Source organism: Pseudomonas sivasensis (assembly GCF_021391435.1).
GTDB classification, from domain to species: Bacteria; Pseudomonadota; Gammaproteobacteria; order Pseudomonadales; family Pseudomonadaceae; genus Aquipseudomonas; species Aquipseudomonas sivasensis.
In genome coordinates this window covers 5225001-5338842 of the sequence record NZ_CP090029.1, presented here as the reverse complement: position 1 = coordinate 5338842, position 113842 = coordinate 5225001, and the positions used below count along the sequence as shown (strand labels likewise).

Here is a 113842-nt window from a genome sequence, read left to right as displayed (position 1 = left end):
GAATACCAAGGCGCTTGAGAGAACTCGGGTGAAGGAACTAGGCAAAATGGCACCGTAACTTCGGGAGAAGGTGCGCCGGTGAGGGTGAAGGACTTGCTCCGTAAGCTCATGCCGGTCGAAGATACCAGGCCGCTGCGACTGTTTATTAAAAACACAGCACTCTGCAAACACGAAAGTGGACGTATAGGGTGTGACGCCTGCCCGGTGCCGGAAGGTTAATTGATGGGGTTAGCTAACGCGAAGCTCTTGATCGAAGCCCCGGTAAACGGCGGCCGTAACTATAACGGTCCTAAGGTAGCGAAATTCCTTGTCGGGTAAGTTCCGACCTGCACGAATGGCGTAACGATGGCGGCGCTGTCTCCACCCGAGACTCAGTGAAATTGAAATCGCTGTGAAGATGCAGTGTATCCGCGGCTAGACGGAAAGACCCCGTGAACCTTTACTATAGCTTTGCACTGGACTTTGAATTTGCTTGTGTAGGATAGGTGGGAGGCTTTGAAGCGTGGACGCCAGTCTGCGTGGAGCCAACCTTGAAATACCACCCTGGCAACTTTGAGGTTCTAACTCAGGTCCGTTATCCGGATCGAGGACAGTGTATGGTGGGTAGTTTGACTGGGGCGGTCTCCTCCTAAAGAGTAACGGAGGAGTACGAAGGTGCGCTCAGACCGGTCGGAAATCGGTCGTAGAGTATAAAGGCAAAAGCGCGCTTGACTGCGAGACAGACACGTCGAGCAGGTACGAAAGTAGGTCTTAGTGATCCGGTGGTTCTGTATGGAAGGGCCATCGCTCAACGGATAAAAGGTACTCCGGGGATAACAGGCTGATACCGCCCAAGAGTTCATATCGACGGCGGTGTTTGGCACCTCGATGTCGGCTCATCACATCCTGGGGCTGAAGCCGGTCCCAAGGGTATGGCTGTTCGCCATTTAAAGTGGTACGCGAGCTGGGTTTAGAACGTCGTGAGACAGTTCGGTCCCTATCTGCCGTGGACGTTTGAGATTTGAGAGGGGCTGCTCCTAGTACGAGAGGACCGGAGTGGACGAACCTCTGGTGTTCCGGTTGTCACGCCAGTGGCATTGCCGGGTAGCTATGTTCGGAATAGATAACCGCTGAAAGCATCTAAGCGGGAAACTAGCCTCAAGATGAGATCTCACTGGAACCTTGAGTTCCCTGAAGGGCCGTCGAAGACTACGACGTTGATAGGTTGGGTGTGTAAGCGCTGTGAGGCGTTGAGCTAACCAATACTAATTGCCCGTGAGGCTTGACCATATAACACCCAAGCAATTTGCTTGCTTCGAGCTGAAAAGCGAAAGAGCACCAGATTGCGGTGTGTGAAGACGAAATGAACCGAAAGTTCGACTCTTGCAAACACCGAAAGCTATCACATACCCAATTTGCTGAAGCGAGGCCTGCTGGTCGCGACTCAGTACCCGAATTTCTTGACGACCATAGAGCATTGGAACCACCTGATCCCATCCCGAACTCAGTAGTGAAACGATGCATCGCCGATGGTAGTGTGGGGTTTCCCCATGTGAGAGTAGGTCATCGTCAAGATTAAATTCCGAAACCCCATTTGCGAAAGCAGATGGGGTTTTGTTTTGGGCGATCGGAAAGTGCGAAGACGCTCATCCGAGCAATCTTCAGTGCTAAAGTCCATGCCTCGATTTTGCTTTTCCCAAGGAAGCCGTTATGCCGGATGCGACGTCCCCCAGCGCTGGATTTATGGTGGTTCATGGCAATCGCCTGGACGAACTACGCAGCCTGGTGGTGAGCTGGATGCGCCGTTACCCACTGGCTCCCCTGGAAAACGAAATTGCCCTGGTACAGAGCAACGGCATTGCCCAGTGGCTCAAACTGGCCCTGGCGGAAGACCCAGAAGACGGCGACATGGGCGGCTGCGGAATCGCTGCCGCGATCGATGTTCAGCTCCCCGGCAGCTTCATGTGGCAGCTCTATCGCATGGTCTTGGGGCGTGACGAAATCCCCCCCACCTCCCTGCTCGATAAAGCCCCACTCACTTGGCGCCTGATGCGCTTGCTTCCTGAGCTCATTGATCAGCCGCACTTCGAGCCATTGCAGCGCTTTCTGACGAACGACGCAGACTTGCGTAAACGCTACCAGCTCGCGGAACGCCTGGCTGACTTGTTCGACCAATACCAGGTCTATCGTGCCGACTGGCTGGAAGACTGGGCCGCCGGCCGCCACCAATTGCGCAACGGTCGAGGGGAATCCAAGCCCCTTAACCCCGCCAATTGCTGGCAAGCCGAGTTATGGCGCGCACTGCTGTTGGACGTCGGTGAGGAGGGGATGGCCGAAAGCCGCGCCGGCGTCCACCAACGCTTCATCGAACGTATCAATGCTCTTGAGGAGGCGCCGAAGGGCTTGCCTTCCAGGGTGATTGTTTTCGGGATTTCTTCCTTGCCTGCCCAAGCGCTCGAGGCGTTGGCTGGCCTTGCCCGTTTCAGCCAAGTCTTGCTGTGCGTGCACAATCCTTGTCGCCACCACTGGTCCGACATCGTCGCCGACAAAGATCTACTGCGTAACGAATACAAGCGTCAATCACGCAAAGCCGGTATGCCGGTCACCATCGACCCACAAACCTTGCACCAGCACGCCCATCCGCTGCTGGCCGCCTGGGGTAAACAAGGCCGCGACTACATCAGTCTGCTGGACAGTTACGACGACCCGAACAGCTACCGCGCTGCCTTTCGTGATGGCCGCATCGACCTGTTCAGTGACAGCGAACCCACGACACTGCTTAACCAGCTCCAGGACGATATCCTCGAGCTGCGCCCACTCAACGAAACCCGCGACCTATGGCCCGCAGTCGATCTGGAGCGTGACACCTCAGTTCGCTTCCACATTGCCCACAGCGCCCAGCGCGAAGTGGAAATCCTTCACGATCAACTGCTCCAACGCTTCAGCGCCGACCCCACGCTTCGTCCAAGGGACATCATTGTCATGGTCCCCGACGTCGACAGCTACGCACCGCATATTCGTGCGGTCTTCGGCCAGTTGGAAAGAAGTGATTCACGCTTCATCCCCTTTACCCTGACCGACCAAGGTCAACGTGGCCGCGACCCTCTGCTGATCGCCGTCGAACACCTGCTCAAACTCCCCGACAGTCGCTTTCCCGTCAGCGAGATTCTTGATCTGCTGGACGTCCCGGCCTTGCGTGAACGCTTTGCCATCAAGGAGCGCGACCTGCCCACATTGCACCGCTGGATCGAAGGTGCCGGTATCCGTTGGGGGCTCAACGCGGAACAACGGGCCGGCCTCGGTCTGCCAAGTGAGCTGGAACAAAACAGCTGGAGTTTCGGCCTTCGCCGTATGCTGCTGGGTTACGCCGTCGGCACCGGTGCTGCCTGTAACGGCATTGAACCTTACGACGAAATTGGCGGACTCGATGCGGCATTAATCGGCCCGCTGGTGGCTTTACTCGACGCACTCGGCGATGCCCATCAGGCGCTGTCCCAACCCGCAGCTCCCCACGAGTGGGGCGAACGTTTGCAACGCCTGATGCAACTGTTTTTCCTGCCCAGTAGTGAGCACGACGATTACCTGCTGGGTCAGCTTGAGCAACTAAGGGAAACCTGGCTGGTAACCTGCGAGTCAGTAGGCCTACAGGATGAGTTACCGCTTACCGTAGTCCGTGAAGCATGGCTCGCCGGCCTGGACCAAGGTCGTCTTTCCCAGCGATTCCTTGCCGGTGCTGTCAATTTTTGCACCTTGATGCCTATGCGCGCGATTCCGTTCAAGCTGGTTTGCCTGCTTGGTATGAACGACGGCGACTACCCGCGAGCCCAACCACCCTTGGATTTCGACCTGATGGGCAGCGACTATCGCCCAGGCGACCGTTCGCGCCGCGAAGACGACCGTTACCTACTACTTGAAGCACTGCTATCGGCCCGAGACCAGCTTTACATCAGTTGGGTCGGCCGAAGCATCCGCGATAACAGCGAGCGTCCTGCGTCTGTTTTGATCGGCCAACTGCGCGACCATATCGCCAGCGGCTGGCATAACGCAGAACCAGAAAAGCCACTGCTGGACGCGATGACTCAGGAACACCCACTCCAACCCTTCAGCGCCCGCTACTTCCACGAAGGCGATCCGCTGTTCAGCTACGCCCGCGAATGGCAGTTGCTGCACGAAGCGCAGGTGGCCGCACCTGAGCAAGATGATCTGGCACAACACCATCAGGAAGAACCCCTGAGCCTCGGCCAGTTGCAAGATTTCCTACGCAACCCGGTCAAACACTTCTTCAGTCAGCGTCTGAAAGTGTTCTTCGAGGCCGCCGAAGTGCCGCTGGCCGATGAGGAACCCTTCGTTCTCGATGCGCTGCAACGTTACAGCCTGAGCGATAGCCTGTTGAATGCGGCGCTGTCCCAACCCGATCACCTGGACCAAGCCCTCAACGCCCAGGCCCTGCGTTTGCAAGGAAGTGGCTTACTGCCCATGGTCGGTTTTGGCGAGTGCCTGCGCAACGAATTGATCGAGCCCCTGCCGGGTTTGCTGCAACGCTACCAACAATTACTGGCCCTCTGGCCCACTCCACACATCGGTGCCGAACCGATCAGTTTTGAGCATCAAGGCATTGCATTGGAAGGCTGGATCAGCGGCCTGCACCGACGCAGTGATGGCGGATTGCTTAGCGTCACCACCATCCCCAATAGCATTGGATCGATCAAGGCACGCAAGTGGCATCGACTGATCCGCCCTTGGGTCAACCATGTGGTGGCGTGCGCCTGTGGCCTACCGTTGAGCACGGGTCTGGTGGCCAGTGACGATACGTTGCTACTGGCCCCGCTGGATAAGTCCGCCGCCCAGGAACTCCTCTGCAACCTACTGCTGGCCTGGCACAGTGGAATGAGAAAACCGCTGCCGGTAGCCGTAAAAACGGCCTTCGCCTGGCTTAGCCAAACCGACCCGGCCAAAGCGCAGGCGGCAGCGAGCAAAGCCTATGAAGGTGACGGCCTGACCACCGACGGCGAACGCCGCGAAACTCCGGCGCTTACCCGGCAGTTCCCCGATTACGCAGCCTTGATTGCCAGCGAAGAATTCGAAGGCTGGTGCGAAACCTTGTATCGACCGCTGATCAACGCCCCATGGCGATCACTCACAGGCGAAGAGGCCGGCGCATGAGCAGCAAACCCTTGGCCCTGGCCTTCCCGCTGAGTGGCAGCCAACTGATCGAAGCCAGCGCCGGTACCGGCAAGACCTTCACTATTTCTGCCTTGTATCTGCGTCTGGTGCTGGGTCATGGTGGTGATGAAGCCGGGTTCGGTCGCGAGTTGCTGCCACCGCAAATCCTCGTCGTCACCTTTACCGATGCCGCCACCAAAGAACTGCGCGAGCGTATCCGCATTCGTCTGGCCGAAGCCGCTCGTTTCTTCCGCGATGAGATCGAACAACCCGACGCGCTGATCGCTGACCTGCGCGCGCAATACCTCCCGGAGCAATGGCCCGCCTGCGCCAACCGCCTGGACATCGCCGCGCAATGGATGGATGAAGCAGCGGTTTCCACGATTCACAGCTGGTGCCAGCGCATGCTGCGCGAGCACGCGTTTGACAGCGGTAGCTTGTTCACCCAAACCCTTGAAACCGACCACAGCGACCTGCTCGGCGAAGTGCTGCGCGACTACTGGCGGCTGTTTTGCTACCCAATGCGTGACGATGCGCTCAACTGGGTGCGCAACAACTGGGGCGGTCCTGCCGCCTTGATGCCTCGGGTGCGCGCACTGTTCGGCAGCGAAAGGCCCACCGATGAAACCCGCGAACCCGCGGAGCTGATCAATGCCTGCTTGCGGGAGCGCCGAGAAGCCCTGATAGAACTCAAGGCGCCCTGGCAGCAATGGGCCGCAGAGCTGCGTGAAATCTGCCTGCAAGCCGTGGCCGCGAAAGCCGTTGACGGGCGCAAGATGCAAGCGCGTTACTTCGAGCCCTGGTTCGAAAAAATCAGCGCCTGGGCCGCTGATGAAACCTTGGAACAACTGGACATCGGCACCGGCTTCACCCGCCTCACCCCCGACGGCATGGCCGAAGCATGGAAGGGCGACCCGCCGCAGCACCCCGGCATTGAAGCCATGGCCGGCCTCAAAGCAGCTCTCGACGCCTTACCAACCCCTGACGCCGCCGTGTTGCAACACGCTGCCGGTTGGGTGGGTAAACGCTTCGAAGAAGAAAAACGCCGTCGCGCAGAAATGGGCTTCGACGACATGCTGATCCGCCTGAATGCCGCTCTGCAGGCAGAGGGTGGCGAACGCTTGGCCAGCGTGATCCGCGAGCAATTCCCGGTGGCGCTGATCGACGAGTTCCAAGACACCGACCCGGTGCAGTACAGCATCTTCGACAGCATTTACCGCATCGAAGAGAACCACCTCGACAGTGGCCTGTTCCTGATCGGCGACCCCAAGCAAGCGATCTATGCGTTCCGTGGCGCCGACATCTACACCTACCTGCGCGCCCGCCAATCCACCACCGGCCGCCACCACACCTTGGGTACCAACTTCCGTTCCAGCCATGCGATGGTCGAGGCGGTGAACCATGTGTTCCAGCGCGCAGAAACGGGCCGGGGCGCGTTCCTGTTCCGCGAGCCGAATGGCGATAACCCGGTGCCGTTCCAGCCGGTGTTATCCCAAGGCCGCAAGGAAAAACTGCAGGTCGACGGCCAAACGCTACCGGCCATGCACCTTTGGCACCTGCCCACCGACCAGCCGGTGTCCAACGCGGTGTACCGCCAACAACTGGCCGCCGCCTGTGCTACCCAGATTGTCGAGTTGCTCAACGGCGGCCAGCAAGGCACGGCCGGTTTTCTAAGGCCGGATGACAGCTTCAAAGGCGTACTGCCGTCAGACATCGCCATCCTCGTGCGCGACGGCAAGGAAGCCCAAGCGGTGCGCGCCGAGTTGGCCGCCCGTGGTGTGCGCAGCGTATACCTGTCCGACAAGGATTCGGTGTTCGCCGCCCAGGAAGCTCACGACTTGCTGGCCTGGCTCAAGGCCTGTGCCGAGCCGGACGTCGAGCGGCCGCTACGGGCTGCCCTGGCTTGCGTCACCTTGAACCTATCACTGCCCGAACTGGAGCGTCTGAACCAGGACGAACTGGCGTGGGAACGCCGCGTGATGCAGTTCCGTGGCTACCGCGTGATCTGGCGAACCCAAGGCGTGCTGCCGATGCTGCGTCGTCTGCTGCACGACTTCAAACTGCCGCAAACCCTGATTGCCCGCAGCGACGGCGAACGTGTGCTGACCAACCTGTTGCACCTCAGCGAGTTGTTGCAACAAGCCGCGTCGGAACTTGACGGTGAACAGGCGTTGATCCGCCACCTGGCCGAACACCTCGCGTTGTCCGGTCAAGCTGGGGAAGAGCAAATTCTGCGCCTGGAAAGTGATGAGCAACTGGTCAAGGTCGTGACCATTCACAAATCCAAGGGCCTGGAATACGACCTGGTCTTCCTGCCCTTCATCTGTTCGGCCAAGCCGGTCGACGGCAGTCGCCTGCCGCTGCATTACCACGATGAACACGGCAAGTCCCAAGTCAGCCTGCGTCCTACGCCTGAGTTAATCGCCCAGGCCGATGACGAGCGCTTGGCCGAAGACTTACGTTTGCTCTATGTGGCCCTGACCCGCGCCAAACATGCCTGCTGGCTTGGCGTTGCCGACCTCAAGCGCGGCAACAGCAACAGCTCGGTATTGCACCTGTCGGCGCTGGGCTACTTGCTCGGCGCTGGAGCTTCGTTGGGCGAGTCTGCGGGACTGGCGCGCTGGCTGCTGGATCTGCAGGAAGGCTGCCCGGCCATCCATTATGCCCACGTGCCCGATGCCCAAGAGATCATGTTTCACCCGCCGCGCAACCAAGCGACTTTGCTCGCACCGTTGCTGCCTAAGCGCAAAGCTGCCGAAAACTGGTGGATCGCGTCCTACAGCGCCTTGCGAATGGGTGAAAGCATGAGCGTCGCCAACCTCGAAGCGCCAGAAAGCCCACAAGCGCAAAAGCTGTTTGATGACGAACGCCTCGACCCCGACGCACCGCGTGAAGTAGCGGCTTCCGGCGGCGATATTCACCGTTTCCCACGCGGTCCTAACCCAGGCACCTTCCTTCACGGCCTGCTGGAGTGGGCCGGCGAAGAAGGTTTCAACGCGACGTCGCAAGCCATCGAGAACGCTGTAGGTGCGCGCTGCAATCGCCGCAACTGGGAAGGCTGGATCATCACCCTCAGCGATTGGCTGGGTCACTTGCTGCACACGCCATTGCCTGTGGATAACGACCACGTCAGCTTGAGCAGCCTGCAGCAGTATCAGATCGAAATGGAATTCTGGTTCGCCAGCCACAAAGTCGACGTGCTTGCCCTCGACAAGCTGGTCTGCCAGTACACCCATAACGGTGTCTCCCGTGTCGCTGCCGAGCCGGTGCTGCTCAACGGCATGTTCAAAGGTTTTATCGACCTGACCTTCGAACACGATGGCCGCTACTACGTGGCTGACTACAAATCCAACTGGCTCGGCCCTGACGATTTGGCCTACACCCAAGCGGCCATGGAGCAGTCGATCCTTGAGCATCGATATGACCTGCAATACGTCCTTTACCTGCTGGCGCTGCATCGACAGCTCAAGGCGCGTCTGCCGGACTACGACTATGACCGCCACGTCGGTGGCGCGCTGTATGTGTTCTTGCGGGGCACCCAAGCCGTCAGCCGAGGAGCGTTTTTCACCCGGCCGCCGCGTGAGCTGATCGAAGGCCTGGACCTGCTGTTCCAGGGCAAGCCCATCCCGCCCAAGGTTGAGCCTGCCTGGGAACAAGGAGTGTTGTTATGAGCCTGTTGCCATCACCGCTTGAGGCGCTGGAACCCCTGAGCCGCGCCGCCGACCTGGTGCAGTTGCTGGAGCGTTGGGTTGACCGCGGTTGGCTGCGCGCATTGGACAAAGCCTTCGTCGGTTTCCTGCACGAACTCGACCCACACGCCGACCCTTTGGTGTTACTGGCCGCGGCGCTGACCAGCCATCAACTGGGCCACGGCCATGTGTGCCTGGATCTGTTCGAAACCCTCAAAGCGCCAGACTTTGCATTGTCCTTGCCGCCCGAAGGCGACCTGCAAACCGGCGCCATGCTGCTGCCGTCGCAGTTGCTCGACGGCCTCGACGGCGCCCACTGGTGCCACGCATTGGCCGCCAGCCCGTTGGTCGCCCTGGCGGTGGACGGCAGCGAATCGGCACACAGTCGTCCCTTGGTACTGTCGGGCACACGCCTGTACCTGCGCCGCTACTGGACCTACGAAAGGCGCATCGACACCGCATTGCGCTTGCGTCTCGCCACCCAGGAAAGCGTCGCCGCGGATTTGCCCCAGCGCTTGAATGGCTTGTTTGACCAGCCGGCACCCGATGGCGTGATCGACTGGCAAAAACTCGCCTGCGCATTGGCCACCCGCGGTGCCTTCAGCATCGTCACCGGCGGCCCCGGCACCGGCAAGACCACCACCGTGGTGCGCCTGCTCGCACTCTTGCAAGCGCCAGCGGTAGAAACCGGCAGCCCGTTGCGTATCCGCTTGGCCGCGCCCACCGGTAAAGCCGCCGCGCGCTTGACCGAATCCATCAGCCAGCAAGTGCTGTCGCTGACAGTTCCGCAAAGCGTGAAGGAAAAGATTCCGACCCAGGTCACCACGGTTCACCGTTTGCTGGGTAGCCGTCCCGGCACTCGGCACTTTCGCCATCACCTTGGTAACCCGTTGCCCCTGGATGTGCTGGTGGTGGACGAAGCCTCGATGATCGACCTGGAAATGATGGCCAATCTGCTGGACGCGTTACCGCCCCATGCCCGCTTGGTGTTGCTAGGCGACAAGGACCAACTCGCCTCGGTAGAGGCCGGCGCCGTACTGGGTGATTTGTGCCGCGACGCCGAAGCCGGCTGGTACAGCCCTCAGACTCGTCAATGGCTGCAAGCCGTCAGCGGTGAAGACCTCGACGCCAGCGGCCTGCTGGAGGACCTCGACGGCAGCCATCCTCTGGCCCAGCAAGTGGTGATGCTGCGTTACTCGCGGCGTTTCGGCGAAGGCAGCGGCATCGGCCAATTGGCGCGCTGGGTCAACCAGCAAAACGCCGAAGAGGCCCGCAAGTTACTGGCCGCGCGTAGCCATAACGACCTGTTCTGCGTCGGCCTTAAAGGTGAGCATGACCACGCCCTGGAGCGGCTGGTGCTGGATGGGCAGGGCGATGGCGCCCAGGGTTATCGCTATTACCTCAACTTGCTGCACAGCACGCGTCCGGCCCTCGAAACCCCGCGCGACGATCTCGCCTGGACCCAGTGGGCGCAACAACTGCTGCAAGCCTTCGATGCGTTCCAACTGCTCTGCGCCGTGCGCAAGGGCCCTTGGGGTGTGGAAGGGCTGAACGTGCGCATCACTGCAGCCTTGCGCAAAGTGCGGCTGATCGAGGGTGACGAGCAATGGTACGAAGGTCGCCCGGTGCTGATGACACGCAACGATTACGGCCTGGGCTTGATGAACGGCGACATCGGTATCGCCCTGAAGCTGCCCGAAAGTGACGGCGGCCCTCAGGTGCTGCGCGTCGCTTTCCCACGTAACGACGGCCAAGGCGGCGTGCGATTTGTATTGCCCAGCCGTCTGAATGATGTGGAAACCGTATACGCCATGACCGTGCACAAATCCCAAGGCTCGGAATTCACCCACACCGCGCTGATCCTGCCGGACGCCTTGAACCCGGTGCTGACCAAGGAACTGATCTACACCGGCATCACCCGCGCCAAACGCTGGTTCAGCCTGATCGAGCCCCGCGGCGGTGTGTTTGAGGAGGCCGTGCGGCGCAAGGTCAAACGCTTGAGTGGGCTGATGCTGGAGTTGGGTCCGGAGTCAGAAATATCTGACGCTGTGCTATCGTTGCGGCATCACCCCGATAACACCTGAGAGTATCGCTGCATGAACGTGGCCGTCTCGCCCACTGAGCGTAGTTTGAGCTGGAGACGCCTACTGCTGATGGCGGTTCTATGCTTGCTGGCACCTCGCGTATTTGCCGAAGCCCCGGGCCCGGCTGATCAGCGCGCCCAGGCGGTCACCCAAGTGGTACTTGGTATTCTCAGTTATGCCCGCTGGCCCGTGGAGCCTGAGCAACTGCGCCTGTGCATCCTCGGCCCGACTCAATACACCGACGATCTGATCAAGGGCACCACCCAGGCCACCGGTCGTCCGGTTGTGGTGCGACGCCTGCTGGTCGACCACCCCGATGTCGTCAACGCCTGCGATGCCGTGTACATCGGCAAACTCAGCACTGACGAACGCAGCCGCCTGTTTGACTCGTTGATCGGCCATCCGGTGCTCAGCATCAGCGAAGGCGGTGACCAGTGCACCGTGGGCAGCCTGTTCTGCCTGCGCGTGGGCGATGAGCAGGTGTCGTTTGAGGTCAACCTCGACTCGGTGGCGCGCAGCGGAGTGCGTATTCACCCCAGCGTGCTGCAACTGTCCCGTCGTCGGGCGCCGGCCTCATGACAGCCGTGACTGTGCGACCCACTCTGCGCTCCGTTATCGGCCGCGGGCATATGATCCTGGCGCTGGTAGCGGTGACCCTGGCCAGCGTGTCCCTGACCCTGCTCGGCGTCTTGGCGCTGCGGGTCTACGCCGAACACAACCTGCACCTGATCGCGCGTTCCATCAATTACACCGTCGAAGCGGCGGTGGTGTTCAACGACCGCGCTGCGGCCACCGAAGCCCTTAGCCTGATTGCTTCAACTGAAGAAGTGGCCCAGGCCGATGTGTTCGACGCCAGCGGCAGGCTGTTGGCGCATTGGGAACGCCCGGAAACCGGCATGCTCTCGCGGGTTGAACTGGCACTGGCGCATACCCTGCTTGAACAGCCCATCAATCAGCCGATCCTGCACCAGGGGCGGACCATCGGCAGCATCCACCTGACCGGCCACGGTGGCAGCCTGCTGCGCTTTCTACTCAGTGGTCTGGCGGGGATCCTAATCTGTACCGCTCTCAGCGCTTGGGTTGCCCTGCACCTCGCGCGCCGTTTGCTGAAGGGCATCACCGGGCCGCTGCAAAGCCTCGCCGCCGTGGCCCACGCCGCGCGCTGCGAACGCGACTTCGACCGTCGCGTGCCGCCGGCGCGCATCGCCGAACTCGATAGCCTGGGCAGCGACTTCAATGCTTTGCTTGGCGAGATGGAAGCCTGGCAAAGCCACCTGCAAAGCGAAAACGAAACCCTCGCACACAAGGCCAACCATGACAGCCTTACCGGCTTGCCCAACCGTGCGTTCTTCGAAGGCCGGTTGATCCGTGCCCTGCGCAGCGCTGCCAAGGCCAAGGAACAATTGGCGGTGCTTTACCTCGACAGCGACCGCTTCAAAGAGATCAATGACAGCTTTGGACATGCGGCAGGGGATGCCGTGCTCGTGGCCGTCGCCGAGCGCGTACGTGCGCAACTGCGAGAAGACGACCTGGTAGCACGCCTGGGCGGCGATGAGTTCGCCATCCTGCTGGCGCCGCTGCACAAGGTCGAAGACGCCCAGCGCATCGCCGACAAGATCATCGCCAGCATGGACACGCCGATTGCCGTGCCTGGCGACACCCAGGTGTTTACCTCCCTCAGTATTGGTATCGCCATCTACCCCGAACACGGTGTCACCCCCGGCACCTTGCTCAATGCCGCCGATGCGGCGATGTACCAGGCCAAACGGTTTTCCCAGGGCGGCCAGCAAACGGCAGAGTCGGAGCACTCTACCGCCAATGTTCAACACAGGAGTTGATCCCTTGTTTTCTAGCGCGCGCTTTTTACTTATCTCGTTGCTGGTGGCCTTCCTCGCCCTCGGCGGGTGCCAGACAGCCCCACCCAAAGGCCTGAGCCCGGCGCAGGTCGCAGTCCTTAAACAACAGGGTTTCGAACTCACCGACGAAGGCTGGGCATTCGGCCTGTCGGGCAAAGTCCTGTTTGGCAGCGACGTAGAAACCCTCAACCAACCCAGCACCGATATCGTGCAGCGCATCGGTAAGGCCTTGCTGGGCGTGGGCATCGAACGCGTGCGCGTTGACGGCCACACGGACACCTCGGGCAAGGAAACCTACAACCAGCAACTGTCCCTGCGCCGCGCGAAAAGCGTGGCGACGGTGCTTCAAGGCGTGGGCATGAAAGAAGAAAACATCCAACTGCGCGGGCTGGGCAGCGCTGAGCCCGTCGCGTCTAACGCGACAGCGGCGGGGCGCACCGAGAATCGACGGGTGTCGATTGTAGTCATCGCCGACTGACTGGACTCAGCGCGACAGCACTTTGCGATGCAATCAAATGTGTGAGAGGGCTTACCCCCGATGAGGGAGTATCAGTTGATGCATTTTTGACTGATCCACTGCTATAGGGGCATAGGCCTCTACCTAACTCCCAAAGGCTGGCACCTAACTCTGTGGTGAGCGGGCTTGTCCCGCGCTGGGCTGTGAAGCGGCCCCAAAACCAGCCGCTGAGTTCTAACAGGAAACTCCCTGGGTGATAGATGAGTAGATACCCATGTCTTGATGGCCGCCTGATAGCCGACCCAGGATGCTGGCCGAGTACATACCCGTTGCTGCGGTAACGGCGACTCAGGGTTCCGCCCTTACGGCGGCTCACTTTTGAAAAGCGCAAAAGTAAGCAAACCGCTTCTTAAAAAATCGTCGGCGCTGGCCCTTTAATCCGCGAACGTGATCTCCCGCGTCTCCCCCATCAACAACCCCTGGTTCTGCTCCGTCACTTCCCTGATGTAATCCCACAACAACGTAATCCGCTTCAGCTTCCTCAAATCTTCCCGGCAATACATCCAGAACTGCCGCGTAATCGCAATCTGCTCCCCCAGCACGGGCAACAACCGTGGATCTTGCGCTGCCAGAAAGCACGGCAAGATCGCCATCGACCGGCCCTGCTGCGCGGCCACGTACTGCGCAATCACGCTGGTGCTGCGCAGGCTGGCGCTGGCGCCGGGCACTACGTTGGCCAGGTAAAGCAGCTCGGAGCTGAACGCCAGGTCGTCCACGTAGCTGATAAACGGATGCTCGGCCAAATCCGCGGGTTTGCGGATGGGCGGATGTTGGTCGAGGTATTCCTGGGTCGCATACAGCTGCAGCTTGTAGTCGCACAGTTTGCAGCACACGTAGGGTCCGTGTTCCGGGCGTTCCAGGGCGATGACGATGTCGGCTTCGCGTTTGGACAGGCTGATGAAGTGGGGCAGGGGCAGGATGTCTACCGAGATCGCGGGATACGTGTCGACAAAGTGGCTCAGCTGCGGGGTCACGAAAAAGCTGCCAAAGCCTTCGGTGCAGCCCATGCGCACATGGCCGGACAGTGCAACGCCGGAGCCCGAGACTTGCTCGCAGGCCATGTGCAGGGTGCTTTCGATGGACTCGGCGTAACCCAGCAGACGCTGACCTTCGGGTGTCAGGACGAAGCCGTTGGTCCGGGATTTTTCGAACAGCAACGTGCCGAGGGACACTTCCAGTGAACTGATGCGCCGCGACACGGTGGTGTAGTCCACCGCCAGGCGTTTGGCGGCGACGCTGGCCTTGCGCGTGCGGGCCACTTCGAGGAAAAACTTCAGGTCGTCCCAGTTCAGGGAGCCCAGTGATGTGATGTTTTTTTGCATATTGGACCGGCTTTTATGTGCGTTCTTATTAGAGATTTGCACATCTATACTCCAAAAACAGTCCGAACGCCTCATTCTTCAAGGCGATTCAACGCCTTGGTTCTCTAGCATAAATATAAGATTTGGAGACCACATGAACGCATCTGCCGATATTTCCGTGCAACAGGTCAAGTTGCTGATCAACGGCGAGTGGGTCAAGTCCAAGACCACCGAGTGGCAAGACATCGTCAACCCGGCTACCCAGCAAGTGCTGGCCAAAGTCCCGTTCGCCACGGCCGATGAAGTCAACGCCGCCATCGACGCAGCCCATCGCGCCTTCCAGACCTGGAAGCTGACGCCGATCGGCGCGCGCATGCGCATCATGCTCAAGCTACAAGCCTTGATCCGCGAGCATTCCAAACGCATCGCCGTAGTCCTCAGCGCCGAGCAGGGTAAGACCATTGCCGATGCCGAGGGCGACATTTTCCGTGGCCTGGAAGTGGTGGAGCACGCCTGTTCCATCGGCACCCTGCAAATGGGCGAGTTCGCCGAGAACGTCGCCGGGGGTGTCGACACCTACACCCTGCGTCAGCCCATCGGCGTGTGTGCCGGCATTACCCCGTTCAACTTCCCGGCAATGATTCCGCTGTGGATGTTCCCGATGGCCATCGCCTGCGGTAATACCTTCGTCCTCAAACCGTCCGAACAAGACCCGCTGTCGACCCTACTGCTGGTGGAGCTGGCGCTGGAAGCCGGTGTGCCGCCTGGCGTGCTGAACGTGGTGCACGGCGGAAAGGCTGTGGTGGATGCGCTGTGCACCCATAAAGACATCAAGGCCGTGTCCTTCGTCGGTTCGACGGCCGTCGGTACCCACGTCTACGACCTGGCGGGCAAGCACGGCAAGCGCGTGCAATCGATGATGGGCGCCAAGAACCACGCCGTGGTGCTGCCGGATGCCAACCGCGAACACACCCTCAATGCTCTGGTCGGTGCCGGTTTCGGCGCGGCGGGCCAGCGGTGCATGGCCACCTCGGTGGTGGTGCTGGTGGGGGCGTCCAAGCAGTGGTTGCCGGATCTCAAGGCGCTGGCGCAAAAACTCAAGGTCAACGCCGGTAGTGAAGCGGGCACGGATGTCGGCCCGGTGATTTCCAAGCGCGCCAAGGCCCGTATCCTGGAGTTGATTGAAAGCGGCGTGAAAGAAGGCGCCAAGCTGGAGCTGGATGGCCGCGACATTCAGGTGCCGGGCTTCGAGCAAGGCAACTTCGTCGGTCCGACCCTGTTCTCGGGCGTGACTACCGACATGCAGATCTACACCCAGGAAATTTTCGGCCCGGTGCTGGTGGTGTTGGAAGTCGACACCCTCGATGAAGCCATCGCGTTGGTCAACGCCAACCCGTTTGGCAACGGCACCGGGCTGTTCACCCAAAGCGGTGCGGCAGCGCGTAAGTTCCAGAGTGAAATCGATGTAGGCCAGGTCGGCATCAACATCCCGATTCCGGTGCCGGTGCCGTTCTTCAGCTTCACCGGTTCCCGTGGCTCCAAGCTCGGCGACCTCGGCCCGTACGGCAAGCAAGTGGTGCAGTTCTACACCCAGACCAAAACCGTCACCAGCCGCTGGTTCGATGACGACACGGTCAACGATGGCGTCAACACCACCATCAACCTGCGCTGATTCGGGAGACGACCATGAAGATTGCATTTATCGGCTTGGGCAATATGGGCGCGCCAATGGCCCGTAACCTGATCAAGGCTGGCCACGCGCTGAACCTGTTCGACCTGAACCAGACGGTACTCAAGGAACTCGCCGAACTGGGTGGCAGCATCAGCGACTCGCCGCGTGACGCTGCCCAAGGCGCCGAGCTGGTGATTACCATGCTGCCGGCCGCCGCCCATGTGCGCAGTGTCTGGCTGAATGAAGACGGTGTATTGGCCGGGATCGGCAACGGCGTGCCCGCAGTGGATTGCAGCACCATCGACCCGCAAACCGCGCGCGATGTCGCCGCTGCTGCCGCCAAGCAAGGCGTGGTGATGGCCGATGCACCGGTCTCCGGCGGCACGGGCGGCGCCCAAGCGGGCACGCTGACCTTTATGGTCGGCGCCACCCCGGAACTGTTCGCCACCCTGCAACCGGTGCTGGCGCAGATGGGCCGCAACATCGTGCATTGCGGTGACGTGGGCACGGGGCAAATCGCCAAGATCTGCAACAACCTGCTGCTGGGCATCAGCATGGTTGGCGTCAGCGAGGCTATGGCATTGGGTGATGCACTGGGCATCGACACCCAAGTGCTGGCCGGGATCATCAACAGCTCCACCGGGCGCTGCTGGAGTTCGGACACCTACAACCCATGGCCGGGCGTGATCGAAACGGCGCCGTCATCCCGAGGTTACACAGGCGGGTTTGGTGCCGACCTGATGCTCAAGGATTTGGGCCTGGCTACCGAAGCGGCTCGCCAGGCGAAACAACCCGTGATTTTGGGTGCAGTGGCTCAGCAGTTGTATCAATCGATGAGTCAGCGTGGGGAAGGGGGGCAGGACTTCTCGGCGATTATCAACAGCTATCGCAAGCCCAAATAACCCACCAGTGGGACGGCAATTGTAGTGAGCGGGCTTGCCCCGCGCCGGGCTGCGAAGCGGGCCCAATGAAAACGCCGCATTCTTTCAGAAAGAATGCGGCGTTTGTTGTCAGGGCCGCTTCGCAGCCCAGCGCGGGGCAAGCCCGCTCACCACAATAAGTGGCTCAGCTCAGTAAACCGGTGCACCACAAAAACCTCAGGCGAATACAAAATACTTGCGCACCGTCTCGACCACTTCCCATGTCCCCTTCATCCCCGGCTCTACCACAAAGATATCCCCAGCCCGCAGGTGAATCGGCTCCATCCCTTCAGGGGTGATGATGCAGTAGCCTTCCTGGAAGTGGCAGTACTCCCACTTCACATAATCCACGTACCACTTGCCCGGGGTGCAGATCCAGGTGCCCATGATCTTGCTGCCGTCTTCGCTGGTGTAGGCGTTGAGGTTGACGGTGTGCGGATCGCCTTCGAGTTTTTCCCATTTGCAGGCATCCAGGACCGGCAGGGGATGGGTGTCGCGCAGTACGGTAATGGGCGTGGACATGATGGCTCCGAGGCAGGTAATGGGAAGATGCACCCTAAGGCCTTGTGCGTTGCGCCAGTGGTCTGAACTCGACATCGGGATGCCCAGAAGCGCAGGTGAATGCGACTCCTCAGGTCATGCGAAGTCAATGTGGGAGGGGGCTTGCCCCCGATGGCGCCGGGTCAGCCTGCACCTGTGTCAACTGACCCACCGCCATCGAGGGCAAGCCCCCTCCCACATTAATCCTTGGTGGCAGCTCCACCGTGGCCAGGCGACACTTCTGAGCGTAAATAAGTAATTTCCTCGCAGTAAGTGCGAAAGATTTCCCGCTTGGCGCAGGAATTCGCAAGAAAATTCAGCCCTGGCCCTCGTATCATTCACCCCAGTAACCGCCGAGAGCCTTTAAATGAACCCAATAAAAACGTGGTGGGATATCAGCCCGCCCTTGAGTACGGCGACCCCGACCTGGCCGGGTGATACGCCGTTCCAGGAAGAGCGCGTGTGGCAGTTCGGCCCGGAGTGCCCGGTGAATGTAGGGCGCATTACCTTGTCGCCGCACACCGGCGCCCACGTGGATGCGCCGCTGCACTACAGCGCGGACGGTGCACCCATCGGTGAAGTGTCGTTGGATGTGTACATGGGCCCGTGTCGGGTGCTGCATTGCCTTGGCAGCGGCGCGCTGGTGCAACCGCATCAATTAGAAGGCCGTGTGGATAACTTGCCGGAGCGTGTGCTGCTGCGTACTTATCCACACGCGCCGATGACCGAATGGGATTCGAATTTCACCGCCATCGCGCCGCAAACCATTGAGCTGCTCGCCAGCCTGGGCGTGCGCCTGATCGGTATCGACACGCCCTCGCTGGATCCGCAACAGTCCAAGACCATGGATTCCCACAACGCCGTGGCCCGGCATGGGATGGCGATTCTCGAAGGCATCGTGCTCGACGAGGTAGCGGAAGGCGACTACGAACTGATCGCGCTGCCGCTGCGCTTTGCCAACCTGGACGCCAGCCCGGTCCGCGCCATTCTCCGTCCGCTCAAGGAGCCCACGCGATGAGCCAATGTCCCTTCTCTGCTGATTACCAACCGCCGGAAGAATGGCATAACGCCGAGCTGAATTTTTCCGAGTCCATGAGCTACGGCGACTACCTGGACCTGGGCAAAGTCCTCAGCGCCCAGCACCCGCTGTCGCCGGACCACAACGAAATGCTCTTCATCATCCAGCACCAGACCTCTGAGCTGTGGATGAAACTGATGCTCCACGAACTCAAGGCCGCCCGTGAGCATGTGCGACTGGGCGAGTTGCCGCCAGCGTTCAAGATGCTGGCGCGGGTGTCGCGGATCTTTGACCAACTGGTGCACGCCTGGGCCGTGCTGGCGACCATGACGCCTTCTGAATACAAAGCGATTCGTCCGTTCCTGGGGCAATCGTCCGGGTTCCAGTCGTTCCAGTACCGCGAGATCGAATTTATCCTCGGCAATAAAAGCGCGGCGCTGTTGCGGCCTCACGCCCATCGGCCGGAGTTGTTGAACGAGTTGAAAGTGGCGATTGCCACGCCGTCGCTGTATGACGAAGCGATCAACTTGATGACCAAGGCGGGCCTTGCGATTGATCCACAACGCGCCGAGTGCGACCCGACGGCGGCGACCGTTCACGATGAGTCGGTGGAGGCCGCGTGGCGCGAGGTGTATCGCGATCCGAGCCGTTATTGGGATTTGTATCAGTTGGCTGAAAAGTTTATCGATCTGGAGGATTCGTTCCGCCAGTGGCGCTTTCGGCATGTGACCACCGTTGAGCGCATCATCGGTTTCCAACCCGGTACTGGCGGCACCGAAGGCGTGGGGTATCTGCGCAAGATGCTCGACACCGTGCTGTTCCCCGAGTTGTGGCGAGTGCGCTCCACGCTGTAAACAAAAAGCCCCGGATTACCGGGGCTTTTCATTTGCAATGCAATCAAATGTGGGAGGGGGCTTGCCCCCGATGGCGGTGGGTCAGTGGACACATAAGTGACTGACACGCTGCTATCGGGGGCAAGCCCCCTCCCACATGGGTATTACTGCACAGCGGCGACCGCTTTCGCCTTACTCACTCGCAACCGGTAAGCCACATAGATAATCCCCACCCAAATCGGCATCGCATACACCGACTCGCGAATACCCGGGATCGCCAGCATCACGCTGATGATCATCAGCATGAACGCCAGGCACAGGTAGTTGCTGAACGGGAACCAGAAGGTCTTGAACGATGGCGTCACGCCTTGCTCGCCCATGGCTTTGCGGAACTTGATGTGGGTGATGCTGATCAGCGCCCAGTTGATCATCAGCGACGCAACCACCAGCGCAAACAGCAATTCCAGCGCACTCTGCGGCGCCACGTAGTTGACCACCACGCACAGCATCGTCACCAACGCCGAGATCGCCAGGGCCCGCAGTGGTACGCCTTGCTTGTTGAGCTTCATCAGCGCTTTTGGCGCATCGCCTTGCTCGGCCAGGCCGAACAGCATGCGGCTGTTGCAGTACACGCCGCTGTTGTACACCGACAGCGCCGCGGTCAGCACCACGAAGTTGAGGATGTGCGCGGCGGTGTCGTTACCGATCAGCGAGAAGATCTGCACAAACGGGCTGCCGCTGTAGGGGTCGCCCGACGCGCCGAGGGTTTGCAGCAGTTGGTCCCATGGGTACAGCGACAGCAGCACGGTCAGGGCACCGACGTAGAAGATCAGGATCCGGTAGACCACCTGGTTGATCGCTTTGGGAATCACTTTGCGCGGTTCGGTGGCTTCGGCGGCGGTAATACCCACCAGCTCCAGGCCACCGAACGAGAACATGATGAACGCCATCGACATCAACAGCCCCATGCCGCCATTCGGGAAGAACCCGCCGTGGCTCCACAGGTTACTGATGGACGCTTGCGGGCCGCCGGTGCCGCTGAACAGCAGGTAGCAGCCGAGCACGATCATGCCGACAATCGCCACCACCTTGATGATTGCGAACCAGAACTCGGTTTCACCGAAGAACTTCACGTTCAGGGTGTTGATCAGGTTCACCGCAACAAAGAACACCAGCGCGCTGACCCAGGTCGGGATCTCCGGCCACCAGAACTGGATGTACTTGCCCACGGCCGTCAGTTCGGCCATGCCCACCAGTACGTACAGCACCCAGTAGTTCCAACCGGCCAGGAAGCCCGCGTAGCCGCCCCAGTATTTGTGGGCGAAGTGGCTGAACGAGCCGGCCACCGGCTCTTCGACGATCATCTCACCGAGCTGGCGCATGATCAGGAACGCAATGAAGCCCGCAATCGCGTAGCCCAGGATCATCGACGGGCCCGCCGACTTGAGCACCCCGGCCGAGCCGAGGAACAACCCCGTGCCAATCGCCCCTCCCAAGGCGATCAGCTGAATATGCCGGTTCTTCAGGCCACGCTTGAGGCCCACCGGGTTAACCATGTCATCCGCCATTAACGTTCCCTTCTACTTGTTTTTCTTGGGGTTGATTGCACGCCGCACCAGCCCCTCAGAAGTGCTGAGGAGTCAGATATTACTCTGCGTAAACTTTTCGTAATACAGCTGAACGCCATCAAGTGCCTGATCCGCCAGCCATTGTTGGATGGATTCGACCATTGGAGGGGGCCCGCAGACATACATATCCGCCGATCCGTCCCGCAATTCGGCCAAGTCGAAATGTTGGGTGAGGTAGCCGCGCTTTCCGGGCCAGTCATCTGCGGGGTCGCTGAGGACTTCGGTGTAGCGAAAACCCGGCAGTTTCGCCGCGTAGGCCGCGATGCGTGTTGCTTCGCATAAGTCCTCGGCACCGCGCACGCCATAGTAGAGATGCACCGGCTGGTCGCAGCCAGTGGCGGCCAGTTGATCGAGCATGCCCAGCAGCGCCGACAACCCGGTGCCGCCGGCGACCAGCACCAGCGGTTGGGTGACGTGCCGAAGGTAGAACGCACCCAGGGGTGCCTCCATCAGCAGTTCATCGCCGACTTGGCAGCGCTCACGCAGGTAGTTGCTCATCACTCCATCGGGCAGCAAGCGGATCAGAAACTGCACCTGATTGCCCGCCAGGTTGGCGAAAGAGTAGGAACGCCAACTGTCCGTGCCTGGCACCGAGAGGCGTGCATATTGGCCGGGTAGAAAATCCAGTGGCGCGTCCAACTGCACGTTGAGGATCGCCGTACTGGCCGACACCAATTGCACCTCGCTGACCGTTCCGCGCACCTGCACCGGGTTCGGTGCATTGCACAAGCTCGAATCAAAGTCGAAGTAGAAGGTGGCGTCGGACTTCACCCGCGTCTGGCAACTGAGCATCTTGCGTTGTTGCAGGTCGAGGCTTGAGAGGGCTTCGTCGTCCACGTAGTCCTGGGTGTAGTCGCCCGATTCGCAACGACCCTGGCAGGTGCCGCATACACCTTCGCGGCAATCCAGGGGGATCTTGATGCCATTGCGCAGGGCCGCATCCAATAGGATTTCATGGGCGCCCACTGGGAAAAACAGGGTCTTGCCGTCGGCAAAACTGAAGGCCACTTTGTGATTCATGTGTTGTTCTCTACATATTTATGACGTACGTACGGCCTGTTGTGGTGAGCGGGCTTGCCCCGCACTGGGCTGAGAAGCAGCCCCATGAAAGTCGCCGCATTTTTCCCGCCAAACCGCAGTGCTTGCACCAGGGGCCGTTGCGCGCCCCAGTGCGGGGCAAGCCCGCTCACCACAAAAAGCCCGCTCACCACCACAACAAGGGTGCTTTAGAGGTGATAGAAATCCAGCACCGAGTTGATGGTGTCGTTGAGCAGCAGCGCATGCTTGCGAGTGATCAGCCAACTGTCTCCCTCAGGTTTGAGGCGGTAAGTGGCCTGTCCGTAAAACTGCTCCGAAGTCGCCAGCCGATAGAACAGCGTGTGCCAGTTCAGCTTCACTTCCAGCGACCCATCCGCCTGTTCTGCGATGCGCACGTTATTGATCAGGTGCAAGGTGCGCGGCATTGGCGCGGCCGAGGCTGCCTTGCCGGTGCGCAGGCGAAAGATTCGGTCTTCCAAGCCTGAGCGGTTGGCGTAGTAGATCAACGACATCTCGCGTTTGGGATCGCGGGTGTACACATGCTCCGAGTCCCATTGCGGCAGATGGAACTCGCTCTGCGGGTCGAACAGCTGCACATAGGCGTCCCAGTCTTGGGCGTCGCAGAGTTCGGATTTTCGGTAGAAAAACTGCTCGATCCTGTATTGCAGTTGGGCATTCATCATTGCACCTCCCGCAGTGTCAGCGCTTGTCGATCAAGGCCGTTGAGCAGGAACTGCTGCCAGTTGCGGTGCTGGTTGACGTACAGCCCTTCGTGGGTGAATTCAGTGCCGGTCATGGCCGGTTGGATGCCGATGGCTTCACTGTTCGGTGTCGGGCCGGTCTCCCAGCGATGGCTGCCACGGGAGATATCGCTCCAGCGCTCCAGGCGGCCTTGGAAACCACGCTGGGCTTCACGAAATTCCACCAGGTCGTCCGGCGTGCCCATGCCCGATACGTTGAAGAAATCCTCGAATTGGCGAATGCGGTTTTCGCGGTCAGCGTCGGACTCGTTTTTCACCCCCAGGCATTGGCTGATGATCTCGGTCTTGTTCCACGCCACCGGGCGGATGATGCGCAGTTGCGAGCTGATCTGATCGAGGAAGAACAGGCTCGGATAGATGTTCAGATTGCGCAGGCGGTGCATCATCCATTCGGCTTTTTGCTGGCCGTGTTCTTCCACCAGGCGCGGCATGATGGTGGCGTAGCCGGAACGCACGGTCGGGTTGGGCATGTCGCTGAACAACAGGCTGTGGCCGTTGTTGAAGGCGAACCAACCGTCATCGGTATTCGCGTCGCCTGCACCGAGTTTGCTGTAGTCCAGTGTGGTGCCGGAACCGGTGCCGTTCTCGGTATTCACCTGTTGGCGATGCTGCACCGTGGCCACGTAGTTGTAGTGCACGGTGCTCACGTGATAACCGTCCAGACCGTTTTCGTTCTGCAGCTTCCAGTTGCCGTCGTAGGTGTAGGCGGATTTACCCGGCAGCACTTCCAGCTCACCGGTGGCGGATTGCGCGACCATCATGTCGAAGAACACTTTGGCATCGCCGAGGAAGTCTTCCAGGCTGTCCGTGCCGTTCACGTCCAGACTGATAAACACAAAACCTTTGTAGCTTTCGATTCGCGCTTTTTTAAGGCCTCGGGTGGCTTTGTCGAAACCTTCCGGGTATTCCCCCGGCGCCTTGACCTTCACCAACCGGCCATCGCTCTTGTAACACCAGGCGTGAAACGGGCAGGTAAAGGTGGACTGGTTGCCCTTGCCGACGCGGGTGAGGGTGGTGCCGCGATGCTGGCAGGCGTTGATCAGCGCATTGAGCTGGCCTTCGCCATCGCGGGTGATAATCATCGGCTGGCGCCCGGCGCGCATGGTCACGAAGTCATGGTTATGGGCCAGTTCGCTTTCGTGGCAGGCGTAGATCCAGTTCTTTTCGAAGATCAGTTCCATCTCCAGGTCGAACAGTTGCGGCTCGGTGAACATGTCCCGGGCGATGCGGAACACTTCGTCTGCCGGACGAAAATCCAGGCAGCTTTCGATAAAACTTTTCCACTGCTCGACGCTTCTTGCACCACTCATGGGAGGCACCTTTTTGATAGGGGCTAATCGGTGGTTTATTAGAGGCAGCGGGGCAGGGCGTGGGCTATCCGCTTAATGGGGGAAGATGGGCCGCAAAGTTGGGCGCGGAGTACCCAATACGGTGCGGCGAGGTAACGTCATGCGCTACTGTCATAGGGCGCGAGGGGCATGAAAACCGGTGACTTATCCACATAGTCGGCCCTTGCTATCCACCCAGTGGCGCTACCACCGGCGTGGCGCAGAACTTGCTGTCCAACAACGATAACGACGCGCAGTCAGAGCGCGCAAACGCCTAACCGCCGTGGGTGCACCCTGATGAGCAGCCAGACACGCGATATCCATATCCAACGCTTCGACCTCGAAGGCGCCCGCAGCTGGATGTCCGGCATCTGCGGGCCGCACCGCCTGGCGACGACGACCCCGGAGCGCCTGCGTTTTCACCACAGCGCCAATGTGTTCAAGTCCCGCGCGACCACCTTGGGCGTGATCGAATACGGCACCGACGTGACCATCGATATCGAGGATGCCGAGCACTTCAGCAGCTACAGCCTCAGCCTGCCGTTGGTGGGTGAGCAGGAGTTGAGCAAGAACGGTGAGCGCCTGAGTTCCAACCGCGACCAAGGCGTGATCATCTCGCCCAACGAGCACCAGGTGCTGGCGATTTCCGGGGACTGTCGCAAGCTGCAAGTGGTGATTACGCGGGCAGCGATGAGTGAGTCACTGGAAGGTTTGTTGCAACGGCCCATCGACGCACCGCTGCGCTTTGAGTCGGTGATGGATGCGGTGGATGGCGCCCCGGCCTCGTGGTGGCGCATGGCGCGTTACTTTATTGCCGAACTGGAGCGCAGCAGCGAGTTGTATGAACAGGCCGCGTTTACCCGGGATCTGGAAAGCTCGCTGATCAAGGGGTTGATCCTGGCCCAGCCCAATAATTACTCCGAAGAACTGCGCGACGTACTGGGCGTGAAACTGCCGCATTACTTGATCCGCGCGCGCCAATACATTCACGACAACGCCCGCGAAGCGCTGCACCTGGAAGACCTGGAAGCCGCAGCAGGCGTGTCGCGCTTCAAGCTGTTCGACGCTTTCCGAAAGTACTTTGCCCTGTCGCCGATGGCCTACCTGAAGAAGTACCGACTGGGCGCGGTGCGCCAGGAAATCCTTGAGCACGGTTCAATTCGTACCATCTCCGAGATTGCCTTGGGCTGGGGCTTTACTCACTTGGGACGGTTTTCGGCGGAGTATCGCAAGCTGTTTGATGAGTCGCCCAGCCAGACGCTGCAGCGCAATCGCCTGCGCAGTACTTGAGCCTGATGAAGAGCAAAATGTGGGAGGGGGCTTGCCCCCGATAACGGTGGATCAGTCAGCCCATTCATCAACTGGCCCAGCGCAATCGGGGGCAAGCCCCCTCCCACAGGGAGATCGCAGTGTTTGGAGCGTTTCAGATCAGTTCTTCAACCAACTGCAGGCAATGACTAAGCCCCGGCGACTGATCATTCACCCTTCGGCTGAGAATAATCGGCGAGGTCGCGGTGGTTTCCACAATCGGCGTGTAACCGATATCCGCCCGATGCAGCACCTGCACCGACGCAGGCACCAGCGTCACGCCCATGCCAGCGCCAACCAGGCCAATCGCGGTCTGCAGCTCGTTAGTCCACTGCGCCACCTTGAGGCTTAAACCGTGGGTATCGAACAGCGCGATCACATGGTCGGCATAACTGGGGCGTGGGTTGCCGGGGTACAGCACAAACGGCTCGGCGGCCAATTGGGCGAGGGTGGCCGGCGCCGCCAGCAGCGGGTGGCCGGCAGGCAGTACCGCCACCAGTCGATCCTCCACCAGTACACGCTGGTCAATGGCTGGGTCGTCGATGCGGATACGCCCGAAGCCGACATCAATGCGCCCGGCCTTGAGCGCTTCGACCTGCTGCAAAGTGGTCATCTCGGACAAACCCAATTCCAGCTCCAGCGCGTCATGGCTGCGCAGCCGCCGGATCAGCTCGGGCAGTACGCCATACAAAGTCGACGGCGCAAAGCCGATGCCCAGCCAGGTCTTTTCGCCCTGGCCGATGCGCCGGGTGCTGTCGCAGACCTTGTTCAACTGTTCGAGCAGCACATTGGCGTGTTCATAGAAAAACCGCCCGGCTTCGGTCAGTCGCAGTGGGCGGCCGCGTTCCAGCAGAATCACCCCCAGCTCATCCTCCAGTTGCTGGATCTGCCGGCTCAACGGTGGTTGGGCGATGTGCAGGCGTTCGGCGGCCCGGGTGAAGTTGAGGGTTTCGCCCAGCACTTGGAAGTAGCGCAGATGACGCAGTTCCATGACGGCTCCTTTCATACCTTGAGAGTATTGTTCGAGACTAATTCTATATTGGCTCCACGCAAAGAGCGGGAACAGAATCAGCGCAGACCTATAAAGAACCCAGCGGGTATTGCCATGCCGATTTGCGCCATTGAGTCGATCGAGACCATTATCGTCGACCTCCCCACCATTCGCCCGCACAAGCTGGCAATGCACACGATGCAGAACCAGACCCTGGTGATCATCCGCGTGCGTTGCGCCGACGGCATTGAAGGCATCGGTGAGTCCACCACCATCGGCGGTCTGAGCTACGGCAACGAGAGTCCCGACAGCATCAAAATCAATATCGACCGCCACTTCGCGCCGCTGCTGATCGGCCAGGACGCCAGCAACATCAACGCCGCCATGTTGCGCCTGGAGCGCAGTATTCGCGGCAATACCTTTGCCAAGTCCGGCATTGAAAGCGCGTTGCTCGATGCATTGGGCAAACGCTTGAACCTGCCGGTGAGCGAGCTGCTCGGCGGCCGTGTCCGTGACGCGTTGCCGGTGGCCTGGACCTTGGCCAGCGGCAACACCGAACAAGACATCGCCGAAGCCGAAAAGATGCTCGACCTGCGCCGCCACCGCATCTTCAAACTCAAGATCGGCGCCGGTGAAGTCGGTCGCGACCTCGCTCATGTGATCGCGATCAAAAAGGCCTTGGGCGAGCGCGCCAGTGTGCGTGTCGACGTCAATCAGGCCTGGGATGAAGCCGTCGCCCTGCGCGCGTGCAAGGTGCTTGGCGACAACGGCATCGACCTGATCGAACAACCGATCTCGCGCAATAACCGTGGCGGGATGGCCCGGCTGAACCTGTCGAGCCCGGCGCCGATCATGGCGGATGAATCCATCGAATGTGTCGAGGATGCCTTCAACCTCGCCCGTGAAGGTGCGGCGTCAGTGTTCGCCCTGAAGATCGCCAAGAACGGCGGCCCGCGTGCGGTGTTGCGCACGGCCGCGATTGCTGAAGCGGCGGGTATCGGCCTGTACGGTGGCACCATGCTCGAAGGCGGCATCGGCACCCTGGCCTCGGCCCATGCGTTCCTGACCTTGAACAAGCTGGCGTGGGACACCGAACTGTTCGGTCCGCTGCTGCTCACCGAAGACATCCTCACCGAACCGCCGGTGTACCGCGATTTTCAGTTGCATGTCTCCACTGCGCCGGGCCTGGGCCTGGCCATCGATGAAGAGCGTCTGGCGTTCTTCCGTCGTGACAAACACTAAGAGGCGCTTGCCATGTTGTTCCACGTAAAAATGACCGTGAATCTGCCCGTCGACATGAACCCTGAGCGCGCCGCCCGCCTCAAGGCCGACGAAAAAGCCCTGGCTCGACGTTTACAAGAGCAAGGCAAATGGCGCCACCTGTGGCGCATCGCCGGGCTTTACGCCAACTACAGCGTGTTCGATGTCGACAGCGTGCAAGAGCTGCACGACCTGCTGATGCAACTGCCGCTTTATCCCTACATGGCCATCGAAGTGAACGCCCTGTGCCGGCACCCTTCGTCGATCCATGAGGACGACCGTTAAGCCTGTTCTACACCTAACAATTACAAGATGAGGATCGCACCATGTCCATCCGACTGTCCCAGACTGCCCACGCCCAACAGTTTCTCGAAGAAGCCAGCGGCAACCTTAATGACGGCGGTAACCCGCGCATCAAAGCGCTGATCTACCGGATTTTGCGCGACACCGTGAACATCATCGAAGACCTGGACGTGACGCCGGAAGAGTTCTGGAAGGCGGTCAACTACCTCAACGAACTGGGCAAGAACCAGGAAGCCGGACTGCTTGCCGCCGGGTTGGGCCTGGAGCACTACCTGGACATGTTGATGGACGCCGCCGATGAAGAAGCCGGCAAATCCGGCGGCACGCCACGTACCATCGAAGGCCCGCTGTACGTGGCCGGTGCGCCGCTGTCCCAGTACGAAGCGCGGTTGGATGATGGGACGGATGCCGCAGTGCCGCTGTTCATGCGCGGACAAGTGCGCGACACCAACGGTAAACCGTTGGCTGGGGCGATTGTGGATGTGTGGCAGGCCAACACGGGCGGCACTTATTCCTGGTTCGATAACACCCAGTCGGAATTTAACCTGCGCCGACGCATCGAGACCGACGCCCAGGGTAACTACCGTTTTCGCAGCATCGTGCCGTCGGGCTACGGCTGCCCGCCGACTGGACCGACCCAGCAACTGCTCGATCAATTGGGGCGCCACGGGCAGCGGCCGGCACATATCCACTTCTTCATCTCGGCGCCGGGGCATCGGCACCTGACGACACAGATCAACTTGTCGGATGACCCGTACCTGCACGATGACTTTGCCTACGCGACGCGGGATGAATTAATTGCCGAGATTCGCTTCAGCGACGATCAGCAACTGGCGCGGGAGTTTGGGGTAGAAGGGCGGTTTGCACAGATTGATTTTGATTTTGAGTTGCAGACGGCTGATGCGCCGGTAGAACAGAAACGCATGCAGCGAGTCCGCGCCCTCGAAGACTAAATGCGGTCAAAAATATGGGAGGGGGCTTGCTCCCGATAGCGGCGGATCAGTCAACATTTAAGTGACTGACACACCGCCATCGGGGGCAATCCCCCTCCCACATTTGAACTTAGGCGTGGCTGACTATTTGCGTACGACGAGATCAAGCACCTCATCCTTATCCTTGATCTTCTGCAGCACGATTTCCGAGCGTATATCCATCACCCCCGCCGTGCGGTTCAGGTGGTTCACGATAAAGTCCGAAAAGTGCTTGAGGTTGCGCGCCTGCACCCGCAGCACATAGTTGCTGGCGCCGGTGATCACATAGGCGCTGGCCACTTCCGGCCAGCCTTGCACCTTCTTGATAAATGTCTCATGCCAATCCTCCACATCCTGGCGCAACGACAGGTGGACGATGGCTTCCAGCTCGATCCCCAATTGTTCGGCATTCAGCACTGCGCGGTAGCCGCTGATGATTCCTTCGCTCTCCAGCAGACGCAAACGGCGCAGGCAGGCGGAGGGCGACAGTGCGACTTTTTCCGCCAGTTCCTGGTTGCTGATACGGCCATCCTGTTGCAGGAAATGCAGGAGGCGCAGGTCGGTGGCGTCAAGAATCATGGTTTGAATAAATCCGCGTGTTTAGGGGTTAAATTCGAATTTCCTACTGCTTAATTAGCCTGTTACCCACCACTTTGCACGAAAATTCTCTAAAGCTTCGTTCATTATTTGGTTCATTCCCACCTATAAAAACCAGGACTCTCCATGACCTCCCGAAGCCATTGCCAAGCCCTCGACGCCCAGGACCCGCTGGCGCCGTTGCGCAATCAATTTTCCTTGCCGGAGGGTGTGATCTACCTCGACGGTAACTCCCTTGGCGCACGTCCGGTGGCATCGCTGGCGCGGGCGCAACAGGTGATTGCCGAGGAGTGGGGCAATGGCTTGATCCGCAGTTGGAACAGCGCCGGTTGGGCAGACTTGTCCCAGCGCCTGGGCAATCGCCTTGCGCCGCTGATCGGTGCGCGGGACGGCGAAGTGGTGATCACCGATACCACCTCCATTAACCTGTTCAAAGTGCTCAGCGCTGCACTGACGGTGCAGCGCCAACGCGCAGCAGAGCGCAAGGTAATCGTCAGCGAAGCAAGCAACTTTCCCACCGACCTGTACATCGCCGAAGGCTTGGCTGAATTGCTGCAACAGGGTTACTCCCTGCGCCTGGTGAACAGCCCGGACGAACTGCCCCAGGCCATCGACGCCGACGTGGCGGTGGTGCTGCTCACCCACGTCAACTACAAGACCGGCTACATGTACGACATGCAGGCGCTTACGGCCTTGAGCCATGAATGTGGCGCGCTGAGTATCTGGGATTTGGCGCACTCGGCGGGCGCGGTGCCCATCGATCTGCATAACGCCGGGGCCGATTACGCGATTGGCTGCACTTATAAATACCTCAACGGCGGCCCTGGCTCCCAGGCGTTTGTGTGGGTCAATCCGGCGTTGGTCGACCTCGTACGCCAGCCGCTTTCGGGCTGGTTCGGGCATACCCGGCAGTTCGCCATGGAAGCCAACTATGCGCCGAGCGCCGGTATTGCCCGCTACTTGTGCGGCACCCAACCGATCACCTCGCTGGCGATGGTGGAGTGTGGGCTGGCGATTTTTGAGCAGACTGATATGGCCAGCCTGCGCACTAAATCCCTGGCGTTGACGGATCTGTTTATCGAGTTGGTTGAAGCCCGTTGCGCGGCTCATGGCCTGGTGTTGATCACCCCGCGTGAGCATGCCCGGCGCGGTAGCCATGTGAGTTTTGAGCACCCCGAAGGTTATGCAGTGATTCAGGCTCTGATTGCCCGTGGCGTGATCGGCGATTACCGCGAGCCGCGGATTATGCGGTTTGGGTTTACGCCGCTGTACACGAGCTTTACTGAGGTCTGGGACGCTGTGGAAATCCTCGGTGAGATTCTCGACGAGAACACCTGGGACCAGCCGCAATTCAAAGTCCGCCACAGCGTCACCTGATTAAACGCAGACAACATTATGGGAGAGGGCTTGCATCAGATACACAATGGATAAACACCAAAGACCTCATGTGGGAGGGGGCTTGCTCCCGATGGCAGTGTGTCAGTCGCCGGATTGGCAAGCTGATACACCTCCATAGGGAGCAAGCCCCCTCCCACAGGGGATTTGCGGCAACAGACAAATAGTGCAACCACAATAATAAAGGGGCACCCCACGTGACTACGCCAGACACCGGCTTTGCCGAGATCACCCAACGCGAACTGGGCCTTCGGCGCCAGCTTACTTCCGGCCAGATGAGCATGATCGCCATCGGTGGCGCCATCGGCACCGGGTTGTTCATGGGCAGCGCCTATGCCATCGGTTATGCCGGGCCGAGCGTGCTGGTGAGCTACGCCATTGGTGCACTGATCACCTTGCTGTTGATGGGCTGCCTGGCGGAGATGACCGTTGCGCACTCCACCTCGGGTTCCTTCGGCGCCTATGCCGAGTTCTACATCAGCCCGCTGGCTGGGTTTCTGGTGCGTTATGCCTATTGGGCGGCGATTGTGCTGGCGGTGGGCGCCGAGGTCACGGCGGTGGCGATGTACATGAAGTACTGGTTCGCCAACGTGCCGGAGTGGGTGTGGATTGTGTCGTTTTCCAGTGTGCTGATCCTGCTTAATGCGATCAGCGTGAAGACGTTTGGCAACTTTGAATACTGGTTCTCCACCATCAAGATCAGCGCCATCGTCGGCTTCATCATCCTGGCCGTGTATGTGGTGTTCGGCTCCGGCAACCCGGAGTATGGCGTGCAGAATTACACCGCACACGGCGGTTTTTTCCCCCATGGCTTGAGCGGCATGTGGATTGCCGTGATTGTGTCGATCTTCAGTTACCTGAGCGTCGAGATGATCGCTGTGGCTGCCGGTGAAGCCGCCGACCCGGAGCAGGCGGTGAAGAAGGCCTTTCGCGCGACCATCGTGCGCCTGGTGGTGTTTTACCTGCTGACCCTGGCGCTGATGCTGGCCATCGTGCCGTGGAATCAGGCCGGGCAGACTCAAAGCCCGTTCGTCACAGTGATGCAGACCATCGGCATTCCCGGTGCCACCGGGGTGATGAATTTCGTGATCCTGATCGCCGCATTGTCAGCGATGAACAGCCAGCTCTACATCACTACACGCATGATGTTCAGCCTGTCCCGCGCGGGCTTCGCACCCAAGTCCATGGGCGCGTTGAGCAAAAGCGGCATTCCGCTGAATGCACTGCTGCTGTCCAGTTCGGGCATTGCCCTGGCGACCTTGTTGAATGTGGTGTACCCGGAAAGCTCGTTCACCCTGATGATGGCGATCTCGATGTTTGGCGCGATCTTCACCTGGTTCATGATCTTCCTCACGCACCTGTTTTTCCGTCGCTATCGCAAGCGTCACGGCGGGGCGAAGTTGTCATTCCAACTGCGACTGTTTCCCTACAGCACATTGCTGGGTCTGGTGCTGATGGGCGCGGTGATGATCACCACGTATTTCACCGAGGCGTTCAAGATGACGTTGGTGTTTGGCGTGCCGTTCCTGTTGATTCTGTCGGCGGTGTATTACGGGTTCTTCCGCAAGGGCAGGGCCAAGGCGTTGAACAAGGCTTTGGCGTAACCCGGCAGTTGCTCGAACGAACGTGCGCAAAGCAACAGCTGTCGGCGGGCCCAGTCTTCTCCCAGAGGCTGGGCCTTGAAGTGGCGCGCCAAGGGCCAGCGATCCAACGCGGCCTGGGGCACGATGCCCAGGCCAGCACCTCTTGCGACCATCCGAATCACCCCATCAAAGCCCTCGGCGCGGATGCGCGTCTGTAAGCGGAACCCTGCGTGCAGCGCTTGTTCTTCCAGGTACACCGACAGTGCGCTGTGGGCCGCGAGGCCGACGTAATCGTGTTGCAGGCTGTCGATAAAACTCACCGGGCTCGCTGCCAGGGGATGATCCAGGGGCATGATCAGCACCAGCGGGTCATCGCGAAAGGGCAGGGTCTGCAAACCGTGGGTGTCTACTGCATCGGAGATGATCCCCAGGTCGGCCGTGCCCTGACGCAGGGCCTGGATGATGCGCAGGCTGGGCAACTCCTGCAGGTCGATATCGAGGTTGGGGTGTTCGCGTAGAAAGTCCGCGAGCAGTTCCGGCAGGTATTCGCTGAGCGCAGTGGTGTTGCACAGCAGGCGCACTTGGCCTTTGATGCCGTTGGCGTATTCGGCGAGGTCCTGTTGCAGATGGTCAGCCTGTTGCAGCAGCAGGCGAGCGTGGCGCGCGAGGGCTTTACCTGCAGGTGTCGGCGTGACACCCCGGCGGCCCCGCTCAAGCAATTCGATGCCCAGCGATGCTTCCATAGCGCGGATGCGTGCGCTCGCGGCTGCCAGGGATAAATGGCTGCGGCTGGCGCCGGCGGTGATGTTGCCGGTGTCCAGGGTATGCAGGTAGAGGCGCAGATCGATCAGGTCAACGTGCATGGGTGGGGTTCTCGGATGGCTCTACTGGCCGCATCGGGGGCAAGCTCCCTCCCACATTTGGATGGGTGAACACAGTCTAAGTGGGAGGGGACTTGCCCCCGATGCGGCCCCAAGGCTCTTGCTAAACAAGAGGCTGCCTCAGTATATGGCGAATTTCAGAGCGCATCGAAAAGTCGCACACTCTGCCCATGATTACCTTCCTTGCGTTCTACCAAAACCTCGGTCCCGCCGTTACTTTGCTGGTGATTGGCACGTTCCTGCTGGCGGGCACCGTCAAAGGAGTAATCGGCCTCGGCTTACCGACAGTCGCCATGGGCATGCTCGGCTTGGCTATGTTGCCGGCGCAGGCTGCGACGTTGCTGATCATTCCTTCAACGGTCACCAACCTTTGGCAACTGGCATTCGGCGGGCACCTGAGTGGCTTGCTCAAACGCCTTTGGCCGATGCTCGTGCTGATTTTCCTCGGCACCGGGCTGGGTACGGTGTGGCTTGGCATGGAAGGTGGGCACTGGGTGGTGCGCGCGCTGGGCGCGGCGTTGCTGGTGTATGCGTTGAGCGGGTTGTTTTTGCCCACCTTCAAGGTCAAGCCGCAGACCGAACGCTGGTTGGGCCCGTTGTGTGGGCTGATCACCGGCTTGATCACCTCGGCCACTGGCGTGTTCGTGATTCCTGCGGTGCCGTATTTGCAAGCCTTGGGCCTGAGTCGCGATCAGTTGGTACAGGCCCTCGGCCTGTCGTTCACCGTGTCGACGCTGGCGCTGGCGGCGGGATTGGCTTGGCGTGGCACCTTGGGCGGCGGTGAAGTGAGTGCCTCGCTGCTCGCGCTGGTGCCGGCGCTGCTGGGCATGTGGCTGGGCCAAGCGCTGCGCCAGCGCATCAGTGCGGTGTTATTCAAGCGGGTATTTTTCATCGGCATGGCCCTGTTGGGCTGTCATCTGCTGATCAGTGGTTAACAATCTCATGGGTATTCGTGCTTTTTGATCAAAGGTATTTTGCCGGGTGACGGCTTATTCCGAAGGGTCAGGGCCGATAGTCTGCGTCCAGACATTTTCAACCTTCTGGATCCCCTCCCATGAAAAAAGTACTCCTGCTCAACGGCGGCAAAAAGTTCGCCCACTCCGATGGCCGCTACAACACCACCCTGCATGAAACCGCCCTGGCTGTGCTGGATCGAGGCGGTATCGACGTTAAAGTCACCCATATCGACGAAGGCTACGACGTGGCCGAAGAGGTGGCCAAGTTCCTCTGGGCCGACGTGATCATCTACCAGATGCCTGGTTGGTGGATGGGGGCGCCGTGGATCGTCAAGAAGTACATCGACGAAGTCTTCACCGAAGGCCATGGCAGCCTGTACGCCAGCGACGGTCGCACCCGTTCCGATGCCTCGCAGAAATACGGCAGTGGCGGCCTGATCCAGGGCAAGCAGTACATGCTGTCCCTGACCTGGAACGCACCGCAGCAAGCCTTCGACGACCCGAGCGATTTCTTCGAAGCCAAGGGCGTGGACGCGGTGTACTTCCCATTCCACAAGGCCCACGAGTTCCTCGGCATGACCGGCTTGCCGACCTTTTTGTGCGTGGACGTGATGAAACGCCCAGCCATCGAGGCAGACGTGGCGCGCTATGAGCAGCATCTGGCGCAGGTGTTCAAGCTCTCGGTGTAATAAGCTGCACTGAACCGATAACGAGGACCGTCCGTGAAAGCCCGATCCGATGAGCTACAGATCTTCGTCAGCGTCATCGAGTGCGGCTCGATTTCCGCAGCGGCGGAGCAGGTCGGGCAGACGCCGTCGGCGGTCAGCCGTACCTTGTCGCGCCTGGAAGCCAAGCTCGACACCACGCTGATCAACCGCACCACGCGACGCATGGACCTGACCGAAGAGGGCAAGTATTTCTTCGAACAGGCCAAGCTGATCCTGGCGCAGATGGATGAGCTGGAAGAGCGCCTGTCGTCACGTCAGAAGAACCCTGCCGGGCGGCTGCGTATCAACGCGGCCGTGCCGTTCATGCTGCATGGGATCGTGCCGTACATTGCCGAGTTTCGCAGCTTGTACCCGCAGATCCAGTTGGAGTTGAACAGCGATGACTTGATCATCGACCTGCTGGAACAGAGCACCGACATCGCCATTCGCATCGGCGCCCTGGCCGACTCGACCTTGCATGCGCGTTCCCTCGGTTGTACGCCGCTGCATATCCTGGTCAGCCCTGAATACCTTAAGCAATACGGCGCGCCCACCACGGTGGCCGAGTTGGCTGACCACACGTTGCTCGGCTTCAGTCAGACCGAAACCCTCAACCACTGGCCGCTGCGCCATGTGGAGGGTGACCGCTGGCTGATTCAGCCGAGCATCGCTGCCTCCAGCGGCGAAACCCTGCGCCAGTTGGCGCTGGAGGGGCAGGGTATTTGTTGCCTGTCGAACTTCATGACCAGCGCCGACATCGACGCCGGCCGCCTGGTGCCGGTGCTGGAAGCCTTCAACAGCGGTTATCGCCAGCCGATCCACGCGGTCTTCTACCGTAACTCGCAGTTAGCGTTGCGCATCCAGTGCTTCCTGGACTTTATCCAGGCCAAACTGGCGCGGTATGCCTGCTGATTCGTGACTGCCACGCAAGATTGAATTGGGCGTCAGGGGCTTATTCGGTAAGGGTGGAGCCGGGATACTGGGCCTATCACTTACCCAGTCAGGAGAAATCTCCATGAACGTATTCGTTACCGGCGCCGCAGGTTTTATCGGCGGTTCGATTGCCACCGGCCTGGTCAAGGCCGGCCATCACGTCACCGGCCTGGTACGCAGCGCCGAGCAAGCGGCTGAGCTGACGGCCCTGGGCATCGCTCCGGTGATCGGCAGCCTCGATGACGCTGCCGTGCTTACCGAGCAAGCGCACAAGGCCGATGCGGTGATCAACGCCGCCAGCAGCGACCATCGTGCTGCGGTAGAAACGCTGTTGACCGCCTTGCAGGGATCAAACAAGCCGTTCCTGCACACCAGCGGTTCGAGCATCGTGGGCGATGCGTCGGGCGGTAAGGCCAGCGACGTGATCTATTTCGAAGACAACCTGCCGGAGCCGACCGTCGACAAGGCCGCGCGTGTGGCCATCGACAACCTGATCCTGGCTGCCGCCCAGGACGGCGTGAATTCGGCGGTGATCTGCAACACCCTGATCTACGGCCACAGCCTGGGCGTACAGCGTGACAGCGTGCAATTGCCGCGCTTGCTCAAGCAGGCGCGCAAGAGTGGGGTGGTGCGCCATGTGGGCACAGGGCAGAACATCTGGTCCAACGTGCACATCGAAGACGTGGTTGCGTTGTACCTGCTGGCGCTGACGAAGAACGTACCGGGCACGTTCTACTTTGTGGAAAGCAGCGAAGCGGCGTTTGTCGACATGACCACGGCCATCGCTGACGCGCTGAAGCTGGGCAAGCCGCAGGACTGGCCATTGGCCGAGGCTGAAGCCGAGTGGGGTTATGAAATGGCCAATTACGGTCTGGGTTCGAACAGTCGGGTGCGCGGCAAGCATGCCCGCGAACTGCTGGGCTGGGCACCAAAGCGCACGTCGGTGGTTGAGTGGATTCGTCACGAAATGGTGTGATGTTCGCTTGAGACCGAGTCGGCCATCGGGAGCAAGCCACCTCCCGCATTAGAATGCGTTCCAAAACTGGAACACGGCCAAGTGTGGGAGGGGGCTTGCCCCCGATGGCGACCACTCGGTCTTCCAGACTAGCCCCACCCCGCTCATTTCCGTACCATTCCCCGCCTTATCCCCCGCAACTCCCTGGTACCTCATGAACCTCACCCGACTGCGCGCCGATGCCCTGGCCGGCCTCACCACGTCTTTCGCGCTGCTGCCCGAATGCATCGCCTTTGCTCTGGTGGCTCACCTTAATCCGCTGATGGGCCTATACGGCGCCTTTATCATCTGCACCCTGACGGCCTTGTTCGGCGGTCGGCCCGGTATGGTCTCCGGCGCGGCGGGCTCGATGGCGGTGGTGATCGTCGCGTTGGTGGTGCAGCACGGCGTGGAATATTTGCTGGCAACGGTGCTGCTGGGCGGGTTGATCATGGTCGCCTTCGGCCTGCTGCGCCTGGGCAAGCTGGTGCGCATGGTGCCGCATTCGGTGATGCTCGGGTTCGTCAACGGCCTGGCGATCATCATTGCCCTGGCGCAGTTGGAGCATTTCAAGAGTGGTGAAACCTGGCTCAGCGGCACGCCGTTGTATGTGATGACCGGGCTGGTGGCGGCGACCATGGCCATTGTCTACCTGCTGCCGCGCCTCACCCGCGCGGTACCGCCGGCCTTGGTGGCGATCCTCGGCGTGGGCCTGGCGGTGTACCTGCTCGGTCTGCCAACCCGCACCCTCGGCGACATGGCCCACATCGCCGGTGGCCTGCCGACCTTCGCGTTGCCACAGATCCGCTGGACCCTGGAAACCCTCGGCATCATCGCGCCCTACGCTTTCTTGATGGCCATGGTCGGCCTGCTGGAAACCCTGCTGACCCTGAACCTTACCGACGAAATCACCGAAACCCGCGGCTATCCTGATCGCGAAAGCGTGGCGTTGGGTGCGGCGAATATGGTCTCGGGCCTCTTCGGCGGCATGGGCGGTTGCGCGATGATCGGGCAAACCGTGATCAACCTCAGCTCCGGCGGACGTGGGCGCTTCTCCGGGGTGTTTGCCGGGGTGATGATTCTGTTGTTCATTCTGTTTCTGTCACCGCTGATTGAGCGGATCCCGCTGGCGGCGCTGGTGGGGGTGATGTTCGTGGTGTCCCAGCAGACCTTCGCCTGGGCGTCGCTGCGGGTGATCAACAAAGTGCCGCTCAATGATGTGCTGGTGATTATTGCGGTGACGGTGATCACCGTATTTACCGACCTGGCCACTGCCGTGCTGTGCGGTATCGTGATCGCCGCGCTCAACTTCGCTTGGCAACAGGCCCGTGAGTTGTACGCGGATGAGCACCTGGAAGCCGACGGTAGCAAGCTCTATCGCCTGCACGGCACGTTGTTCTTTGCCTCGACCACGCCGTTTTTGAACCAGTTTGACCCGGCCAATGACCCGGATCAGGTGACGCTGGATTGTCGTCACCTGAGCTTTGTCGACTACTCAGCGATTGCCGCGCTGATGACCTTGCGCGAGCGTTATACCAAGGCCGGCAAGCATCTGCGGGTGTTGCATTTGTCTGAGCGCTGCAAGAAGTTGCTCAAGCGTGCGCGGGTGCATCACGACTAATTGAGCCTCTTAGGCGAGGGCGCTTACTACCAAGATTTGCGACCGCTGCGCAGCCCAACGGGAGCAAGCTCTCTCGCCACAACATTACGGCCCGACCAGGTCTTCCAATTCCTGGGCGCGGGTCTGGGTCATGTCCAGCACGCAGCCGGAACCGTTGACTTGGTCGATGGTGCCGCCGGTGGCGGAGCCGGCGAAGGCGCAATTGGCGTCACGGTATTTGATCCACAGGCGCTGCAGGTCCTGCAGTTGCTGCTGGCGCGTGCCTTCCAGGGCGGCGATGGCGGTCTTGTAGGCTTTGTTCAGGCGCGTGTCTTGCACCTTGGTTTCCTTGACGTTGCAGCTGACCATATCGGCAGTGGTGTTGGCGCCGTCCATGCATTTTTTCAGCGCCGGGTTGTCGGCAGCGGCGGCAGTGCCGCATACGGCGAGAAGCAGGACGCCAGCGGCGAATGTGGTGCGAATCATGCTCGATTTTCCTGGCAACAGTGGGTGTGCATTCTATGACTCAGCCCGCAGGGCTGAGTTTCCGGTCTTCTCTGATCTTCATGTAAGAACAGCCCCCCAATTTTCATACGCAGGTGTAGGGCATGTCCCAACGCGACAGCGCTTGTCTGTGGGCGAAACTTACTTTCATAAAATTTGAAAATGCTCCTCGGTAATGATTTATGAGTTTCACAACCAATTCGACGTGACCCTTTCCGAGGAGTACCGCATGGCCGCATCACCGGGCTTCGGGCTGTTGGCATACGCTGCCATCGCCATCATTGCTTTGATCGTGCTGATTGCACGTTACCGACTCAACCCGTTTATCGTCATCACCCTGGTATCCATCGGCCTGGCGCTGATGGCCGGGATGCCGGCGGACACCATCATGGGCTCCTACGAGGCGGGTGTTGGCAAGACCCTTGGGCACATCGCGCTCGTTGTGGCGCTGGGCACCATGCTCGGCAAGATGATGGCCGAGTCCGGTGGCGCCGAGCAGGTGGCGCGCACGCTGATCAATCGTTTTGGCGAGCGCAATGCCCATTGGGCGATGGTGTGCATTGCCTTTCTGGTGGGGTTGCCGCTGTTTTTCGAGGTGGGTTTTGTGTTGCTGGTGCCCATCGCCTTTACCGTCGCCCGACGCGTAGGCGTGTCGATTTTGATGGTCGGCTTGCCGATGGTCGCCGGTTTGTCGGTGGTACACGCGCTGGTGCCGCCGCATCCGGCGGCGATGATGGCCGTGCTGGCGTATAACGCGTCGGTGGGGCAGACGGTGCTGTATGCGATTCTGATCGGTATCCCCACGGCGATCATTGCAGGGCCTGTCTACGCCAAGTTCATCGTGCCGCACATCCACCTGCCGGCAGAAAACCCGCTGGAACGCCAATTTATCGAGCGTGAACCGCGCACCCGTTTGCCGAGTTTTGCCCTGACCATGGGCACCATCCTGTTGCCGGTGGTGCTGATGATGATCGGCGGATGGGCCAACGTAATCTCTACGCCGGGGACCGGTTTCAACCAGTTCCTCTTGTTTATCGGCAACTCGGTCATCGCGTTGCTGGTGGCGACCTTGGTGAGCTTCTGGACCTTGGGGCTGGCCCAAGGCTTCAACCGCGAATCGATCCTCAAGTTCACCAACGAATGCCTGGCGCCGACGGCCAGCATCACCTTGCTGGTGGGGGCGGGCGGCGGTTTGAATCGCATCCTGGTGGACGCTGGGGTGACCAATGAAATTCTCGGCCTTGCCAATGCGTTCCAACTGTCGCCCCTGGTGATGGGCTGGCTGTTCGCGGCGTTGATGCGCATTGCGACCGGCTCGGCCACGGTGGCCATGACGACGGCGTCCGGCGTGGTCGCGCCCGTCGCCATGGGCTTGGGTTATCCACACCCTGAATTACTGGTGCTGGCCACCGGTGCGGGCTCGGTGATCTTTTCTCACGTGAATGACGGCGGCTTCTGGCTGATCAAGGAATACTTCAATATGACGGTAATCCAGACCTTCAAGACCTGGACCGTATTGGAGACTCTGATCTCTGTGGTTGCCTTCGGTCTGACTTACGGTCTGTCCTGTATTTTGTAACCCGGAGCCCCCCATGGACATCCTCTACCAGATCCGCGCCCGCCAGGCTTCTTTCAGCGCCGGCGAAGGGCGTATCGCCAAGCTGATGCTCGATGATGTGGGTTTTGCGGCGTCGGCCAGCCTGGATGAGTTGTCCCAACGGGCTGAAGTCAGTACGGCGACCTTGTCGCGGTTTGCACGCAGCGTCGGTTGCCGCGATCTACGCGATTTGCGCCTGCAACTGGCCCAAGCCAGCGGCGTCGGCAGCCGTTTCCTGGACCCGGCGGGGTTGCCCGAACAGTCGGCGTTTCACCGGCAGATTCTCGGTGATATCGAGGCGACGTTGCGTCAGCACTTGTCGGGGTTCAACCAGGCGAGTTTCGCCGATGCGGTCAGCCTGCTGAGCAAGGCCCGGATGATCCACGCGTTCGGCATGGGCGGCCCGTCGAGTCTGTGCAGCGACGAGTTACAGGTGCGCCTTGTCCGCCTGGGCTACCCGATTGCCGCTTGCCATGACCCGGTGATGATGCGCGTCACGGCCGCCACCTTGGGGCCGGAACATGCGCTGATCGTCTGTTCGCTGACCGGTATTACGCCGGAACTGCTGGACGTGGTGGACCTGGCGCGCAACTACGACGCCCGCATCATCGCTATCACCTTGGCCGATTCCCCCCTGGCGCGATTGGCGGATGTCCTGTTACCGCTGCAACCAGCCGAAACCAGCTTTATCTACAAACCCACCGCAGCGCGCTACGGCCTGCTGCTGGCCATCGACCTGCTCGCTACCGAGTTGGCGCTGGCCCTGCCGGACGACAACCAGGAACGCCTGCGCCGGATCAAACTGGCCCTGGACGATTATCGCGGCGGCCCCGATAGCTTGCCGCTTGGAGACTGATATGAAGTACGACACGCTGATTCGCCACGCGCTGATCATCGATGGCAGCAACACACCCGGTTATGTCGCGGATGTGGGGCTGCGCGATGGGCGTATCGAGACAATCGGTGATCTGTCTGCTGCGACGGCCGAGCATGAAATCGACGCCACCGGCCGCGTGTTGGCGCCGGGGTTTATCGATGTCCATACCCACGACGACACCGTTGTGATCCGTCATCCGCAGATGCTGCCCAAGCTCAGTCAGGGCGTGACCACGGTGATTGTCGGCAACTGTGGCATCAGCGCTTCGCCGGTGAGTTTACGCAACGACCCGCCGGACCCGATGAACCTGCTGGGCAGCGCTGCGGCGTTTGTATATCCCCGTTTCAGCGACTATCGCAGCGCCGTTGAAAGCGCCCATCCAGCGCTCAACGTCGCGGCATTGATCGGCCACACGGCGCTGCGCAGCAACCACATGGACGATCTGCATCGCACCGCCACACCGGATGAAATCACCGCCATGCGCGTGCAGTTACAAGAGAGTCTTGAAGCCGGCGCCCTCGGCTTATCCACAGGCCTGGCCTACGCCAGCGCGTTCAATGCCGAGACCGATGAAGTGCTGCAACTGAGTGAAGAACTCACAGCCTACGGTGCGGTGTACACCACCCATCTGCGCAGCGAATTCGAGCCGGTGCTGGAGGCGATGGACGAAGCTTTTCTGATCGGCCGGCACGCCAAGGTGCCGGTGATTATTTCCCACCTCAAATGCGCCGGGGCGGGTAACTGGGGGCGCAGTCCGCAGCTGCTGGCCGCTCTGGAGCAGGCGGCGAAAACCCATCCGGTGGGATGTGACTGTTATCCCTACGCAGCCAGTTCTTCGACCCTGGATTTGAAGCAAGTGACCGATGCGTTTCGCATCACCATTACGTGGTCCACGCCCCATCCGGACATGGGCGGGCGAGATTTGCAGGACATTGCCGGCGAATGGGACGTCTCCTTGATGGACGCCGCCCGCCGTCTGCAGCCTGCGGGTGCGGTGTACTACGGGATGGATGAAGCGGATGTACGACGCATCCTCGCGCATCCATTGTCGATGGTGGGGTCGGATGGCTTGCCTGAAGACCCGTTTCCCCATCCACGCTTGTGGGGTGCGTTCCCACGGGTGTTGGGGCATTTCAGCCGGGATATCGGGTTGTTCCCGTTGCATACCGCCGTGCACAAGATGACCGGCTTGTCGGCGGCGCGTTTCGGCCTGGTCGAGCGGGGTGAAATTCGCGAAGGGCACTGGGCGGACCTGGTGTTGTTCGACCCGTTGCGGGTGCGGGATGTGGCGGATTTCAAAAATCCAGAGCAGGCGGCAGAGGGCATTGATGGTGTGTGGGTCAATGGCGTGTTGAGCTACAGCGATGGACAGGCCAATGGTCAGCGCCCAGGACGATTCCTGGCTCGCCAGGGAGATTTGCGTCGGGGGTTCAGCGCTCTATAGTGGGCGATCTCAAAAACGGAGCGGTTGCCATGCACTTAGGAAAAGTCACCCCTATCCTGCGGATTTTCGACGAGACCAAGGCGTTGGAATTCTATGTGGAGTTCCTTGGGTTCAAGGTTGATTGGCAGCATCGTTTCGAGGCGAATTACCCGTTGTACCTGCAAGTATCCTTGGGCGAGTGCGTGCTGCATCTGTCCGAGCATCATGGCGACGCTTCGCCGGGCGCGGCGGTGCGGATTCAGGCGCAAGGGGTAGATGCCTACCAGCAGCAATTGCAGGCTAAGGATTACCGTTATGCCAAGCCCAGCGTTGAAGAAACGCCTTGGGGATCGCGGGAGATGAGCATCAAGGATCCATTTGGGAATCGTGTGGTGTTTGTTGAGGAAGGCGAGGGCTGAGAGGCCAATCGCAGACAATAAAAAAACCGCCTTAGTAGGGCGGTTTTTTATTGCAGCCCCAGCTTTTGGCTGGGGCTGCATCTGTGGCGGGTCAGGTATCGCAGCGATTCTTAAACCCGGAAATGGCTGACCATCTGCTGCAACTGGCTGCCCAAACGTGCCAGTTCCACACTCGATTTGGCCGTCTCGTCACTGGCGGTGGCGGTCTGTTCCGACACGTCACGTACATTGACGATGCTGCGGCTGATCTCTTCGGCCACGGCGCTTTGTTGCTCGGCGGCGGCGGCGATCTGCTGGTTCATCGACTGGATGTTCGACACCGTACGGGTGATGTTTTCCAGGGAAACACCGGCTTTGCGCGTCAGCTCCACGCTGCTGTCGGTGAGGCTGCGGCTGTTGTTCATCACATTGGCCACTTGCTGGGTGCCGTTCTGCAAACCGGCGACCAGACCTTCGATTTCTTCGGTGGATTTTTGCGTGCGTTGGGCCAGGCCGCGCACTTCGTCGGCGACCACGGCAAACCCGCGACCGGCTTCACCGGCGCGTGCTGCTTCGATGGCGGCGTTGAGGGCCAGCAGGTTGGTTTGTTCGGCTACGGCTTTGATCACGTCCATCACGCTGCCGATCTTGTTGCTCTCTTGTTGCAGATGGCTCATGGCGTCGGTGGAACGCGCCACTTCGGCGGCCAGGCGTTCGATCTGGGCAATGGCTTCGGCCACCACTTTGTCGCCTGCACGGGCTTGGCCGTCGGCATCGGCAGCGGCCAGGGAAGCCTGTTCGGCATTGCGCGCGACTTCCTGCACGGTAGCGGTCATTTCATGCATCGCGGTGGCGACTTGATCGGTCTCGATCTTCTGGCTGTTCACGCCGGCACTGGTCTGCTCGGTCACGGCCGATAGTTCTTCGGCGGCGCTGGCGATCTGGGTCACGCCGTCACGAATACCGCTGATCAATTCACGCAAGGTGGTGCCCATGCGCTGGATGCCTTGTTGCAGCACGCCCAGCTCATCGCGGCGGGTGACCTGGATGTTGTGGCTCAAATCGCCGGAGGCAATGCGTTCAACCACGGCCAGGGTTTCCTGGATCGGGCGAGTGATCTGGCGGGTGATGACCAGCGCGGCAATGATGCCAACCAGCAGGGCCAGCAAGGTGCTGATCAATTGCAGGCTACGGGCCTGGGCGCTTTCGGCGTCGCGGCGATCCAACTGGATCTCGTAGAGCTTGTCGCTGATGTTGACGATATCAGTGCCTTGGGTGGTCATTTCTGCGCGAGCAGCAACGATATTGGCGTTGGCCACTTTGTAGTTCTGGACAGCCGTGCGGTAGGCGCCAAGAGCGGTTTCCAGCGCGGTCAGCGCGCTTTGCTGGCTGGCGCCAAAGGCGGCACTGAGGTCTTTCAAGCTGGCAATGGCTTTGTCGATCTGTGCGGCAGCGCGGGCTTCGGTATCCGGGCTGACGTTGCCGGTGTAGCCGCGCACTTCGTAGCGGGCCAGTTGGAATTGCATCTTGGCGTCGGCCACGGCCTGGAACTGAGCAAAGTGCTCCGCGCTGTCAGGCATCTGCTTCACGCTGGCTTCCAGCGCGTCGATCTGGGCGTTGGCGCTGTCGGCCTTGTCGCCCATCACTTGGCGAGAGGCATTGCCGTTACGGTAAGCCTCGCGCATTTTGTTCAGGGATTGCTGGTAGGCAGTAATGACCGATTTCTGCTCATTGAGCAGCTTGAGGTTTTCCGGGCTCTTGAAGCTGTCCAGCAGTTTCTGTTGCTGGGCAACGAAGGCATCGAGGCTGGTCTGCACGTTCTGCGCCACGGCTTCGTCACCGTTGGCCAGCATGTATTGAAGGCGCACGATGCGCAGTTTGGTCAGCGACGCGTTGAGCTGGGTGATGTCGCTCATCCAGTTGCTGCGGTCGATCAGGCCGCCCAGGCTGGTCCAGCCAGTGAGTGCCAGGATCGAGGTGAGGACAAGCACCAGGCCGAAGCCCAGGCCCAGTTTGAGGTTGACGCTGATGTTACCGAACCAGCTGTTCATCGAATGCTCCGCAAGAGTGATGTCTGTTTGCTGGACGGTGTTGTTATTTGAGCCAGCCAAGGTGTAGCGCTGTATCGGCGGCGGGATGTGAATCTGAAGGGCGTTTTATTTCAAGTGGCGACGAAGGGTCGTCAGCGGTGTGCAGAACCACTGAGGGCTCATCAAGGGGCGGTCTTGTGTGCTAGTCTGCGGGCCCTTTTAGTTTTGGGCAGCGCGGGAAATCGCGTTGTCCTGCAGCGGAGCCTCTTCATGTCCGAAGTTAATCTGTCCACCGACGAAACCCGCGTCAGCTACGGTATCGGCCGTCAGTTGGGCGACCAACTGCGCGACAACCCGCCACCGGGCGTGAGCCTGGACGCAATCCTGGCTGGCCTGACCGACGCGTTCGCAGGTTCGCCAAGCCGCGTTGACCAAGAGCAAATGGCTGCCAGCTTCAAGGTGATCCGTGAAGTCATGCAAGCCGAAGCCGCCGCCAAGGCTGAAGCCGCTGCTGGCGCTGGTCTGGCCTTCCTGGCTGAAAACGCCAAGCGTGATGGCATCACCACCCTGGCTTCCGGCCTGCAATTTGAAGTGCTGACTGCCGGTGAAGGCGCCAAGCCGACCCGCGAAGACCAAGTCCGTACCCACTACCACGGCACCTTGATCGACGGCACTGTGTTCGACAGCTCCTACGAGCGTGGCCAGCCAGCAGAATTCCCGGTTGGTGGCGTGATTGCCGGTTGGACCGAAGCCCTGCAACTGATGAATGCTGGCAGCAAATGGCGCCTGTACGTGCCGAGCGAACTGGCTTACGGCGCTCAAGGCGTTGGCAGCATTCCGCCGCACAGCGTTCTGGTATTCGACGTCGAGCTGCTCGACGTTCTGTAAGACCTGCTGATTACCTGTGGGAGCGAGCCTGCTCGCTCCCACAGTGTTTTAGGGGGTTGCTCATGGATGAAACTTGCCATTGAGCTCCGTCGCCGGGCGCAACGCTCGGGCATAGCAAAACAGAAACAAATTACGCACCACCTCTTTCAGCACACCGGGTTCACTTGAACTCAGGCCATTGACGTCCAGGTCGCCCTGGTCCTGCAATTCATTCAACGCTTCTTCTTCCAGTACCGCACAGACTTCGCCGGTTTCCCGATGCAGTATCCGCAGGTAAGGGTGTGGGCGGTCCAGCCAGGCATCTATCAAATAAGTCATGGTGCATCTCCTTGATCGGTTTCAATGAGAATAATTCTTATTCGTAGAATAGCAAGCGTCTATTGGCGGTTTCTTGGTTTTTCTGTGTGGATATTGAGGCAGGTCAGGGGGAGGGCAAAACGCCATCCCGCGGCTGGCGCGGGATGGATACAGCAGATTCAGACTTTGCGCACGAACTCGGATTTAAGCTTCATCGGGCCGATGCCGTCGATCTTGCAATCGATATCGTGGTCGCCATCGCACAGGCGGATGTTCTTGACCTTGGTGCCGACCTTGACGACCAGAGACGTGCCTTTGACCTTGAGGTCCTTGATCACTGTGATGGTGTCGCCGTCCTGCAGGAAGTTGCCCACAGAGTCTTTCTTCACGGTTTCATCGCCGGCCACTTCGGCCTCGCCATTGGCGGACCACTCATGGGCGCATTCCGGGCAGATCAGCTGGGCGCCGTCTTCGTAGGTGTATTCGGAATTGCATTTCGGGCAGGGTGGCAACGTGCTCACTAAAGCTCCTTAAAGGTCAGGATGGCCAAAAGTCGCACATTATATAGGGTTTTGTGGTGTTGCAGGCTCTATGAAATCCAAATGTGAGAGGGGGCTTGCTCCCGATAGCGGTGGATCAGCCAGTCATATATCGACTGAACACCGTCATCGGGGGCAAGCCCCCTCCCACATTGGTCTGTGTCTGCAGGTATGGCTTAGTGCGTACGAGCGACTGCAAACTCACTCAGCTCAACCAGGGCGTCCCGGTATTCGCTGGCAGGCAGGGCTTCCAGGCACTTGATCGCACGGGCCACGTAGTCACGCGCCAGTTGTGCGGTGTAGTCCAGGGAGCCCGAAGCTTCCACGGCTGCGCGGATGCTTTCGAGGTCTTCTATGCCGCCTTTCTGAATCGCCTTGCGCACTAAAGCTGCCTGTTCTGGCGTGCCTTCGCGCATGGTGTAGATCAGCGGCAAGGTCGGCTTGCCCTCGGCCAGATCGTCGCCGACGTTCTTGCCCAGTGTCTCGGCATCGCCACGGTAGTCGAGCAGGTCGTCTACCAGTTGGAACGCTACGCCCAGATGGTCGCCAAAGGTGCGCAGGGCTTCGGCCTGTTCGGCGGTCGCGCCACACAATGCCGCGGCGCTGTGGGTGGAGGCTTCAAAGAGCATCGCGGTCTTGCCGCGAATCACTTCCATGTAGGTTTCTTCGGTGGTGCTGGCGTCGCGGACCTTCGACAGCTGCAACACTTCGCCTTCAGCGATGATGCGCGTGGCCTGGGACAGGATCTTCATCACCGGCATCGAGCCCAGTTCGACCATCATTTCGAACGAGCGTGAATACAGGAAGTCGCCGACAAGCACACTTGGTGCGTTACCCCACATCGCATTGGCGGTCTCGCGGCCACGGCGCATGCCGGACATGTCGACCACGTCGTCATGCAATAGGGTGGCGGTGTGCAGGAACTCGATGGTGGCGGCCAGCAGGCGCAGGTCATCGCCTTCGCGGCCCAGGGCCTTGCCGCACAGCAACACTAATAAAGGACGCAGGCGCTTACCGCCCGCCGACGTAATATAGTCGCCAATTTTGGAGACCAGCGGCACTTTAGACGTCAGCTGCTGCTTGATGATGCCGTCGACGGCGCTAAAATCGTCCGCGACCGCGCGGTAGAAAGCTTGGGGTTGCATCAGCGACAGTCGCTCCAGAAGGGTTGCGCGGCATGCTAGGACCCTGACCCCGTAGTGTCAAGGCGCGATGGACGGCCACTTGCAACACCCATTTACCTTGCGTACAATCGCGCACCCTGAACTTCCTGGGCAGCACCTGCCTTACGCAATTGCATTCGGGACGTCCATCCCATGCAGCCATGCCAGCCAATACCTCTTCTTATAAAGCGCTGGGTGAGCAGGATTATCGGAGAAATACCATGTCGTACGCAGTAATTGTTACTGGTGGCAAGCAATACAAGGTCGCCCCAGGTGAATACCTGAAGATCGAAAAACTGGAAATCGCTACCGGCGAATCCGTTACTTTTGATCGCGTTCTGTTGGTCGCCAATGGCGATGACGTGAACATCGGCGCTCCAGTTGTTGCTGGCGCTACCGTTGTGGCTGAAGTGATCTCCCAAGGTCGTCACGATAAAGTCCGCATCATCAAGTTCCGTCGTCGTAAGCACCACATGAAGCGTATGGGCCACCGCCAGTGGTACACCGAGATCAAAATCACCGGTATTCAGGCTTAATTTCAGCCTAATTCCTCACTAGGAGAATTGACTCATGGCACACAAAAAAGCTGGTGGTAGTACCCGTAACGGTCGCGACTCAGAAGCCAAACGCCTTGGCGTTAAGATGTATGGCGGCCAGAAAATCATTCCGGGCAACATCATCGTGCGTCAGCGCGGCACCCAATTCCACGCCGGTTACGGTGTAGGCATGGGCAAAGATCACACCCTCTTCGCGAAAATCGAAGGCGTGATCAAGTTTGAAGTAAAAGGCGCGTTCAACCGCCGTTACGTGAGCGTTGTCGCAGCTTAATTGCGAAATCGCTGGAAAAGCCCTGTCTCGCGACGGGGCTTTTTCGTTTGTGGGGTGAGTCTCTTGCAAAGCTGTTTGTGATGGGCTCCGGCGCTGGATTTGCGGTCGCTGATTGAGGTCGCTGCGCTCATTTTTGCAAGAGTCTTATGTCTTGGTTTCTTAAGCTCGTCCACGCGGCGAGAGGCGTTTTGTTATGAAGTTCGTTGATGAAGTATCCATCCGAGTAAAAGCAGGCGACGGCGGTAACGGTTGCATGAGTTTCCGTCGCGAAAAATTCATCGAAAACGGTGGCCCCAACGGCGGTGACGGCGGTGACGGCGGTTCCATCTACATGATGGCCGACGAAAACCTCAACACCCTGGTCGACTACCGTTACACCCGGCACTTTGATGCCGAGCGTGGCTCCAACGGAGGCAGTACGGACTGCACCGGTAAAAAAGGCGAAGACCTGGTACTGCGCGTACCGGTTGGCACCACGATCATCGATTCCGCGACCCAGGAAGTGATCGGCGACCTGACCAAGGCCGGCCAGAAACTGATGGTTGTGCAGGGTGGCTGGCACGGTCTGGGCAACACCCGATTCAAGTCCAGTACCAACCGTGCACCGCGCCAGACCACGCCGGGCAAGCCTGGTGAGCAGCGAGACCTCAAGCTGGAAATGAAAGTACTGGCAGACGTGGGTCTGCTGGGCTTGCCGAACGCAGGCAAAAGTACCTTCATCCGCTCGGTATCGGCCGCCAAGCCGAAAGTCGCTGACTACCCGTTCACTACCCTGGTGCCAAACCTGGGCGTGGTCAGCGTTGACCGCTGGAAAAGCTTCGTGATCGCCGATATTCCTGGCCTGATCGAAGGGGCTTCCGACGGCGCAGGCCTGGGGATTCGCTTCCTCAAGCATTTGTCCCGCACCCGTTTGCTGCTGCACCTCGTCGACATGGCGCCATTGGATGACACCAGTGCACCAGACGCCGCCGAAGTGATCGTCAGCGAGCTGACCAAGTTCAGCCCGGCCCTGGCCGAGCGTGATCGTTGGTTGGTGCTGAACAAGTGCGACCAGATCCTCGAGGAAGAGCACGAGGAGCGCGTCAAGGAAATCGTTGATCGCCTGGAATGGACGGGTCCGGTCTACGTGATCTCGGCCATCGCCAAAGAAGGCACCGAGCGCCTGACCCGCGACATCATGCGCTACCTCGAAGACCGTGCTGACCGCCTGGCGGCCGACCCGGTGTTCAAGGCCGAACTCGCCGAACTCGACCAGCAGATCGAAGACGAAGCCCGTGCCCAGCTGCAAGCTCTGGACGACCAGCGTGCCCTGCGCCGCAGCGGCGTGAAGTCGGTCCACGACATCGGCGACGACGATTGGGACGAAGAAGACGTGGATGATGAAGACGGTCCAGAAATCATTTACGTGCGCGACTGATTCGTTGCAGTAAACTTAAGCGCCGCTCACATGAGCGGCGTTTTGGTATCTGGGTATTACGTAGCCACGAATAACGTTATGGGCAGCGCTGGGTCGCGCGGCCCTCTATCTAAGGTTGAAGATGATGCGGAGCAAAGTGACAGGTGCGCAGCGTTGGGTCGTAAAGATCGGAAGTGCGCTACTGACGGCGGATGGCAAAGGCCTGGATCGCGCAGCAATGAGCGTCTGGGTGGAGCAGATGGTGGCCTTGCATGAGGCTGGTGTCGAGTTGGTGCTGGTGTCGTCCGGGGCGGTTGCCGCCGGGATGAGCCGTCTCGGCTGGACCGCGCGACCCAGCGCGATGCACGAACTGCAAGCCGCTGCCGCCATCGGCCAGATGGGCCTGGTGCAAGCCTGGGAGTCCAGCTTCGCCGAGCACGGCCGCCACACGGCGCAGATCCTGCTGACTCACGACGACCTGTCCGACCGCAAGCGCTACCTCAACGCCCGCAGTACGTTGCGCGCCCTGGTGGAGCTCAAGGTGATCCCGGTGATCAACGAGAACGACACCGTGGTCACCGACGAAATCCGTTTCGGCGACAACGACACCCTGGCCGCGCTGGTAGCCAACCTGGTGGAAGCCGACTTGCTGGTGATCCTCACTGATCGCGACGGCATGTTCGACGCCGATCCGCGCAACAACCCCGATGCGCAGCTTATTTATGAAGCCCGCGCCGATGACCCGGCGCTGGACGCCGTGGCCGGCAGTGTCGGCGGTGCCCTGGGCCGTGGCGGCATGCAGACCAAGCTGCGGGCTGCGCGTCTGGCTGCACGCTCCGGTGCCCACACCATTATCGTCGGTGGGCGCCTGGAGCGCGTGTTGGACCGCCTCAAGGCTGGCGAACGCATCGGCACGTTGCTGTCGCCGGAACGCGGCATGCTGGCGGCGCGCAAGCAGTGGCTGGCTGGGCATCTGCAAACCCGTGGCACTCTGGTGCTGGACGACGGCGCGGTATCGGCACTGTCCCAGGGCAACAAGAGCCTGCTGCCGGTGGGCGTCAAGCTGGTACAGGGCAGCTTCCGCCGCGGCGAAATGGTGGTGTGCGTAGCGCCCGACGGTCGTGAGATCGCCCGTGGCCTGGCCAATTACAGTGCCCTGGAAGCACAGAAAATTATTGGACAATCGTCTGACGCGATTGTCGGACTATTAGGTTACATGGCCGAACCTGAACTGGTTCACCGCGACAACCTGATCCTGGTCTAACCAAAGGAATATACGATGCGTTTAGTGAAGTTTGCGTTGGGCCTGCTGTTGCTGACGCCGTTGCTGGCCAGCGCCGAAGAGGTTGGCCAGGTGTCGACGGTGTTTAAATTCGTCGGCCCCAACGACCGAATTGTCGTCGAAGCGTTTGACGACCCCAAGGTCGACGGCGTGACCTGCTACTTGTCCCGCGCCAAGACCGGTGGCGTTAAAGGCGGCCTGGGCCTGGCCGAAGATCGCGCTGAAGCATCGATTGCCTGCCGTCAGGTCGGCCCGATCCGCTTCAAGGGCGAACTGAAGGACGGCGACGAAGTGTTCAAGGAACGCACCTCGCTGGTGTTCAAAACCATGCAAGTGGTGCGTTTCCTCGACAAGAAGCGCAACACCCTGGTGTACCTGGTCTACAGCGACCGCCTGATCGAGGGCAGCCCGCAGAACGCCGTGACCGCAATTCCGATTTTGCCGTGGCCGACCGCTCAGTAATCCGCAGGCGGGTTTTGTAATCGGCGTCTATGATTGCAGGCTTGCGGGTTGTAACCTCAAGGCGCCGCTTTGCTAAGAACATGGGATATCTGGAGTTCGTCATGAGTGCTTTCCACGACCTGAAACTCAAAGCTTTGGACGGACAAGAGTTGCCACTGGCGCCCTTCAAGGGGCAAGTAGTGCTGGTGGTCAATGTAGCCTCCAAATGTGGCCTGACCCCGCAATATGCGGCGTTGGAGAACCTCTATCAGCAGTACAAGGACCAAGGGTTTACTGTGCTGGGCCTGCCGTGCAACCAGTTTGCCGGCCAGGAACCGGGCACTGAGGACGAAATCCGCGAGTTCTGCAGCCTGAACTACGGCGTGACCTTTCCCTTAGGCAGCAAGCTCGATGTCAATGGCCCTGAGCGTCACCAGCTCTACCGGTTGCTGGCGGGTGAGGGGGCCGAATTTCCCGGCGATATCACCTGGAATTTTGAGAAGTTCCTGCTGGGTAAAGATGGGAGGGTCCTCGCTCGATTCTCACCGCGTACCCCGCCGGAAGACCCTTCGATCGTCCAGGCCATCGAAAAAGCCTTGAGCTAAATCACTTCTCTTGTGGTGAGCGGACCTTTCCCGCCATGGGCTGCGTAGCAGCCCAAATACCCCACCGCTTTTACCCCTTAATCACCAAAATCAATAGTGCTACCGGGCGCGTTCCACTCCTCATATTATCCGCATCATAAACCCAGTCTCCCGTGGAGTGCTCCATGCCCGTCCAAGCCTTGTTCAAACCCTTCCAGCTCGGTGCACTGCAACTGTCGACCCGCGTGGTCATGGCGCCGATGACCCGCTCGTTTTCTCCGGGTGGTGTACCTAATTCCAACGTCATCGAATACTACCGTCGCCGTGCGGCCGCTGGCGTGGGCTTGATCATCACTGAAGGCACCGTGGTCGGTCACCAGGCCTCTAATGGCTACCCGAATGTCCCGCATTTCTACGGTGAAGCGGCCCTGGCCGGGTGGAAGAAAGTGGTCGATGCCGTGCACGCCGAAGGCGGCAAGATTGTCCCTCAGTTGTGGCATGTCGGCAGCGTGCGCCGTATCGGCACTGAGCCTGATGCCAGCGTGCCGGCCTATGGTCCGATGGAGAAACTCAAGGACGGCAACGTGGTGGTCCACGGCATGACCGCCCAGGATATCAAGGACGTGATCAACGCTTTCGCCCAAGCCGCCAAAGACGCCCAAAGCATCGGCATGGACGGCGTTGAAATCCATGGCGCCCACGGTTATCTGGTCGATCAGTTCTTCTGGGAAGGCAGCAACCAGCGTACCGACGAGTACGGCGGTAGCCTGGCCAACCGCTCGCGTTTTGCCATCGAGCTGATCCAGGCTACGCGCGCCGCTGTCGGCCCTAACTTCCCGATCATCTTCCGTTTCTCCCAGTGGAAGCAGCAGGACTACACCGCGCGTCTGGTACAAACCCCTGAGGCGTTGGGTGAATTCCTCAAGCCGCTGTCCGACGCCGGCGTGGATATTTTCCACTGCTCAACCCGACGTTTCTGGGAGCCGGAATTCGAAGGTTCCGACCTCAATCTGGCCGGTTGGGCGCGCCAACTCACCGGCAAACCAACTATTACCGTGGGCAGTGTCGGCCTGGATGGCGAGTTCCTGCAGTTTATGGTCAACACCGACAAAGTCGCGCAGCCGGCCAGCCTGGAAAAACTGCTTGAGCGCCTGAACAACGACGAGTTTGATCTGGTTGCCGTAGGTCGTGCGTTGTTGGTTGACCCGGATTGGGCCGTGAAGGTGCGTGAAGGACGTGAGGGTGACATCCTGCCATTCAGTCGTGAGGCGTTGACGACTCTGGTGTAAGTGGCGTCAGGGCGGGCTCCAGGTGCCCGTCCTCGCACACACCGCGCAACTGGCGTTCGAACTGCTCGATAATCGCTGGCCAACCCTGGCGACTGGCATGTTGACGAGCATTCAGGCGGGCCCTGCGCAACGTTTCGCGTTCTTCCAGCAGCCAGATGGCTGCATCGCAAAACGCCTCCTCATCCCCCGGCATCGCCAGTGCGCCGCTATAGCCGTGCCGCAGGTGCTGGCTTGCGGCAGCCTGGTCGTACGCCACCACACCAAGGCCTGAGGCCATGGCTTCCAGCACTACATTGCCGAAGGTCTCCGTCAGGCTGGGAAACAGAAACAGGTCTCCCGACGCGTAATGCCGTGCCAACTCTTCACCGCGTTGGGTGCCGCAGAATACTGCTTCGGGCAGGTCGTGCTCCAGCAGCGCCCGTTGCGGGCCGTCCCCGACGACAATCAGCTTCATTGGGCGGGATGGGTAGGTTTTCTGTAGCGCATCAAAGCAGCGCTTGAGCAGCCCGAGGTTTTTCTCCTGGGCCAGGCGGCCAACGTGCAGCACAGCGATATCGTCGTTCTCTAAACCCCAGCTTTCACGCAGTGCATTGTCACGCTTGGTCGGGTGGAATAACTGGCTGTCGACACCCCGCGACAACATTCCCAAACGCTCGAAATGCCGACGCTCCAACTCCAGGCGTTGGCTGGCGCTGGGCACCAGGGTCAATGTCGAACGGTTGTGAAACCAGCGCAGGTAATGCGTGACCATTCGGCTGAGCAGGCTCAAGCCGTACTGGTTCGAATACTGTTGGAAATTGGTGTGAAAGCCGCTGACCACACTGATGCCCAGGCGCCGTGCTGCACGCAGTGCCGACAAGCCCAGCGGGCCTTCAGTGGCGATGTAGAGCACGTCCGGGCGTTGGCGTGTCCACCGGCGCAGCAACTTGTGCATCGACGACTGACCCCACTGCAGGCCCGGATAACCCGGCAGTGGCCAGCCGCGGCACAGCAGGAGTTCGTCGTCGCTGAGCCGGCTCTGATCGACGCCTTGGCGTGGGCGTACCAGTTCGACTTGATGGCCGCGCGCGCGCAAACCCTCGCACAGGCGACCAAGGGTATTGGCCACCCCGTTGATCTCTGGCGGGAAGGTTTCGGTGATGAGGGTGATATGAAGCGAGGCTGTCGTCATGACCCACAGTGTCCGTGTGGGCCATGTCGCCATTGTGTCATCCAGATGATGGATTTATGACTTGGTGACCTTGGGGTTCGCCATCGCCTCGGCGCCTTGCTCGCGCACCCAGAACAAGGTGGCGCCAGCCACCGCTGCCGGCATCATCAGCAGGTTGACCACCGGCACCAGCAGCACCAGATAGACGATCCCGCCAAAGCTCATGCTCTGCCAGCGTTTCTGGCGTAACCAGGCGAGCATTTCGTTCCAGCCCAGTTTGTGGTTGTCTGCCGGGTAGTCGATGTATTGGATTGCCATCATCCATACGCCAAACAGCAGCCACAGTGGCGCGGCGATCAGGTTGACCACGGGAATAAACGAAAGGATAAACAGGCCGATCGCCCGTGGCAGGAAGTAGCCGAGCTTGCGCATTTCTCGGGCCAGGGTGCGGGGGACCATGGCGATCAACTCGCCCCAACTGAAGGCCGGGAAGTCATCGGTACCGCGCACCACCACTTCTACCTTCTCTGAGAGAAAGCCATTGAACGGCGCCGCGATGATATTGGCGAGCATGGTGAAGGTGAAAAACACCATCAGCACCACCAGCACTACAAAGAGCGGCCATAGCAGGTAATTCAAAAAGCTCAGCCAACTCGGCAGCGTCGGCATTAAGTGCTCGACCCACAAGCTGAACTGGTGGCCGGCGAAGTAAATCAATCCGACGAACAGCACCAGGTTGATCATCAGCGGCAGCAGCACAAACAGGCGTAGGCCAGGGCTCAACACCAGTTTGAGGCCTTCACGCAGGTATTGCGGGCCGGAAAGAACAGGGGCAGGCATGGAGAACTCCGAGCAGGATGACGAACGCGCCGACCTTACCGACTTTGTATCCGAGGCGAAAGCGGCGACATCAACAGTAACAAACGCCTCGATTAGCTGGGCTGACAGCATAGAGACCGCCTATGAGCTGGATTGTTAAACCGTATTTCCTTAATCTTGCCCCCCTCTATACGCTGCACCCATTATTTTCAGGATCTGCGAGTTAAAGCCTTCCCCAAGTGCTTCGCAGTCCTTTTTTATTCCAGCCGCCTTGTAGTCCGGGCGGTCGATAGGAGTGAGTCATGTCTGATACCCGTCATTCGCGAGTGATTATTCTCGGTTCCGGCCCTGCCGGTTACAGCGCTGCTGTCTATGCTGCCCGGGCCAACCTCAAGCCGCTGCTGATCACCGGCATGCAGGCGGGCGGTCAGTTGACCACCACCACGGAAGTCGACAACTGGCCTGGCGACGTCCACGGCCTGACTGGCCCGGTGCTGATGGAGCGTATGAAAGAACACGCCGAGCGCTTTGAAACCGAGATCGTTTTTGATCACATCAACCAAGTCGACTTCTCGAAAAAGCCTTACAGCCTGACCGGCGACAGCGGCGTCTACACCTGTGACGCGCTGATCATCGCCACTGGCGCCAGCGCCCGTTACCTGGGCCTGCCATCGGAAGAAGCGTTCATGGGCAAGGGCGTTTCCGCCTGCGCGACCTGCGACGGTTTCTTCTACCGCAATAAGCCGGTCGCTGTAGTCGGCGGCGGTAACACTGCCGTTGAAGAGGCGCTGTACCTGGCCAACATCGCCAGTACCGTGACCCTGGTTCACCGCCGCGAGACTTTCCGCGCCGAGAAGATCCTGATCGACAAGCTGCACGCCCGTGTCGCTGAAGGCAAGATCATCCTCAAGCTCAACGCCACCCTGGACGAAGTCCTGGGCGACAACATGGGCGTGACCGGTGCTCGCCTGAAAAACAACGACGGCAGCTTCGACGAGCTGAAAGTCGACGGCGTGTTCATCGCCATCGGCCACACTCCGAACACCTCGTTGTTCGAAGGCGTGCTGGAAGCCAAAGACGGTTATCTGGTGGTGCAGGGCGGCCGTGAAGGCAATGCGACTGCCACCAATATCGAAGGCATCTTTGCTGCCGGTGATGTGGCTGACCACGTGTACCGCCAGGCCATTACCTCGGCTGGTGCCGGTTGCATGGCAGCACTGGATGCCGAGCGTTACCTCGACGGTTTGAAGGACGCTTCGTTCTAAATCGTTGGAATAAAAAAACCGGCTGCGAGGCCGGTTTTTTTATGAGTGCAATTTAAATGTGGGAGGGGCAAGTTCCCTCCCACATTTTGATCCGCGTCTGACTCAGGATTTGCGGGTAAGGGGCTGCGCGGTGAATTTCACACCGGCCAACCCATGGGCAATCAACGCCCGAATATTGCCGTGGTCGCTGCCCTCAGGCGTCGCCACCACCGAGCGGTAATGCTCACCAAACGCCAGCAGCGCTTCTTGGTCGCTCAAGCCTTCCAGCACCGCCAAACCCAAGGTCTTGCACGACCCTTCATTCTGCCCGGCCGCGTTTTCCACGGTGCCATTGGTGAAGGCCTGCGGTTGGTAATCGTAACCGGCCGCGACAAATGCCAGGGTGTCGGCAAAGACGTGTTCGCCACTGTTGAGGCTGGCGCGCAGGGTGTTCAAATCAGTCATGGGTTTTTCCTTTGGCGAACGCTGCCTGTTGGTCAGCGCTGGCTTCTTTCTGGTATTGGGCTTTCCACTCGGCGTACGGCATGCCGTACACCACTTCACGAGCGTCATCGAGGCTCAGCTCGATCTGGCGCTCGTCGGCCTCGGCCTTGTACCACTTGGACAGGCAATTACGGCAGAAACCGGAGAGGTTCATCAGGTCGATGTTCTGTACATCCTTGCGGCTGTCCAGATGTGCTACCAGCCGGCGAAAAGCGGCGGCTTCGAGTTCGAGGCGTTGTTGATCGTTCATAGGGTCCACTTCAATGTCAGCGGCTGGCCGCCAGGGTAATCGAAACCGATTCGGCAAAGCGCAGCGCATGGGGCTTATCCACTTCGACCTCGGCGTACAGCACCGATTCATTGCTCATCACCAGGTCCAGCAATTCCTGGGTCAGGCGTTCCAGCAGCGCGAAGCGGTTGCCTTCTACGTGGGCGATGATCGCCTTGGTGATAGTGCGGTAGTTCAACGCGTGGTCAATATCGTTGTCGCGCACGGCGTCCTGGGCGGCGTACAGGATGGTCAGGTTGATCAGCACATCCTGCTTGTTGAGGATTTCGTCCTCATTGATACCGATGAAGGTACGCAGACACAGGTCCTTGACCCGGATGCGCGCCATGCCTGGTTGAAGTTGTGGCATTGCTACTTGCTCCGTCCAATCAGTTGCAGGAACTCCATGCGCGTGGTGTTCGACTCGCGGAACGCGCCGAGCATCACCGAGGTGTTCATGGTTGAATTCTGTTTTTCCACGCCGCGCATCATCATGCACATGTGCTTGGCCTCGATTACCACGGCCACGCCGGCGGCCTGGGTCACGTCCTGGATCGCGTCGGCGATCTGCCGCGTGAGGTTTTCCTGGATCTGCAGGCGCCGGGCGAACATGTCGACAATACGCGCCAGTTTCGACAGGCCGAGCACCTTGCCGGTCGGAATATAGGCCACGTGGGCCTTGCCGATAAAGGGCAGCAGGTGATGTTCGCACAGCGAGTACAACTCGATGTCCTTGAGGATCACCATCTCGTCGTTGTCGGAGGCGAACAGTGCACCGTTGACGATTTCTTCGAGGTTCTGCTCATAGCCATGACACAGGTACTGCATGGCCTTGGCGGCGCGCTTGGGGGTGTCGAGCAAGCCTTCGCGTTCCGGGTCTTCGCCCAGGTTCTTGAGGATCTCGCGGTAATGGTGGGGCAGGGATAAGGTCATACAACATCCTCACAAACGGCTTACTTGATATGCCGCCCGCCGTTGACGGTCAGGGTGGTACCGGTGACATAGGGGTTGTCCAGCAGGTAGCGCACGCTCTGGTAAATCACCTCGGGTCCGGGCTCGATGCCCAGGGCTGATTTGGCCAACACCCGAGTGCGATAGGCCGCGTCGTCGTCTTCGTTGAACATCACCATCGCCGGGGCGATGCCGTTGACTTTGATCAGCGGCGCGAACTGCGCGGCAAACGACAGCGTAAGGCTGTCGAGCCCGGCCTTGGTGGCGCAGTAGGCGATGTGCTGGCGGCTACCCTTGCGCACCACGTCATCGCTGATATGCACGATATCGGCAGGTGAAGAGCGTTGCAGCAAGGTCGAACAATGCAGGTTGATCAGGTACGGCGCAAGCATGTGTACGCTGAACATATCGGTAAACGCGCGGCTTTCGTCGCCCGGCGTTTCCGCGACCCAGGCCGAGGCGTTGTGGATGATCGCGCGCAGGCTTTGGGTGTGGGTACTCAGTTCAGCGATAAACGCCAGGATCCCAGCTTCGTTGGAGAAGTCGGCAAACACACCGATCGCGCCACGCTCGCGCAGGGCCTGCACGCCGGGGCGTTCGCTGCGGTAGCTGAAAATCACCGGTTGGCCCTCGTCCAGCAGGCGCTGGGCGCAATGCAGGCCGACACGTTGGCCGGCGCCGGTGATCAGGATCGGGGCGTTCTTTGCAGTCATGGGAGGCTCGCGTCGCTGGCAGGCGCAAATCATACCAGCGACGGGTCGCCCCTGTACTCACGCCGCCGCTTCGGTGGCCTTGCGCGGTGCAGGCGTGGGATGCAGCCAGTTCGCCAACAGGTGTGTCGACAGCGGAATGAACCAGTAAACCATCAGAGGCGTGAGTGCCATCGTGCTGACCAGTACGCGAGGCACCAGGTCGAGCCCATTGAGCAATGGCCCCAAGACAAAGTTGAACAGCAGCGACACCGGGAAAAACGCCAGCCAGATTGCCACGGCCTGCTTCCAGCGCGGCGGACGGGCACCCGCGGCACCAAACCAGCCATCGATGCCGCGCACACGGTGCTCGGAGGGGTCGGCAAACAAATCGCTGCCGCGGCTAAGCCAGGCACAACGGGAGGCGGAGAATTCCCAGGCATGCAGTGTTTTTTCGTCGGCGAAGCGGAAAATGATCTGGAATTCGTCATCGTTGGGCGGCGGTGCAAGTACGCCGGAGCCCAGATAACCGGGGAAGTCGGTAGCCAATTGCTCGCCTTCGCGCAGCCAGGCCATCAGTTCTTCGTAGCGCCCTTTGGCGACGCGGCGCGCAACCATCAAGGTGACGGGAGAGGTAGACATTGTGTATCTCCAAATGTACGGGTGCGCTGATCCGGGTAGGTGGCGCACAAACGAAGCTGCGGGGTGTTGCAGCGACGTAGAAAAAACAGGCAAGGATTATTCCGGTTTTGCTGAAATACGCCAGCGACATTGGTCCGAAAAGTACACACCTTGAAAAAGAGGGGTCTATAGGCGTTAAATGACCACCCAATTACCGCTGGTTTGTTGGTCTTGAATGCCCGTGATTACTGCTCCTGCTGACAGCATTTCGCATCTGGATTCGCCTGATTGCGCTGAGCTTTTTCCAATTCGTGATGTATCAAGATTGACAGGCGTCAACCCGGTCACCTTGCGTGCATGGGAGCGTCGTTACGGCCTGATCCAGCCCATCCGCACCGAAAGTGGGCACCGCCTCTACTCCAAGGCCGATATTGAGACGGTCAATCGCATTCTTGGTTGGATTGAGCGTGGCGTGGCGGTCAGCAAGGTCGGCAAGATTCTCGCCCGCGACGATCAGCAGGCCGAAGCGATTCGCGCTGAGCGCGACTCAGTCGAAGAAAGCGAATTGCCGCAATGGCGGGCGAGGCTGTTGCTGGCGGTCAAGGCCTTTGACGACCGTCAGTTGGAAAGCCTGTATGGCCAGATTCTCGCTACCTATCCCCTCAACGTGGCGTTCCAAGAGATCCTGATGCCTCTCTGGAACGAGCTCTTGCGCCACCAGGGGCGTTTTGGTCAAGCCAGCGAATGGCTGTTTTTCGACGCCTTCTTGCGTATCCATGCCTTTCAGCGCCTGCAAGCGGCGACACTGTCGCCTGCGCCTCGGGTATTGCTGTCAGCCATACCCGGCGAATGCCGCAAACTGGAGTTGCTGGTGGCGGCGCTGTTGATGAGCAGCGATGACCTGGTCGTGAAGGTGCTGGGGATGGGGCAGCCGTTTGATGAGCTGACCCTCGTATGTGAAAAGACTCATCCCCAGGCGCTGATCATCTTCTCCAACCACTCCCATAACGTTGATCTGGCTGGCCGCCTCAATCGTTTGGCGTTGACCCTTGATTGCCCGTTATTTCTTGCTGGCGCAGTGTCGGACCTGGCGCAGAGCGCGCTGGCAGGTTCCTCCATCGGTTGTCTGGGCAGCGAAGGGCGCCAAATGCAACGCCGCTTGCAGCAGTTCCTCAGCGGTAACCTGGATACCTGAACTCAGGCGTGCATCTGCGGGTGCACCAGGCGGTGCTGATGCAGGATGAACTGGCGCAGGCGTTCGATTTCATCCGCATCGCTTTGACTGAGGCGATAGGCAAACAAACCCCGCGCGGTTTCCCTCTCAAAGGCGCCGCGCAGGGCAATGCGCTCATAGCCGGAAGGGCTGAACCAAAGGGAAAAGGTTTTTGGTGGTTTGATACGGCCACGAATCTCCACCAGCACGCCCTTGAATGACACCTCATGCACCCACAGCGCACTTGCGGTGCCCTTGATGTTCTCCAGGGCCACCGGAGCTTCAAGTGCAAGGCGCCAGGCGCGGATCACCGGGCCGTCTTCAAAAATACTCGGCACACCCAGACGCAGATGCACTGCATTGAACTCATCCTCCACCAATTGGAGGGGAAAGGTCAGTTGCTGGTTGTCGAACTGCGCTTGGATGGTGACATGGTCGTGGGCGGCCAGGCGGGTGAGCAAGTCGCGAATCTGCGCACCGCCGTTGACGGTCAGGCTCGACGACGCATCCCGCAGATTAAGTTGCGGGTTGTGTTGCATGTTCTGAATGAAATCCAGCTCATCCTTGGTCAGAAGCGCATCGCGTTGCATTGTGCTTGCTCAATAGAGGGGCATTAAAGTGCCATTATCCGCTCATATGGCCGTATTTTCTAAATTTTGTTCAATCCATTTGTCGACTTGAACGCGGCCAGTTCGGCTTTGACTTGGGCCAGTTCGCTTTCTAATTGCTCGACACGCTGCTGGGCCTTGACCTGGAGCGTGACGTCTTTTTGTACGCCGATAAAATAGGTTTGCTTATCAGCCGTGTTGAACACCGTTGAAAGCGACAGTTCGTTCCAGAAATGGCTGCCGTCCTTACGGTAATTGCGCAGGGTTTCCCGGCACGAACCACCCTTCGCCAAAGCATCCCGAATCACCGTCAGCGCTGGCTGATCACGGTCGCCCGACTGTAGAAAGCGGCAGTCCTGATAGAGGATTTCATCCAGTGTGTAGCCGGTCATCCGTTCGAAGGCCGGGTTCACATAAATCAGGGGCTTTTCATCGCCTTCGCGTTCGGCGACCACGATGCCTTCGTTGGAAGCGTCGATCACCATCTGCATCAGCTTGGCGTTAATCATTGAGCGGTCCGTGGCGTGTTGTTGGAATGGGCAGTTTATGGCAAGTCGTGAATCTTGCACGGTGCGCCCCGAAATATTTGCGTCGCTGTTAATATCCCAGGCTTTCGCTCAACTACAGGATCAGATTGATGAAAGTCGCCATCCTTTCCGGCTCGGTCTACGGCACGGCTGAAGAAGTCGCCCGGCACGCCGCCGGCATCCTCAAAGACGCTGGTTTTGAAGCCTGGCACAACCCGCGCGCGACCCTGGCGGATGTGCAGGCGTTTGCCCCTGAGGCGTTTCTAGCGGTGACTTCGACCACCGGCATGGGTGAACTGCCCGATAACCTGCAACCGTTGTATTCGATGATTCGCGACCAACTGCCTTCGGCCTGGCGCGGTTTGCCCGGTGCGGTGATCGGTTTGGGCGACGCCAGCTATGGCGACACCTTTTGTGGTGGCGGTGAGCAAATGCGCGAGCTGTTTGGCGAGTTGGGCGTGCGCGAAGTACTGCCCATGTTGCGCCTGGACGCCAGCGAGAGCGTGACGCCGGAAGCTGATGCCGAGCCGTGGTTGGCAGAATTGGTCACTGCACTGCGCGCTTGATTGAGCGGTTCTAGCGGTTTTCAGTCCCTTTATTGACGGCGTCTCTTTGACGCCGTTTGTATAGATCTAAACTATTCTCATAGCTGACTCGTACGGTCATCAAGCTGGCTGCGAAGGCAACTCCGTCCGCCAGGGCGTCTGACTAGACTGGCCCATCACTCGAAAAAATAATAAGAAGTGCGCCAAGGAGGTCGTTACCGTGAGCCTAGCCCCTGTTGTGCCGCCACAGAATGTCAAAGATCAGGTCAGTGCTGCCGAGTGGCAAGCCCGTGTCGACCTGGCGGCCTGCTATCGCCTGGTGGCGTTGCATGGCTGGGACGACCTGATCTTCACCCACATCTCGGCCAAGGTGCCGGGCACCGATGATTTCCTGATCAATCCCTACGGTCTGATGTTCCACGAGATCACTGCGTCGAGCCTGGTAAAGGTCGACCAAGCCGGCAACAAGCTGATGGACAGCCCCTACGAGATCAACCCGGCGGGCTACACGATCCACAGCGCCATCCATGAAGTTCGCCACGATGTCACCTGCGTGCTGCATACCCACACCGCCGCCGGTGTGGCGGTGGCGGCCCAGAAACAGGGCGTGCTGCCGATCAGCCAGCAATCGATCTTCGTGCTGTCGAGCCTGGCCTATCACGCCTATGAAGGCGTCGCGCTGAACCACGAGGAAAAGGCCCGCCTGCAAGCCGACCTTGGCGACAATAATTTCTTGATGCTGCACAACCATGGCCTGCTTACCTGTGGCAGTACCATCGCCGACACCTTCCTGATGATGTTCACCTTTCAGCGCGCCTGCGATATCCAGGTGCTGGCGCAAAACGGCGGCGCTGAATTGATCGCCATTGGTCCGCAGATTCTTGCGGGCGCCAAAGCCATGGTCGCTGCTGTCACCAAGAGCGCTCAAGGTATGGGGGGCGCGCTGGCCTGGCCGGCGTTGCTGCGCAAATTGGATGCTCAAGATCCTGGGTATAGAAGCTGATGCCACTTGCCGAGATCCCGCTCAGAGCCTGGCGCAAACGCAGCCAGAGTTTCGAATTTCACGGACGCACCATCCGTTACTGGGTGTCGGGGCAGGGCGAACCGTTGCTGCTGATCCATGGCTTTCCCACCGCCAGTTGGGACTGGCATTACCTGTGGCAACCCCTGGCCCAGCACAACTTGGTCATCGCCTGCGACATGCTCGGTTTCGGCGATTCAGCCAAGCCTCTGGACCATGGCTACTGCCTCCTGGAACAGGCGGATTTGCAACAGGCTTTGCTGGAGCATCTGCGGGTGGATCAGCCGGTGCACGTGCTGGCCCACGACTACGGTGACAGCGTCGCTCAGGAACTGTTGGCCCGGCACTATGAAGGCCGATTCAAGATGGCCAGTTGTGTGTTTCTCAACGGCGGGCTGTTCCCGGAAACCCATCGCCCGGCGCTGGTGCAAAAACTCCTGCTCAGCCCGCTGGGCTGGATGATCGGCCGCGCATTCGGGCGCAATGCCCTGGCCGACAGCTTCGGCCAGATCTTCGGCCCCAACACCCGGCCCAGCGAAAGCGCACTGGACGATTTCTGGAGCCTGATCGACTGCAACGATGGCACGCGCATCCTGCACAAGCTGATCGCCTACATTCCCCAGCGTCGGCGCCTGCGTGATCGCTGGGTGGCGGCGATGCAGCAGGGTGACGTGCCATTGCGAGTGATCGACGGCGAGATCGACCCGATCTCCGGTGTCCATATGGTGGAGCGTTACCACCAATTGGTGCCCCATGCCGACACGGTGTTACTGGCCAACATCGGCCACTACCCACAGATTGAAGCGCCGGTGCAGGTGCTCAAGCATTACCAGGCGTTTCGTGATCGGATTGGGCAGGTTGAAACCCGCATGGCTTATTCCTGAGCCTTAGGATCATCCCCCTGCCTTATCGAGCACCATTCAGCCTTGGCTGTCTTTATTGTGACCGGCAGCCCTGTGCCTGACACTCGACCCATTCCCATTGTCGCCATTGGAGTTCGGTATGAGTGAGTCAGTGCAGTTCCAGGATAAGGTCGTGATCGTCACCGGTGCCGGCGGCGGATTGGGCCGGGCCCATGCGCTGTTGTTCGCTAAACATGGGGCCAAGGTGCTGGTCAACGATCTCGGCGGTTCCACCCAAGGCGAAGGCGCCAGTGCTTCGGCGGCCGACCGTGTAGTGGCCGAGATCCGCGAGGCGGGTGGTATTGCGGAAGCCAACCACGACTCTGTCACCGATGGTGACAAGATTGTGCAAAACGCCCTCGACGCTTTTGGCCGCATCGACGTAGTGGTCAATAACGCCGGCATCCTGCGCGACAAAACGTTCCACAAAATGGAAGACGCCGACTGGGACCTGGTTTACCGGGTGCATGTCGAAGGCGCCTACAAAGTCACCCGCGCCGCCTGGCCCCATCTGCGTGAGCAAGGCTATGGCCGGGTGATCTTCACCGCGTCCACTTCGGGCATCTACGGCAACTTCGGCCAGTCCAACTACGGCATGGCCAAGCTCGGCCTGTACGGATTGACCCGCACCCTGGCGCTGGAGGGACGCAAGAACAACATCCTGGTCAACGCCATCGCCCCCACTGGCGCCACGCGCATGACCGAAGGCCTGATCCCGCCGCAAGTGTTCGAGCGCCTCAAGCCGGAATTGGTCAGCCCGCTCGTGGTGTACCTGGGCAGCGAAGCGTGCCAGGAAACTTCTGGGTTGTTTGAAGTGGGCGGTGGCTGGATTGGCAAGACCCGCTGGGAGCGCAGCCTGGGTGTGGGCTTTGATCCCGAAGCCGGTTTTTCACCGGACGATGTGGCGGCGCACTGGCAGCAGATCTGCGACTTTGAAGGGGCGGCTCATCCCAAGGACAACATCGAGGCCTTGAAGGAGATGATGGCCAACTTGCAGAAGTACAGCCTGTGATCATTGCTTGAAAAAGTTTGAATCTTACGGGGCGCTGATGGCGCCCCGTTTTATTTCAGGCAAAAAAAAGCCGCTGCAAACGCAGCGGCTGAAGTAAGACGTTGGATCAAGGAGCGACAAATCAACGTCAGTGAACACCGGTAACAGATTGAATAAAGACATCAATCTATTTGAGTCTGGCTTTTCTCCCGTTTGGGGAAGCGGGCCGTTTGCCCTGAAAGCCCGGCAAGAATAGTCGTTTGCGACAAGATGAGTAATAGCGCTTCGGGACAAGGACTGTTGTAAAAACTGCAACAGTCTTGACGCTCGCCATCCATGGCCCTGATAACCCGCCATCCACACGGTTCATGCCCCCGCCCAGACCCAGGCCAGAGCGCCCGGTAATCCTTTCGAGCGACAACACGAATCCCTCCTTGGTGCGCTTATCGCTCCTGATGTGCGGCAGTAGGGTGGGGCCTTCTGTCACTCACCGGGGAAGACGCATGACAAAAACAACAATGCGCGCCATCTTCACGCCACAGGCGCTGGCCGCTGCGGTTGCCTTGGGTTGCTGTGCCCAGGCTCAGGCTGTTTCGTTCAATATTGGCGAGATCGAAGGGCAATTCGATTCGTCGTTGTCGGTGGGTTCGAGTTGGGGCATGCGTGATGCCGATAAAAAACTCGTGGGTACCGTCAATGGCGGCACGGGCCAGGCTTCCACGGGGGATGACGGGCGGCTTAATTTCAAGAAGGGCGAGACCTTCTCGAAAATCTTCAAGGGCCTGCACGACCTTGAACTCAAGTACGGCGACACCGGTGTGTTCGTGCGCGGCAAGTACTGGTACGACTTTGAGCTCAAGGACGAAGACCGCGAGTTCAAGCAGATCAGCGACCACAACCGTAAGGAAGGCGCCAAGTCCAGCGGTGCGCAGATCCTCGATGCGTTCGTCTATCACAACTACTCCCTGGGCGACCTGCCGGGCACCGTACGCGCCGGTAAGCAGGTGGTCAGTTGGGGTGAAAGTACCTTCATCGGCAACTCCATCAACAGCATCAACCCGATTGACGTGTCGGCGTTCCGCCGCCCGGGTGCCGAGATCAAGGAAGGCCTGATCCCGGTGAACATGCTGTTTGCGTCCCAGAGCCTGACCAACCAACTGACCGTGGAAGGGTTTTATCAGTTGGAGTGGGATCAGACCGTGCTGGATAACTGCGGCACCTTCTTTGGCGGTGACGTGGCGGCGGATGGTTGCACCGGTAACTACACTGTAGGCAGCCCTGGTATCGCGCCGCTGCAATCGATTGCGGCAAACCGCGGTCAGGGTTTTGTGGTGACGCGCGAGGGTGTGGTGGTACAGCGTGCGGGCGACCGTGATGCGCGGGACTCCGGTCAGTTTGGGGCGGCTTTGCGTTGGCTGGGTGACGACACCGAGTACGGTTTGTATTTCATGAATTACCACAGCCGCACACCCACTGTAGGCACCATCACCAACAACACCACACTGCAAACCATCGGTGGCATCGCCGCCGCCGCTGGAGGTTTCGGTCAGGCCCTCGCCCAGAGCACCATGCTCGGCCGTGGCCAGTACTACCTCGACTACCCGGAAGACATCCGCCTGTTCGGCGCGAGTTTCTCCACAACCTTGCCCACCGGCACGGCGTGGACCGGGGAAATCAGCTACCGGCCCAATGCCCCGGTGCAGTTGAATACCACCGACCTGACATTGGCCTTGCTTAACCCAATCGCCGGCCAATTGGCCTCGCCCATCCGCAGCAATTTCGGCAGCGACAACAAAGGCTACCGCCGCAAGGAAATCACCCAGATCCAAAGCACCATGACCCAGTTCTTTGACCAAGTCCTCGGCGCCGAACGCCTGACTTTGGTGGGCGAAGCGGCCGTGGTGCACGTGGCTGGCCTGGAGGACAAATCCAAACTGCGTTACGGCCGCGATTCGGTCTACGGCGCTTACGGTTTCGAGGGTGACACCGACGGTTTCGTCACCTCCACCTCTTGGGGCTACCGCGCGCGGGCGATCCTTGACTACAACAACGCCATTTTCGGGGTGAACCTCAAGCCCAACCTGTCCTGGTCCCATGACGTGGCCGGCTATGGGCCCAACGGGATCTTCAACAAGGGCGCCAAGGCGATCAGCGTCGGTGTGGATGCGGACTACCGCAGCACCTACACCGCCAGCCTCAGCTACACCGATTTCTTTGGTGGCGACTACAACACCCTGACCGACCGCGACTTCCTCGCCCTCAGCTTCGGCGTGAACTTCTGATTTGGCTTAAAGAAGGACAAGAACTTATGCGTAAGACAATTGCAGTGTTGGCCCTGAGTCTGTTGGCTGCTCACGTAATGGCGGCGGTGTCGCCGGAAGAAGCTGCCAAGCTGGGCACCACCCTCACGCCGGTCGGTGCCGAAAAAGCCGGTAACGCTGACGGCTCGATCCCGGCCTGGACTGGCGGTATCCCGAAAAACGCTGGCGCGGTGGACAGCAAAGGCTTCCTGGCCGACCCGTTCGCCAATGAAAAACCGCTGTTTGTCATCACCGCCGCCACCGTCGACAAGTACAAAGACAAACTCTCCGACGGCCAGGTGGCGATGTTCAAACGCTACCCCGAGACCTACAAGATTCCGGTATACCCGAGCCACCGTACGGTCAACTTACCGGCGGACATCTACGAATCGATCAAGCGCAGCGCACTGAACGTCAAGGCGATCAACGACGGCAACGGCCTGGAAAACTTCACCGGCAACCGCTACTACGCGTTCCCGATTCCCAAGAATGGCGTGGAGGTGCTGTGGAACCACATCACCCGTTACCACGGCGGTAACCTGCGCCGCATCATCACCCAGGCCACCCCGCAGACCAATGGCAGCTACACGCCGATCCGCTTCGAAGAAGAAGTGGCGGTGCCTCAAGCGATCCCGGATATCGACGCGGCCAAGGCGGCCAACGTATTGAGCTTCTTCAAGCAATCGGTCACCGCCCCAGCGCGCCTGGCGGGCAACGTGCTGCTGGTGCATGAAACCCTCGACCAGGTGAAAGAACCGCGCCTGGCCTGGATCTACAACGCCGGCCAGCGCCGTGTGCGCCGTGCTCCGCAAGTGTCCTATGACGGGCCGGGCACCGCGTCCGACGGCCTGCGTACCACCGACAACTTCGACATGTTCTCCGGGGCCCCCGACCGCTACGACTGGAAGCTGGTGGGCAAGAAAGAGATGTACATCCCCTATAACAGCTACAAGCTCGACTCGCCGAGCCTCAAGTACGACGACATCATCAAGGCTGGTCACATCAACCAGGACCTGACCCGCTACGAACTGCACCGCGTGTGGGAAGTGGTCGGCACGGTCAAACCGAGCGAGCGGCACATCTACGCCAAGCGGCACATGTACATCGACGAAGACAGCTGGCAAGTCGCACTGGTGGATCACTACGACGGTCGCGGCCAACTGTGGCGCGTCGCCGAAGGTCATGCGCAGTTCTACTACGACCACCAGGTGCCGGCCTACACGGTCGAAACCCTGTACGACATCATTGCGGGGCGCTACATCGCACTGGGCATGAAGAACGAGGAGAAGAGCAGCTTCGTGTTCGGCTTCGCGGCCAAGGCTGCGGACTACACTCCGGCAGCCTTGAGGGCTGAAGGCGTGCGCTGATCCCGGATCGAAGCGGGGTCAAAATGTGGGAGGGGGCTTGCCCCCGATGAGGGAGTATCAGTCACTGGATTGGTTGACTGATACACCGCCATCGGGGGCAAGCTCCCTCCCACATTGGGTTCTGTGCATGGCCTTCAATCACCCTGCTGAATACTTCTTCAACAACCCCCCGCCACAGGACTAGGGTACGCATCACGTTGCATAACAATAAAAAAGCAGGATGCAGCAATGACCGCCATGACACGCTGCCTGGACCGTCCTGGATTCATGCCCCGGCTGTCCGCCCATCATTTGCTGCGCCCCCGCCTGGCCGAGCCTTTGCTGGCAGCACCGGTCAGGGTCAAGTTGTTATGCGCCCCCGGCGGCAGCGGCAAGAGCGCGTTGCTCGCCGAATGTGCGTTGCAGGCGCCCATCGGTTGCCAGGTGTACTGGTTGCCGCTCAATGGCGCGTCGCTCAGCCCCCTCGACCTGTGCCAACGGCTGGCGCAAAACCTTGGCCTGACGTTTACCGACGAAGCCACATTGCTGCTGGACCTCAGCCGCTGGCAGGCCCAGGCATGGGTGTTCCTCGATGATTTCTGCCGCTTACCCACTCAAGACACCGACGCCTTGCTCGATCGCCTGCTCACCGCCAGCAGCCCGGCCCTGACCTGGTGGTTGGGCGCTCGACGGCGTCCGGCCTGCAATTGGCCTCGGCTGCTGCTCGACGATGAGTTACTTGAGTGCGGCGCCGAACTGGCATTTACCCCTGTGGAAATCCAGGCACTGCTCAGCCATGCGCCGGCCCAGTCCGTCGACAGCGTGCTGCAGTTCAGCGCGGGTTGGTGCGCGGGTGTGCGCATCGCCTTGCTGGGTGATGGTCATCCCGATAAGACGTTGCTCGACTACCTGCAACACGAACTCTTCAGCACGCTGCCGCCGGAGTTGGCCGAGGCTTGGCGGGTGCTGGCCCATCTGCCGCGCTTCAATACTGGCCTGTGCGAACACTTGTTCGGCGCTGGCGACGGTGGCCAATACCTGAGGGATTTACACGCGCTGGGCGCGTTTATCGAGCCGTGGGAAGACACCGACTGGTTGCAGGTTTTCCCGCCCCTGGCGCAACTGATGCACAACGAACCCTGGCCTGCCAGGCGCTCTTGGCATCGACGCGCTTGCCAGTGGTTTTGCACCGAGCAGGATTGGCAGGCCGCTTTTGAACAGGCTCTGCTGGCCGAAGAATATGAAATGGCGGTGAGCCTCTTGCAGCACTTCAGCTTTGAGGACCTGTTCCGCCAGCAGAACGCCGTCTTGCTGTTGCGCCTGCATGAGCAGCATGGCGATGAACTGATGCTCGGCTCGGCGCAACTGGTGGGGTTGGTGACTGCTGCGCTCCTGTTCGCCGGGCGCTTCGAACAGGCGGCTGCGTGCATCGATCAGCTCGCTCGATTTGCCCCGCAACCCTCGGCGGCGCAACAGCGTTATTTACTGGCGCGCTGGCAGGCGCAGTGGGGCTGGTTGCTGCACCTGGGCGGCGATGCCGAGAGTTCCCGTCTGCATTTTCTTGAGGCCCTGCAAGCCTTGCCCGAGAGCGCCTGGACTTCGCGCCTGATGTGCCTGTCGGGGCTGACCCAACAAGCCTTGCTGCGCGGTGAACTGGACGCAGCCCAAGGCCTGAACCGCGAAGCGCTGTGCCTGGCGCGCGCCCATGGTTCGTTGGTGCTGGAGGCGTTGCTGGAGTTGGATCACGCGCAATTGCTGGAACAGCGTGGCGCGCCGTATCGGGCGCAAAGCCTGCTGGAAACGGTGCAGGCGATGTTACTCAAGCAGCGGCTCAAGGCCGGGCCACTGGTTGGGCGCATTGCTTTGCGGCGCGGGCACTTGGCGCTGCGCCAGGGCCAGGACAGCTTGGCCGCCGACTGTTTCGAGACTGGCCTGAAGATGTGCCTGCACAGCCAGGACAAACGCGTGCTCTACGGTTTTCTCGGTCTGGCCTTGCTGGCCGCCAACCGGGGTGATTACGCCCAGGCCTTTGTGCAACTGCGCGACGCCGAACGGCTGATGCAGCAGCGCCAGGTGCCGGACACGGTATACCGGGCGGTGCTGTTGTTGGTCAGTGGGCATTTCTGGTTGCAGCAAGGCCGCGCCGAATTGACCGTGGAAGCGGTGCGCCGTGTGCTGCGCCACTTCCGTGGCCCCCAGGCCAAACAGGCGCCACCGGCCACCCTGGAACTGATTCCACGCCTGGAATACCTGCTGGTGCTGGCGGAGGTGAAACTGGGCTGCGCCGATCAACCTGTGGCACGGCTCAACGCGTTGCTGGAAACCACCCATCAGCGCGGCATGCTCTGCCTGGAAACCGAGCTGCACCTGGTGCTGGGCGAAGTCGCTTGGCAACTGGGCGATGCTGCCTTGGCGCGCCGTTCGCTGCAAACCGGCCTGGAACTGGCCGGGCGTTGTCAGGTGCAACAAGCGATTCGTGAACTGCGTTTGCGCTCGCCGGGACTGTTGAGTGAGCTGGGCATGGAACCCCAGGCGTCAACCCCCGGCACGGTAGAAAACCCCTTGAGCCAGCGTGAATTGGAAGTGCTGCAACTGATCGCCCTGGGCAGCTCCAACCTGGAAATTGCCGACCGGCTGTTTATCTCCCTGCACACCGTAAAGACTCACGCGCGGCGCATCCACAGCAAGCTGGGCGTCGAGCGGCGAACTCAGGCGGTGGCCAAGGCCAAGACGTTGGGCTTGATGGTTTAAATGAACGCCTGACGGTAGTCGCCGGGCGTGGCGCCCATGGCCTGGCGGAAGCGATGAGTGAAGTGACTGGCACTGGAAAAACCGCACAGCAAGGCAATCTCGCCCAAGGGCAGGGCACCGCTGCGCAGCAGGTGTTGCGCGCGGGTCAGCCGACGCGCCAGTAAGTACTGATGGGGCGGCAGGCCGAAGCTTTGGCGGAACATCCGCGCAAAATGGTATTCCGACAGCGCGCACAGGCCAGCCAGTTGCCCAAGGCTGATGGGGTCTTCCAGGTGCTGGTCGATGTAGTCCACCAACAGCCGTCGCTGGTACGCCGCTAAACCACCTTTCAAACGCAGGCCTTCGCGGGCGCCTACCTGGCTGAGCAGGGTGTGGCTGAGCATTTCATGGGCCAGGCTGCTGGTCAGCAGGCGTTCGGCGGGCTCCTGCCAGTTGAGCGCGATCAACTGGTGGAAGCGTCTGGCCTGGCTGTCGTCTTGCAGAAAGGTGCTTTCGCGCAGTTCCAGGGTGCGCGGTTCGCGGTCGAGCAGGGTGACGCAGCCGAGGGCAAATTGCTCTGGGCTGAAATACACGTGGGCCAGGCGGATTTCACCGTTGATCACCCACGCCGACTGATGCTCGGCGGGCAGGATACACAGCTTGTCGGGGCCGCCCTTGGTGCCCGGCTGGTCACGCCGAAAGGTGCCAGTGCCACCGCCGATGTAGCAGGATAAGGTGTGATGGCTGGGCGCCTGGTAGTCCTGGGAATCGTGATGGTTGCTCCACAAAGCTGCCGACAAGCCGTCACCGAGCTCGGCGCAGGCTTCAAGACGTGCGTTGGGCGAGCGGTTAAGGGCTTGAAAGACTTGTAGGGATTCCAGATCTGACATGGTGTGTTCTCCGACGCCTTGCATCCTACTCCGCGAGGTGGGCGCTGTGAGCCCACCGCCCGACAAAAGCGCAAGAATGTGCAAGAGCGCGGCGCCGGTTGAGGGCGACACTGTGGCTCAACCGATGGAGCCCGCTATGAACCTTTCCCTGTATTTACTCACCGTGCTGATCTGGGGCACCACCTGGATCGCCCTCAAATGGCAATTGGGCGTGGTGGCTATTCCTGTGTCCATCGTCTATCGCTTTGGCTTGGCGGCGCTGGTGTTGTTTGCGTTGTTGCTGCTCAGCCGCAAGTTGCAGGTGATGAACCGGCGCGGGCATCTGATCTGCCTGGCGCAGGGGCTGTGCCTGTTTTGCGTCAACTTCATGTGCTTCCTGACCGCCAGCCAGTGGATTCCCAGCGGCCTGGTGGCAGTGGTGTTTTCCACCGCCACGTTGTGGAACGCGCTGAATGCCCGGGTCTTTTTCGGCCAACGCGTGGCACGTAACGTGTTGATGGGCGGTGGCCTCGGGTTGGCGGGCTTGGGCTTGCTGTTTTGGCCGGAACTGGTGGGGCACACCGCCAGTCCGCAGACCTTGTTCGGCTTGGGTCTGGCGTTACTGGGGACTATGTGTTTCTCGGCCGGCAATATGCTGTCGAGCCTGCAACAGAAGGCCGGCTTGCGGCCGCTGACCACCAATGCCTGGGGCATGTTGTACGGCTCCTTGATGCTGGCGACCTACTGTGTGGTGCGGGGCATTCCGTTTGAGATGGACTGGAGCGCACGGTACATCGGCGCGCTGTGGTACCTGGTGATTCCGGGTTCGGTGATCGGCTTTACGGCTTACCTGACCCTGGTTGGGCGCATGGGGCCGGAGCGGGCAGCGTATTGCACGGTGCTGTTCCCGGTGGTGGCGCTGAATGTGTCAGCGTTTGCCGAGGGCTACCAATGGACCGCGCCGGCGTTGGCGGGGTTGGTGCTGGTGATGTTGGGCAATGTGTTGGTGTTTCGTAAGCCTAAGTCTGCCAGTCCGGTCTTCCAGGCGAAGACAGTCTAATGGGGGAGGGGGCGTGCCCCCGAGGGCAGTGTGTCAGCCAGCCCCTCTATAGCTGGCCCACCGCTATCGGGGGCAAGCCCCCTCCCACACTCCCTGCATTTCATACATGTGGCCGAGCTGTCCTTGCTATTTCAGTCCGAGGCGCTTGGCCATGCGGCCCAGGTTGGCGCGGTCCAGGCCCAGTTCGCGGGCCGCGCTGGCCCAGTTGTGTTGGTGGCGTTCCAGGCAGGCGCTGATGATCTGGCGTTGATAGTCTTCGGTGGCCTGGCGCAGGTCGCCGGTGACCACGGGTGCGGCTTGAGCCTGTGCTTCGATGACCGGCGCATTCACCGTCGGCAAGTCCAGATCCTGCGCACTCAAGCTCAGAATCCTCGGCCGTTCGCGACAGTTGCCCAATGCCTTCAACGCGCTGCGTCCGATCAAGTGTTCCAGCTCCCGCACATTCCCCGGCCAGTTATAGGCCAAAAGCGCGGCCTGGGCATCGCTGGTCAGCCGCAGACTGCCCAGGCCCATGCGTGAGCGGTTCTGTTCGAGGAAGAAGCCCGCCAGCAGCAACACATCGCGCCCGCGCTCGCGCAGTGACGGCACTTGCAGCGGGTATACGCTAAGACGGTGGTAGAAATCGGCGCGGTAGTGGCCGTTGCGGACTTCGTCGGCGAGGTCGCGGTTGGTGGCGGCGATCAGGCGTACGTCAACCTGATGCTCCTTGTCCGAACCGAGGCGCTGCAACTGACCGCTTTGCAGCACTCGCAGCAGCTTGGCTTGCACGGGCAGCGACAGTTCGCCTACTTCATCCAGGAACAAGGTGCCGCCGTTGGCCAGTTCGAACTTGCCGCGACGCTCATTGAGCGCGCCGGTAAAGGCTCCGCGTACGTGGCCGAACAACTCGCTCTCCACCAGCGTCTCCGGCAGGGCGGCGCAGTTGAGGCTGATGAGCGGTTTATCCGCACGATTGGATGCCGCGTGGATAGCCTGGGCCACCAATTCCTTGCCCACTCCGGTTTCGCCGGTGATCAGCACGGTGAGGTCGCTGCCGCCCACCAGTTTGATTTCCTCGACCAAGCGTTTGTGGCTTTTGCTCTGGCCGATCATTTCCTTGTGCTGCTGGCCGCTGGCTTGACGGTAGATCTCGGCACGTTGGTGTTCGTCTTCAGCGCGCAGCGCCAGGCGCTCGATGCGTTCGGCGACGTTGACGGTGGCGGCAGCGAGGCTGGCGAAGGCTTGCAGGGCGTCCAGTTCAACCCGTTCGAAACGTTCGGTGTCGAGGGCATCCAGGGTCAGCAGGCCCCAGGGCTGGTCGTCGACAAACAACGGGCAGCCCATGCAGTCGTGCACTTCCAAGTGTCCGTGCAGGCCATCGACCAGGCCGTCGTAGGGGTCGGGCAATTCACTGTCGCTGTCAAAGCGCGTCGGGCCGGGGCTGCCGAGCAGGACGGCGAAGCGCGGGTGCTCGCTCACCTTGAAGCGTCGGCCCAAGGTGTCGGCGCTCAACCCGTCTACTGCCAGCGGCACCAGCCATTCACCGTCCAGGCGCAGCAACGCTGCGGCGTCGCACGGCAGCAGGGCACGCATGGCTTGCAACAGGCGGCGATAGCGCTCGCCTTCGGGCAGGTCGCGGGACAGGTCGGCGACCAAGGGCAGGAGGGTGGTGAGCAATGATTGCGCAGTCATAATGACTCCTTGTAGTCCTTATGACTATAGAGTGTAGGAGGTCATACTGACTACACAATGTTTAAGGTATTGAAAATTAACGATTTATTAGTTGGCATGAATACTGAGTAGCTAAGGGTAATCAGTAAAGAAGCCCAGGAGGCTCTCATGCTTAGTGCCCAAGACCGTGCCATCGTCAAATCCACCGTGCCCCTGCTGGAAAGTGGCGGTGAGGCGCTGATCACCCATTTCTACCGCATGATGCTCTCCGAGTACCCTGAGGTGCGCCCGCTGTTCAACCAGACCCACCAAGCCAGCGGCGACCAGCCTCGCGCCTTGGCCAACGGCGTGTTGATGTACGCGCGGCATATCGACCAGCTCGACCAACTGGGCGACTTGGTGGCGAAGATCATCAACAAGCATGTGGCGTTGCAGATCCTGCCGGAGCACTACCCGATCGTGGGCGCCTGCCTGCTGCGGGCGATTTCCGAAGTGCTGGGTAGCGAGATTGCCACGCCTGAGGTGATGAAGGCCTGGGGCGCCGCCTATGGCCAGTTGGCCGACATTCTGATCGGTGCCGAAGCCGCCATCTACGAAGAGAAAGCCCAGGCCCCCGGCGGCTGGCGCGGTGCGCGGGCGTTTACGTTGGTCAAGCGAGTGGAGGAGAGTGCCGAGATCGTCTCTTTCTATTTCGCGCCTGTGGATAACGGTCCGATCCTTGCCGCCGCGCCAGGCCAATACATCGGTATGAAGCTGGTGCTCGACGGTGAAGAAGTGCGCCGCAACTATTCCCTGTCGGCCCTCAGCGATGCCGGGCAGTATCGCATCAGCGTCAAGCGCGAAGCCGGTGGGCGGGTGTCCAGCTACCTGCATGACCAGTTGCACGTCGGCGCAACCATCGACCTGTTCCCGCCGTCGGGTGAGTTCATCCTGCAGGCCAGCGATAAACCGTTGGTGCTGATCAGCGGCGGCGTGGGCATCACGCCGACCCTGCCGATGCTTGAAGCCGCTCTGGCCACCCAGCGTCCGGTGCATTTTATCCACTGCGCGCGTAACGGCGGGGTGCACGCGTTTCGCGATTGGGTGGACGCGCTCGCCGCGAAGCACCCGCAACTCAAGCGCTTCTATTGCTATGCCGAGGATGACGGCGTGAGCCCAGCGGCGGATAACGTCGGGCTCTTGAGTCTGGAGCAGTTGCAGGCCTGGTTGCCGCAAGAGCGTGACCTGGACGCGTACTTCCTCGGACCTAAAGGTTTCATGGCCGCAATCAAGCGCCACCTCAAGGCCCTGGGTGTGCCCGAGAAGCAAAGCCGCTACGAGTTCTTCGGCCCGGCTGCTGCCTTGGAATAACACGGTCAAAATGTGGAAGGGGGCTTGTCCTCGATAGCGGTGTGTCAGCTGAAGATAAGCTGGCTGATCCACTGCTATGGAGGGCAAGCCCCTTCCCACATTTGGCTCTCTATTTCTTCAGATTAATCCCCCGTTAACCCCCCTCTGTTTAAACCACTCTCTGTGTGTAAACTTGCGGCCATTGGCACAACCAAACAAAGGGATACGGGGATGAGTGACGAATTGCGTTTAGGCAGGGAGCGGCGCTTTCTGGTGTTGCTGGGCATCATCTGCCTGGCGCTGATCGGTGGGGCGTTGTACATGCAGGTGGTGCTGGGCGAGGCGCCGTGCCCGCTGTGCATCCTGCAACGCTATGCCTTGTTGTTGATTGCGATCTTCGCGTTCATCGGCGCAGCCATGCGCACCAAGGGTGCCCTGACCTTTTTCGAAGGGCTGGTGATCCTCAGCGCCGTCGGCGGGGTGGCCGCAGCGGGTCACCACGTGTACACCCAGTTCTTCCCGCAGGTCAGCTGCGGCATCGATGTGCTGCAACCCATCGTCGATGACCTGCCCCTGGCCAAGGTCTTCCCGCTGGGCTTTCAGGTCGATGGCTTCTGCAGCACGCCGTACCCGCCGGTGCTGGGCCTGTCCCTGGCGCAGTGGGCCTTGGTGGCGTTCGTGCTGACGGTGATCCTGGTGCCGCTGGGCATCTATCGCAATCGCCAGCGCAAGGCCTGAACCCAACTGTCAAACGCCCCGGTCCTTCTTTGACGAAGGCCGGGGCGTTTTTGTTTGTAGGCTTTTGTGAATAGAGCGTGACACGGGACAACTGAGGGTGCGCGAAGCGTGCGACATGTTGTCACACAGAGGCCGCCGCAGGACGTTTCTGCTTCGCGAAGCCATCGCTTAAATTTGCAAAAAACGCCCAAGGTGTGCTGTCAGTTCGTGGTCTGGACGACGTTGCGCACCTCGCGGCGGACACACCTTTGCGTGATGTCCCAATGCCTTGTTTTCTGGGGGGTTAGATAGGTTTTGCATGCCCTTACGACGACTGAAGGCCGTGGCGGTTCAGCCTATAACACCGCAATTTTTGTGGTTTTTGTTGAGAATCGAACGCGATAAAATCGCGAACCGTTGCAATATCGGTGAAGGATTATTGCTGTAATCGATAAAAATTATTTCTTTATAAGACATGGTTTATACATCGCTAGCTAACTACAATCGCACGCACTGAATGTCCCGTGCTGTTCAATATTTGAGCACTGGAGCGGTCGAGGGGCAGATGGATGGCTCTGTGCGACCCCAAGGTTCCGGCAGCCTTTCAACTATCCGCACCAAACGGAATTGGTCTGTAACAAGGCCTTTAACCACGAAATCGAATAAGAACTCACCGCAGGTCCGTGAAACGCTCCGTTATGGCGTGCCGGGCAGGCTCTTATTCAATCGAAGAGAAATGCCAACCCTTGGCAGGGTGAAGTGTTGGCGATCAAAACCCAACTGCATTGCGCAAGCTGCTTTAGAGGTCGTGAGATGAGTAAAAACAGGTACCCCCGATTACTAGGCTTTTTGCCGCTGCTTGGCATGATGTTAATGCTGGGAGGCTGCAAGTGGACCTTGATGGACCCAAAAGGACAGATCGGTCTGGATCAACGAAACCTGATCATCACTGCCACCCTGCTGATGCTGTTGGTTGTGGTGCCTGTGATCATCATGACCTTCGCCTTCGCCTGGAAATACCGCGCGTCGAACACCAACGCGACCTACGCGCCTAAGTGGTCGCACTCCACCAAGATCGAAATCGCGGTGTGGCTGGTTCCGATCCTCATCATCATCGCCCTGGGTTACATCACCTATAAGTCGACCCACGAGTTGGACCCGTACCGTCCGCTGGAGTCCGACGTCAAGCCGATCAACATCGAAGTGGTCGCGCTGGACTGGAAGTGGCTGTTCATCTACCCGGACCTGGGTATCGCCACGGTTAACCAGATCCGGTTCCCGGAGAACACCCCGCTTAACTTCCGGATCACCTCCGACGCCGTGATGAACTCGTTCTTCATCCCAGCCCTGGGTGGCCAGATCTACGCGATGGCAGGCATGCAGACCCGTCTGCACCTGATCGCGAACGAAAAAGCTGAAATGGAAGGCATCTCCGCGAACTACAGCGGCGCTGGCTTCACCGGCATGAAATTCAAAGCGATCTCGACGAGCCAGGAAGATTTCAACGCCTGGGTAGCCGAAGTCAAGGCCGCACCTAAACAGCTTGATCAAGCTGAATACGACGCCCTGACCAAACCAAGCCAGAACAACCCAGTCGCTCTGTACTCCGCGTATGAGCCGAACCTGTTTCAGAAAATCGTCGACAAGTACGAAGGTATGAAGCCAGGCAAGCCGGTCAAGCACGAGAAGAAAGAAGTGGCCGCGGTTGAAGGTTCTGACACGGGCTCGCATTCAACTGCTGGGGCAGAGGAGTAAACGATGTTTGGTAAATTAAGTTGGGATGCGGTCCCGTTCCACGAGCCGATTGTGATGATTACCATCGCCATGATCGCGCTGGGTGGTCTGGCACTGTTTGCAGCAATCACTTATTTCAAGAAGTGGACCTACCTGTGGACCGAGTGGCTGACGTCGGTCGACCACAAGAAAATCGGCGTGATGTACATCATCGTTGCCATGGTCATGCTGCTGCGTGGTTTTGCCGACGCCATCATGATGCGTACCCAGTTGGCCATGGCCACCGAAGGTTCGCCTGGCTACCTGCCGCCTGAACACTATGACCAGATCTTCACCGCCCACGGTGTGATCATGATCATCTTCATGGCGATGCCTTTCTTCACCGGCCTGATGAACCTTGCGGTGCCGCTGCAGATCGGTGCCCGTGACGTTGCCTACCCGTTCCTGAACTCCCTGAGCTTCTGGCTGCTGGTATCCGGCGTTGTGCTGATCAACGTCTCCCTGGGCGTCGGCGAATTCGCCAAGACCGGTTGGGTTGCGTATCCGCCATTGTCGGGTATCCAGTACAGCCCTGGCGTGGGTGTGGACTACTACATCTGGGCGCTACAGTTATCAGGACTCGGGACGACGCTGACGGGGGTCAACTTCCTGGCCACCGTCCTGAAAATGCGCGCCCCTGGCATGAAACTGATGGACATGCCGATCTTCACCTGGACCTGCACCTGGGCCAACGTCCTGATCGTGGCTTCGTTCCCGATCCTGGCCGCTACCATGGCGCTGCTGTCGCTTGACCGTTACTTGGATTTCCACATTTTCACCAATGAACTTGGTGGCAATCCAATGATGTACGTGAACCTGTTCTGGGCATGGGGTCACCCTGAGGTGTACATCCTGATCCTGCCAGCGTTCGGTATCTTCTCTGAAGTGATCTCGACCTTTACCGGCAAGCGCCTGTTCGGTCACCACTCGATGGTTTATGCATCGGGCGCGATCTCGGTACTGGGCTTCATGGTTTGGCTGCACCACTTCTTCACCATGGGCTCGGGGGCCAGCGTCAACGCCTTCTTCGGCCTGGCGACGATGCTGATTTCCATCCCGACGGGGGTGAAGCTATTCAACTGGCTGTTCACCATCTATCACGGTCGTCTGCGCATGACCAGCCAGGTTCTGTGGACCCTGGGCTTCATGGTGACCTTCGCCATCGGCGGCATGACCGGCGTACTGCTGGCCATCCCGGGTGCTGACTTCGTACTGCACAACAGCCTGTTCGTGATCGCTCACTTCCACAACGTGATCATCGGTGGCGCTGTATTCGGTTACATCGCTGGTTTCAGCTTCTACTTCCCGAAAGCGTTCGGCTTCAAGCTGCACGAAGGTTGGGGCAAGGCTGCATTCTGGTTCTGGATCTCGGGCTTCTTCGTCGCGTTCATGCCGCTCTACGCACTGGGCTTCATGGGCATGACCCGTCGTCTGAACGCCACTACCAACCCTGAGTGGGTACCGTACCTGTACGTTGCCATGTTCGGTGCAATCATGATCGCTGTGGGTATCGCCTGCCAGTTGATCCAACTGTACGTGAGCATCCGTGACCGTAAGCAGAACGCTTGCGACTCCGGCGACCCATGGAATGGCCACACCCTGGAATGGTCGACTTCGTCGCCGCCGCCGTTCTACAACTTCGCCGTGATCCCTACTGCGAACACCATTGATGCGTTCACCGAAGCCAAGGAAGACGGTACTGCGTACCAGCGTCCTAAGCACTACGAGCCGATCCACATGCCAAGCAACACCGCCACTGGCGTGGTGATGGGTGCGCTGTTGACCGTGTTCGGTTTCGCGATGATCTGGCACATCTGGTGGCTGGCAATCGTGAGCCTGGTGGGCACCATCGGCTACTTCATTGTCCACGCAGCACGTGATGATCAAGGCTACATGGTGCCGGTCGAAACGATCGAGCGCATCGAAGCCGAGCAGCACGCTCGCCTGGTCGCCGAGAAGAAAATCCCGGCCAACCGTGTAGAAACCTCGTTGGAACAGGCTTAAACCATGTCGAACTTAGTGACCAATGCTGGACACGCCCATGTCGATGACCATGGGCACGATGACCATCACCACGACTCGGGGCCGATGACCGTTTTCGGTTTCTGGCTCTACCTGATGACCGACTGCATCTTGTTTGCGTCGATCTTCGCGGTGTACGCGGTACTGGTAAACAACGTAGCGGGTGGCCCGTCGGGCCACGACATCTTCGAACTGCCTTACGTGCTTGGCGAAACCGCCTTGCTGTTGTTCAGTTCGATCACCTACGGCTTCGCCATGTTGGCCTTCTACAAGGGCAACAAGAAAGGCGTGCTGACCTGGCTGGGTATGACCTTCCTGTTCGGCCTGGGCTTCATCGGCATGGAGATCAACGAGTTCCACCTGTTGATCTCCGAAGGCTACGGCCCGCACCGTTCCGGTTTCCTGTCGGCGTTCTTCACGCTGGTCGGCACCCACGGTCTGCACGTTACTGCCGGCCTGCTGTGGATGGCGGTGATGATGTATCAGGTCAATAAACACGGCCTGACCAACACCAACAAGACTCGCCTGACTTGCCTGAGCCTGTTCTGGCACTTCCTGGACGTGGTCTGGATCTGCGTCTTCACCGTTGTTTACCTGATGGGGACTCTGTAATGGCTAATGCACACTCCCATGACCATGACAGCCATGATTCGAGCCACGGCAGCGTTAAGTCGTACGCCATTGGCTTCATCCTGTCGGTAATCCTGACGCTCATCCCGTTCGGTCTGGTGATGTACCCGACCCTGCCGAAGTCGATCACCTTGATGATCGTATTGGCATTCGCGGTGATTCAGGTCCTGGTTCACCTGGTGTACTTCCTGCACCTGGATCGTTCTAAAGAGCAGCGCGATAACGTGATTGCGTTCGTGTTCGCAGGCTTAGTAATCCTGCTGCTGGTTGGCTTGTCGATATGGATCATGTTCAGCATCCATACGTTCATGATGGCGAAGTGAGGTAAGACCCGATGTCGCTTAAGCACTTTATCCAAATCACCAAACCGGGGATCATTTTCGGTAACGTGCTTTCTGTGGCGGGCGGTTTCTTCCTGGCCTCCAAGGGACATGTCGATCTGGCCATCTTCCTGGCTGCGATGATCGGTACGTCCCTGGTGGTTGCTTCCGGTTGTGTCTTCAACAACTGCATCGACCGTGACATCGATATCAAGATGGAGCGCACCAAGAATCGCGTGCTGGTCCAGGGCCTTATCTCCCTGAAGCTGGCACTGATCTACGCGACCGTTTTGGGTGTTGCCGGTGTGGCACTGTTGTACAAGGTGGCCAACCCGTTGGCGGCGCTGTTTGCCGTGATCGGCTTTGTCATCTACGTCGGCCTCTACAGCCTGTACCTCAAGCGCAAGTCGGTTCACGGCACGCTGGTGGGCAGTCTGTCGGGGGCGATGCCGCCGGTGATTGGTTATGTGGCTGTAACCAATAGCTTCGACATGGCCGCGCTGGTGCTGCTGGTGATGTTCAGCCTGTGGCAGATGCCGCATTCCTACGCCATCGCGATCTTCCGTTTCAACGACTACCTGGCTGCATCGATTCCGGTTTTGCCGGTCAAGCGTGGCATCCAGGTTGCCAAGAAACACATCCTGCTCTACATCCTGGCTTTCCTCGTGGCGACCTTGATGTTGACCTTCAGTGGCTACGCCGGCATGAGCTACCTCGCCGTCGCGGCTGCCATGGGCATGTACTGGTTGTACATGGCCTGGACAGGCTACAAGGCGGTGGATGACACCGTCTGGGCGCGCAAGCTGTTCGTGTTCTCGATTTTCACCATCACCGCGCTCAGCGTGATGATGTCCCTGGATTTCCAAGTGCCGAAAGAGCTGTTGCTGACCTACGCACACTGAGTGTCTGAGTAGCAAAAGGCCCCGCCTTCGAAAGAAGCGCGGGGTTTTTTATTGAGTGACCTTTAAACTATGCCCACATCCTACCCATGCAGGACGCAGAACGATGAGTAAAAAAGCCGTAATCGTGTTCAGTGGCGGACAAGACTCCACCACCTGTTTAATCCACGCACTGCCGCACTACGATGAAGTGCACTGCATTACCTTCGACTATGGCCAACGCCATGTGGCGGAAGTCGAAGTCGCCCAGCAGCTTGCCAAGCAGTTGGGGGCCACCGTTCACAAAGTGATGGACGTGTCGTTGCTCAACGAGCTGGCCATCAGCAGCCTGACCCGCGACAACATTCCTGTGCCGACCGTGAACAGCTCAGGTGAAAGCCTGCCCAGCACCTTTGTGCCGGGGCGCAATATTCTGTTTCTGACCCTGGCGGCAATCTACGCCTACCAGGTGAAAGCCGAGACCGTCATTACAGGCGTGTGCGAAACCGACTTCTCCGGTTATCCGGACTGCCGCGATGAATTCGTCAAGGCGCTGAATCAGGCACTCAAGCTGGGCATGGAATATGACGTGCGCCTGGAAACCCCGCTGATGTGGCTGAACAAGGCCGAGACCTGGGCCTTGGCCGATTACCACCAGCAACTGGACTTGGTCCGCCAGCAGACCCTGACCTGCTACAACGGCGTCCTAGGCAGTGGCTGTGGCGAGTGTGATGCGTGCAACCTGCGTGCACGGGGCTTGAATGAGTACCTGCAGAACAAGACGGATGTCATGCAGAACCTGAAGCAGAAGTTGCAGCTGAACTAAGGTGATGAAGCCGATGGGCAAGGCCCATCGGCGTGTTTCAATCAGGCAGCGTTGCCGGTGATATAGCGCTTGAACAACGAACGCGCGCCATAGGCCGGCAGAATATTAAAGAACGCAAAGCCCACCTTAATTGCGATCTGCACATAGATCATGCTCAGGATATCGCTGGTCTGCATGGCGCCGTAGAACGCAATAAAGCAGAACAGGAAGCTGTCGATAATCACCGCAAAGAACGTACTGAGGAAGATGCGCAGGTATAGGTATTTGGAGTTAGTCAGCTCTTTGATCTTGCACAGCAAATACGAGTTGATGTTTTCCGACACCAGGAACGACACCGAAGACGCGATCAACACCGACGACACCTGCACAATCACATCGTTATAGGGACCGTCGAGTTTCCACCCGGGCAAGCCGGGTAAGAAGGTGGAGCCGTAGAGCAAAATGATGATCATCGCGTTGCTGGCAAAGGCAAACAGGATGGCCTTCCGGGCGAGCCTCAGGCCAAAGTTTTCGTTGAGCAGATCCACGATCAGGAAGGTCAGCGGGTATAGGAAAGTGCCCGGCGTAACGATGATGTCGAGGGATTCGATGTAGATCGGTTTCGTCGCGGCAATGCTGGTGAAGATGTAAAAGGTGAAGAGCAGCAGGTTGAGGATGATGTAGATCATCCACGAACTTTCATTGCGATCGTTGAGGTCGTACGCCGTCACCGTGCCCGCTTGGGAGTAGTACTTCTTGTACAGGTTTTTAACTTCCATTTTATTCAAGTTATCCATGATTTCGCTGTTTAAGACTTCGCTCAACTTGACCCGAATGATCTTGCCCGTGGCGATGATCATGATCACCGCCAGGCGCTTGTCATTTTCGAAGCCCAGCAGTTTGTATTTGCTGTTTTCGATCTCGCTTTCATACGTGGTCATTGAAGCGCTCCTCAATGATATCCCCCAGTACACACAGACGTTCTGAGCTGGCGCAGGCTTCACGGCTGATAAACAGCGTGTGGGTAGCCCTGTCGAACACCAGTTTTTCCTTATCGTCGCTCGACGAACCCTTCTGGATGATCAACAGGTCACCCGGCTCATTCGCACCCGGTATAGGGCGCTCCAGTCGCACGCCGATCAGGTTGTGGGAGGTGCCGAAGTAGTACGTGAGCGGGAAGAGGGTAGCCAGTTCGCCAATGCGCTTATCCAAGTGCTGCATGACCTGGCTTTGCTTGAGCACCGGCACGGCTGCGGGGTTCATGTTGCCTTGGGGCGAGGCACTGCTCTCGATGATTTCCTTGGCTTCAAAATCGATGGTCTCGATTTCTTCGTAGGACACGCCGAAGAAGTCGGAAATCTTGCGCAGGGTCGACTGCTGAACATTGACGACCTTGCCTTCGAGGATGTTGTAGATCGTAGTGCGGGTCAGGCCGGCGGCGTTGCACAGCGACAGCTGGGTCTCGCCACGGCTCTTGATCAAGTACTTGATGTTGCTCTTCAAATGCTCGGTTTTTTCTCGTCTGTGCATCACGCGCTCACCACTTCCCTATAGTAAAAACCGTCGATCTTTGAAGACGCCGTATAGATTGTTTCAACAGTGAAACGCCCATCCAGGGCGTTTCATACGTCGCGGCGGGCGCAAGTGTTGCACGCGTGCGACCTAACAATAAAGTCCCGGATGCGAGGGATCCGCATTGCGCAAGGCAAATGGCCATCCGCTCGGTAAGGGGGGGCAAAAGCGAACATTTAATTTGGAAAATGTTTAATTTCCTGTTTAATTGAACGCCACGGTTCAGGACGAACTGATACGCAGCGACCAAGGAAAGGACACCCGCCATGGCATTCAATACCGTACACCTGCAGGATCAGGCTGACCTGTTGCGCCGAGGCATGGCGGACCTGCGCGCCGAGGACCTGGAACTGGCGATGCTGCTGGACGCCGAAGTGGCGCGCCAACATCGCACGCTGTCATTGGTCGCGTCCTCCTGTGCAGTCAAGCCTCGCACCCTGGCGGCTTCCGCGTCCGCACTGGTCAACGTTACTGCTGAGGGCGCGCCCGGCAAGCGTCATCGCGCCGGCTGCGAGAATGTCGATCTGGTTGAGTCCCTGGCGATCCGCAGGGCGCGTGAACTGTTCGACGCCCACTACGCCGGCGTGCAATCGCACTCGGGTTCCAACGCCAACGCTCAAGTGTTGTCCGCCCTGCTTGAGCCGGGTGATACCTTGCTGGGCATGGCCCACGATCACGGAGGTCACCTGACCCACGGCAGCCCCGCCGTGTTTACCGGGGCCTACTACAAAGCGATTCGCTACGGCACCACTGCCGAGGGCCTTATCGATTACGAGCAGGTGCGCAGCCTGGCGCTGGCCCATCGTCCACGGATCATCATTTGCGGCGCATCGGCTTATTCGCGTGTGCTGGATTTCGAGCGGTTTCGTGCGATTGCCGATGAAGCAGGCGCGATCCTGTTGGCCGATATTTCCCATATCGCAGGGCTGGTTGTGACCGGTCGCCACCCCAGCCCGATTAACGCGGCTCACGTCACGACCACTTGCACTCACAAACAGTTGGGTGGCCCGCGTGGTGGGCTGATCCTGTCCGGTCGCGACGCCCATACCAAGGTGCCTGGCTTGAAGGCGACTTTCAGCCGTGTGCTGGATCAAGCCGTCTTCCCGCGTATGCAGGGCGCGCCGGCGGTCAACATGATCGCCGCAAAAGCCGCGGCGCTCGGCTACGCAATGACGGCGGAATTCGACGTTTGCATGGGGCGGGTTCGCGCCCTGGCCGACGAAGCGGCCTACGCGTTTCAGGCCCATGACTATGACGTCGTCGGTGGGCGCAGCGAAAACCATACGGTGTTGATTCGTTTGCGCGGGGACATGACCGGTGCCATCGCTGAGTCGGCGTTGGAAGGCTGCGGAATCGTTGTGAATAAAAGTCGCGTACCCGGCGAGACCCGTTCGTCTGCCGTTGCCAGCGGCCTATGTATTGGCACAGGTTCCATGGCCCAACGCAATGTGGATGCCGATGGCTGTCGGCAAGTCGTCGATCTGGTGTGCCGGGTACTCAACCAGGTGACGCCGCTTGGTGAATACGAGTACCACTTCGAGCCCACTGCGCAGGCGCAATTGCGCTCTGAACTTGAGCATTTGTGTGCCAAATACCCCATCGCGGACTATTGGGAGCACTGAAAGCCCGCCCATGAAAAAAGCCCCGTCGTCGAAAGTCGTACGGGGCTTTTTCATGGGCGCTCGGTTAAATCCGCTGCGTATTGTCTCGTCATACTCACTTGTACGAGCAGTGCGAATCCATCATCCGCCTACAAGGAGTAGTCACCATGGTCAGCGTTAGTCGTCGATCCCTTCTCGCCCTCAGCGCCGCCCTGCCTTTACTCGGGCGCCTGGATTGGGCGGTGGCCGCGTCGTCGGCAACCAAGACTGACAAAGTGCTGCTCAACTACAACGAAAGTCCCTACGGGCCCTCGGCAGCGGCCCGCGAAGCGATGCAGCGCGGCATCGACACTGCAGGGCGTTATCCGTACAAACACATGTACGCCCTGGCCGAGTTATTTGCACAGCAACAAGGGATTGCCGAAGATCAAGTGGCGGTGTTTTCCGGCTCCATGGCCGCACTGCGCTACGCGGTGCTGGCGTTTACCAGCGAAACCCGGGGCCTGGTGATGGCGACGCCGTCCTACGAGGTACCACGCCAGGCCGCCCAATCACGCAAGGCGCCGGTGAAAGAAGTGAACCTCAACGCTGAGCATGCCCACGACGTCCAGGCCATGCTCGCGGCTGACCCCCAGGCCGGCATGCTCTACCTGTGCAACCCCAACAACCCGACGGGCACCGTGACGCCGACCGAGGCCATCCGCCAGGCTTTGGCGAACAAACCCAAAGGCTGTGTGCTGGTGGTGGATGAGGCCTACATCGACTTCGCCGATACCCCAAGCGTGGTGAGCTGGGTCAAGGACCACGACGATCTGCTGGTGCTGCGTACCTTCTCGAAAATCTACGGCATGGCCGGCGCTCGTCTGGGCCTGGCGATCGGCCATCCGGCGCTGCTGGAGCGCTTGGCGGTATTCGGCGGCGACAACGTCCCGGCCGGTTCGTCCTTGCTCGGCGGCCTCGCCAGCCTGGAAGATGTGAAGGTGCTGCCCCAACGCAAGGCGCTCAACGCGCAACTGCGCGAAGAAACCATCACCTGGCTTAAGGGCCGTGGCTTCACTTGCACGGCATCCCAGGCCAACTGCTTCATGATTGACGTGAAGCGCCCGGCAGAGCAGGTCATCGACACACTGGCCGCCCACGGCGTACTGATCGGACGAGTGTGGGAAAACTGGCCGCAGTGGGTGCGGGTCACGGTGGGGAATAAGCGGGAGATGGCGCGGTTTCGCGAAGTGTTTGCGGCGCAGATTCAGGGCGCCAGCTGACACCGCGCAAAAAAAATGTGGGAGAGGACTCCCACATTGATCCGAGGGTGTTGGTTACTGCTGCGCGATGCTGTAACCCGCAAACGCCGTCTGCTGTTGCAGTGCAGTAATCACGCTCTTGCGGCTCAGCGGCTGCTCGACGCCGGCGTTGTCCACAAAGCTTTCGACTTGCAGCTCGGCTTCATCGCCTTCACCCACAAAGCTGAAGCCCAGGAACTCGAACGCCTCGCGGTCGACGTTCAACTTGGAACGTGGCGTGCGCAGCGGCAGCGTCACGCTGATGCCGTCCTTGCTGATCACAAACACTTCAGCTTCTTTCTTGGGGCGAGCCGCCTTGCCCTTGCCGGCGCTTGGGTTGCTGATGGCCTGGTGAGACTGGTTCAGCACCTTGAGGGCCAGGCCGTAGACCAGTTCCTGAAACTCGGGGTCGTCCTTGAAGCTGGACAGGATGCGGCTGATGGAGAATTTGCTGCTCAGGTCTTCCAGCGCGATGTTATCGGCGGCTTCGGCGTCCTTGAGCTGCTTGAGCTGGCCCATCAGGTCGTAGGCCTTGTCGTCGTCGAAGGCGTCGTGGGCCTGGCGGATGGCGACGCGCAGTTCGCGGATCTGGTCGCTTTCCTTGGAGGTGTGGAAGGCGTCCAGCACCATCTCGCTGATGATCTTGGCGGCTGGCACGTGCTGTGAAAGATTGATGGCGTTTTCGTATTCAGCTTTGGCGTGCAAGGCGACTACGGATTCTTCGGCGGAGTGTTCGGTGTAAGAATCGGACATTGAAATTTCACTACTTCAGTAAACGGGGAAGACAAAAAAGCGTCGCGCATTTTCAGGGGGGAGGGGGATCAGGTCAAGGCAGCACAATGCCCCTATCGCGGCGCAAGGCTGCCGACCGGCGGATACGGGCGTTAAACCAATTGCTTGAGGCACGCTTGAAGAATATCCAGTCCTTCTTCCAGCACCGCAGGCTCAATGGTCAGTGGCGCCAACAGGCGAATGATGTGCCGCGACCTGCCGCTGGGCATCAATAGCAACCCGGCGTCTCGCGCCAGGCTCAACAATTGGGTCAGTTGCTGAGGCGCTGGCGTGCCGTCGGTGCTGGTCAGTTCGATGCCGCGCATGGCGCCGACGCCGGTCAGGCGGCCCAGGTACGGCGACAGGCGCTGCGAACGCCAGGCTTCATAACGGCCGACGATCGCTTCTTCCTGCTGCGAGCCCCACTCCTGCAAATGCTCATCGGTCATTGCATCGAGGGTGGCCAGCGCCGCTGCGCAGGCAATGGGGTTGCCGGAGTACGTACCGCCCAACCCACCTTTGGGCAGGTTGTCCATCAACGTCTTGCGCCCGACCACTGCGCCCAAGGGGACGCCGCCGGCGATGCTTTTGCCGAGCAGGATCAGGTCCGGTTCTATCCCCAGGCGCGAGAAGGCAAAACGCTGGCCGGTTCGGCCGAAGCCGGATTGGATTTCGTCAGCGATCAACAGGATGTCGTGTTCATCGCAAAAGCGCCGCAGCGCCTGAGCGAACGCGATATCCAAGGCGAGGAATCCGGCTTCGCCCTGCACCGGTTCGATGATGAAACAGGCTACGTCGCTGATATCGATTTCCACACTGAACAGTCGATCCATGGCCTTCACTGCCTCAGCGCAGCTCACGCCGTTATCGGCGCTGGGGTAGGGCAGGTGATACACCGGGCCGGGCAGGACGCCGACCTTATGCTTGTAGGGCGCCACTTTGCCATTGAGGTTGAGAGTGGCCAGGGTGCGGCCGTGGAAGGCACCGTCAAAGGCGATCACTGCAGTGCGGCCGGTGGCGCCGCGGACGATCTTCAAGGCATTTTCCGCGGCTTCCGCGCCGCTGTTGGTGAGCATGCCGCTGACGGTGTAGTTCACTGGGATAAACGCTGTCAGTCGATCCATGAGTTCGATGTAGGGCGTGTGCGGCGCGGCGTTGAACGCAGAGTGGGTCAACTTCGTCGCTTGTTCACGAATAGCCTCCACCACACCGGGATGGCAATGGCCGAGGTTAAGCACGCCGATGCCGCCGACAAAATCGATATAGCGCTTGCCCGTGGTGTCCCAGACTTCGGCGTTCTTGCCGTGGCTGAGGCTGATGGGATGAACGATGGAAATCGACTGGCTGATGGTTTCGCGGCTCATGAATCTCGGGCTCGGCAGTGGCGGGCGTCGTTTTATCTAAGCCGCAGGCCAGCCCTTGTCGCAAACGAAATAAAGTCGCCGGGTCATTCCAAATCGGAAGGAGCCATTGCCAAAAGTCGTTTGTGGCAACGCGCTGAACCCGTCAAGCGCGGCCTCAATGCGCTGTGGAGCAGAGGCGGCATCCAGTACCCGCCGACAGTGCGTTGACGGGCTTGGCCTACTCCGACACCCCATCTTTCCCCGCCGCTTTGGCGCGATACAGTGCCTGGTCGGCACGCGCCATCAGGGCGGCGGGGGATTCATCCATGCGGCGCTCGGCCACGCCCAGGCTCAGGGTGACGGTGAGATCTCCGCGCATCGGGATCTTGCGCATCGTTCGGCAGATGTTCTCAGCCAACGCCCTGGCGGTTTCCAGTGAGCTTTTGGGCAGCACCACCATAAACTCATCACCTCCCCACCGAGCCAATAGGTCGCCTGGGCGAATGCACCTCTCCAGGCATTCCACGACGTGCACCAGGGTTTGGTCGCCCACGCCGTGGCCATGTCGGTCATTGATTGGTTTGAAGTCATCGATATCCACCGCGATCAATGCCAACGGCAGGCGAAAACGCTGTGCGCGGCCGCACTCTTCCAGCAGTACCTTTTCCAGGCGGTAGCGGTTGGCGACGAGAGTGAGGGCGTCCCGCTCGGCCAGGGAGCGGTTCTCGTTCAGCTGTAGTTGTAGTTGCTGATTGACCCGCGACAGCTCGCGCGTCCGCTCGGCCACCAGTGCCTCAAGGGATTGATTGCGTCGCTCCAACTGTTCAACGGAGGATTTGCGCAGATCGATGTCGCGATGGGCGCCCACCATCCGTGCTACCGAGCCGTCCTCATTGCGCGCAATGACATAGCCGCGATCCTCGATCCATAGGTAGCTGCCATCTTTTTTGCGGCAACGGTATTCGGTTTGGTAGTGAGGGGTACGCTGGTGGACGTAGTCATCGAACACCGTCATCACACGGGGGTAATCGTCCGGATGGATAACGTTTTCCCAGGTAAACACGTTGTTTTCCAGGGAATGGCGAGGGTAGCCCAGCATTTCGTACCAGCCTGGGTTGCGGTAGACGAACCCGGTATTGGCGTTCCAGTCCCAAATGCCGTCGCTGACCAACTCCAGCACGGCATGCAACATGTCGGCGTTAAGGTGGGAAAAATCATGGTCCAGCGGGTTGTTGCCGGAAGTATCGTCCATCTGCGCATTCCTTGCGTGGGCAGGCGCCTAGGCCTGCCAATGTTGTCGCCGATACTCCGTGGCTGGGGCTACTGTACAGCGGGGATTGAAGGCTTTGAATAGGATGGGTGTGCTGCTTTTGGATGATGGCGATTGGCTATTGCTGCGGCGCCACCATCCTTGTTCGAGGTTTGCCGTCCGCGTTGTGCTGGTAAATAGCCTCAGGCTGCCCCCGCTCGTTGAAAAACACTTGGCCAATTCCGGCCGAATTCCATAACCGTTCACCGGCTTCGGCATGTTCCGGGATATGGGGGACCACCTGCATGGTGCGGCGGCGAGTGAACCAGTTCAGGGGCGATCGCGGCGAATAAAGCCAGCGGTTGAGGCGGTCGAACCATTCCAGCAATCGGGGTGGGAATTCGTTTTTGATGCCGCTGCTGGTGATCTGCCAGATTCTCGGGCCGGCGTTGCGGTGGCGGATCAGCACTTCATAGACAAACGAGTAGTGCACGTCGCCCGAGAGGATCACGTAGTTACCCGGCGTGCGCGAGTGGCGGAAGATGTTGAGGATGACCTGAGCTGCGCCGCGATGAGCCATCCAGTTCTCGGCGTCCACCAATAAAGGATGGCCGCACCAACTGAAGATTTTTTGCACGGTCTCGATCAGCTTGACGCCAAAAATCGGCGCGGGAGAGACGATGATGGCTGAGGGATGATCGAGCAGCTCTTGTTGCAGTTCGCTCAAGGCTTCCCAGTCAAGGAGGCCTGATGGGTGCTTGAGCGTGAATTCGCTGCGCCAGCGCCGGGTGCGGGTGTCGAGCACCACCAAGGCCGGCGTTGTGGGCAGGACGTAATGCCACTGCTGGAACTTCAGCAGTGTCTCCACCAACTGGTCCTGCGCGAGCGCGTCCAAGTGATTGTCCTGCGTGTGGGTGACCAGTGTCTGGGTTTGGCCCACCAGCTCAACAAAGGCATCCGGGTTATTCCCCCAACCCTGGCACAGCAGGTAGGCGAGCAGCGCGTTACCTATGATGCGTTTGGAAAACGGATGGCCGTAGGCGGTTTCTTCCCATTGGGCGCTGAGGTTCCAGTCGTCGGTGATGTCGTGGTCGTCAAAGATCATCAGGGTGGAGAGGTGAGCAAATACCCGTGCTACGTCCGGCAAACCCTCACGGAATGTATCCAGCGTCACTTGCTCACGCGCATAGCGCGATGACTCCTCGCCGCTCAGTTGCGGCGGTTGTGGGGTGATCAGGTTCCAAGGGGCAGGCGACCACACCAGCAAGTACATCGCCATGACTTCGGCGAAGGTCACCAGATGGTTGTCGGCGGTGCTACTGGTGAAAATCGGTTTTTTCACGCCGCCAAAAAAACGTTCACGCAGGGTCTCGTTGCTGTCCAGCGCCGGGAGCAGATCGGCTCGGTTGTAGTAGCTGGCATGATGCCCGTAGAGGCTGGCGCTATCGTCTACCACGGCGCCTTCCAGGTATTCGTCGAACAGGCCCAGGCGCGCAATCAGCCCATGGATCGCGCGCAGCATCGGCCCGGCGACATCGTCGGCATACACTTGGTCGCCGCTCATCATCAACAAGGCCGGGCGCTCGGTTGGGTTCTGCGCATTGGCCAGCAGGCGATCAACGCAAAGCAGGCCTTCGTCGGCACTGTGGTGAGGTTTGCGGCACGAGCCGTGCACCAGTTGATGGATACGGCTGTGCAGCACGAAGTTCGGGTATTGGGCGTTGGCGTACAGCAAGTGGGGTGCCCACTGGGCTATGCCGGTGCCGTCGACGAGCAAGTCATAGTCGATGATCACATCCTGCGGCAGCGCCTTTTCCAGCCGTATATCAATCAGGTGGACAAACGCCTCGCGACCCACCTGCACGACTTGGCATTGGTCCTGGCCCAGCGGGATATCCAGGTGCTGCTCGGCAGATTGCAGCCTCAGGGTCAGGGTTAATGCTCGGCTTCCCACCAGCCACAACACCAAGCGTTGGGGGGCCAGTCGCCGCAGCAGAGGGCCGGCGAGTACGGCGGGCAAGGTGTCGGGATGTGGCATGCAGTAAAAGGCTCCGGCCAGGGTTGAACCGGAAAGATTAGCGCAACGGATGTCAGTGTTTTGTTAAGACGCGACGACCTACAAAGACGAGGGGCAGTGCACTGCCCCTCGTACGACGGTTTAAGGCAAGTTGCCCTTGCCCAGGCTGTCTAGGCTGCCGGTATTCCTGTGTCGGCCATCGCGCGCCGAACCGTCAGCGTCCTGAGGTTCGAGCTGCGATTGAGGGCCGTCGATGCTGCGCTTATTGCGTTGAAGGGGGGCGTCGTCATGCGGTGCAGTGGGGTATTGAGCAGGCAGAGGGGGAGAATTTATAGGGCCGAGCATGGAAGTATCCTTCTATCAGTCGAGGGTGACTTCGCCCTGTTGAGCGAAGTGGCGACAAACTTATAGAGGACGAGGGGCGTCGAGCTATAAACGCCCTGCTGCAAGATATGACGGAGGTTGAGGCCCGCTCTCTAGAGCAGGCCATGTCTGGTTATTGCCACAGACCCCTTGCCACAAGGTCGCTGGCGCTTAGGTAGGTGAGTTTTCAATTACGTTCGGCACCGTAAACCGGAACTCGCTGCCGCGCCCCACTTCACTTTCAGCAATGATCTTGCCGCCGTGGGCGTGGACGATGCCCTGGGTGATGTAGAGCCCCAAGCCACTGCCCGTTGGATTGTTTTCGGTCTGGGTCCAATAGCGGTCGAACACATGGGGCAATTGCTCCGGCGCAATGCCCTCGCCGGAGTCGCGCACCGAAAACACGGTCTCCTCACCATTGCTCATGGCACTGATGCCGATAGTGCCTTGGCGCGGCGTGAACTTGATGGCGTTGCCGATCAGGTTCGACAGCACCTGGAACATCCGCTCAGGGTCGCCGTTGATCACCAGATCAGGCTCGGCGCTGAACGACAGGTCGATGCCTTTTTCCATCGCCAGCGGTGCGAGCAACGAGTAAGCCTCTTCGAACATCTGGCTCACATCCAGCGCCACTGGCTTGACCACATAGCGCCCGGCCTCGATTTTCGAAGTGTCGAGCAAGTCTTCCAGCAGCACATTCATACGCCCGGCGGCTTGCTGCATGGTGTCGATGGCCGTGGAAATCCGCCGCGACGTGTGTGGGCCATCGGAGCTGAAGGCCTTTTGCATCATGCCGCACAACATCGAAATGACCGTCATCGGGTTGCGCAAGTCGTGGGATACCACCGCCACCAGTTCATCACGGGCGCGCACGGCTTGTTGCTCACGCGCTACCTGGCGTGCCAGGTCGTTTTCCAGGGCGGAGCGACGCAGGTCATTGGCGGCAAACAGGTCACCATGGCTCCACTTGGTGGAGATGCCGGCCATTTCCACTTTCCAGATTTCAAACGAAGTGCGTGGGCGAAGGCGCAAGCCAGCGTCGGAGTTTTCCAGATCCAGTGGCTTGTTCGGGTCGCCGCTCCAGTTGATGTTCTCCTTCACTTCCGGGCGGAACCACAGCACACCGTTATCCACCGGTTTAGGCAGGCTCATGGCCAGGACACCGCTGGCCATCTGCTGAAACTCAGCGGCCGGCGGGTAGACGGAGGCCAGGTTATGGCTTGAAAACACCGTATCGCCGCTCTCTTGAAGCCACTTGTGCAACGCGCGGATCTGCGCCGGTTCCGGGCAGTTGCCGTAGCGGTGCAGTTGCTTGTCTTCGATGATCGCCACACCGCCGGACAGGGTCAGGTCCATCAGCACTTGGCCTTGCAGGGCCAGGCCATCGAACACGTTGTCCGCCGAGGCTTTCATCGCCTGATCCAGCAACGCCAGGGCCTCGACTTTTTCCTCGCGCTGGCGGCTCAGGTCCAAGGCTTCCATGGCGCTGATCTGCAATGACAACACCTGGCCGATGGTCTGGCAGGCGGTACGCAATTCGTTGGGCACCAGCAGCGGTTCACGGTTGCCGCAGCTGATCAGGCCCCAGAGTTTGTCGCCCTTCATCAGCGAGATGCTCATGGACGACAGCACACCCATGTTCTGCATGTACTGACAGTGAATCGGCGACACACTGCGCAGGGTGGCGAAGCTGAGGTCCAGCGGCTCACCGTTGTCCGGGCGCAGTTTGGGCAGCAGTGGCACTGGCTCGTAGGCCGCGTTGGGAATGATGCGCAACCAGTTGGTGCGATACAGCTCGCGGGCCTGCTCGGGAATATCGGACGCGGGGAAGAACAGCCCGTTGAACAGTTCCATGGACGGCGCGGACGCTTCGGCGATCACTTGGCCGTGGCCTTCCTCTTCGAAGCGGTAGATCAGCACGCGGTCGTAGCCGGTCATGGCTTGGATTTCATGCACGCTGATTTCGTACAGCGCTTGCAGGGTTTTCGCCGCCTGCAAACGTTGCAGCATCTTGCCCAAATCACTGGTGCGACGATTCATTGCACGCGGCTGGAAATTCTCCAGCAACGGTTCGAATTCCAGTATCAGCACGCCCTGATGGCGATGAAGCAGGCCATCGAACTTGGCGCCGTTGAAAGTGACGTGCAGCGGCGGCGCGTCGATAAAGTTGTTGAGCTCGACCATGTGTTGCACAGCCTTAGCGTGCTCTGCGCCCAGCAACCGATGCAGCGGCTGGTCCAGCAGCGTCTCCGGTGCATGATTGAACAGGCTGGCGACGTTGGCGCTGACTTGGATGATCTGCAAGCCGGGGTCAGACAGCGTCAGCAACACACCATGGGGCTGGATGGCCCCCGGAATGCGAATAGGCTCGTCCGCACAGTTGGCAAGCAGCTCTTCAAAATCATCGGGTTTCATAGCAATACCTCCTGGCTGTCGAGCCATTGCTCAAAGCAGCGGAATGTCGAACGGGCCGCGTCTACCGCGTGTTGTTTGGCTGGTGCGTCCAGCGGCTGGTGGCCCAGATAGTCGAGAAAGTCTTTCCAGCGCCGACCAGTCTCGGGGCCATACACATTGAGAAACGCACCGCCGTTATCGGCGTCCAGATCCAGGCGCTGAGCCATTTCCCGGCGCAGTACCTGGCCGCCCAGCGTAGCGCCTTCGAGCACATACAAGGCGCCCAGGCAGGCAGCAGGGGTATCGAGGAGCGGCAGTTGGGTGCAGCGGGGCAGGTCGTTGATAGCCATGTCATTCAGGCCAAGGGCGAGAAGATCGCTCAACAGAGTGGGCGTTTTCACACGCAGTTCTGTGTCATAGCCATCAGGGATCAACTCACAATCGTACAGCGCTGCTTCCATTGGCCCATAAAACCCGTAATACGCCTGGAGCAAGCGTCGAAACCAGTCGGCATTCAGGTATTCGCTGAAAAACGGCAGGCGCTTTTCCAGCGCTACATGCAGCAGGGCCGTGCCTGTGCGCAACGCTTCCAACAACGAGGGCACACCACCGTCAGGGGCCTGTGAATGCATTCAATAAGCTCGAACTGTGGGCCTGCCGGCCATAAATGACGCATAGAATTGGGCAGTGATTCTACACACCTCATGGCCATTGGCTGTACGCACAAGGCGAAAAGCCTGACCAGCGGATCAGAAAAGTCTCTCCTTGCTCATTAATGACCGCAGGGTTTGTCCCAAAGTTCGGCTTCAGTGATGTTGCGATGCTATCAATGCAGGTGCGGGCTTTGCTGGGTCAGTGCCGTTTGCACGCACTCAATCAAGTGTTCGGCGCTCCACGGTTTCGGTAGAAACCGCACAGAGCTACCCAGTTCCGTCGCGATCTTAGTGTTGCCGGATGTCAGCACTACCTTTACCTCTGGCCAACGATGGGCCACTACCCGGCTCAAGTCATAGCCGTTGAGCAAACCTGGCATCTGAACATCACTGACAATCAGGTCGACCGGTTCATCATCCCGCTCCAGAAAAATCATCCCCTCATCCGCCGAAGGAAATGACGTCACATGAGCCCCAAAATCCTCAAGTACATCCACCATTAACGAGCGAATGATCTCGTCGTCTTCCAGTACTAAAATCGATGGCTGAGCCATGATCGTTACTCCACCATCAGGGTTCAGTAAGGTGGAGTGGAAGACCATCGGATAGGTTCGATTGGATATGTCCAAAACGATGGGTGGTTACTCAGAGGGTCTATTTTGCTTGTTTGCGGGGAGGTGCGGCACGATCCCTGTGCTCTGCAATGCACGCAAAAGGCTGTCGACCCTGAATGCTCCCCTGATCGAGCGTGGACCGAAGCGCTGATCTGGATGGGCATGCGTTCCTGACAAACAGGCATAATCGCCCGCATTCGCCGATGTGGAGTTCCCATGAAGTACGTCCTGCTCACCCTCGCCATGATCCTCAACACCCAGTCAGCCCTCGCGGCCGGCGACGCCGAGGCGGGTGGCAAGCTCTTTACCAAGACCTGCGGCGGCTGCCACAGCGTCGGCGAAGGGGCGCGCGGCGGGTTCGGCCCGGAACTCAACGGCATCATCGGCAGGCCTGCCGGCACCACCACCGACTATCAGTATTCTGACGCGATGAAAAACTCCGGCGTGGTCTGGACGCGGGACAAGCTCGCCGCCTATATCGAGGCGCCGAAGAAGGTAGTGAGCGGTACGCGGATGATCTTTTGGGGCATCAGTGATCAGGAGAAAATCGACAACATCCTGGCCTACCTCGAAACCTTCCAACCCAAATAATCACTCCCGTACATTTCTGAACAGCATCAACCGCGCGCTCTCATGCAGCCCACGGGTCAGCGCCTGCAAACGCTGAAACTCTGCGGGATGTTGCGTTGCCACATCCTCTCGCGGCGTCTTTGAGGCCAGGTCATGCAGGGTCGGTGAGCTGCCGTCGTGTTGCATTTGCAACAGGAAGTGTTGGGTCACGCCGCCGATGATTGGGAACGTTCCCTCACGCAACACCAGCGGCACCACGCGTTCCCCTTCCGGAGCAGGCTGTTGGATATCCCGGCCCATGGCGCCATTGGTGAACGGCACGCCTGCCATGCCCGCAACGGTCGGCAACAAATCCGCCAGGCCCACCGCCTGTTCGATCACCCTAGGTGCCAGGCCCGGCGCGTGGATCAACAACGGCACGTTGTTGCTTTCCAGCCCCAGTTGTTCAAAGGCAGGCGCCATGTGCGGGATCTGGCTGATGCGCGTGTTGTGGTCGCCGAAGAACACAAAAATGCTGTTGTCGTAGTAACCACCGGCCTTGGCGATTTCCATCAAGCGGCCGATGTTGTAGTCGAGCAGGCGCACCGCGTTGTATTGCTCGACACTGCGCGAACCGGCTGCCTGGACTTGCTCCAGGGTCACGTCCGCCACCTGGAAACCGTCGTTGTCTTTGGGAATCGTGAAGGGTCGATGGTTGCCGGAGGTTTGCAGGTAGGCGAAGAACGGCTGGTCCTTGGGCATCCTGCTCAACAGTTCGTCACCTTCCTTGAACAGGTCCAAGTCTGAAATACCCCACACATCCACCCGTGGCGATTGCCAGTCGCTCTCTTCAAACAGCTGCACGTCGTCGATGCTCTGGCGGATCAGCGCGTTGATGTTCGCCCAGCCGGCGTTGCCGCCGATCATGTAGAACTTCTGATAGCCCTCGAATGTGTTGATCAGCGTGTGTTGCCGCGTGATCAGCGGGTTGCGTGTGGCAGTCTCCTGGCGGGTGACGTCGGGCACGCCGGTGATGCTGGCCCAGACAGTCTTGGCGGTGCCGGTGACCGGTACGTAGAAGTGCTTGAAGAACCAGCTTTGGCTGGCCAGTTTATCCAGGTTCGGCGTGGGATTGAGCGGGTTGCCGTAGGCCCCGACGGCGCTCGTGCCAAGGGATTCGAGCATCACGAAGATCACGTTCAGCGGGCGCTCGCTGGCCAGGCGATAGGGCTGCACACCCTGGTGGCGGGTGAAATTCAGTTGCTGGGCGTCCGGTTGATCCACCCCCAAGTACTGTGCGACTTGCGGGTAATGCTTACGCACCTGGGCTTCATCGAACTGCGATTGGCCGACCTTGAGGGTGTCGTACAAAAACAGCACCGGGTTCAGGCCCACGGCGGCCACCTGGCTGTTGCCGGAAAAGAACGCATCGCTCCAGCGCAGCGGCACCGGGTTTTCCAGGTTGAGGTTGGCCACGCGCCCCAGCAGGGCGAGCAGCACGGCGACCACGCCAACCACTGAGACTGACGTCACCGCCCATCGATTAATGGGGGTTGGCGCACGGTCCAGGGTCAGGCGCTCCAGGCAGATCAACGCCCATACCCACAACCCCACTGCCGCCAGCCAGCAGGCGGTTATCCACAGCACTGGATAGGTTTCCCACACCATCTGTTGTGAAATCTGTGCGTCTTGCAGGTAGCGCAGCACCGTCGCATTGATGCGTACGCCGAGGTAGGCGTAATGGCCGAAGTCGATGATGTACACCAGGCCGATCATCGCCAGTGCGACCACCAGGTAGGCACGGGCCAGCCAGCGCAGGACTGGCAGCGTGGTGAGGTTCCAGCGCGGCAGCCATGCCAGCACGGCCAGCGGCAGCAGCAGCAACACCGCCAGGCGCAGGTCGAAACGCAGGCCGATGCCGAGGGTTTCCAGCAGTGCAGGGGTTGTCACATCAAGGCCGGAAAAACCCAGCACAAACACCAGTCGCAACGCAGCCAGCAGCACAAACACCAACCCGATCGCGCCCATGCCGTAGCGCAGGCGACGTGATTGCAACGCACTCATCAAATTTTCCATTCTTTAAAGCAGTACAGTTTGAGTTGCATTAATCCAGCGACGACGCAGTAGCCTGCCAAGAGCGGATCAACCAGATAATCCCAATAGTTCTCTGAGGCCTTGAGCCGCAATGCGAACGCCAGCGTGCCGATCACCAACATCCACACCGCCAGCGCATTGCGCAGCCACAGCATCAACAGCGCCGCCACCGCGACCAGCACAATCATCGGTCGAGGGTTGAAGCCCAAGCGGTACGGGTCGAAATAGGTCAGGCCTAACGTGGCCGGGTATAGCACCAGGCTCAGTAGGCCAAACAGCAGCAACATCTGCACCTGATGTGGTCGAGCCAGCGGCTGCACCACGCCCAGACGGCTCAGCGCAACCCACCCCAACAACACCAGCGTGCTGATCGCCAAATCATCGGTAAAACTGCGGACATAGGCCGCCAATGGCAGCTCATTGATCGGGATAACGCTCACCACCACCAGGACTGGCAGCAACCACGGTCGCCATCGGGCGGTAAATCGAAACGTGCTTAACAGCACAAACCCCAACAGCACAAAACTCAAATGCGCCTGCCACAGCAACACCATCACAGACGCTCCGCCAGCCAGGCTTCGTTGAAGCTGACATGTTTGATAAACGTGTTATTCCATGAGTACACCAGGTGGTACATACCGTCCGGGCTGCGGCTGAAGTACGGGTACTCGTACTCGAAATCGCAGCCACGGGGTTTGCACACGCGGTAGTCGAGGCTGCTGAGAAAACGTTGCTCCAGCGGTAAACGCTGCGCGCCGCTGGAGGCGCGAAAGCCTTCGCCGATGATCTCTTTATAAGCTTCGGGGGCGAACGGTTGGCCGAGCGGGTCCGGTGATTCGTCCAGTTGCACCACAGTGCGCCACTGGCTGAGCTGGGCGTCGGTGCCATAGAGGCTGAGCTTGAAGCGGCCGTCCTGCAGGTCATTGAGCGCCACCAGCAACCCATCGTCCACCGTGCCCACCGCCGCCAGCGACGAGTTAGGGTTGGCCGGTTCCAGCGGGTACGGCTGGCTCCAGGTTTGCCCGGCGTCTTCAGTGCGGCTGGCCAGCACGCGGTGATGGGTGTCGCCGGCATAGCGCAACATCGCCACGGCGCGTTGGCCGTCCAGGGGCACGATGGTCGGTTGCAGGGAATTCTTGCCGCGGCTGATACGGAATTTGTCGATCACCGCTCCGTCTGCGCTCAGGTACAGGTACTCGGCAAACTTGCCCATGAACTCGTGGTACACCGGCAGGCCGATGGAGCCGTCGGCGTGGAACACCGGCGCGGCGCGGACCAGGGTGCTGATATTGAAGAACGGCGAGGTCACCAGTTGCCGAGGGGCCGTCCAACTGGCCCCCAGGTCATCCGACACCATCACGTTGATCGCACTGGTGGCCCAGCCGCCCACTGACACCGACACATAAAACATCCACAGGCGTTTATCCGGCGCCAGGGCAATCACCGGGTTGCCGAGCTTGCGGATATAACGCTGGGTTCCGTCGCGGGTGCTTTCCCGCGTGGCCAGCACCTGTTCGGCGCCCCATTCGCCGGTACGTGCATCAAAGCGCGCGGTGCGCACCTGCACATCAGCGGCGCCTTCGCGTGAGCCGGCGAACCACACCGCCATCAAGTCGCCGCCGGGCAGGGCGGTCACGGATGAGGAGTGCACAAAGTCGGTGAGCTGGGTGGATACGAACCGGCTGCTGTACTGCGCCGGCGCCGCCACTTTTGCGGTGTTCGGGCTGGTCTGGGCAAACGGCGCCAGCACATGGGGCGGATGGCTTTGCCAGGCAGCGAAAAACACTGCCAGCAGGCTGCATATCAATAAGGCGGAGCGCATAGGGAACCTGTGGGTAAAAGGATTACTGCGCACGTTCATCCGGCAGGCGCTTCCTGCGACCGGTGAGCATGGATAACGGCAGGTTGTCCCGCACCTGGATACTTTCAAACACGGCAGCCAGTACATGCAGGCAAACCAAGCCAAGCAGCGCATTGGCGGCGGTCTCGTGGACTTGCAGCGGCCAATCGGCGCCCCAGAGGGCATCGACTTCCTGCATCAAAAAGCCACTCACGCCGACGGTGAGTAACGCCAGCAACATCAACAGCATCACCAGCGCGCCAATCGGCGAATGCCCCAAGCGGTGTTGCGGCTTACCCTTGAGCAACGAGCGCGCGTGGGCATTCAGCCTTTTTGGCGTAGGCCAAAAGTCTGCCCACCGCGCGCTGCGCGGTCCGACAAATCCCCACACTGTTCGCACCAGCAGCCAGGCCATGGCGTAATAACCCAGCCAGACATGCCAGTCGTCGCCGGCTTCGTTGAAGAAGTAATTGGCGACGAAGACCCCGGCGATGGAGGCGTGGAACAGCCTCACCAGCGGGTCCCACAGGCGTAGGGATTCGCCTGGCATCAGCCTTTGATCTCAGTCTTCACGGCCTTGCCGGTGACCGGGTCGTGGTAGATCTCAACTTTGCGCTTGTCCTTGTCGAACCCGTAGATCTCATAGCAGTTGCCATCAGTGACCTTGAACTTGCTGATGGTGTAGCCCTCGGCCTTGAGCTTGTCCTGGAAGGCTTTTTCGTCTTGCCATTGCGAGCGCTCGGCGGTGGTGCATTGCGGGCCGGCGAAGGCCAGGGGGCTGGCGAGGATCAGGGACAGCAGGAGAATTTTGCGCATGGAAAAGCTCTCAGCAAATGTGGGAGATTTCACAGTGCAAAACCAACCTTAGGGCAACCTTAGTTGGCAACGAGCCGTAACATCTTTGCTGAAATAGCCCCGGCCATAACCCGGCATGATGCCGCCGATTCCTACAGAGATTTTGCTATGCGCCTACTCCTTGTCGAAGATGACCGGGCCCTTGGCCAAGGGATTCGTGTGGCCTTGGGCGCCGAGGGCTACACCCTGGATTGGCTGCAGGATGGCTTTGCGGCGCTGCATGCGTTGCGCACGGAGAGCTTCGATCTACTGCTGCTGGACCTCGGCCTGCCCCGCCTCGACGGCCTCGACCTGTTGCAGCAACTGCGCGCCGAGCAACATGATCTTCCGGTGCTGATCCTCACCGCCCGCGACGGCACCGCCGAGCGCATCGCCGGATTGGACGCCGGCGCCGACGACTATTTGGTCAAACCCTTCGACGTCGAAGAGCTCAAGGCACGCGTGCGCGCGCTGTTGCGCCGCAGCCAGGGCCGCGCGCAACCGATGCTCGAACACGCCGGCGTCAACCTCGACCCCGCCACTCAGCAGGTGCGTTACCTGGATGAGGACATCATCGTCACCCCCATGGAATATCAACTGCTGCACCAACTGATGGTACGCCCCGGCAAAGTGGTGACCCGCGAGCGCTTGTCTCGCGCGTTGTATGGCTGGCAGGACCGCGTCGAAAGCAACACCTTGGAAGTGTTGATCCACAACCTGCGTAAAAAGTTATCCACAGAGCTCATACGCACCGTGCGCGGCGTTGGCTATGTGCTGGTACTCAAGCCATGACCTCCGTGCGCGCGCGCATCCTCGTGCCTGTGCTGGTGTTGATCCTGCTCGGCGATGCCCTGATCAGTTGGCTGGTGCTGCGCGACAGTCACCACGAAATCGAAGAAGTCTACGACGCCCAACTCGCCCAAAGCGCGCGCCTGCTGCAAGGCGTACTGCGCCAGCGCGACCCCGGCGAGGCGGATTGGGACCGCTTGTACCAGGCGTTTGATCAGGCCATGAGCCGCGTGGGCGAAGAGGGCGTGGCTCATCCCTATGAAACTCGCCTGACCTTCCAGGTGTGGCGCAGCGACGGCCAGCTACTTGTACGCTCAGCCGAAGCGCCGGTGCTGGTCGCACCGCCCGCGACCCTTGGTTCCCACGACATCATCGACAACGGCAACGACTGGTGCGCCTTCCTCCTCGCCGACCCGCAACAGGGCCTGTTGATTTGGGTGGGTGAGCGCGACGACATCCGCCAAGACGTGATCCAACGCATCATGCGTCACACCCTCTGGCCGACCCTCATCGGCGTGCCGCTGCTGACGGTGTTGATCTGGCTGTTAATCGGTTGGGGTCTCAAACCCCTGCGCGCCATGGCGCTGTCGATTCGTGGACGCAATTCCGACACCTTGCAACCGCTGCACCTCAAACCGCTGCCCTCCGACCTGGAACCCATGCAAACCGCGCTCAACCGGCTGTTGGTGCAGGTGGACGAGTTGTTGGAACGCGAACGCCGGTTCATCGCCGACGCCGCCCACGAACTGCGCACCCCCCTGGCGATCCTGCGTATCCATGCGCAAAACGCCCAAAGCGCGGAGACAGTGGAGCAACGACGCGAGGCATTGGAATTTCTGGTAAGCGGTGTCGACCGCGCCACCCGCATCGGCAGCCAGTTATTGACCATGGCGCGCATCGAGCCGCAGTTGAACAACCCTGTGCGCAGCCGTGTGCAATTGACAGAGTTAGTACGCGAAGAATTGGCAGAACTTACCCCGCTGGCCATGGAGAAAGGTGTGGAGTTGGTGCTGGAGGGTGACGAAGAATGCTGGGTTGAAACCGAGCCCGTGGCACTGGCCATCGCCCTGCAAAATCTGGTGACCAACGCTCTCAACTTTTCCCCGCCGGGCAGCGAGGTGAAGGTGGTGATTGGTGCTTTTTGCCTGAGCGTGCAGGACCAGGGGCCGGGGATTGATGAAGCGGAAATCGGGCGTTTGTTTGAGCGGTTTTATAGCCGTGACAATGCCAATGGTGCCGGGTTGGGGCTGGCGATTGTCGAGATGATCGTCGGCAAGATCGGCAGCCGGCTGGCCTTGCACAACCTGGAGCGTGGTGGGTTGTGTGCGCGGTTGGTATTTAACGAAGAAATCCAGAACGGCAGCCCTTCAACTGTCTGAGCTGAAAGGGCATGTGTAGTGAGCGGGCTTGCCCCACGCTGGGCTGCGAAGCAGCCCCAACTCGGCCACCGAGATTTTCCATAGGAACCGCAGGGCTTGGTTTCAGGGCCGCTTCGCGCCCCAGCGCGGGGCAAGCCCGCTCACCACAAAAAAAGCCCGCTCACTAGGGAGATTCTGGTCAGCCTTTAGTCGGCGAATGGAGTTTGAATGCCCCTTGGCTCACTTAGTCGTGTGAGGTAAGGAATAAGTCAAAGCGAGTGGGCAGCTTTAGAGCAATCGCTTTTTCTATTTTGAGTACTTGTTCTTCCGTCAATAGATAGTCAAATACGCAATCCTCCATTTTTTCCCACCCCATAATGTCCATCAGGTCTTGAGTGGACAGAGGTAGCGGCTGTTCAAAGGATGCAAAGTCCTCGTTAGGCAAAACGCCCATAATTGAGTGGTTCATGGTTCTACCGTCCTTTCAGGCTTGGCTGGCTTACGTTGGTTACCGGTCAAATGATCGAACTCGCCGAGATGAATTCCGCGCTTGCAGTACTTTTCCACAGCGCCATGTTGAGCGTCCCATTCATAGATCGTCCCGTCGGGATCTTTCCATCTTGGGCGTTGGCCACCCCCCGTCATTGGAGTTTTCGAGCGAGCCCACTTGGCTTTCGGAAATGCAGCTAGGAGTTTTGGTTTGGGGTGATAGGTATGATCCCCAGCCCGAACACTGACCACCACATACAACGGCCGACCCCCCCCCCCCACTCCACCGGGAACACCAGAATAAAATCCCGATATTCCGGCGGATAAACCGGGTTCACCAAAATCTGCGCAGCCTTCTGGTTTGGCGGGTAAATCCAAATTGCCGGCGCCTGCGGTGCCGCCTCCAACGCTGGGATTCCCAGGGAGTCCCCCGGATTCAACCGCAGGCGTCCAGATCAGCTCCACACCTTGGCCAAAATCCGCCACAAACTGATCGCCACGGCTTTGCAACTGCACCACATCGATCATCTGCCAGTCGGCATTGTTGCCGGTGTAAAACCCATAGCCCTTGAGCGTGCCGTCCTCCAACTGCTCAACATGCAAACGCATCTGTGAGCGCGCCCGTTGCATCGAGCGCAATTGCTCATCGCTGTACAGCGCGCTATCACCCAGCGCCGATGGCCAGGCCAACGCCACTAACCCCATCAACAACGCCCCGGCTACAGAGCCGACAGCAGTCGCTGCCGACTCCAACACCGCTGCACGCAACGCCAACTGCCCCAAGCCAACGGGCAATGCGCTTCCGCTGATCTTGCGCAGCGAGACCGTTCCCCGAGCGTCCACTTCACGCCCGCCCAGCAGGCTGAAATGTCCGTATTCCTTGACCAACTCCAGCGGTACGAAACCGCTGGGATCGGCGTAGTGGGTGATGCCGTCGGGCAGTTGGCAGGGTTTGGTGAATACGCAGCCGGGAGGCTTGGTGGGTGAGGGGCTGGCGCGGGAGGACGGTCGAATAGATGGAGCGATGGCGAAAAACGCCGCCGTGCCGGTTGCGGTGTCAGGATTCGCTGTTTGAGTTGTTGTTCTTCGGTGAGAGGGTATGCGCGCTCTGACATGACAGGCTCACTTCCTTGTGTGGGGACGTGAGCCTAAGAGGGGGATGAGCGGACTAAATCGGATTTGTTCGATGATGGGTGTGGGAAAAGGAGACAGGGCCAGAAGGGCGTTATCGTTTCGAATATTTTGATTTTTACCTGCTGATCAGGTCAGCAGGTGCTTGGAAATCAACCGCGAAATCTCAACAATCGACGTCTTCCCCGTAAATTCAAACTTCACCTTCCCCAGCGAAGAAAAGTAAATCTCCAACTCCGAATCCAGATCAAACGTGCCGGACGTTTCCACCGAGTACGCCACGATATTTTTATACGGCAGCGACGTGAAGTCCTTCTTGCTCCCGGTAATCCCCTGCACGTTCACGGCGATGATGCGCTTGGTGGTAAACACTACGCCGTCGCGCATGGCTTTGTAGGCGTCGACCACTTCCTCGCCGTCCAGCAGCAGGGCGGCTACGCGTTCGGCGTATTCGTTGTTTTGTTTGAGCTTGAAGAAACCTTTGTTGTTGAAGTCGATCATGGGCCTGCCTCGTGGGTGTATGCCGATTTGCTCGTGGATCTGTATCTAACGCGGGCATTTTGAACGCCCTACCATGGCGACCAACCTTACAACCTTGCCCAGATGTTTCAACAACCGGAGCCGCACCATGCCTGAACTATCCAGCTGGCTTGCCTATGCGCTGATCTCCCTCGGCATGGTGCTGACGCCCGGACCGAACATGATTTACCTCATATCCCGCTCGATCTGTCAGGGCCGTACGGCTGGATTGATTTCCCTGGGCGGCGTGGCGTTGGGTTTTTTGGTTTATATGCTTTGTGCGGCGTTGGGAATTACCGCGTTGGTCATGGCGGTGCCGTTTGCCTACGACGCGCTGCGGTTTGGTGGGGCGTTGTACCTGGCCTATATGGCGTGGCAAGCGATCAGACCGGGCGGGCGTTCACCGTTTCAGGTGCGCGATTTACCCAAGGACAGCCCACGCAAGCTGTTCACAATGGGGCTTGTGACCAACCTGCTGAACCCCAAGGTGGCGGTGATGTATTTGTCGTTGCTGCCCCAGTTCATCGACCCGAACGGCCATGGCAGTGTGCTGACACAATCACTGGTGTTGGGCTTTACGCAGATTTTTATCAGCGTGGGTGTCAACGCGGTGATTGCCACCCTGGCGGGCTCCATCGCGGTGTTTTTCGTCACCCGGCCCGGTTGGCAAGTGGTGCAGCGCTGGCTGATGGGCTCAGTGCTGATGGGGTTGGCGGTGCGCATGGCGGTGGAAGGGCGGCGGTAGGTCGCCTCACTGGATGTCTTTCAGATAATCCTTGAGGGTGGTTAACGGCTCGGGCAGTTCATCCAGTTGATGGGCATTTTGCACAGCCGCCGCCAGTCGTTGCAGTTCACGTCCCAGTACTGTGTCGGCACCGCCTACCGCCATCAAAGCCTGGCCCGCACACTCATCAATCTTCACCAAGATTTCAGCCAAATCCCCCTGCCGCACCAACAGCCCAAACACCTCCCTGTCATAGCCAACCATCACCGGATCATCCCGCAAAACCGGGCTGCCACCGTCCACCTCATGCACCAACTTGAGTGCAAAAAGCGCCACAGCTTCCAGCGTCAATTCCATGGTCTTGGTTCCTCAACATACGGGGGGAGGGGGATGATCACTGTTCTGTGTGTGAAAAAAAAGACCTGGCCCACTTTGCGGCGTGCATCACATTAAGGCCTCTGCACAAGGAACGATACTAATTGGCCATGTTCCAACTCGCCGTGCCAAGCGCACCCAAGCAGCCCGCTTTATCTACTTACAAGGACGCAAGCCCCCATGCCCTCATCCCCTTTTCAAGCGCCTTCCAATACTGGTGAGCTGATCGCTAGCTTCCGTCATGGCAAAGCCTTTCTTGTGGTCAGTTTGATCTTTGGTTCTGTGATGCTGGCGATGGCCGGGTTTGTGCTGTACCTGAGCACCATCCTGCCGCAGGGCAACAATGGCCCCGTCACTCTCCAGACGTCACGCGGCATGACCTTGAATTTCAGCGACCCGCTTATGGTGTTTTATGCCACCAGCGCCTTGCTGGCGTTGATCGGCCTGAGCATGTTTGCGGTCTACGCCTGGCACAAAAAGCTGCGTGCGCCCCGTTATGACGTGTATGAGCATGGCATCGAGCGCTTCGTGAACGATGAGCGCGAATACACGGCCTTTGCCGATATCGAGGACCTGTATCTGTTCGGCTCCGGCCAAACCGTGTTGACCGGTATGGTTACCAACGTTGCCTATCGCCGTAATGCTTCGGAACCGTTTCACCGGGTGATCGAGACCCTCAAGGGCTTTCACGATTTCCAGCAACTGGTGCGTGAACTGCACGTACGCGCACGCCTGCCGGCGGTGGCGGCGACGCTGGAGGCGGGCGGGGCGGTAACGTTCAATTGCATCAGCACTGCGCAGGTCTGGGGCAAGCGGGTCAGCGGCAACTTCCTCAAGATCACCACGACGCCAATTCTGGTCAGCGCCGCCTTCCTTGAGTACCAGGGCCGCAAAGTGCCGATGGCATCGTTGCGCACCGTCGACCTCAACGCCTGGACCGAGAACGTGGTGATCAAGGACGACAGCGGCAAGCCCGTGCTGTCGACCATCGCCACCGGCATCCTCAGCCATGACCTGTTCCTCAACACCCTGGATGTGGTGTTTGCGGTTGAAGAACAAGCCCGTGAGTTGGCCTAAGCCCAGGAGTATCAAACGATGATTTATCGCGGCGCAGGCTGGCTCACGCTGTTCACTCCGGTGGCCATGGTGCTGTTGTTGATGGGGTTGTGGCCTGATCCCAGCGTCAAGCCAGGCAATGTCTCGCTGATGCAGTTCCTGATAGGCGCGGGTGTTGGCTCGGCGATCAACGTGGTGCTGGGCTTCGTGCTCAATCGGCATCCGCACGCTGATGGGGTGCGCCATCACTTCTTTTTCATGCCGATGCAGTGGCCGGCGCTGGTGATCACCGTGGTCTGTGCGCTGATCGCCCTGTTGAAATAATCCTACCGGCCGCTCGGTAAGGGCGGCCGCGTGTCGCGTTGTTCCAGATTGACGCGGAACGTGGTGTACGTGTCGCCATCGGCCAGGTAGAGGTTGCTTCGGTACACCTCGACTGCACCATCGAGTTTGATGTGCAGGCCATTGGCGACCCGTTCGATCACTACATTCTGCAAGTCGGTGTCCGAAACCAGGAACGGTGGCTTCTTGCCCAGGCGCACCTTCATCACCTCGTCGCTGCTTTCGTAATCGTCTGCGTAGAACCGCAGGCTTTTGGGCTCCCCTGCGTTCCTCGCGCCTTGCACGATGTACACCCACTGCCCGGGTATGAACGCTTGCTTGAGGACTATTTGCGACGGGAATTGCGGTTTATGTACGAGCGCGTAAGCCAACAGCACTGCCAGGCAGGTTAGAAAGGCCCAACCGAGAAGCGTTTTGGTCCGTTGAGTCATCACTTTGCTCAGCTGTAGTCGAAGGTAAATAACACCTGGCCTTCAATCGGCTCGTAGAACATCACGATCATGTCGGCCCCCGCGGTGCGGTAATGCCAGCCCGGCACGCTGGCGACGTGGAAAAACCGGTTGCCGGCCGGGCTCAAGGGATACACGTTCGAATCGCCACGGTCGGGGTCCAGTTCAATGATCTGCATCGGAAACTCCACCGACTCCACCCAGTTAGCCAAGCCGTCGACTTCGCCGCCCAGTTGGGTGACAAACTCCACCGCATCCAGCGGCTCGCCGTCTTCGCGCGCCAGTACCCCGTGGGTGTTGAACCGCTCGACCGTGCGGGCAAATGCGCGGTGTTGCTCAGCACTGTGACGCTCCAGGTCCGCCCGCGCTCCGGGGTGAGGGTCGGCCAGTTGCGCGTTGCCTGCATGGAGAAAGAAGTAGCGCGGGTCGCCGCATAGGCGGTATCGCCCCTGCTCAAGCTGAAATCCGATCCAGTTGGTTTTCAGCAGGTCACCGTGAAAGCCGTCCCATTCGGTCAGCTCGCCGACAAGACTCTCATAGGGCTCCAATGGGCTCAGCATGTGCACGACGCCCGACCATTCGGGATTCACCTGGCTCAGGTCAAGGCTGAAGAGCGGATGCAGATGCTTGGCCAGTTCCAGTTGATCGGCGACGAACACATCTTCAATCGCCGGAAAGGGCTGCATGCCTGTGGGGATTTGGGTGAAGTCTTGGGAGAGCGTATTGGTCATGGGGTGTCTTCCTTGATCGTGGATATCAACGCAAAAAATCAGGTAACGGGCATGTTAACGCCATGCCCCTCGGGTAAGCGCGGTGCCGGGCAATTCCAACTGTATATACGCAATCACCGCGACCATTACTGCGCAAAACAGCCATTGGAGCGCACTCAGCCCGGCAATCCGATAGATCGCCTGCAACGGTCGCCGCCAGCGGTACTCATACTCGGCAGGCGCCCAGCGTGCCGGCTGGAGCACGCCGATCAAACCGGTCACTGCGTAGGTAGCAAGCCCCAACCATCCAAGCCATTGCCACACGACAAAACCCAGCGCTACTAATGGGCCGCCGTTGCGGATCACCCGATAGCGGCGGTCGGGGATCCATTTGCGGCGCGCACACCAGCGGCTGACGCGTTGGTCGAGGTCTTGCAGGCTCTCGGCCATGACGGTCCAGTAGGTCAGCAGCCACTGGCCGACGCGGGCCATCAACCAGCCGCCCAGTAGGTATAGCGGCAGCATCAATAAGGTCGGGCCGAGTGCGAATCGGCTGGAGAGACTACCCAACGCCAGGCAGGTTGCAAGGACGGCGGTGGCTCGTTTCAGGCCGTGGCGGGTGGGGCGATAGCCGACGAGGGCCTGCCAGAACCACGGGTTGTGATTGGGGAACAAGCCCAGCAGGTCGGGGAACCGTGTGGAAAACGCTGCGGACAGTTGCTCGCAGGCCTGCCAATCGGCTTCTCCGAACGTGGCGGCCAATTGCGCTTGCTGCGCGGGTTTTGCACACATCAAAAACAACGCCGCCGCACCCGGTTGTTGCGCCTGATCTCGCAACGCGTTCAGCCAGACGTATTGCTCGCTGCGCCGGACCAGGGCCTGCCACTGGGCTTGATCGATAGGCACCGCAGCGCCAGCGTCCCAGGCGAACAGCTGGCAGACCTGTTGGAAAAGAGTCGGCGACCAGCTTTCTTGCACCGTGAACAGGTGCAACACCTGCACCTGCAACGCCTGGTGATGGGTCAGGTCAACCAGCCAGCCCTGGCGGCATGCCCGCTCCAGTCGTTCGAAGAACGCCTGAGGCTGGGCGTCTGCCAGGTATTTTTCAAGGTCGTCGTACAGCGCGCCCTTGAGTGCGTGGACCAGACGTTGATGGGGAAAACCGCCGCTGTTTATTTGCTGCCATGGCGTGAGCCATTGGCGTTTCTCAACGCCCCAGGTCAACAGCGGTAGATGCCGGTCGGGTGCGTTGACGCAACGCTGGAACAGCAGTTGTTCAAAGTCGGCGGCACACCCTTGTGCCACGGCGCGGGCCCAGCATTCGTCGACTTTCCAGTCATCGAATTCGGCCAGCAGCGCCATCGCTTGTTCATACGCAGCAGGGGGGAGGGCGTGGGCGACGAGGCTGTCGCCGGCACGCAGTCGCTGCAACGCCCGCTCGTACGCTTCCCGCAGACGCTGGAAGGCGACGGGGTCATCGTCCGGCCGCGTTACCTTGAGCAGCTTGGCGTACTGGCGTTTGAGGGTGCGCTCGTCAGGGCTGGCCAGCAGATCGTCCATGTTCAGCATCGCCAACCGTTCTTTCAGGGGGGAGGGCGATGATCACTGTTCCTGCGCGCTAAAAACAACCCCGCTGCTCACCGCTCCAATATCCACTCCACCCGGCGGTTATGCGCCCGCCCTTGCGTCAGGCGATTGATAGCGGGACTTATCAGGTCTGCGCGGATTCAGTGTGAGGGGAGCTAAGTCTGTGCGCCGGGCGCGCATTGCTGGGGTGGGCTGCTGCATATATTTTGGATCGTGCGGGCTGATCACAGGCTATGCATCTATCTATAGCTGCGCTGCTGCTGGTGTTGCGTGTACCGCCAGTGATGCGCCGAATCCCACGGCTTATTGCGAAAA

105 protein-coding genes, 2 rRNA genes and 4 pseudogenes (2 of these 111 only partly in view) are annotated in these 113842 nt (G+C 59.7%); 63 read left to right on the top strand and 48 right to left on the bottom strand.

Annotated features, from left to right (window positions below; all coding sequences use genetic code 11):
- The 8 genes from LRO94_RS24195 to LRO94_RS24160 form a co-directional block, all read left to right on the top strand.
- Positions 1-1269: ribosomal RNA gene (locus LRO94_RS24195) — 23S ribosomal RNA — on the top strand (it extends 1623 nt beyond the left edge of the window).
- 169 nt (positions 1270-1438) lie between these two features.
- Positions 1439-1554: ribosomal RNA gene (gene rrf, locus LRO94_RS24190) — 5S ribosomal RNA — on the top strand.
- A 135-nt stretch (positions 1555-1689) separates the two neighbouring features.
- A complete protein-coding gene (recC, locus tag LRO94_RS24185; RefSeq protein ID WP_179179870.1) occupies positions 1690-5142 on the top strand; it encodes an exodeoxyribonuclease V subunit gamma in 3453 nt (1150 codons plus the stop codon).
- Entirely contained in the window at positions 5139-8813 is a 3675-nt protein-coding gene (gene recB / locus LRO94_RS24180) for an exodeoxyribonuclease V subunit beta (RefSeq protein WP_179179871.1), read from the top strand. Before recC ends, recB begins: the two co-directional genes overlap by 4 nt.
- Positions 8810-10915 (top strand): exodeoxyribonuclease V subunit alpha, encoded by a 2106-nt coding sequence (gene recD, locus LRO94_RS24175; protein WP_179179872.1) that lies wholly within the window; start codon positions 8810-8812, stop codon positions 10913-10915. The genes recB and recD overlap by 4 nt, the downstream gene beginning before the upstream one ends.
- A 12-nt stretch (positions 10916-10927) precedes the next feature.
- On the top strand, positions 10928-11494 hold the full coding sequence (locus LRO94_RS24170) for a YfiR family protein (RefSeq protein ID WP_032885562.1): 567 nt from the start codon (positions 10928-10930) through the stop codon (positions 11492-11494).
- Positions 11491-12753 carry a diguanylate cyclase domain-containing protein gene (locus tag LRO94_RS24165; protein ID WP_099602222.1) on the top strand — a complete coding sequence of 421 codons (1263 nt, stop codon included), beginning with the start codon at positions 11491-11493 and terminating at the stop codon, positions 12751-12753. The genes LRO94_RS24170 and LRO94_RS24165 overlap by 4 nt, the downstream gene beginning before the upstream one ends.
- Positions 12754-12757: 4 nt before the next feature.
- Positions 12758-13249 (top strand): OmpA family protein, encoded by a 492-nt coding sequence (locus LRO94_RS24160; protein ID WP_099602221.1) that lies wholly within the window; start codon positions 12758-12760, stop codon positions 13247-13249.
- A gap of 413 nt (positions 13250-13662) precedes the next feature.
- Here the strand turns inward: LRO94_RS24160 and LRO94_RS24155 are convergent, their stop codons facing one another.
- Positions 13663-14610: a LysR family transcriptional regulator gene (locus LRO94_RS24155; protein WP_095186354.1), complete on the bottom strand. Its 948-nt coding sequence runs from the start codon at positions 14608-14610 to the stop codon at positions 13663-13665.
- Positions 14611-14743: 133 nt separating this feature from the next.
- Here LRO94_RS24155 and LRO94_RS24150 point away from each other — a divergent pair, with 133 nt between their 5' ends.
- Positions 14744-16261: a CoA-acylating methylmalonate-semialdehyde dehydrogenase gene (locus LRO94_RS24150; RefSeq protein WP_179179873.1), complete on the top strand. Its 1518-nt coding sequence runs from the start codon at positions 14744-14746 to the stop codon at positions 16259-16261.
- Between the two features lie 14 nt (positions 16262-16275).
- Positions 16276-17163, top strand: coding sequence for a 3-hydroxyisobutyrate dehydrogenase (gene mmsB / locus LRO94_RS24145; protein WP_032885567.1), 888 nt, complete (start codon positions 16276-16278; stop codon positions 17161-17163).
- A 195-nt stretch (positions 17164-17358) separates the two neighbouring features.
- Here the strand turns inward: mmsB and LRO94_RS24140 are convergent, their stop codons facing one another.
- Entirely contained in the window at positions 17359-17703 is a 345-nt protein-coding gene (locus LRO94_RS24140) for a cupin domain-containing protein (protein ID WP_032885568.1), read from the bottom strand.
- Between the two features lie 385 nt (positions 17704-18088).
- On the opposite strand from LRO94_RS24140, the gene kynB reads away from it, so the two are divergent.
- Both kynB and kynA read left to right on the top strand, forming a co-directional pair.
- The gene (kynB, locus tag LRO94_RS24135) at positions 18089-18739 is read left to right on the top strand and encodes an arylformamidase (RefSeq protein WP_032885569.1); all 651 of its coding nucleotides are present in this window, start codon (positions 18089-18091) and stop codon (positions 18737-18739) included.
- Positions 18736-19593: a tryptophan 2,3-dioxygenase gene (kynA, locus tag LRO94_RS24130; protein ID WP_179179874.1), complete on the top strand. Its 858-nt coding sequence runs from the start codon at positions 18736-18738 to the stop codon at positions 19591-19593. The genes kynB and kynA overlap by 4 nt, the downstream gene beginning before the upstream one ends.
- Before the next feature lie 143 nt (positions 19594-19736).
- Here kynA and LRO94_RS24125 read toward each other — a convergent pair whose 3' ends face one another.
- The 4 genes from LRO94_RS24125 to antA form a co-directional block, all read right to left on the bottom strand.
- Positions 19737-21140 carry an amino acid permease gene (locus tag LRO94_RS24125; RefSeq protein WP_032885571.1) on the bottom strand — a complete coding sequence of 468 codons (1404 nt, stop codon included), beginning with the start codon at positions 21138-21140 and terminating at the stop codon, positions 19737-19739.
- Between the two features lie 72 nt (positions 21141-21212).
- Entirely contained in the window at positions 21213-22220 is a 1008-nt protein-coding gene (gene antC / locus LRO94_RS24120) for an anthranilate 1,2-dioxygenase electron transfer component AntC (protein ID WP_032885572.1), read from the bottom strand.
- A gap of 206 nt (positions 22221-22426) precedes the next feature.
- Positions 22427-22918 carry an anthranilate 1,2-dioxygenase small subunit gene (antB, locus tag LRO94_RS24115; protein ID WP_179180113.1) on the bottom strand — a complete coding sequence of 164 codons (492 nt, stop codon included), beginning with the start codon at positions 22916-22918 and terminating at the stop codon, positions 22427-22429.
- Complete coding sequence (antA, locus tag LRO94_RS24110; protein WP_032885574.1) at positions 22918-24309, bottom strand: anthranilate 1,2-dioxygenase large subunit; 1392 nt, start codon at positions 24307-24309, stop codon at positions 22918-22920. The genes antB and antA overlap by 1 nt, the downstream gene beginning before the upstream one ends.
- A 315-nt stretch (positions 24310-24624) precedes the next feature.
- Between antA and LRO94_RS24105 the strand changes: the two genes are divergently transcribed.
- The gene (locus tag LRO94_RS24105; RefSeq protein ID WP_032885652.1) at positions 24625-25617 is read left to right on the top strand and encodes an AraC family transcriptional regulator; all 993 of its coding nucleotides are present in this window, start codon (positions 24625-24627) and stop codon (positions 25615-25617) included.
- Positions 25618-25750: 133 nt separating this feature from the next.
- On the opposite strand, the gene LRO94_RS24100 is transcribed toward LRO94_RS24105, so the two are convergent.
- Complete coding sequence (locus tag LRO94_RS24100) at positions 25751-26626, bottom strand: LysR family transcriptional regulator (RefSeq protein ID WP_095186358.1); 876 nt, start codon at positions 26624-26626, stop codon at positions 25751-25753.
- Between the two features lie 114 nt (positions 26627-26740).
- On the opposite strand from LRO94_RS24100, the gene LRO94_RS24095 reads away from it, so the two are divergent.
- The 3 genes from LRO94_RS24095 to catA are packed head-to-tail and all read left to right on the top strand — an operon-like array spanning position 26741 to position 29142.
- Complete coding sequence (locus tag LRO94_RS24095; protein WP_032885576.1) at positions 26741-27868, top strand: muconate cycloisomerase family protein; 1128 nt, start codon at positions 26741-26743, stop codon at positions 27866-27868.
- Positions 27869-27880: 12 nt separating this feature from the next.
- On the top strand, positions 27881-28171 hold the full coding sequence (gene catC, locus LRO94_RS24090; protein ID WP_032885577.1) for a muconolactone Delta-isomerase: 291 nt from the start codon (positions 27881-27883) through the stop codon (positions 28169-28171).
- A gap of 41 nt (positions 28172-28212) precedes the next feature.
- Entirely contained in the window at positions 28213-29142 is a 930-nt protein-coding gene (catA, locus tag LRO94_RS24085) for a catechol 1,2-dioxygenase (RefSeq protein ID WP_179179875.1), read from the top strand.
- Positions 29143-29265: 123 nt separating this feature from the next.
- Here catA and LRO94_RS24080 read toward each other — a convergent pair whose 3' ends face one another.
- Positions 29266-29739 (bottom strand): Lrp/AsnC family transcriptional regulator, encoded by a 474-nt coding sequence (locus LRO94_RS24080; protein ID WP_032885579.1) that lies wholly within the window; start codon positions 29737-29739, stop codon positions 29266-29268.
- A 144-nt stretch (positions 29740-29883) separates the two neighbouring features.
- Between LRO94_RS24080 and kynU the strand changes: the two genes are divergently transcribed.
- Both kynU and LRO94_RS24070 read left to right on the top strand, forming a co-directional pair.
- On the top strand, positions 29884-31134 hold the full coding sequence (kynU, locus tag LRO94_RS24075; RefSeq protein WP_179179876.1) for a kynureninase: 1251 nt from the start codon (positions 29884-29886) through the stop codon (positions 31132-31134).
- Positions 31135-31349: 215 nt separating this feature from the next.
- Positions 31350-32756 carry an amino acid permease gene (locus LRO94_RS24070; RefSeq protein WP_032885581.1) on the top strand — a complete coding sequence of 469 codons (1407 nt, stop codon included), beginning with the start codon at positions 31350-31352 and terminating at the stop codon, positions 32754-32756.
- Here LRO94_RS24070 and LRO94_RS24065 read toward each other — a convergent pair.
- On the bottom strand, positions 32702-33598 hold the full coding sequence (locus LRO94_RS24065) for a LysR substrate-binding domain-containing protein (RefSeq protein WP_032885582.1): 897 nt from the start codon (positions 33596-33598) through the stop codon (positions 32702-32704). The two genes, LRO94_RS24070 and LRO94_RS24065, sit on opposite strands and share 55 nt — an antisense overlap.
- Positions 33599-33786: 188 nt before the next feature.
- Between LRO94_RS24065 and LRO94_RS24060 the strand changes: the two genes are divergently transcribed.
- The 5 genes from LRO94_RS24060 to LRO94_RS24040 all read left to right on the top strand — a co-directional run bounded on the left by LRO94_RS24060 (position 33787) and on the right by LRO94_RS24040 (position 38827).
- Positions 33787-34551, top strand: a complete 765-nt coding sequence (locus LRO94_RS24060) for a sulfite exporter TauE/SafE family protein (RefSeq protein ID WP_179179877.1) — start codon at positions 33787-33789, stop codon at positions 34549-34551.
- 119 nt (positions 34552-34670) lie between these two features.
- Complete coding sequence (locus tag LRO94_RS24055) at positions 34671-35261, top strand: NAD(P)H-dependent oxidoreductase (protein ID WP_032885584.1); 591 nt, start codon at positions 34671-34673, stop codon at positions 35259-35261.
- Between the two features lie 33 nt (positions 35262-35294).
- Positions 35295-36191 carry a LysR family transcriptional regulator gene (locus LRO94_RS24050; protein WP_032885585.1) on the top strand — a complete coding sequence of 299 codons (897 nt, stop codon included), beginning with the start codon at positions 35295-35297 and terminating at the stop codon, positions 36189-36191.
- Positions 36192-36294: 103 nt separating this feature from the next.
- Positions 36295-37188, top strand: coding sequence for an NAD-dependent epimerase/dehydratase family protein (locus LRO94_RS24045; protein ID WP_032885586.1), 894 nt, complete (start codon positions 36295-36297; stop codon positions 37186-37188).
- 193 nt (positions 37189-37381) lie between these two features.
- Positions 37382-38827: a SulP family inorganic anion transporter gene (locus tag LRO94_RS24040; RefSeq protein ID WP_179179878.1), complete on the top strand. Its 1446-nt coding sequence runs from the start codon at positions 37382-37384 to the stop codon at positions 38825-38827.
- Between the two features lie 84 nt (positions 38828-38911).
- On the opposite strand, the gene LRO94_RS24035 is transcribed toward LRO94_RS24040, so the two are convergent.
- Positions 38912-39292, bottom strand: coding sequence for a lysozyme inhibitor LprI family protein (locus LRO94_RS24035; RefSeq protein ID WP_032885588.1), 381 nt, complete (start codon positions 39290-39292; stop codon positions 38912-38914).
- A gap of 193 nt (positions 39293-39485) precedes the next feature.
- On the opposite strand from LRO94_RS24035, the gene LRO94_RS24030 reads away from it, so the two are divergent.
- From LRO94_RS24030 to LRO94_RS24015, 4 genes are read left to right on the top strand one after another with little or no spacing between them, the layout of a single operon-like run.
- The gene (locus tag LRO94_RS24030) at positions 39486-40889 is read left to right on the top strand and encodes a GntT/GntP/DsdX family permease (RefSeq protein ID WP_032885589.1); all 1404 of its coding nucleotides are present in this window, start codon (positions 39486-39488) and stop codon (positions 40887-40889) included.
- Positions 40890-40902: 13 nt separating this feature from the next.
- Positions 40903-41763, top strand: coding sequence for a MurR/RpiR family transcriptional regulator (locus tag LRO94_RS24025; RefSeq protein ID WP_032885590.1), 861 nt, complete (start codon positions 40903-40905; stop codon positions 41761-41763).
- Between the two features lies 1 nt (position 41764).
- The gene (locus LRO94_RS24020; RefSeq protein WP_095186367.1) at positions 41765-43228 is read left to right on the top strand and encodes an N-acyl-D-amino-acid deacylase family protein; all 1464 of its coding nucleotides are present in this window, start codon (positions 41765-41767) and stop codon (positions 43226-43228) included.
- A gap of 29 nt (positions 43229-43257) precedes the next feature.
- Complete coding sequence (locus LRO94_RS24015) at positions 43258-43626, top strand: glyoxalase superfamily protein (protein ID WP_032885592.1); 369 nt, start codon at positions 43258-43260, stop codon at positions 43624-43626.
- A gap of 110 nt (positions 43627-43736) precedes the next feature.
- On the opposite strand, the pseudogene LRO94_RS28160 reads toward LRO94_RS24015, so the two are convergent.
- Together LRO94_RS28160 and LRO94_RS28155 are read right to left on the bottom strand one after the other, a co-directional pair.
- Positions 43737-44330, bottom strand: a pseudogene (locus tag LRO94_RS28160) (methyl-accepting chemotaxis protein); the annotation flags it as partial.
- Between the two features lie 261 nt (positions 44331-44591).
- Positions 44592-45656, bottom strand: a pseudogene (locus LRO94_RS28155) (methyl-accepting chemotaxis protein); the annotation flags it as partial.
- Positions 45657-45905: 249 nt separating this feature from the next.
- Between LRO94_RS28155 and LRO94_RS24005 the strand changes: the two are divergent.
- Entirely contained in the window at positions 45906-46523 is a 618-nt protein-coding gene (locus tag LRO94_RS24005; RefSeq protein ID WP_032885594.1) for an FKBP-type peptidyl-prolyl cis-trans isomerase, read from the top strand.
- Positions 46524-46583: 60 nt separating this feature from the next.
- On the opposite strand, the gene LRO94_RS24000 is transcribed toward LRO94_RS24005, so the two are convergent.
- The 3 genes from LRO94_RS24000 to LRO94_RS23990 all read right to left on the bottom strand — a co-directional run bounded on the left by LRO94_RS24000 (position 46584) and on the right by LRO94_RS23990 (position 48504).
- Complete coding sequence (locus tag LRO94_RS24000; RefSeq protein ID WP_003194088.1) at positions 46584-46841, bottom strand: PA4570 family protein; 258 nt, start codon at positions 46839-46841, stop codon at positions 46584-46586.
- Positions 46842-46999: 158 nt separating this feature from the next.
- Positions 47000-47341 carry a zinc ribbon domain-containing protein YjdM gene (locus tag LRO94_RS23995; protein ID WP_179179879.1) on the bottom strand — a complete coding sequence of 114 codons (342 nt, stop codon included), beginning with the start codon at positions 47339-47341 and terminating at the stop codon, positions 47000-47002.
- A 194-nt stretch (positions 47342-47535) separates the two neighbouring features.
- Complete coding sequence (locus LRO94_RS23990) at positions 47536-48504, bottom strand: polyprenyl synthetase family protein (RefSeq protein ID WP_032885595.1); 969 nt, start codon at positions 48502-48504, stop codon at positions 47536-47538.
- Positions 48505-48743: 239 nt separating this feature from the next.
- Between LRO94_RS23990 and rplU the strand changes: the two genes are divergently transcribed.
- From rplU to LRO94_RS23955, 7 genes are all read left to right on the top strand, one after another.
- Positions 48744-49058 carry a 50S ribosomal protein L21 gene (gene rplU, locus LRO94_RS23985; protein ID WP_003176051.1) on the top strand — a complete coding sequence of 105 codons (315 nt, stop codon included), beginning with the start codon at positions 48744-48746 and terminating at the stop codon, positions 49056-49058.
- A 34-nt stretch (positions 49059-49092) separates the two neighbouring features.
- Complete coding sequence (rpmA, locus tag LRO94_RS23980) at positions 49093-49350, top strand: 50S ribosomal protein L27 (RefSeq protein ID WP_003176049.1); 258 nt, start codon at positions 49093-49095, stop codon at positions 49348-49350.
- A gap of 193 nt (positions 49351-49543) precedes the next feature.
- Positions 49544-50767: an Obg family GTPase CgtA gene (gene cgtA / locus LRO94_RS23975; protein ID WP_015885843.1), complete on the top strand. Its 1224-nt coding sequence runs from the start codon at positions 49544-49546 to the stop codon at positions 50765-50767.
- 124 nt (positions 50768-50891) lie between these two features.
- On the top strand, positions 50892-52010 hold the full coding sequence (gene proB, locus LRO94_RS23970; RefSeq protein ID WP_026013771.1) for a glutamate 5-kinase: 1119 nt from the start codon (positions 50892-50894) through the stop codon (positions 52008-52010).
- A gap of 15 nt (positions 52011-52025) precedes the next feature.
- Complete coding sequence (locus LRO94_RS23965) at positions 52026-52490, top strand: CreA family protein (protein ID WP_032885596.1); 465 nt, start codon at positions 52026-52028, stop codon at positions 52488-52490.
- Positions 52491-52591: 101 nt separating this feature from the next.
- Positions 52592-53074 (top strand): glutathione peroxidase, encoded by a 483-nt coding sequence (locus LRO94_RS23960; RefSeq protein ID WP_032885597.1) that lies wholly within the window; start codon positions 52592-52594, stop codon positions 53072-53074.
- 164 nt (positions 53075-53238) lie between these two features.
- Positions 53239-54342, top strand: a complete 1104-nt coding sequence (locus LRO94_RS23955) for an NADH:flavin oxidoreductase (RefSeq protein WP_032885598.1) — start codon at positions 53239-53241, stop codon at positions 54340-54342.
- Here the strand turns inward: LRO94_RS23955 and LRO94_RS23950 are convergent.
- Positions 54311-55513: a glycosyltransferase family 4 protein gene (locus LRO94_RS23950; RefSeq protein WP_032885599.1), complete on the bottom strand. Its 1203-nt coding sequence runs from the start codon at positions 55511-55513 to the stop codon at positions 54311-54313. The genes LRO94_RS23955 and LRO94_RS23950 overlap by 32 nt on opposite strands.
- A 54-nt stretch (positions 55514-55567) precedes the next feature.
- Complete coding sequence (gene cysZ / locus LRO94_RS23945; RefSeq protein ID WP_032885600.1) at positions 55568-56332, bottom strand: sulfate transporter CysZ; 765 nt, start codon at positions 56330-56332, stop codon at positions 55568-55570.
- On the opposite strand from cysZ, the gene LRO94_RS23940 reads away from it, so the two are divergent.
- Both LRO94_RS23940 and trxB read left to right on the top strand, forming a co-directional pair.
- Entirely contained in the window at positions 56331-56471 is a 141-nt protein-coding gene (locus tag LRO94_RS23940; RefSeq protein WP_163033189.1) for a hypothetical protein, read from the top strand. The genes cysZ and LRO94_RS23940 overlap by 2 nt on opposite strands.
- Positions 56472-56613: 142 nt before the next feature.
- Entirely contained in the window at positions 56614-57576 is a 963-nt protein-coding gene (trxB, locus tag LRO94_RS23935) for a thioredoxin-disulfide reductase (protein WP_010206474.1), read from the top strand.
- Positions 57577-57678: 102 nt separating this feature from the next.
- Here the strand turns inward: trxB and LRO94_RS23930 are convergent, their stop codons facing one another.
- Genes LRO94_RS23930 through LRO94_RS23905 form a run of 6 tightly spaced genes read right to left on the bottom strand, consistent with a single transcriptional unit; the run spans position 57679 to position 60609 of the window.
- Positions 57679-58020 (bottom strand): HopJ type III effector protein, encoded by a 342-nt coding sequence (locus LRO94_RS23930; RefSeq protein WP_032885601.1) that lies wholly within the window; start codon positions 58018-58020, stop codon positions 57679-57681.
- Positions 58013-58309 (bottom strand): DUF1244 domain-containing protein, encoded by a 297-nt coding sequence (locus LRO94_RS23925; protein WP_010206472.1) that lies wholly within the window; start codon positions 58307-58309, stop codon positions 58013-58015. Before LRO94_RS23925 ends, LRO94_RS23930 begins: the two co-directional genes overlap by 8 nt.
- 16 nt (positions 58310-58325) lie before the next feature.
- Complete coding sequence (folX, locus tag LRO94_RS23920; protein ID WP_032857710.1) at positions 58326-58697, bottom strand: dihydroneopterin triphosphate 2'-epimerase; 372 nt, start codon at positions 58695-58697, stop codon at positions 58326-58328.
- A gap of 2 nt (positions 58698-58699) precedes the next feature.
- Positions 58700-59260, bottom strand: coding sequence for a GTP cyclohydrolase I FolE (gene folE, locus LRO94_RS23915; protein WP_032885602.1), 561 nt, complete (start codon positions 59258-59260; stop codon positions 58700-58702).
- Positions 59261-59280: 20 nt separating this feature from the next.
- Entirely contained in the window at positions 59281-59991 is a 711-nt protein-coding gene (gene folM / locus LRO94_RS23910) for a dihydromonapterin reductase (protein WP_032885603.1), read from the bottom strand.
- Positions 59992-60048: 57 nt separating this feature from the next.
- Positions 60049-60609, bottom strand: coding sequence for an antibiotic biosynthesis monooxygenase (locus tag LRO94_RS23905; RefSeq protein ID WP_032885604.1), 561 nt, complete (start codon positions 60607-60609; stop codon positions 60049-60051).
- Between the two features lie 214 nt (positions 60610-60823).
- Between LRO94_RS23905 and LRO94_RS23900 the strand changes: the two genes are divergently transcribed.
- Positions 60824-61783 (top strand): MerR family transcriptional regulator, encoded by a 960-nt coding sequence (locus LRO94_RS23900; protein WP_032885605.1) that lies wholly within the window; start codon positions 60824-60826, stop codon positions 61781-61783.
- Positions 61784-61785: 2 nt separating this feature from the next.
- Here LRO94_RS23900 and LRO94_RS23895 read toward each other — a convergent pair whose 3' ends face one another.
- Entirely contained in the window at positions 61786-62391 is a 606-nt protein-coding gene (locus LRO94_RS23895) for a hypothetical protein (RefSeq protein WP_032885606.1), read from the bottom strand.
- Between the two features lie 59 nt (positions 62392-62450).
- Positions 62451-62918, bottom strand: coding sequence for a PAS domain-containing protein (locus LRO94_RS23890; RefSeq protein ID WP_032885607.1), 468 nt, complete (start codon positions 62916-62918; stop codon positions 62451-62453).
- Between the two features lie 128 nt (positions 62919-63046).
- Between LRO94_RS23890 and LRO94_RS23885 the strand changes: the two genes are divergently transcribed.
- The 7 genes from LRO94_RS23885 (at position 63047) to LRO94_RS23855 (ending at position 72792) form a co-directional block, all read left to right on the top strand.
- Entirely contained in the window at positions 63047-63502 is a 456-nt protein-coding gene (locus LRO94_RS23885; RefSeq protein WP_032885608.1) for a flavodoxin, read from the top strand.
- A gap of 199 nt (positions 63503-63701) precedes the next feature.
- Entirely contained in the window at positions 63702-64484 is a 783-nt protein-coding gene (locus LRO94_RS23880) for a class II aldolase/adducin family protein (RefSeq protein WP_032885609.1), read from the top strand.
- Positions 64484-65386, top strand: coding sequence for an alpha/beta fold hydrolase (locus LRO94_RS23875; RefSeq protein WP_032885610.1), 903 nt, complete (start codon positions 64484-64486; stop codon positions 65384-65386). Before LRO94_RS23880 ends, LRO94_RS23875 begins: the two co-directional genes overlap by 1 nt.
- Positions 65387-65504: 118 nt before the next feature.
- A complete protein-coding gene (locus tag LRO94_RS23870) occupies positions 65505-66416 on the top strand; it encodes an SDR family oxidoreductase (RefSeq protein ID WP_032885611.1) in 912 nt (303 codons plus the stop codon).
- 482 nt (positions 66417-66898) lie between these two features.
- Complete coding sequence (locus LRO94_RS23865) at positions 66899-68677, top strand: DUF1302 domain-containing protein (protein WP_032885612.1); 1779 nt, start codon at positions 66899-66901, stop codon at positions 68675-68677.
- 26 nt (positions 68678-68703) lie between these two features.
- The gene (locus LRO94_RS23860; RefSeq protein WP_032885613.1) at positions 68704-70062 is read left to right on the top strand and encodes a DUF1329 domain-containing protein; all 1359 of its coding nucleotides are present in this window, start codon (positions 68704-68706) and stop codon (positions 70060-70062) included.
- 228 nt (positions 70063-70290) lie between these two features.
- Positions 70291-72792 (top strand): LuxR C-terminal-related transcriptional regulator, encoded by a 2502-nt coding sequence (locus LRO94_RS23855; RefSeq protein WP_179179880.1) that lies wholly within the window; start codon positions 70291-70293, stop codon positions 72790-72792.
- On the opposite strand, the gene LRO94_RS23850 is transcribed toward LRO94_RS23855, so the two are convergent.
- A complete protein-coding gene (locus LRO94_RS23850; RefSeq protein ID WP_032885615.1) occupies positions 72789-73661 on the bottom strand; it encodes a helix-turn-helix domain-containing protein in 873 nt (290 codons plus the stop codon). The genes LRO94_RS23855 and LRO94_RS23850 overlap by 4 nt on opposite strands.
- 136 nt (positions 73662-73797) lie before the next feature.
- On the opposite strand from LRO94_RS23850, the gene LRO94_RS23845 reads away from it, so the two are divergent.
- Positions 73798-74700 carry a DMT family transporter gene (locus LRO94_RS23845; RefSeq protein ID WP_095186380.1) on the top strand — a complete coding sequence of 301 codons (903 nt, stop codon included), beginning with the start codon at positions 73798-73800 and terminating at the stop codon, positions 74698-74700.
- 126 nt (positions 74701-74826) lie between these two features.
- On the opposite strand, the gene norR is transcribed toward LRO94_RS23845, so the two are convergent.
- Complete coding sequence (norR, locus tag LRO94_RS23840) at positions 74827-76371, bottom strand: nitric oxide reductase transcriptional regulator NorR (protein ID WP_179179881.1); 1545 nt, start codon at positions 76369-76371, stop codon at positions 74827-74829.
- Positions 76372-76518: 147 nt separating this feature from the next.
- Here norR and hmpA point away from each other — a divergent pair, with 147 nt between their 5' ends.
- From hmpA to queC, 8 genes are all read left to right on the top strand, one after another.
- Positions 76519-77700, top strand: coding sequence for an NO-inducible flavohemoprotein (gene hmpA, locus LRO94_RS23835; RefSeq protein ID WP_032885618.1), 1182 nt, complete (start codon positions 76519-76521; stop codon positions 77698-77700).
- A gap of 210 nt (positions 77701-77910) precedes the next feature.
- Positions 77911-78417 carry a disulfide bond formation protein B gene (locus LRO94_RS23830; protein ID WP_032885619.1) on the top strand — a complete coding sequence of 169 codons (507 nt, stop codon included), beginning with the start codon at positions 77911-77913 and terminating at the stop codon, positions 78415-78417.
- A 792-nt stretch (positions 78418-79209) separates the two neighbouring features.
- Positions 79210-80151 (top strand): ubiquinol oxidase subunit II, encoded by a 942-nt coding sequence (gene cyoA / locus LRO94_RS23825; protein WP_032885620.1) that lies wholly within the window; start codon positions 79210-79212, stop codon positions 80149-80151.
- A 3-nt stretch (positions 80152-80154) separates the two neighbouring features.
- Complete coding sequence (cyoB, locus tag LRO94_RS23820; RefSeq protein WP_032885621.1) at positions 80155-82173, top strand: cytochrome o ubiquinol oxidase subunit I; 2019 nt, start codon at positions 80155-80157, stop codon at positions 82171-82173.
- A gap of 3 nt (positions 82174-82176) precedes the next feature.
- Positions 82177-82803, top strand: coding sequence for a cytochrome o ubiquinol oxidase subunit III (locus LRO94_RS23815; RefSeq protein WP_032885622.1), 627 nt, complete (start codon positions 82177-82179; stop codon positions 82801-82803).
- Positions 82803-83144 (top strand): cytochrome o ubiquinol oxidase subunit IV, encoded by a 342-nt coding sequence (gene cyoD / locus LRO94_RS23810; RefSeq protein WP_017734785.1) that lies wholly within the window; start codon positions 82803-82805, stop codon positions 83142-83144. The genes LRO94_RS23815 and cyoD overlap by 1 nt, the downstream gene beginning before the upstream one ends.
- 11 nt (positions 83145-83155) lie before the next feature.
- Positions 83156-84043, top strand: coding sequence for a heme o synthase (gene cyoE / locus LRO94_RS23805; protein WP_014719864.1), 888 nt, complete (start codon positions 83156-83158; stop codon positions 84041-84043).
- A 103-nt stretch (positions 84044-84146) separates the two neighbouring features.
- Entirely contained in the window at positions 84147-84845 is a 699-nt protein-coding gene (gene queC / locus LRO94_RS23800) for a 7-cyano-7-deazaguanine synthase QueC (protein WP_032885623.1), read from the top strand.
- A 41-nt stretch (positions 84846-84886) separates the two neighbouring features.
- Here queC and LRO94_RS23795 read toward each other — a convergent pair whose 3' ends face one another.
- Entirely contained in the window at positions 84887-85765 is an 879-nt protein-coding gene (locus tag LRO94_RS23795; protein WP_032885624.1) for a queuosine precursor transporter, read from the bottom strand.
- A complete protein-coding gene (locus LRO94_RS23790; protein ID WP_095186382.1) occupies positions 85752-86354 on the bottom strand; it encodes a helix-turn-helix transcriptional regulator in 603 nt (200 codons plus the stop codon). Before LRO94_RS23790 ends, LRO94_RS23795 begins: the two co-directional genes overlap by 14 nt.
- 308 nt (positions 86355-86662) lie before the next feature.
- Between LRO94_RS23790 and LRO94_RS23785 the strand changes: the two genes are divergently transcribed.
- Both LRO94_RS23785 and ptaA read left to right on the top strand, forming a co-directional pair.
- A complete protein-coding gene (locus tag LRO94_RS23785; RefSeq protein WP_032885626.1) occupies positions 86663-88018 on the top strand; it encodes a serine hydroxymethyltransferase in 1356 nt (451 codons plus the stop codon).
- A gap of 146 nt (positions 88019-88164) precedes the next feature.
- Complete coding sequence (gene ptaA / locus LRO94_RS23780; protein WP_179179883.1) at positions 88165-89259, top strand: pyoverdine biosynthesis transaminase PtaA; 1095 nt, start codon at positions 88165-88167, stop codon at positions 89257-89259.
- Between the two features lie 54 nt (positions 89260-89313).
- Here the strand turns inward: ptaA and LRO94_RS23775 are convergent, their stop codons facing one another.
- The 7 genes from LRO94_RS23775 to LRO94_RS23745 form a co-directional block, all read right to left on the bottom strand.
- Complete coding sequence (locus LRO94_RS23775; protein ID WP_095186385.1) at positions 89314-90030, bottom strand: hypothetical protein; 717 nt, start codon at positions 90028-90030, stop codon at positions 89314-89316.
- Positions 90031-90161: 131 nt separating this feature from the next.
- Entirely contained in the window at positions 90162-91412 is a 1251-nt protein-coding gene (locus LRO94_RS23770) for a 2-aminoadipate transaminase (RefSeq protein WP_179179884.1), read from the bottom strand.
- A 217-nt stretch (positions 91413-91629) separates the two neighbouring features.
- Positions 91630-92643 carry a diguanylate cyclase domain-containing protein gene (locus LRO94_RS23765; protein WP_095186387.1) on the bottom strand — a complete coding sequence of 338 codons (1014 nt, stop codon included), beginning with the start codon at positions 92641-92643 and terminating at the stop codon, positions 91630-91632.
- 136 nt (positions 92644-92779) lie between these two features.
- A complete protein-coding gene (locus tag LRO94_RS23760; protein ID WP_179179885.1) occupies positions 92780-94678 on the bottom strand; it encodes an alkaline phosphatase D family protein in 1899 nt (632 codons plus the stop codon).
- A 513-nt stretch (positions 94679-95191) separates the two neighbouring features.
- Positions 95192-97435, bottom strand: a complete 2244-nt coding sequence (locus LRO94_RS23755) for an ATP-binding protein (RefSeq protein WP_179179886.1) — start codon at positions 97433-97435, stop codon at positions 95192-95194.
- Positions 97432-98046 (bottom strand): biliverdin-producing heme oxygenase, encoded by a 615-nt coding sequence (locus LRO94_RS23750; protein ID WP_032885634.1) that lies wholly within the window; start codon positions 98044-98046, stop codon positions 97432-97434. The genes LRO94_RS23755 and LRO94_RS23750 overlap by 4 nt, the downstream gene beginning before the upstream one ends.
- A gap of 194 nt (positions 98047-98240) precedes the next feature.
- Entirely contained in the window at positions 98241-98621 is a 381-nt protein-coding gene (locus LRO94_RS23745) for a response regulator (RefSeq protein WP_179179887.1), read from the bottom strand.
- Positions 98622-98897: 276 nt separating this feature from the next.
- Here LRO94_RS23745 and LRO94_RS23740 point away from each other — a divergent pair, with 276 nt between their 5' ends.
- Positions 98898-99272 carry a c-type cytochrome gene (locus LRO94_RS23740; protein WP_179179888.1) on the top strand — a complete coding sequence of 125 codons (375 nt, stop codon included), beginning with the start codon at positions 98898-98900 and terminating at the stop codon, positions 99270-99272.
- Here LRO94_RS23740 and LRO94_RS23735 read toward each other — a convergent pair whose 3' ends face one another.
- Genes LRO94_RS23735 through LRO94_RS23715 form a run of 5 tightly spaced genes read right to left on the bottom strand, consistent with a single transcriptional unit; the run spans position 99273 to position 103980 of the window.
- A complete protein-coding gene (locus LRO94_RS23735; RefSeq protein WP_179179889.1) occupies positions 99273-101294 on the bottom strand; it encodes an LTA synthase family protein in 2022 nt (673 codons plus the stop codon).
- Positions 101294-101878 carry a hypothetical protein gene (locus LRO94_RS23730; RefSeq protein WP_122680690.1) on the bottom strand — a complete coding sequence of 195 codons (585 nt, stop codon included), beginning with the start codon at positions 101876-101878 and terminating at the stop codon, positions 101294-101296. Before LRO94_RS23730 ends, LRO94_RS23735 begins: the two co-directional genes overlap by 1 nt.
- Positions 101878-103146, bottom strand: coding sequence for a sialidase family protein (locus LRO94_RS23725; RefSeq protein WP_095186393.1), 1269 nt, complete (start codon positions 103144-103146; stop codon positions 101878-101880). Before LRO94_RS23725 ends, LRO94_RS23730 begins: the two co-directional genes overlap by 1 nt.
- A gap of 22 nt (positions 103147-103168) precedes the next feature.
- Positions 103169-103714 carry a cytochrome b/b6 domain-containing protein gene (locus LRO94_RS23720; RefSeq protein ID WP_099602188.1) on the bottom strand — a complete coding sequence of 182 codons (546 nt, stop codon included), beginning with the start codon at positions 103712-103714 and terminating at the stop codon, positions 103169-103171.
- Positions 103714-103980 carry a PepSY domain-containing protein gene (locus LRO94_RS23715; protein ID WP_032885640.1) on the bottom strand — a complete coding sequence of 89 codons (267 nt, stop codon included), beginning with the start codon at positions 103978-103980 and terminating at the stop codon, positions 103714-103716. Before LRO94_RS23715 ends, LRO94_RS23720 begins: the two co-directional genes overlap by 1 nt.
- A gap of 147 nt (positions 103981-104127) precedes the next feature.
- Between LRO94_RS23715 and LRO94_RS23710 the strand changes: the two genes are divergently transcribed.
- Together LRO94_RS23710 and LRO94_RS23705 are read left to right on the top strand one after the other, a co-directional pair.
- A complete protein-coding gene (locus tag LRO94_RS23710; RefSeq protein WP_179179890.1) occupies positions 104128-104790 on the top strand; it encodes a response regulator in 663 nt (220 codons plus the stop codon).
- On the top strand, positions 104787-106166 hold the full coding sequence (locus tag LRO94_RS23705; RefSeq protein WP_179179891.1) for a sensor histidine kinase: 1380 nt from the start codon (positions 104787-104789) through the stop codon (positions 106164-106166). The genes LRO94_RS23710 and LRO94_RS23705 overlap by 4 nt, the downstream gene beginning before the upstream one ends.
- Before the next feature lie 223 nt (positions 106167-106389).
- Here LRO94_RS23705 and LRO94_RS23700 read toward each other — a convergent pair whose 3' ends face one another.
- The 3 genes and pseudogenes from LRO94_RS23700 to LRO94_RS23690 form a co-directional block, all read right to left on the bottom strand.
- On the bottom strand, positions 106390-106614 hold the full coding sequence (locus LRO94_RS23700; protein WP_179179892.1) for a pyocin S6 family toxin immunity protein: 225 nt from the start codon (positions 106612-106614) through the stop codon (positions 106390-106392).
- Positions 106611-107749: pseudogene (locus LRO94_RS23695) on the bottom strand (colicin E3/pyocin S6 family cytotoxin). Before LRO94_RS23695 ends, LRO94_RS23700 begins: the two are co-directional and overlap by 4 nt.
- A 145-nt stretch (positions 107750-107894) precedes the next feature.
- Positions 107895-108266 (bottom strand): PH domain-containing protein, encoded by a 372-nt coding sequence (locus LRO94_RS23690; RefSeq protein ID WP_032885644.1) that lies wholly within the window; start codon positions 108264-108266, stop codon positions 107895-107897.
- A 127-nt stretch (positions 108267-108393) separates the two neighbouring features.
- On the opposite strand from LRO94_RS23690, the gene LRO94_RS23685 reads away from it, so the two are divergent.
- Positions 108394-109029, top strand: a complete 636-nt coding sequence (locus tag LRO94_RS23685) for a LysE family translocator (RefSeq protein ID WP_095186398.1) — start codon at positions 108394-108396, stop codon at positions 109027-109029.
- A gap of 6 nt (positions 109030-109035) precedes the next feature.
- Here LRO94_RS23685 and LRO94_RS23680 read toward each other — a convergent pair whose 3' ends face one another.
- Entirely contained in the window at positions 109036-109365 is a 330-nt protein-coding gene (locus LRO94_RS23680; protein WP_122763878.1) for a hypothetical protein, read from the bottom strand.
- Positions 109366-109563: 198 nt separating this feature from the next.
- On the opposite strand from LRO94_RS23680, the gene LRO94_RS23675 reads away from it, so the two are divergent.
- Both LRO94_RS23675 and LRO94_RS23670 read left to right on the top strand, forming a co-directional pair.
- On the top strand, positions 109564-110460 hold the full coding sequence (locus tag LRO94_RS23675) for a hypothetical protein (protein ID WP_122753919.1): 897 nt from the start codon (positions 109564-109566) through the stop codon (positions 110458-110460).
- Positions 110461-110478: 18 nt separating this feature from the next.
- Positions 110479-110763, top strand: a complete 285-nt coding sequence (locus LRO94_RS23670; RefSeq protein ID WP_032885648.1) for a hypothetical protein — start codon at positions 110479-110481, stop codon at positions 110761-110763.
- A 2-nt stretch (positions 110764-110765) separates the two neighbouring features.
- Here the strand turns inward: LRO94_RS23670 and LRO94_RS23665 are convergent, their stop codons facing one another.
- The 3 genes from LRO94_RS23665 to LRO94_RS23655 are packed head-to-tail and all read right to left on the bottom strand — an operon-like array spanning position 110766 to position 113509.
- On the bottom strand, positions 110766-111212 hold the full coding sequence (locus tag LRO94_RS23665; RefSeq protein WP_122680685.1) for a hypothetical protein: 447 nt from the start codon (positions 111210-111212) through the stop codon (positions 110766-110768).
- A gap of 8 nt (positions 111213-111220) precedes the next feature.
- Positions 111221-111961, bottom strand: coding sequence for a hypothetical protein (locus tag LRO94_RS23660; RefSeq protein ID WP_179179893.1), 741 nt, complete (start codon positions 111959-111961; stop codon positions 111221-111223).
- 54 nt (positions 111962-112015) lie between these two features.
- Positions 112016-113509 carry a hypothetical protein gene (locus tag LRO94_RS23655; protein WP_218777323.1) on the bottom strand — a complete coding sequence of 498 codons (1494 nt, stop codon included), beginning with the start codon at positions 113507-113509 and terminating at the stop codon, positions 112016-112018.
- A 207-nt stretch (positions 113510-113716) separates the two neighbouring features.
- Here LRO94_RS23655 and LRO94_RS23650 point away from each other — a divergent pair.
- Positions 113717-113842, top strand: a pseudogene (locus LRO94_RS23650) (protein-methionine-sulfoxide reductase heme-binding subunit MsrQ); its annotated part runs 26 nt beyond the window's last position; the annotation flags it as partial.

Bases quoted from the DNA above. Each gene is read 5' to 3' on its own strand.
- recC (WP_179179870.1), top strand. From the start codon at position 1,690: ATGCCGGATGCGACGTCCCCCAGCGCTGGATTTATGGTGGTTCATGGC.
- recB (WP_179179871.1), top strand. From the start codon at position 5,139: ATGAGCAGCAAACCCTTGGCCCTGGCCTTCCCGCTGAGTGGCAGCCAA.
- recD (WP_179179872.1), top strand. From the start codon at position 8,810: ATGAGCCTGTTGCCATCACCGCTTGAGGCGCTGGAACCCCTGAGCCGC.
- LRO94_RS24170 (WP_032885562.1), top strand. From the start codon at position 10,928: ATGAACGTGGCCGTCTCGCCCACTGAGCGTAGTTTGAGCTGGAGACGC.
- LRO94_RS24165 (WP_099602222.1), top strand. From the start codon at position 11,491: ATGACAGCCGTGACTGTGCGACCCACTCTGCGCTCCGTTATCGGCCGC.
- LRO94_RS24155 (WP_095186354.1), bottom strand. From the start codon at position 14,610: ATGCAAAAAAACATCACATCACTGGGCTCCCTGAACTGGGACGACCTG.
- LRO94_RS24150 (WP_179179873.1), top strand. From the start codon at position 14,744: ATGAACGCATCTGCCGATATTTCCGTGCAACAGGTCAAGTTGCTGATC.
- mmsB (WP_032885567.1), top strand. From the start codon at position 16,276: ATGAAGATTGCATTTATCGGCTTGGGCAATATGGGCGCGCCAATGGCC.
- LRO94_RS24140 (WP_032885568.1), bottom strand. From the start codon at position 17,703: ATGTCCACGCCCATTACCGTACTGCGCGACACCCATCCCCTGCCGGTC.
- kynB (WP_032885569.1), top strand. From the start codon at position 18,089: ATGAACCCAATAAAAACGTGGTGGGATATCAGCCCGCCCTTGAGTACG.
- kynA (WP_179179874.1), top strand. From the start codon at position 18,736: ATGAGCCAATGTCCCTTCTCTGCTGATTACCAACCGCCGGAAGAATGG.
- LRO94_RS24125 (WP_032885571.1), bottom strand. From the start codon at position 21,140: ATGGCGGATGACATGGTTAACCCGGTGGGCCTCAAGCGTGGCCTGAAG.
- antC (WP_032885572.1), bottom strand. From the start codon at position 22,220: ATGAATCACAAAGTGGCCTTCAGTTTTGCCGACGGCAAGACCCTGTTT.
- antB (WP_179180113.1), bottom strand. From the start codon at position 22,918: ATGAATGCCCAACTGCAATACAGGATCGAGCAGTTTTTCTACCGAAAA.
- antA (WP_032885574.1), bottom strand. From the start codon at position 24,309: ATGAGTGGTGCAAGAAGCGTCGAGCAGTGGAAAAGTTTTATCGAAAGC.
- LRO94_RS24105 (WP_032885652.1), top strand. From the start codon at position 24,625: ATGAGCAGCCAGACACGCGATATCCATATCCAACGCTTCGACCTCGAA.
- LRO94_RS24100 (WP_095186358.1), bottom strand. From the start codon at position 26,626: ATGGAACTGCGTCATCTGCGCTACTTCCAAGTGCTGGGCGAAACCCTC.
- LRO94_RS24095 (WP_032885576.1), top strand. From the start codon at position 26,741: ATGCCGATTTGCGCCATTGAGTCGATCGAGACCATTATCGTCGACCTC.
- catC (WP_032885577.1), top strand. From the start codon at position 27,881: ATGTTGTTCCACGTAAAAATGACCGTGAATCTGCCCGTCGACATGAAC.
- catA (WP_179179875.1), top strand. From the start codon at position 28,213: ATGTCCATCCGACTGTCCCAGACTGCCCACGCCCAACAGTTTCTCGAA.
- LRO94_RS24080 (WP_032885579.1), bottom strand. From the start codon at position 29,739: ATGATTCTTGACGCCACCGACCTGCGCCTCCTGCATTTCCTGCAACAG.
- kynU (WP_179179876.1), top strand. From the start codon at position 29,884: ATGACCTCCCGAAGCCATTGCCAAGCCCTCGACGCCCAGGACCCGCTG.
- LRO94_RS24065 (WP_032885582.1), bottom strand. From the start codon at position 33,598: ATGCACGTTGACCTGATCGATCTGCGCCTCTACCTGCATACCCTGGAC.
- LRO94_RS24060 (WP_179179877.1), top strand. From the start codon at position 33,787: ATGATTACCTTCCTTGCGTTCTACCAAAACCTCGGTCCCGCCGTTACT.
- LRO94_RS24055 (WP_032885584.1), top strand. From the start codon at position 34,671: ATGAAAAAAGTACTCCTGCTCAACGGCGGCAAAAAGTTCGCCCACTCC.
- LRO94_RS24045 (WP_032885586.1), top strand. From the start codon at position 36,295: ATGAACGTATTCGTTACCGGCGCCGCAGGTTTTATCGGCGGTTCGATT.
- LRO94_RS24040 (WP_179179878.1), top strand. From the start codon at position 37,382: ATGAACCTCACCCGACTGCGCGCCGATGCCCTGGCCGGCCTCACCACG.
- LRO94_RS24035 (WP_032885588.1), bottom strand. From the start codon at position 39,292: ATGATTCGCACCACATTCGCCGCTGGCGTCCTGCTTCTCGCCGTATGC.
- LRO94_RS24030 (WP_032885589.1), top strand. From the start codon at position 39,486: ATGATTTATGAGTTTCACAACCAATTCGACGTGACCCTTTCCGAGGAG.
- LRO94_RS24025 (WP_032885590.1), top strand. From the start codon at position 40,903: ATGGACATCCTCTACCAGATCCGCGCCCGCCAGGCTTCTTTCAGCGCC.
- LRO94_RS24020 (WP_095186367.1), top strand. From the start codon at position 41,765: ATGAAGTACGACACGCTGATTCGCCACGCGCTGATCATCGATGGCAGC.
- LRO94_RS24015 (WP_032885592.1), top strand. From the start codon at position 43,258: ATGCACTTAGGAAAAGTCACCCCTATCCTGCGGATTTTCGACGAGACC.
- LRO94_RS24005 (WP_032885594.1), top strand. From the start codon at position 45,906: ATGTCCGAAGTTAATCTGTCCACCGACGAAACCCGCGTCAGCTACGGT.
- LRO94_RS24000 (WP_003194088.1), bottom strand. From the start codon at position 46,841: ATGACTTATTTGATAGATGCCTGGCTGGACCGCCCACACCCTTACCTG.
- LRO94_RS23990 (WP_032885595.1), bottom strand. From the start codon at position 48,504: ATGCAACCCCAAGCTTTCTACCGCGCGGTCGCGGACGATTTTAGCGCC.
- rplU (WP_003176051.1), top strand. From the start codon at position 48,744: ATGTCGTACGCAGTAATTGTTACTGGTGGCAAGCAATACAAGGTCGCC.
- rpmA (WP_003176049.1), top strand. From the start codon at position 49,093: ATGGCACACAAAAAAGCTGGTGGTAGTACCCGTAACGGTCGCGACTCA.
- cgtA (WP_015885843.1), top strand. From the start codon at position 49,544: ATGAAGTTCGTTGATGAAGTATCCATCCGAGTAAAAGCAGGCGACGGC.
- proB (WP_026013771.1), top strand. From the start codon at position 50,892: ATGCGGAGCAAAGTGACAGGTGCGCAGCGTTGGGTCGTAAAGATCGGA.
- LRO94_RS23965 (WP_032885596.1), top strand. From the start codon at position 52,026: ATGCGTTTAGTGAAGTTTGCGTTGGGCCTGCTGTTGCTGACGCCGTTG.
- LRO94_RS23960 (WP_032885597.1), top strand. From the start codon at position 52,592: ATGAGTGCTTTCCACGACCTGAAACTCAAAGCTTTGGACGGACAAGAG.
- LRO94_RS23955 (WP_032885598.1), top strand. From the start codon at position 53,239: ATGCCCGTCCAAGCCTTGTTCAAACCCTTCCAGCTCGGTGCACTGCAA.
- LRO94_RS23950 (WP_032885599.1), bottom strand. From the start codon at position 55,513: ATGACGACAGCCTCGCTTCATATCACCCTCATCACCGAAACCTTCCCG.
- LRO94_RS23940 (WP_163033189.1), top strand. From the start codon at position 56,331: ATGGAGAACTCCGAGCAGGATGACGAACGCGCCGACCTTACCGACTTT.
- cysZ (WP_032885600.1), bottom strand. From the start codon at position 56,332: ATGCCTGCCCCTGTTCTTTCCGGCCCGCAATACCTGCGTGAAGGCCTC.
- trxB (WP_010206474.1), top strand. From the start codon at position 56,614: ATGTCTGATACCCGTCATTCGCGAGTGATTATTCTCGGTTCCGGCCCT.
- LRO94_RS23930 (WP_032885601.1), bottom strand. From the start codon at position 58,020: ATGACTGATTTGAACACCCTGCGCGCCAGCCTCAACAGTGGCGAACAC.
- LRO94_RS23925 (WP_010206472.1), bottom strand. From the start codon at position 58,309: ATGAACGATCAACAACGCCTCGAACTCGAAGCCGCCGCTTTTCGCCGG.
- folX (WP_032857710.1), bottom strand. From the start codon at position 58,697: ATGCCACAACTTCAACCAGGCATGGCGCGCATCCGGGTCAAGGACCTG.
- folE (WP_032885602.1), bottom strand. From the start codon at position 59,260: ATGACCTTATCCCTGCCCCACCATTACCGCGAGATCCTCAAGAACCTG.
- folM (WP_032885603.1), bottom strand. From the start codon at position 59,991: ATGACTGCAAAGAACGCCCCGATCCTGATCACCGGCGCCGGCCAACGT.
- LRO94_RS23905 (WP_032885604.1), bottom strand. From the start codon at position 60,609: ATGTCTACCTCTCCCGTCACCTTGATGGTTGCGCGCCGCGTCGCCAAA.
- LRO94_RS23900 (WP_032885605.1), top strand. From the start codon at position 60,824: ATGCCCGTGATTACTGCTCCTGCTGACAGCATTTCGCATCTGGATTCG.
- LRO94_RS23895 (WP_032885606.1), bottom strand. From the start codon at position 62,391: ATGCAACGCGATGCGCTTCTGACCAAGGATGAGCTGGATTTCATTCAG.
- LRO94_RS23890 (WP_032885607.1), bottom strand. From the start codon at position 62,918: ATGATTAACGCCAAGCTGATGCAGATGGTGATCGACGCTTCCAACGAA.
- LRO94_RS23885 (WP_032885608.1), top strand. From the start codon at position 63,047: ATGAAAGTCGCCATCCTTTCCGGCTCGGTCTACGGCACGGCTGAAGAA.
- LRO94_RS23875 (WP_032885610.1), top strand. From the start codon at position 64,484: ATGCCACTTGCCGAGATCCCGCTCAGAGCCTGGCGCAAACGCAGCCAG.
- LRO94_RS23870 (WP_032885611.1), top strand. From the start codon at position 65,505: ATGAGTGAGTCAGTGCAGTTCCAGGATAAGGTCGTGATCGTCACCGGT.
- LRO94_RS23865 (WP_032885612.1), top strand. From the start codon at position 66,899: ATGACAAAAACAACAATGCGCGCCATCTTCACGCCACAGGCGCTGGCC.
- LRO94_RS23860 (WP_032885613.1), top strand. From the start codon at position 68,704: ATGCGTAAGACAATTGCAGTGTTGGCCCTGAGTCTGTTGGCTGCTCAC.
- LRO94_RS23855 (WP_179179880.1), top strand. From the start codon at position 70,291: ATGACCGCCATGACACGCTGCCTGGACCGTCCTGGATTCATGCCCCGG.
- LRO94_RS23850 (WP_032885615.1), bottom strand. From the start codon at position 73,661: ATGTCAGATCTGGAATCCCTACAAGTCTTTCAAGCCCTTAACCGCTCG.
- LRO94_RS23845 (WP_095186380.1), top strand. From the start codon at position 73,798: ATGAACCTTTCCCTGTATTTACTCACCGTGCTGATCTGGGGCACCACC.
- norR (WP_179179881.1), bottom strand. From the start codon at position 76,371: ATGACTGCGCAATCATTGCTCACCACCCTCCTGCCCTTGGTCGCCGAC.
- hmpA (WP_032885618.1), top strand. From the start codon at position 76,519: ATGCTTAGTGCCCAAGACCGTGCCATCGTCAAATCCACCGTGCCCCTG.
- LRO94_RS23830 (WP_032885619.1), top strand. From the start codon at position 77,911: ATGAGTGACGAATTGCGTTTAGGCAGGGAGCGGCGCTTTCTGGTGTTG.
- cyoA (WP_032885620.1), top strand. From the start codon at position 79,210: ATGAGTAAAAACAGGTACCCCCGATTACTAGGCTTTTTGCCGCTGCTT.
- cyoB (WP_032885621.1), top strand. From the start codon at position 80,155: ATGTTTGGTAAATTAAGTTGGGATGCGGTCCCGTTCCACGAGCCGATT.
- LRO94_RS23815 (WP_032885622.1), top strand. From the start codon at position 82,177: ATGTCGAACTTAGTGACCAATGCTGGACACGCCCATGTCGATGACCAT.
- cyoD (WP_017734785.1), top strand. From the start codon at position 82,803: ATGGCTAATGCACACTCCCATGACCATGACAGCCATGATTCGAGCCAC.
- cyoE (WP_014719864.1), top strand. From the start codon at position 83,156: ATGTCGCTTAAGCACTTTATCCAAATCACCAAACCGGGGATCATTTTC.
- queC (WP_032885623.1), top strand. From the start codon at position 84,147: ATGAGTAAAAAAGCCGTAATCGTGTTCAGTGGCGGACAAGACTCCACC.
- LRO94_RS23795 (WP_032885624.1), bottom strand. From the start codon at position 85,765: ATGACCACGTATGAAAGCGAGATCGAAAACAGCAAATACAAACTGCTG.
- LRO94_RS23790 (WP_095186382.1), bottom strand. From the start codon at position 86,354: ATGCACAGACGAGAAAAAACCGAGCATTTGAAGAGCAACATCAAGTAC.
- LRO94_RS23785 (WP_032885626.1), top strand. From the start codon at position 86,663: ATGGCATTCAATACCGTACACCTGCAGGATCAGGCTGACCTGTTGCGC.
- ptaA (WP_179179883.1), top strand. From the start codon at position 88,165: ATGGTCAGCGTTAGTCGTCGATCCCTTCTCGCCCTCAGCGCCGCCCTG.
- LRO94_RS23775 (WP_095186385.1), bottom strand. From the start codon at position 90,030: ATGTCCGATTCTTACACCGAACACTCCGCCGAAGAATCCGTAGTCGCC.
- LRO94_RS23770 (WP_179179884.1), bottom strand. From the start codon at position 91,412: ATGAGCCGCGAAACCATCAGCCAGTCGATTTCCATCGTTCATCCCATC.
- LRO94_RS23765 (WP_095186387.1), bottom strand. From the start codon at position 92,643: ATGGACGATACTTCCGGCAACAACCCGCTGGACCATGATTTTTCCCAC.
- LRO94_RS23760 (WP_179179885.1), bottom strand. From the start codon at position 94,678: ATGCCACATCCCGACACCTTGCCCGCCGTACTCGCCGGCCCTCTGCTG.
- LRO94_RS23755 (WP_179179886.1), bottom strand. From the start codon at position 97,435: ATGAAACCCGATGATTTTGAAGAGCTGCTTGCCAACTGTGCGGACGAG.
- LRO94_RS23750 (WP_032885634.1), bottom strand. From the start codon at position 98,046: ATGCATTCACAGGCCCCTGACGGTGGTGTGCCCTCGTTGTTGGAAGCG.
- LRO94_RS23745 (WP_179179887.1), bottom strand. From the start codon at position 98,621: ATGGCTCAGCCATCGATTTTAGTACTGGAAGACGACGAGATCATTCGC.
- LRO94_RS23740 (WP_179179888.1), top strand. From the start codon at position 98,898: ATGAAGTACGTCCTGCTCACCCTCGCCATGATCCTCAACACCCAGTCA.
- LRO94_RS23735 (WP_179179889.1), bottom strand. From the start codon at position 101,294: ATGAGTGCGTTGCAATCACGTCGCCTGCGCTACGGCATGGGCGCGATC.
- LRO94_RS23730 (WP_122680690.1), bottom strand. From the start codon at position 101,878: ATGGTGTTGCTGTGGCAGGCGCATTTGAGTTTTGTGCTGTTGGGGTTT.
- LRO94_RS23725 (WP_095186393.1), bottom strand. From the start codon at position 103,146: ATGCGCTCCGCCTTATTGATATGCAGCCTGCTGGCAGTGTTTTTCGCT.
- LRO94_RS23720 (WP_099602188.1), bottom strand. From the start codon at position 103,714: ATGCCAGGCGAATCCCTACGCCTGTGGGACCCGCTGGTGAGGCTGTTC.
- LRO94_RS23715 (WP_032885640.1), bottom strand. From the start codon at position 103,980: ATGCGCAAAATTCTCCTGCTGTCCCTGATCCTCGCCAGCCCCCTGGCC.
- LRO94_RS23710 (WP_179179890.1), top strand. From the start codon at position 104,128: ATGCGCCTACTCCTTGTCGAAGATGACCGGGCCCTTGGCCAAGGGATT.
- LRO94_RS23705 (WP_179179891.1), top strand. From the start codon at position 104,787: ATGACCTCCGTGCGCGCGCGCATCCTCGTGCCTGTGCTGGTGTTGATC.
- LRO94_RS23700 (WP_179179892.1), bottom strand. From the start codon at position 106,614: ATGAACCACTCAATTATGGGCGTTTTGCCTAACGAGGACTTTGCATCC.
- LRO94_RS23690 (WP_032885644.1), bottom strand. From the start codon at position 108,266: ATGATCGACTTCAACAACAAAGGTTTCTTCAAGCTCAAACAAAACAAC.
- LRO94_RS23685 (WP_095186398.1), top strand. From the start codon at position 108,394: ATGCCTGAACTATCCAGCTGGCTTGCCTATGCGCTGATCTCCCTCGGC.
- LRO94_RS23680 (WP_122763878.1), bottom strand. From the start codon at position 109,365: ATGGAATTGACGCTGGAAGCTGTGGCGCTTTTTGCACTCAAGTTGGTG.
- LRO94_RS23675 (WP_122753919.1), top strand. From the start codon at position 109,564: ATGCCCTCATCCCCTTTTCAAGCGCCTTCCAATACTGGTGAGCTGATC.
- LRO94_RS23670 (WP_032885648.1), top strand. From the start codon at position 110,479: ATGATTTATCGCGGCGCAGGCTGGCTCACGCTGTTCACTCCGGTGGCC.
- LRO94_RS23665 (WP_122680685.1), bottom strand. From the start codon at position 111,212: ATGACTCAACGGACCAAAACGCTTCTCGGTTGGGCCTTTCTAACCTGC.
- LRO94_RS23660 (WP_179179893.1), bottom strand. From the start codon at position 111,961: ATGACCAATACGCTCTCCCAAGACTTCACCCAAATCCCCACAGGCATG.
- LRO94_RS23655 (WP_218777323.1), bottom strand. From the start codon at position 113,509: ATGCTGAACATGGACGATCTGCTGGCCAGCCCTGACGAGCGCACCCTC.